Below are 112,484 nucleotides of genomic sequence, written 5' to 3' on the forward strand. Positions count from 1 at the left end.
GCAACCGGCTCGCCGCCGCCGAGGTGCCCGCCCCCTGAGGTGGCGGCCGACCGCCTCCTAGCTGACGAACCCGACATGCGCCAGGGCCTGCTTCAGCAGCACCCCGTGACCGCCGGGCATCTCGCTCTGCACGGCCTCCAGCATCGCTTCCTGCGGGCTGAACCACACCAGGTCCAGAGCGTCCTGCCGGGGCCGGCAGTCACCCGTGACCGGCACGATGTAGGCCAGCGACACCGCGTGCTGACGCGGGTCGTGGTACGGGGTGACGCCGAGCGTCGGGAAGTACTCGGCCACCGTGAACGGCTGCAGCGAGGCCGGTACCCGGGGCAGCGCGACCGGTCCCAGGTCCTTTTCCAGATGACGCAGCAAGGCGTCGCGGACCCGCTCGTGGTGGAGCACCCGGCCGGAGACGAGGGTCCGGCTGACCGTGCCGTCCGGGCCGATGCGGAGCAGCAGTCCGATGCTGGTGACTTCGCCGCTGTCGTCGACGCGCACGGGCACGGCCTCCACGTACAGGATCGGCATGCGGGCGCGAGCCATCTCCAGCTCGTCGGAGGACAGCCAACCGGGCGTGGTATCGGTCATGTCAGACATTGCTTGATCATACTTTCCGGGCGGGGCACGCGGTCAGTCGCGGCCGGTGTCGGATGCGGGAAGCCCGTAGACGCGGCGGGCGTTCTCGCGTCCCGTCCAGGCGGCGATCCGCACCGCGTCGGCCGGGCTCAGTTCGTCGGCGTCCACCCGGTCCTGGAGCAGTCCGGCCAGCCCCTGCCGGAAGGACAGCGCTCCGAGATGGTGGAACTCGGCCACACCATAGGCGTCCGAGCTGTACAGCAGTTTGCGGAACGGGGTGATCTCCATCGCCTCGGCGAGCACCGCCCCGGCCCGCGTCGCCCCCACGTAGTGCAGCGTCAGCCCCACGTCGAGGTGCACATGTTCGAACACCGTGGCCAGATAGGCGGCCTGGCGGTGGTACGGCCAGCAGTGCAGCAGCAGGACCGGGACGGTGCCGGTGGTCAGCCGCAGCCAGTCGGTGAGCAGTGCCGGATCCGCGTGGTGCAGCCTGAGGTCCGAGTCCCCGAAACCGGCGTGGAGTTGGAGCGGCAGCCCGAGGGCGACGGCGATCCACAGCAGGTGGCGCATCAGCACCGGGTCGGTGAGCCGTCCGCCGCCGTCCGCCAGCCACAGCGCGGCGGCCCGGGTCACCTCGGCGTACGTGGGACGCGCCGGGTTCAGGTCGAACCCGGTGCGGTAGGCGGCCACCGACTTCACCGCGACCACCCCGGGCCGCCGTACCGCCGCCTCGGCCGCCGCCCGGAAGGCGCCCGCGTACTCGCCCGCCTCGACGCCCCGCGCGGCCACCTGCTCGGCGATGCCCTCCAGCCGCACCACCTCGTAGGCGGTGCCCCCGGCCGCCTCGGCGAGTTCGGCGGGGGAGGTGACCGGCTGCGGGGCGAACCCGGTGTCCACGCAGAACGCCTCGGCGTGCGCCGCCCGCAGAAAACGGCGGTTGACCTCCTGCCAGCCCAGTTCCGCCCGGCGCGCCAGGTAGTCGACGGCCGGGGCGTGCCGGTCCAGGCCGAGCAGCGGCGCGCAGTGCCGTCGTACGGCGACGCCCACCGGGCTGTCGAACGGTGACACGCCCGGCCACGCCTCGCCCTCGGTGAGCAGGGCCGCGAACTCCGGTGCGGTGAGGTCGGCGGCGACCGCGCCGTGGCAGTGGTGGTCGACGAGGGGGAGCGCGTCGAGGGCTTCCCTGACCTGCCCTGTCATCAGTACTTCCAGCGGTAGGCCGCCGCCACCCCGGCGTCATCGAGCCCGGCGACGGATCCCGTCTCGCCCTCGCGCACGGCGATCACCGCGTCCGCGAGGACCGGCCCGAGCGCGGCCCGCAGCACCTCGTCCTGGCGGAACTCCTCGACGGCCTGCGGCAGCGAGGTCGGCAACCGCCGCACCCCCCGGGCCACCGCCTCGTCGGGGATCAGCGCGGCCGGGTCGCCGGTGACCTCGGCGGGCAGCGGCGCCGCCGTGGTGAGCCCGTCGAGTCCCGCGGCGATCACGCAGCCGAGCGCGAGATACGGGTTGGCGGCCAGGTCGACCGGCTTGATCTCCAGGTTGGCGTCCTCGCCCTGGTGGCCGGTCGTGCCGGTGACGACGCGGATCGCGGTCTCGCGGGTCTCCCGGCCCCAGGCCGTGAACACTCCCGCCCACTGGGAGGGTTTGAGCCGCAGATAGCTGGCCGGGCTCGGCGCGGTCACCGCCGTCAGCGCCGGCAGGTGCGTCAGCAGCCCGGCCACGAAGGACTCCGCCGCGGCCGTCATGCCGTACCGGGCGTCGCCGCCCGCGTGCAGGTTGACGCCGTTGCGCCACACCGAGAGATGGAGATGGCCGCCGTTGCCGACACCCCGCTCCACGACGGCCGGCGCGAAGGAGGCCCGCAGCCCGTGCCTCTGCGAGACGGCGCGGACGGTCTGCCGGACCAGGACGCTCTGGTCGGCCGCCGCCACCGGGTCCAGGGCGCCGGTGGACAGCTCGAACTGGCCCGGCGCGTACTCCGGGTGCAGCTGGGCGACCGGCACCTCCTGCGCCTCCAGGGTCGCGAGCAGGTCGGCGGTGTAGTCGCTCAGCTCGATCTGCCGGGTCGCGCCGTACGCCGGACCCCAGGTCGCGGGCGTGAACTCGTCGGCCGACGCGCCGGGTCGGCCGAGCGACCACTCGATCTCGACGCCCGCCCGGAAGGTGACGCCGTGCCGGTCCTCGGCGTCGGCGACGACCCGGCGCAGGAAGGTGCGGCTGCAGCCCGGGTGCCGGTCGCCCTCCTGGGTCAGCCGGTCGACGGGCGCCCACGCCCAGCCGGGCTGCCCGGCCAGCACCACGAGCCGGTCCAGGTCCGGGTAGAGGCGCAGATCGCCGTCGGGGGAGCCGAGGACGTCGGTGCGTACGATCGCGTCGTTCGCCAGGAACGTGTCGAACACCGGGGACATGCCGACGCCCCGGGCCACCGCCGAGTGCAGCCCCTGCCAGGGGACCGTCTTCACCCGGCAGATCCCGGCGGTGTCCACGTAGGCCAGCACGATCCCGCGCACACCCCGCGCGGACAGTTCGTGGGCCAGGGCGTGCGCACGGGCGAGATCGCCGGGGTGCCCGCCGGGCACGGGGTCGACCAGGGGTGGCATACGACGTCCTCCTCGACGGGCTCGGATGCGCGCGTACCGGTCAGGGTTTCACGCTTCCCGCGCCGAACCGCGGAACGCGGACCGGCGCCGGGGAGTCGGGAGGCCGCGCTCGGGCGCACACGTCGAACCGGCCCGACGTGTGCACGTCGGGCCGGTCCGTGGGGAGGGGGATACTCCCGGTGCTCAGCTGTTCTCGGCCGCGAACATCCAGCGCTGCTTCTCCAGGTCGGCGGTGATGGTGATCAGCAGGTCCTGGGTGACCGGGTCGGGCTCCTCGGTCGCGGCGATCCGCTCGCGCAGCCGTCCGACCGCCGCCTCCAGCGTCCGCACCATCAGCTCCACGACCTCGTCGTCCCGCAGCCAGCCGTCCTTGGCACCGGGCAGCGCGAAGGCCGCCGCGATGGTCTCCGGGCGGCCGTCCGGAGACACGCCCAGGGCGGCGGCGCGTTCCGCGACCGTGTCCGAGTAGGCGCGTGCGGTGGCGACCACCTCGTCCAGCTGGAGGTGGATCGATCGGAAGCGCGGACCCACGATGTTCCAGTGGGCCTGCTTCCCGATCAGTGACAGACCCAGCAGATCCACCAGCGTCTCCTGCAGAGCAGTCCCGGTGACCTGAAGTGCCCCGTCGGGCAGCGTGCTCTTCACGACGGTCATGGCGCGCGTCTTCCTTTCGTTCTGAGCGATTCGCTCCGAGGCTCGTTCCGAGCTGTCGTGGAAGCTCGGGTGCCCTCACTGCCCAGGAGCAAACGCCTGCCGGGGCCGATCGGCGAGACGGTACCTACCGCGACGGCTTGTCCGGACATAGCATCGGTCTCCGCATGAACACGATGACGCTCTGGCACATGTCCGGCTGGGGGTTCGCCGCCCTGGCACTCGCCGCACTGCTCGTCGGCTTCTCCAAGACCGCCGTCAGCGGCGCCAACACCGTCAGCCTCGCCGTCTTCGCCGCGGTCCTGCCGGCCCGCGCCTCCACCGGCGTCCTGCTCCCGCTGCTCATCGCGGGCGACGTACTGGCCGTCGCCACCTACCGCAGGCACGCGCACTGGCCGACGCTGTGGCGGCTGTTCCCGGCGGTGGCGGCGGGAGTGGTGATCGGCACCCTGTTCCTGGTGTGGGCCGGCGACGGGGTCGTCCGTACGTCGATCGGCGCGATCCTGCTGCTGATGGCCGGGGTCACGCTGTGGCGGCGGCGCACCGCCGACGGGCCGGACGACCCGGACGCGGTCACCACCCGGGCGGGCCGGGCGAAGGCCGGTTCGTACGGTGTGCTCGGCGGCTTCACCACGATGGTCGCCAACGCGGGCGGCCCGGTGATGTCGATGTACCTGCTGTCGGCCGGTTTCCGCAAACTCGGCTTCCTCGGCACGTCGGCTTTCTTCTTCCTGATCGTGAACGTGTCCAAGGTCCCCTTCAGCGCCGGGCTCGGCCTGATCGACGGCGACTCGCTGCTGCTCGACGCGGCACTCGTGGCGTTCGTCGTCCCCGGCGCGTTCCTCGGGAAGTGGGCCGTGAACCGGATCAACCAGCGGCTGTTCGAGCAGCTCGTCATCGCGGCGACGATCGTGGGCGGCGTGCAGCTGCTCCTGCGCTAGCCGGTCCCGGGACCCGGGAATGCGGCGGCGGGGGGCGTTGTTGGACCCGTCGTGATTGACATGCTCGGATCATGAACGCCGGGTGTGGAGAAAGGGAGGACCTCATGGCACGCAGCACCGAGCGTCCCGTCGTCAGGCTGAAGTCGACGGCCGGGACCGGCGTCACCTACGTGACCCGCAAGAACCGCCGGAACGACCCCGACCGGCTGGTCCTGCGCAAGTACGACCCGGTGGCCGGCGCCCACGTGGATTTCCGCGAAGAGCGCTGACACGCAACACCCCACCGCCCCTGGAAGGAACCCCATGAAGTCCCGCATCCATCCCGACTCCCGGTTCGTGGTCTTCCGCGACCGTGCCGCGGACACCGCGTTCCTGACCTGCTCCACCGCCGACTCGTCCCGGACGATCGAGTGGGAGGACGGCAACACCTACCCGCTGATCGACGTCGAGGTCTCGTCGGCGTCGCACCCCTTCTACACCGGCCGGACACGGGTCCTGGACAGCGCCGGCCGGGTGGAGCGCTTCGAGCGCCGCTACGGCCGCACCGCCTCCGCCCGCGGCTGACCCGAGGAGGACAGAGACATGAAGGTGCGCAAGTCCCTGCGCTCACTGAAGGCCAGGCCCGGCGCCCAGGTGGTCCGCCGCCGCGGCGTGGTCTACGTGATCAACAAGAAGGACCCCCGCTTCAAGGCCCGCCAGGGCTGACGACGGACAGGTCCCACGACGGCCGCCCGGCACCCCAGCCGGGCGGCCGTCCGGCGTCCCGGCGCGAGACGCCCGGCGGCCCGGGGTGCGGACCGGCCGCGCCCGGGCGGTTCTCTCGTGTCCCCGGTGCGTCGGCGTACGTCGGTCGGCCCCTACGCTCGGGCCATGTCCTCGCACGTCCTGATCCTCGGCGGTACCGCCGAGGCGCGTGAGCTGGCGGCCGTGCTCGCCGCGCGCCCCGGTGTCCGCGTCACCACCTCCCTCGCCGGACGCGTCGGCCGGCCGGGCGCGCTGGCGGGGGAGGTCCGGGTCGGAGGCTTCGGCGGGCCGGCCGGACTCGCCGACTGGCTGCGCGAGCGGCGCGTGTCCGTCCTCGTCGACGCCACGCACCCGTTCGCCGAGACGATCACCGCGAACGCGGCGCGGGCCGCGGCGGCCACCGGCGTCCCGGCCCTGGTGCTGCGCCGCCCCGGCTGGCGGCCCGGCCCCGGGGACCGCTGGCACCCCGCCGCATCCCTGCCCGACGCGGCGGAGCTGCTGGCCGGCTTCGGCCCCCGGGTCATGCTGACCACGGGACGCCTGGGCCTGTCCGCCTTCGCCCACCTGACGGACCACCACTTCGTCGTACGGTCGGTGGAACCCCCCGAACCCCCGATGCCCCCGGGCACCGAGGTGCTGCTCGCCCGCGGCCCTTTCACCGTGGCCGACGAGACCGCGCTGCTGTGCGAGAACCTGATCGACGTGCTGGTGACGAAGGACAGCGGGGGAGCGGCGACGGCGGCGAAGCTCACGGCCGCACGCGAGCTGGGCCTGCCGGTGATCGTCGTGCGACGGCCTCCGCTGCCGGCCGGGGTGACGGCGGTGCCCGATGTGGCGGGTGTGCTGGAGCGGCTGGAACGACTGGAACGGCTTGGACGGCTGGATGTCGGCCGCGGGTGACCGCCGCGGCACGCGACCGCCCCGGCACGCGGCGGCCCCGGATCGCGGTCAGGTGCCCCGCGGCCCCTCGGGGTGGCGGCGCAGCAGATACGTGTCCATGATCCAGCCCTTGCGCTCCCTGGCTTCGGCCCGCAGCCGCTCGATCCGCGGGGCGGCCTCGGCGATCGGGCCCGCGACCAGGATCTCGTCGGGGGTGCCGAGGTAGGCGCCCCAGTAGATGTCGATGTCCTGGTCCGCGTACCGCCGGAAGGCCTGGTGCGCGTCGAGCATCACCACCACGTCGTCCACGCCGTCGGGGAGCCCCTCGGCGAGCCGCCGCCCGGTGGTGATCTGCACCGGCCGGCCCACCCGGTTCAGCCCGGTGCGGTGCCTGGCCACCAGCGACGACACACTGCTGATCCCGGGCACCACGTCGTACTCGAACGCCACCGAGCCCCGCTCCAGCACCTCCGCCAGGATCGCCAGCGTGCTGTCGTACAACGAGGGGTCGCCCCACACCAGGAAGGCGCCGGTCCCCGTCTCGCCCAGCTCCTCGCGGATCAACCGCTCGTAGATGTCCGCGCGGGCGCTGCGCCAGTCCCCGACCGCCGGTGGGTACGCGCCGCCGCTCGCCGCCCGGTCCCGCTCCGGGTCCGGCGCCTCGACCAGCCGGTAGCCGCCGTCCGGTAGGTGCGTGTCGAGCATGTCCCGGCGCAACCCGGTGAGGTCGCTCTTGACCTCGCCCTTGTCCAGGATGAAGAACACGTCCGTGTCCTTGAGCGCCCTGACCGCCTGGAGGGTGAGCTGGTCGGGGTCGCCCGCGCCGATACCGATGACATGAATCTTTCGCACGCCCCGAGTCTGCCGCATGCCACGGACAGCGGGTCACGCCGGTGCTACCGGGCGCCGCGCAGCCGGGGTGCCTCGGTCCTCGCCGTCACCGTCCCGGCGCCGCCCTCGACCCGCCCGGCCAGCTCCCGGGCCCACCGGGCGAGCCCCTCGACGTCCATCCCGTACGGCGACCGCTCCCCGCTCCCGGCCGCCCACTCCTCCACCGCACCGGCCCCGCGCCGCAGCAGCCGCGCCCCGCCGGTCACGTTGCCCCGGGCCGAGTGCGTGAGCCCCACCGCCAGCTGCGCCAGCCCCCGCCACAGCGTCCGCTCCGCCTCGGGCCCCGACTTCCAGGCGTCCTCGAACACCTCGTGCGCGTGGAAGGGCTTCCCGGCGTCCAGCAGCGCCTGCGCCTCGGCGACGGTCTCCTCGGGAGTCCGGACGACCCCTTCGGGCTGCCGTTCGACCCCGGACGCGCCGTACGGCAGCGGCCGCCCCAGCCCGTCGCGCGGCCGGGCGTTGCGCGCCCGGCCCTCGGTGTCCCGGTCCCGTGCCCCTGTCCCCGCGTTTCCCATACGACCGATTGTGCCCCTCCGCACGCCCCTCCTCGCGCCCGCTTTCGGCTCGCCCGGGTGCGTGGGGTAAGGTGCTGTTCGCGCGATCACGCGGGCCACCGCGAGTGAGCGCACCGGGACGTGGCGCAGCTTGGTAGCGCACTTGACTGGGGGTCAAGGGGTCGCAGGTTCAAATCCTGTCGTCCCGACTTGCGAGAACGCAGGTCGAGGGGTCTGTCGGAGGGGTCTGACGGGCCCCTTCGTCGTGTCCGGGGCACCGCTCGCGCAAGGAACAATGCCCGCATGACCCTTCGCTGTGCCGTACTCGACGACTATCAGGGCGCCGCCCTCACCATGGCGGACTGGAGTCCCCTCGCCGGGCGGGCCGAGGTGCGCACGCTCCGCGAACACCTCTCCGACCGGGACCGGCTCGCCGCCGAACTCGCCGACTGCGAGATCGTCGTGGTCATGCGCGAGCGCACGCCGTTCGACGCGGACCTGCTGGGGCGGCTGCCCCGGCTGCGTCTGCTGGTCACCACCGGGATGCGCAACGCCTCCGTCGACCTCGCCGCCGCGGCCGCCCGGGGCGTGACCGTCTGCGGTACGGCGAGCAACGCCACCCCGCCGGTGGAACTGACCTGGGCGCTGCTCCTCGGGCTGGCCCGGCACGTCACCTCGGAGAACCGCGCCCTGCGCGCGGGCGGCCCCTGGCAGTCGACCGTCGGCCAGGACCTGGCCGGGCGCACCCTCGGCCTGCTCGGGCTCGGCAGGATCGGAACCCGGGTGGCCCGCGTGGCCGGCGCCTTCGGCATGGAGGTGCTCGCCTGGAGCCAGAACCTCACCGCCGAGCGGGCCGCCGACGCCGGGGCCCGGCTGGCGGCGGACAAGGAGGAGCTGCTGCGCGGCAGTGACTTCGTCTCGGTCCACCTCGTGCTCTCCGACCGCACCCGTGGCCTGCTCGGGGAGCCGGAGTTGCGCGCCATGCGGCCGCACGCCTACCTCGTCAACACCTCGCGCGCCGCGATCGTCGACCGGAGCGCCCTGCTGCGCGCCCTCGGCGAGGGCTGGATCGCGGGCGCCGGACTCGACGTCTTCGAGACCGAGCCGCTGCCCGCCGACGACCCCCTGCGCACCCTGCCGAACGTACTGGCCACCCCGCACCTCGGCTACGTCACCGAGCGGAACTACCGCACCTTCTACACGGAGGCGGTGGCGGACATCACCGCGTTCCTCGACGGCACCCCCGTCCGGGTGCTGGCCGGCGGGTGAGGCGGCCGAGCCGCCGCGGCCGCCGCCCCCGGAACCCTCGCACCTGCCCGGAGCCCTCGCACCTGCTCGGATGCGTGTTCGCACCGTAGTCGTCGCGCCGAAAAACACGTGGACCGCGCCACCGTCGTCGCGCCACACTTCCCTTTCCTGACCTGCCGATTCCAGGCCGGCACGCACCTGTGGCGGCCGACTCGGCATGCCGTGCGACGACTACACAGGGTTGACATGACATCCTCTGTCGATTTACCTGCCACCGGACCACGCAGGGGCGCGGTGCTGCTCGCGCTCCGTTACTACGGACGGGAGCTGGCCCGGCTCAAGCGGCTCACCGTTCCCGCGATGCTGCTGCCGGCGCTCGGCAACATCGGCATCAACTACCTGGCCCCGCTGGTCGTGGCCAAGCTGGTCGGCCGGATCGCCGACGGCCACGGCCTGAGCCCGCGCAGCGCGCTGCCGTACGTCCTCGGCTTCGCCGGCGTCCTGCTGCTGGCGGAGGCGCTCTGGCGGGTCGGTCTGCACTGCCTGAACCGCCTGGACGCGCTCGGCATCGAGCGGCTGTACGTCATCGGGATGGACGAACTGTTCGCGAAGGACGCCGCGTTCTTCCACGACAACTTCGCCGGGTCCCTCACCAAGCGGGTGCTGAGCTTCGCCACCCGCTTCGAGGAGTTCGGCGACACCCTCACCTTCAACATCGTCGGCAGCTTCGTGCCCCTGGCTTTCGGGTCCGTGGTGCTGTGGCGCTACGAACCGCTGCTGGTCGCGGGCCTGTTGACGATGATCGCGGTCACCGGGGTGTGCGCGGTTCCGCTGATCCGGCGCCGGCAGCGGCTGGTCGCCGAACGCGAGGAGGCCATCGCCCGGGTGTCCGGGCATGTCGCCGACAGCCTGATGAACATGGACACGGTCCGGGCGTTCGCCGCCGAGGAGCGGGAGGCCGCCGAACACCGGTCACGGGTCGCCGAGTCGCGGCGGCGCCAGCTGCGCTCCTGGGACTACGGCAACCTGCGCATCGACACGTTCGTCGCACCGATGTCCGTGGCGACCAACGCGCTCGGCCTGCTGCTCGCCGTCACGCTGGCGGGCGGCGGGCACAGCGTGGAGGCGGTCGTGGTCGCCTTCACCTACTACAGCAACGCGACCCGGATCATGTTCGAGTTCAACCAGATCTACCGGCGCATGGAAAGCTCCATGACGGAGGCCGCGCAGTTCACCGAACTGCTCCTGGAACCGCCGACCGTGCTCGACCCGGAGGTGCCCGAACCGCTCGCTCCGAAGGGCGCGGACGTCCGCTTCGAGAAGGTCTCCTTCACCCACGCGGGTGCCACACCACTGTTCGAGGGGCTGGACCTGGAGGTGCCCAGCGGATCGAGGTTCGGCTTCGTCGGCCGGTCGGGCGGCGGCAAGACCACGCTCACCCGGCTGCTGCTGCGGATGACCGACATCGACGGCGGCCGGATCACGATCGGCGGCCAGGACATCAGCCGGCTGCGCCAGGCCGACCTGCGCAGCCTGATCGCCTACGTCCCGCAGGACCCCGCGATGTTCCACCGCACCCTGCGGGACAACATCGCCTTCGCCCGGCCCGGCGCCACCGACGCCGAGATCCGGCTGGCCGCGGAGGCCGCGCACGTCACGGAGTTCGCCGACGCGCTGCCCGACGGCTTCGAGACGATGGTGGGGGAGCGGGGCGTGAAGCTCTCCGGCGGCCAGCGGCAGCGGGTCGCACTGGCACGGGCGATCCTCAGGGACGCCCCGATCCTGCTCCTGGACGAGGCGACCAGCGCCCTCGACTCCGAGAGCGAGCTCCTCGTCCAGGAGGCGCTGTGGCGGCTCATGGAGGGGCGGACGGCCCTGGTGGTGGCGCACCGGCTGAGCACGGTCGCCGCCATGGACCGGCTGGTGGTCCTCGACCGGGGCCGGATCGTCGAGCAGGGCACGCACCACGAACTGCTCGCCGCCCAGGGCGCCTACGCAAAACTGTGGCAGCACCAGTCGGGCGGCTTCCTCGACGAGGACCCCGAGAAGGTGGAAGTGCACTAGGTCACATCGGCCGGACCGGGCGGGTGGTAGACAGGTGATCATGAGCCATCCGAACACCTGCGCCCGCCCGGCCGGCATCCGATGACCGCCGGGGTCGACACCCCGGACCGCCGGGGCCGTACCGGACTCGACCGCACCGGCCGGGACCTGACCGGCAACCCGAACGTGCGGGTCCGGGACGTGAAACTGCTGTCCAGCCACTGGTACGTCGAGCGGGCCACCACCTTCGACTACCGGCACGCCGACGGCACCTGGCGCACCGAGGAGCGCGAGACCCACGACCGCGGCAACGGCGCCACCCTCCTGCTGTACGACACCGAACGCGAAACCGTCCTGCTCACCCGCCAGTTCAGGTTCCCGGTGTACGTCAACGGCCACCCCGACGGCATGCTGATCGAGACCCCCGCAGGGCTCCTGGACGACGCGGACGAACACCCCGAGCACGCGGTCCGCCGGGAGGTGGTCGAGGAGACCGGGCACACCGTCGGCGACGTCCAGCACGTCTTCGACGTCTACATGAGCCCCGGCTCGGTCACCGAGCGGATCTCCTTCTACGCGGCCGCCTACGGCCCGTCCACCCGCACCCACGAGGGCGGCGGCCTGGACGAGGAGGGCGAGGACATCGAGATCCTCGAACTCCCCTTCCGCCGGGCCCTGGAGATGATCCGGACGGGCGAGATCGCCGACGCCAAGACGATCATGCTGTTGCAGTGGGCGGCTCTGGAGGGCCCGTTCGCCGGTCGGTGATCCCGTCGACACCGCTGACCTGGACCGCACTTCGAGCCGAAGACTGCCGTTCGCGCACCCGGACCCCGGGTGCGCGAACGCAGGAGGCGGCATGAAGCCCCCCGGTCCTCGGCGGCTACCGGGCCCGCGGCTCCCGTACGACGGCGACGTCGCCGGGCGCCACGGTGACCGTGCCGTCGGCCGGCTTGCCGGACAGCAGTTCCACCGAGCCGGGAGCGACCGCGAGTTCGGCGCCCTGCCCGGTGTGGTCGATCACGAACAGGTAGTCCGCGTCCGCGCCGCGCCGCCGGGCCACCTCCACCCCCGCCGGGGCGGTGCGGACCGCGGCCACGCCCGCCTCGGCGCGGATCCGGTCCAGCAGCCCCGCCAGGGTGTCGGCGTCCGGGAGGGTGGCCACGTACCAGGCGGCACCCGAGCCGTACCCGTGCCGGGTGACCGCGGGCACACCGGCCAGCGGCCCGTCGGTGTACGACGTCACCACGTCCGCGCCCGCCGGGCGGACCCGCTCCGACCAGAGCGACCCGGTGCCGCCCTCGCTGAGCGGCACCCGCTGCCCGGGCAGCAGCGGGAACAGTTCGTCGGTGGACACGCCCAGCAGCTCCCGGAAGGCCCCCGGGTAACCGCCCAGCCGCACATGGCAGTTCTCGTCCACGGCGCCGCTGTGGAAGCCGACGGCGAGGGTGCCGCCGGCCTGGGTGAAGGCCGCCAGGTTGGCCGCGCCCGCGTCGTCCACCAGGTAAAGGCTCGGGGCGAGGACCGCCTTGTACGCCGACAGGTCGGCGTCCGGGCGGACGAAGTCCACGGCCACGCCCGCTCGCCACAGGGGCTCGTACCAGGCCCGGACCACGTCCAGGTAGCGCAGCTCCCCGCTGGGCTGGGAGGGCAGCTCGACCGCCCATCGGGCGTCCCAGTCCCAGACGACGGCCACCTCGGCCGTGCCGGTGCTGCCGCGGACCTCGGCCAGCGCCCTGAGGTCCGCGCCCAGCCGGACCACGTCCCGCCAGATCTGGCTGTCCGTACCCGCGTGCGGCAGCATCGCCGAGTGCCACTGCTCGGCACCCGCCTTCGCCGCCCGCCACTGGAAGTACGCGATGCCGTCGGCGCCGTGCGCCACATGGGCGAGCGCGTTGCGCCGCAACTCGCCCGGGTTCTTAGCCCGGTTGACGGGCTGCCAGTTCACGGCGCCCGTCGAGTGCTCCATCAGCAGCCACGGCCCGCCCGCCAGCGACCGCATCAGGTCACCGCTGAGCGCGACGTCGATCTCCGACTCGGGGTCGGTGGACATCAGGTAGTGGTCGTTGGCCACCACGTCCAGCTCCGGTGCCCAGCGCCAGTAGTCGAGGGCGTCGAAGGTGGACATCACCATGAAGTTGGTGGTGGCCGGGATCGCCGGGGCCGCCTCCCGCAGCACGTCCCGCTCGGCCGTGTACAGCGACAGCAGTTCGTCCGAGCAGAACCGGCGCCAGTCCAGCTGCTGCGTCGGGTTGGGTACGGCGCCGGTCGCGCGCGGCGGCAGGATCTCGTCCCAGTCGTAGTACCACTGGCTCCAGAAGGTGGTGCCCCAGGCGTGGTTGAGGGCGGCCAGGTCGTCGCCGTAGCGGGCCCGCAGCCAGCGGCGGAAGGACTCCGCGCTGGTGTCGCAGTAGCAGGCCGCGTTGTGGCAGCCGTACTCGTTGTGGACGTGCCACATCGTGACGGCCGGGTGGCTCGCGTACCGCTCGGCGATGGCGGCCGTGATGCGGAGCGCGGCCTCGCGGTAGGCAGGGCTGCTCGGGCAGAACGTCTGGCGGCTGCCGTACGACAGGGTGCGGCCGTCGTGGTCCACCGGGAGCGCCTCGGGGTGGGCGCGGAAGAACCAGGCCGGTGGCGCGGCCGTGGGGGTGGCGAGGTCGGCCGCGATGCCGTTCTCGTGGAGGAGGTCCAGGATCCGGTCCATCCGCGAGAAGTCGAAGACGCCCTCGGAGGGCTCCATCAGCGCCCACGAGAAGATGCCGACGCTGACCATGGTGACGCCCGCCTCGCGCATCAGGCGGACGTCCTCGTCCCAGACCTCCTCGGGCCACTGCTCGGGGTTGTAGTCGCCGCCGTAGGCGATGCCCGGGACGGAGAGGGTGCGGTCGCTCATCGGTGAACTCCGGTCAGAATGCGGCGGGTCGTCTCCACGCCCCACGGGTCGAGGGAGAGCAGCCGGTCGCTGGAGGCGACCAGGCCGCCGACGGCCTCCACGTGGGCCGCCCAGCGGTCACGGGTCTCCACCGCGGGGCGGGCCATCAGGCAGTCGGGGTCGTTGGTCCAGAGGCGCCGGTGCTGCCACTGGCGGGCGGCGCCGGTGAACTCGGCGGGGTCCTGGCCGGGCTGGCTGTAGTCACCGGCCTCGGGTCGGCGGTGCGGGGCCGTGTCGGGGCTGACCCGCATCGCGTCGAACAGGCCGATGGACGGCAGGACGGGGGCGCCGCAGCCCAGCAGGTAGGCGTCCGCGCCGATCGCCTCCCGGATCAGGGCGATGCCCAGCCGGTAGGCGGTCAGCGCGTCCGCGCCCGAGTGCCGGACGCCGTCCATCGCGCCCGCGTAGAGGAAGTCGGTCTTGAAGTAGTCGTAGCCCTCGGCGCGCAGCGTCGCGAACACGTCGGTGAGGAAGGCCGCGGCGGCCGGGTGCGTGGTGTCCAGGACGTACAGGTCGTGACCCCAGTTGCGGCCCGCGTGCAGCGGGCCGCCGTCGGTGTCGCGGACCAGCCAGTCCGGGTGCGTCGCGGCGAGTTCGCTCGCCGGGTCGACCAGGAAGGGCGCCGTCCAGATGCCCGCCCGGCGGCCGCGGGCGCGGATGGTGTCCGCGACGCCCTGCCGGGAGCGGAACCGGCCCGAGAGGGTCAGCCAGTCGCCCAGCGCCTTCTGGTAGCCGTCGTCGATCTGCACCACGTCGATCGGCAGGTCCAGGGTGTCCATCGCCCGCAGGTTCTCGTGGACGTCGTCCTCGGTGACGGCCGTGAAGTACTCGTACCAGGAGCACCAGACGGTCGGCGCGGGACGCGGCGCCGGCAGGGCGAGCGAGTCGGCCCATTCGGCCAGCACGGACTGGACGTCCGTGCCGGTCCACTCCTTGACCGGGCCGTCGGCCGCCACCTCGGCGACCGAGCCCGCGACCGTGAGGCGGATCGACGGCACCTCGTGCAGCGGGTCCGGCGCCGCCCAGAGCCGGACCGGGGAGCCGTCGCCCGGGTCGAGCGCCAGCAGGCCCTCGCCCTGGAAGGCCCCGGCCGGCACGGCGCGGCCGGGGCGGTAGCAGACGGTCGCCCAGTTGTGGTTCGTCGGGCGGTGGGGCGCGGCCCCGAGGGCGTAGGAGCCGCTCGGTGACCAGGACTGCCAGCCCTCCTCGTGGACACGGGCGGTGCGCGTGTCCACCGGCACGGCGGCGGCCGGGGTGAACGGGTTGTGCACGGGCTTCTCTTTCACGGGTGGCCGAGTGCGCACGCACCCGGCCGGGGGAGCCGGGTCAGCCCTTCGCGGAGCCCAGGGTCAGACCGCTGACGAACTGCTTCTGGAGCACGAAGTACACGATCAGTGTCGGGATCGCGGTGAGCAGCGAGCCGGCGGCGACCAGGTTCGGGTCGGTGAAGTACTGGCCGGAGAGGTTGTTCAGCGCCGAGGTGATCGGCATGTTCTCACCGGTCGAGATCAGCACCAGCGCCCAGAAGAAGTCGTTGTAGATCCAGATCGACAGCAGGGTCGCCAGGGCCGCCATGGCGGGCCGGCACAGCGGCAGCGTGATCTGCCAGTACAGCCGCCACACCGAGGCGCCGTCCACCAGCGCGGCCTCGGTCAGCTCGTGCGGGAGCGAGCGCATGTAGTTCGACAGCACGAACGCGCAGAACCCGGACTGGAACGCGACGTGGATCAGCACCAGACCGAGCGCCGAGTCGTACAGCTTGCCGCTCTGGGTGATGCCCGGCAGGTTGGTCAGCAGGTACAGCCGGTAGAGCGGGGTGATGATGACCTGCTGGGGGAGCAGGTTGCCCGCGGTGAACACCAGCAGCAGCGCCAGGTTGACCCGGAAGTCGAACCGGCTGACGTAGAACGCGACCATCGACGACAGGAACAGCGTGAGCAGCACGGCCGGGACCGCGATGATCAACGTGTTCATGAAGTAGTGGGTCATGTCCGACTGCGTGAACGCGTTCTTGAAGTTGTCGAAGTTCAGCGTGTGCGGCCAGGACAGGTAGCCGCGCGCGCTGGTCTCGCTGTAGGGGCGCATGGCCGAGAAGACCGCCCACAGCAGCGGGGCGAGCCAGGCCAGGGCCGCCCCGGCGAGGAACACGTGCAGCAGGATGCGGGCCGGGCGGATCGGGTTGCGCTGCTTGGCCAGCGCGCTCACGGTGCTCATGCGCGCCGCTCCTTCCGGAAGGTCGCGATCAGGTACGGAATGATCACGATCAGCGAGATGACCAGCAGGACCACCGCGATCGCGGAGCCGTAACCGATCCGGCTGGACTCGCCGATGATGTTGTTGGTCACCAGGATGGAGAGCAACTCGGTTCCCTGCGCGCCCTTGTTGAAGACGAAGACCAGGTCGAAGGCGCGCAGCGCCTCGATGATGGTCACGACCAGGACGACCGTGTTGGTCGGGCGCAGGGTCGGGAAGATGACGTTCTTGAACGTCTGCCACTCGTTGGCGCCGTCCAGGGCCGAGGCCTCCCGCAGCGACGGGTCCACGCTCTTGAGACCGGCCAGGTACAGGATCATCATGTAGCCGGCGTGCCGCCAGGACGCGGCGATCAGCACGGCCCACAGGTTGAGCTTCGGGTCGCCGATCCAGTCGATGTAGTGACCGGGCTTGTTGGCGCCGATGATGCTGTTGATCAGACCCGTGTCCGGGTTGTAGATCAGCTGCCAGACGAAGCCGATGCAGGCCATCGAGATGACGACCGGCAGGAAGAACGCGGTCTGGTAGATCCGGGTGAACCTGATCTTCTTGTCCAGCTGTACGGCCAGGAACAGGCCGAACGGCGTCGGGATCAGGATGAGCACGACGAACCAGATGACGTTGTGCTGGACCGCGGGCCAGAACTGCGGGTTGTCGGCGAAGAGCTGTTTGAAGTTGTCCAGCCCGACCCACTTGATGGAGTCGAAGCCGATGCCGTCCCAGGTGGTGAAGGCGAGGAGGATCGAGGCCAGGGCGGTCACCCAGACCAGGAGAACGTGCAGGATCGTCGGCACGCCCGCCATGAAGGCGAGCGTGATCCGGTCGCGGCGGGTCAGCAGGCGCTTGTGCCCCTGCCGGATCCGCTTCTTCTCGGACGCGCGCCCAGGAGGCGGCACGGCGGCCGCCTCCTGGGACTTCGTGGGGGTATCGGTGGTCATTCCAGAGCTCACTGGGAGGCGAAGATGGTCTTCTTCTGGCGCTCGATGGACGAGAGCAGGCTGTCGATCCCCTTGGGGTTCTGCAGGAACTTCTGCAGACCGGGCTGCATCACCGTGGAGGTGAAGTCCGGGCGGGAGTCGCGGTCCATGAACTGGGTGAGGTTCTTGGCGCCGCTGATCATCGTGTACGCCTTCTTCTGCAGCGCGGTGTACGACGAGGTGTCGGCCTTGCTGGAGGCGGCCACCACGCTGTTGTCGGCCTTCAGGTAGATCTGCTCGGCCTCGGGGGTGCCGAGGTACTCCATGAGCTTGACGACACCGTCGTGGTTCTTCGGGGACTTGCTGACCATGAAGCCGTCGGTGGGCGCCTCGACGGTGTCCTGGCCGTACGCGGAGTTGAGCTCCGGGAAGGCGAAGAAGTCGAGGTCGTCCAGGTCGGCCTTGTTGGTGAACTGCTGGCCCACGAAGGAACCGAGGACGTACATGCCGGCCTTCTTGGAGACCAGGGTCTGGGCGGCGTCCTGCCAGGTGCGGCCCATGAAGCCGTCCTGGTGGTAGGGGAGGATCTCGGCCCAGTGGTCGAAGACGGCCTTGACCTTGGGGTCGGTCCAGGACTCCTTGCCCGCCATCAGGGACTTGTGGAAGTCGTAGCCGTTGAGGCGGAAGTTGATCTGGTCGAAGGTGCCCATCGCCGGCCAGGCGTCCTTGTCGCCGAAGGCGATCGGGACCAGGCCGTCGCCCTTCATCTTCTTGCACAGGGCGACGAACGCGTCCCAGGTGGTGGGGACTTCGTAGCCCTTCGCCTGGAAGACGCTCTTGCGGTAGAAGATCGCCCACGGGTACGTGTACAGCGGGACGAAGTAGTACTTGCCGTCCTCGCCCTTGCTGAGCTGCTTCATCGCGTCGGGGAAGTTGTCCCCGATCTTCGCCCACACGTCGTCGATCGGCGAGGCCAGGTTCTTGGCCGCGAAGAACTGCATGCGGTACCCGGCGAACCAGGTGAACACGTCGTCCGGCGTGCCCTGCAGGTAGGAGTTGATCTGCTCCTGGAAGGTGTTGTGGTCCTTCGTGTTGACGTCGACCTTGATGCCGGACTGCTTGGTGAAGGCCGCGTAGATCTCCGCGAACGCCTTCTTCGGCACCGCGTCCGACGAGTTGGAGCCGAGGCTCACGGTCTTCGGGTCGGAGGAGGACCCGCTGCTTCCGCAGGCGGACAGCAGGGGTATGCCGGCACCGGCGAGGAGGGCGGCAGAGCCGGCCCCACGCAGGACGTTACGGCGGCTCGGACCCGGCACGTGAAGACCGGACGGGGAGATGCGCATGGCGGCTCCTGGAGTAACAGGGTTCGGCAAGGGGAAGAGCTGATCTTCGAAAGGTCCCGAAACCGATCAGAAACCAACTCGGCCGAACATCGTGGGCGCAATAACAGCCGCTTGTCCTCTCATGCGTCAATAGCCTGCGTCTCTCTCGCCCGTCTCTTGCCCGAAACGTAATCGTCATGGTCGCCTGCCGGTTTGTTGAACAAAGCGGGACGACCGAGCCCCCACCGGACAAACTCCGTGGGGGCTCGTGTGCGGGCATGTTGGTTTCACACCCCCGGACCTGCTGCTCCCGCCTCCTCGCCGACGACGGGCTACGGCCGGACGAGCAACTGGAAGTCGAAGGCGTACCGGGACGCCCGGTAGACGTGGCTGCCGTACTCCACCGGCCGGCCGGTGTCGTCGTAGGCCGTGCGGCGCATGGTGAGCAGGGCGGCGCCCGCCTGCTCGTCCAGCCGGGCGGCCTCCTCGGCGGTCGCGCTGCGGGCGCCCACGGTCTGCCGGGCGCTGTGCAGGGTGATGCCGGCCGTGCGCATCATCCGGTACAGGCCGGTCGACTCCAGACGTTCCGTCTCCAGGTCGAGCAGGGCCGCCGGCAGGTAGTTGCACAGGAACGCCACCGGCTGGCCGTGGGTGCAGCGCAGCCGCTCCAGGACCACCACCTCCGCGCCCTCCGCGATGCCGAGCGCCGCGGCCACCTCGGCGGTCGCCGGGATCCGCTCGTTGCGCAGCACCCGGGTGGTCGGGCCCTGCCCGGCCGACTCCAGGTCGTCGTAGAGGCTGCTCAGCTCCAGCGGGCGCTTGACCTGACTGTGCACCACCTGGGTGCCCACGCCCCGGCGACGCACGAGCAGGCCCTTGTCGACCAGCGACTGGATGGCCTGGCGGACCGTGGGCCGGGACAGGCCGAGCCGCACCGACAGGTCGATCTCGTTGCCCAGGAGGTTGCCCGGCGCCAGCACGCCGTGCTCGATGGCCTCCTCCAGCTGCTGGGCGAGCTGGTAGTAGAGCGGCACCGGGCTGCCCCGGTCCAGGGCGAAGTCCAGGCTGTCGAGCGCCGGGACGGTCGCGGCGCGGGTGGAATCACCGGTTCTGGCCACCGGGAGACCTCCTTCCGGGGTTCTGGGGGTCACAGGTGCCGGACGCGGTCGGCGACCTGCCGGTCGTAGTCCGCACGGGCGTGTACGGCGGCCTCACGGGACGCGGTCTCGGCGACCGGCACGTCCCACCACGCCTCGGCGGGCGGGGCGCCGGTCGCCGGGTCCGTCTCCACGTACACGCACGTGGGCCGGTCGCTCGCGCGGGCCGCGGACAGCGCCTCGCGCAGCTCCCGCACCGTCTTGGCGCGCAGCACGTCCATGCCGAGGCTGGCCGCGTTGGCGGCGAGGTCGACCGGCAGCGGGGCGCCGGAGAAGGTGCCGTCGGCGGCCCGGTACCGGTAGGCGGTGCCGAACCGCTCGCCGCCCACCGCCTCGGACAGGCCGCCGATGGAGGCGTAGCCGTGGTTCTGGACGAGGACCAGGTTGACCGGCAGGCCCTCCTGGACGGCGGTGACGATCTCGGTCGGCATCATCAGGTAGGTGCCGTCGCCGACCAGCGACCAGACGGTCACGTCCGGCGCGGCCTGCTGGACGCCGATGCCCGCCGGGATCTCGTACCCCATGCAGGAGTAGCCGTACTCCAGGTGGTACTGGCGCGGCGAGCGGGCCCGCCACAGCTTGTGCAGGTCGCCCGGGAGCGAACCTGCCGCGTTGATGACGACGTCGTCATCCCCGACGACGGCGTCCAGGGCGCCGAGCACCTGGGTCTGGGTCGGTACGGAGTCCTCGTCGTCCGCGCGGTAGGCGGCCTCGACGACGGCCTCCCAGCGCTCCTTGCCCGCCCGGTACTCGGCCACGTACTCCGCGGCCACCCGGTGCCCCGCGAGGGCCTCGGTGAGGGCCGTGAGCCCGGTGCGCGCGTCGCAGACCAGCGGGTGCGCGGACTGCTTGTGGGCGTCGAGGCCGGTGATGTTCAGGTTCAGGAAGCGGACGGCCGGGTGCTGGAAGAGGGTGCCGGAGGCCGTGGTGAAGTCCGAGTACCGGGTGCCCACCCCGATGACCAGGTCGGCGGTGCGGGCCAGGTCGTCGGCGACGGCGGTCCCGGTGTGCCCGATACCGCCCAGATCGGCCGGGTGGTCGTGGCGCAGCGAGCCCTTGCCCGCCTGGGTCGAGGCGACCGGGATGCCCGTGGCCTCCACGAGGCCCCTCAGGGCGTCCTCCGCGCGGCTGTGGTGGACTCCGCCGCCCGCCACGATCAACGGGCGCCGGGCGGCCCGTACGGCGGCTGCCGCGGCCGTCAGCTCGGCCGGGTCGGGGGCCGGCCGCCGTACCCGCCAGACACGGTCGGCGAAGAACTCCTCCGGCCAGTCGTAGGCCTCCGCCTGGACGTCCTGGGGGAGGGCGAGGGTGACCGCGCCGGTCTCGGCCGGGTCGGCGAGCACGCGCATCGCGTTCAGGGCGGAGGGGATCAGCGCCTCGGCGCGGGTGACCCGGTCGAAGTAGCGCGAGACCGGACGCAGGGTGTCGTTCACCGAGACGTCGAACTCGGTCGGGTGCTCCAGCTGTTGCAGCAGCGGGTCGGGGGCGTGGCTCGCGAAGTAGTCGCCGGGCAGCAGCAGCACCGGCAGGCGGTTGATGGTGGCGAGGGCGGCGCCGGTCACCAGGTTGGTGGCGCCCGGGCCGATGGACGTGGTCACCGCCTGCGCGGAGAGCCGGTCCAGCTGCCGGGCGTGCGCCGCGGCCGCGTGCACCATGGCCTGTTCGTTGCGGCCCTGGTGGTACGGCATGACGTCGCCGTACTCCAGGAGCGCCTGGCCGATCCCGGCCACGTTGCCGTGGCCGAAGATGCCCCAGGTGCCGGCGATCAGCCGGTGCCGGACGCCGTCGCGCTCGGTGTACTGGGCGGACAGGAACCGCACCAGTGCCTGGGCCACGGTCAGGCGGGTGGTCGGCTGGCTCATGGGGACCTCATCAGGGCGGGGGTGGGGGTACACCCGGCGGAAGCGGGTAGGGATCGCCTGCGTACGGGCTTCGGGGTGGGCAGGACGCCCCTCAGGTGTAGATCGGGACGGGTCGCACTGTCAATGGTTTGTACTTACATTCGGACCTGAGCGTGAAATGATGTCTTAACAAAGTATTGACAGCGGGCCGCACAGGGGCTTGTATCCCGTCCCAACACGCAGCACCGGCTCGGACCACCACTTTTCGGCCCGGGCCGGCACGGGATCCCCGAGATCCCCCTTTTCCCCCGGCGCACAGTGAGGTGCAGGAAAGATGGACCGCTCAGCCCGTACCCGTACGCGGAAACTGGCCCCCTTCGTCGCCGCGGCCGCGGCGGCCGCCCTGGCTCTTACCGGCTGCTCCAGCAGCACCGGGGGAAAGAAGTCCGAGGAGGGCGGCGCGGCCGCCTCCGCGGGCAAGGCGAGCACCCCCCGCATGACGGTCGCGCTCGTCACCCACCAGGCGCCCGGCGACACCTTCTGGGACATCGTCCGCAAGGGTGCCGAGGCGGCCGCCGCCAAGGACAACATCAAGCTGGTCTACTCGGCCGACCCGAACGCCGGCAACCAGGCCAACCTGGTGCAGAACGCGATCGACCAGAAGGTCGACGGGATAGCCGTCACCCTCGCCAAGCCGGACGCCATGAAGGACGTCGTCTCCAAGGCGAGTTCGGCGAAGATCCCGGTGGTGGGGCTCAACTCCGGCCTGAGCGACTGGAAGAAGCTCGGTCTGCTCGAGTTCTTCGGCCAGGACGAGACGGTCGCGGGCGAGGCGCTCGGCAACCGGCTGAACACGGAGGGTGCCAAGAAGGTCGTCTGTGTCATCCAGGAGCAGGGCAACGTCGGCCTCACCCAGCGCTGCGACGGCGTGAAGAAGACGTTCTCCGGGACGACGGAGACCCTGTACGTCGACGGCACCTCGCCGACCTCGGTCAAGTCGACGATCACCGCCAAGCTCAAGCAGGACGGCGCCGTCGACCACGTGGTCACGCTCGGCGCCCCCATCGCGCTGATCGCCGTGCAGTCGGTGTCCGACGCGGGCAGCAAGGCCAAGATCGCCACCTTCGACCTGAACAAGGACCTGACCGGCGCCATCAGCAAGGGCACCATCGAGTTCGCCGTGGACCAGCAGCCCTACCTCCAGGGCTACCTCGCGGTCGACTCGCTGTGGCTCTACAAGAACAACGGCAACTACAGCGGCGGCGGTGAGCAGCCGGTGCTGACCGGTCCGGCCTTCGTCGACAAGTCCAACGTCGAGAAGGTCGCCCAGTTCGCCGCGAAGGGCACTCGGTGATCGGTATGAGTCAGCAGTCCGCGCCGGCGGTGGAGACACCGCCGGCCCCCGGCTCGCGGGAGAAGGACGGCCGCACCGCACAACGGCCGCTGGCCCTCAGGCTGCTGGCCCGGCCCGAGGTGGGCGTCTTCCTCGGCGCCGTCGCGGTCTACGTCTTCTTCCTGGTCGCGGCCCCGCCGGTGCGCGAGGCCAGTTCGATGGCGAACATCCTCTACCAGTCCTCGACCATCGGCATCATGGCCATCCCGGTCGCCCTGCTGATGATCGGCGGCGAGTTCGACCTCTCGGCCGGTGTCGCGGTGGTCACCTCGGCGCTGACCGCGAGCATGCTGGCCTACCAGCTGTCCATGAACGTGTGGGTCGGCGTGATCGCCGCGCTCGTCGTGTCGCTCGCCATCGGCGCCCTCAACGGCTGGCTGGTGGTCCGCACCGGACTGCCCAGCTTCCTCATCACCCTCGGCAGCTTCCTGATCCTCCAGGGGGTCAACCTCGCCGTGACCAAGCTGGTCACCGGCAACGTCGCCACCGACGACATCAGCAACATGGACGGCTTCAACCAGGTGAAGAGCATCTTCGCCTCGACCGTCACCATCGGCGGCGTCGACGTGAAGATCACCATCTTCTGGTGGCTGTTCTTCGCCGCCGTCGCCACCTGGGTCCTGCTGCGCACCAGGTACGGCAACTGGATCTTCGCGGTCGGCGGCAACAAGGACAGCGCCCGCGCGGTCGGCGTCCCGGTGAACTTCACCAAGATCTCGCTGTTCATGCTGGTCGGCTTCGGCGCCTGGTTCGTCGGCATGCACCAGCTGTTCTCCTTCAACACCGTGCAGTCAGGCGAGGGCGTCGGCCAGGAGCTGATCTACATCTCCGCCGCGGTGATCGGCGGCTGCCTGCTCACCGGCGGCGCCGGTTCGGCGATCGGCCCGGTCTTCGGCGCCTTCATGTTCGGCATGGTGCAGCAGGGCATCGTCTACGCCGGCTGGAACCCCGACTGGTTCAAGGCCTTCCTCGGCGTCATGCTGCTCGGCGCCGTCATGATCAACCTGTGGGTCCAGCGCACCGCGACCAGGAGGTGACCCGATGACAGACAACACAACCGGAACGCACGGCGCCATCCTCCAGGACACCGCGCCCGCCGACGGCGGCCCGATCGTCGAACTGCGCCGCACGGGCAAGTCGTACGGCAACATCCGTGCCCTGCACGGCGTCGACCTCAAGGTCTTCGCCAACCAGGTGACCTGCGTCCTCGGCGACAACGGCGCCGGCAAGTCCACCCTCATCAAGATCATCTCGGGGCTGCACCAGCACACCGAGGGCGACCTCCTCGTCGACGGCGAGCCGGTGCGCTTCGCCAGCCCGCGCGACGCCCTGGACAAGGGCATCGCCACCGTCTACCAGGACCTCGCCACCGTCCCGCTGATGCCGGTGTGGCGCAACTTCTTCCTCGGCTCCGAGATGACCAAGGGCCCCTGGCCCCTGCGCCGTCTCGACATCGCCAGGATGAAGGAGACCGCCGACCGGGAACTGCGCAACATGGGCATCGTCCTGGACGACCTGGAGCAGCCCATCGGCACGCTCTCCGGCGGCCAGCGCCAGTGCGTGGCCATCGCCCGTGCCGTCTACTTCGGCGCCCGCGTCCTCATCCTCGACGAGCCGACCGCCGCCCTCGGCGTCAAGCAGTCCGGTGTCGTGCTGAAGTACATCGCCGCCGCCCGCGAACGCGGCCTGGGCGTCATCTTCATCACCCACAACCCGCACCACGCCTACATGGTCGGCGACCACTTCAGCGTACTGCGCCTCGGTACCCTCGAACTCTCCGCCCAGCGCAGCGACATCACCCTCGAAGAGCTCACCAACCACATGGCGGGCGGTGCCGAGCTGGCCGCCCTCAAGCACGAGCTCTCCCAGGTCCGCGGCGTGGACACCGAGGAACTCCCGGAAGAGGAGGACCTCGGCGCCCCGGTGGCGAGCGGTCCCGAAGGCAAGGCCTGACGGGGCCGGCTCCCCGACGACCGCCGAGACCCCGGAGCCGCCGGAGCTGACCGGCGCGCAGTGGGCCCACCGCGCCGAGGGCACGCCGTTCGGCCGGCCGCGGCCCGGGGTGCGATGTGCCGGCCGCGGCCTGGGTGATGTGCCGGCCGCGGCCAGCGGTGGGCTGTGCGCACCGCCCGCCGGGGCACCGGAACCGGCCCCGGCCTGGAGGCCGCGCGGCGACCGGGCGCGCCGCGCCGGACAAGCCGCTGCCCGTCGCGGCACGGACCCGCAGGTTCTCGCGGTCCTGTGGCGCCCGACACCTGACAGCCGCATCCCGGGGCCGCGCGGAGAGATCCGCGCGGCCCCGCGCGCGCCCCGGCGGGTCCGGGAACACCCGCCGGGGCGCGCGCGTTCTCCCGGTGACAGCAGGATCCGTTGCCACGGCGGGGAGGACCGGCATGAGCCACGAGGACACGACGACCGAGGCGGGCCGGCGCAGGGAGCGGTTCGGCGTCCTGCCCGAGCGGATCCGCCCGGAGGACATGGTGGAGACCAGGCCGGCGGTCCAGCACGACCCGGACCGGGACAGCTACGACCCGGACGAGTTCGCCGTCCGCTACGGCCTCTGAGCGACCAAAAGAAGGACGACGGGGCGGCTCACCCGGACCGCGTGCTCGGTCCTGGTGGCCGCCCCGTCGCCGTGCGCGGCGTCAGGCTCCGCGCACCTCTGCGATCGTCACCGGACGGTGCTCGTGCAGAGACAGGGTGCAGGCCTCGGCGATCCAGCCCGCCTCCAGGGCGTCCTCGACCGTGCAGGGGGAGGTCCGGGTGCCGGCGACCACCTCGGTGAACGCGGTGAGTTCGGCGCGGTAGGCGGCCGTGAACCGGTCCATGAAGAAGTCGTGCGGGGTGCCCGCGGGGAAGGTCACGCCGGGCTCGACCGAGCGCAGCGGGAGCTTGTCCTCCAGGCCGACCGCGATCGAGTCCTGGAAGCCGTGCAGCTCCATGCGGACGTCGTAACCCCGGGCGTTGTGCCGGGAGTTGGAGACCACCGCGATGGTGCCGTCGTCCAGCGTGAGGATCGCGCCGGTGGTGTCGGCATCGCCCGCCTCCCTGATGTAGTCGGCACCCCGGTTGCCGCCGACCGCGTAGACCTCGGTGACCTCGCGGCCGGTCACCCAGCGGATGATGTCGAAGTCGTGCACGGAACAGTCCCGGAAGATGCCACCGGACGCGGCGACATAGGCGGCCGGGGGCGGCGCGGGGTCCAGGGTGGTGGAGCGCACGGTGTGCAGCTTGCCCAGTTCGCCCGCCTGCACCGCGGCGCGCGCGGCGACGAACCCGGCGTCGAAACGCCGGTTGTACCCGATCTGGATGGGCACCCCCCTGCCCTGGACGGCCTTGAGGACCTCGACGCCGTCGCTCATGTGCTTGGCGACGGGCTTCTCGCAGAAGACGGGGACGCCGGCCTCGACGCCGGCCAGGATCAGGGCGGGGTGGGCGTCGGTGGCGGCGGCCACGACGATGCCGTCCACCCCGGCGGCGAGCAGCGCCTCGGGCGAGTCCACGACCTCGCCCCCGAACTTCTCGGCGGCGGCCTTCGCGGCGTCCGCGAACGGGTCGGTGAGGACGAGTGACTCGACGGCGTCGAGCCCGGAGAGGGTCTCGGCGTGGAAGGCGCCGATGCGGCCGAGGCCGAGGATTCCGATACGCATGGGGGTGTCACTCCTTGACTGCTGGATGGTGGGGCGCCGTCGAAAGGGGCGCGGGGCTGAGCGGGCGGCGGACGTCTAGCCGAGACCCCCCAGGACGTTCTGGTCCCAGTCGATCACCGACCCGGTGACCACTCCCGACCGCTCCGACAGCAGGAACACCACGAAGTCGGCGATCTCGTCCGGCTGCCCCAGCCTGCCCATCGGCACCCTGGCCGCGGCCTCCCTGAGCCAGTCGTCGCCCGCCCCGTGGAACGCCCGCTGCGTCGCGTCCTCCCCCTCCGTCGCCGTCCAGCCGATGTTCAGCCCGTTGATCCGCACCCGGTCCCACCGGTGCGCGTGCGCGGCGTTGCGGGTCAGGCCGATCAGACCGGCCTTGGCCGCTACGTACGGCGCGAGGAACGGCTGCCCGCCGTGCGCGTCGAACGTGATGATGTTGACGATCGTGCCGGGCGCCTTGCGGCCGACCATGTCGGCCACCGCCGCCTGCATCGCGAAGAACGGTCCCCTGAGGTTGATCGCGATGTGCTGGTCGAACAGCTCGGGCGTGGTGTCGAGGAGGGTGCCCCGGGACGTGAGCCCCGCCGCGTTGACCAGGCAGTCGATCCGGCCGTACGCGCCGATCACCTCGGCCACCGAGGACCCGGCCTGCCCGGCGTCGGCGAGGTCGGCGCGCACGAACAGGGCCTTGCCGCCCGCGGCGGACAGTTCCGCCACCAGGGCCTCGCCGGGCTCCGGGCGGCGGCCGGTCACGGCCACCGTCGCGCCCTCACGGACCGCGGCCCGCGCGACGGCCGCGCCGACGCCCTGGCTGCCGCCGTTGACGAGGACGACCTTCTCGTCGAGCAGTCCCATGTGATGTCGCCCTTTCAGCTCTCGCGCCGGGCCGTGGCGGCCCGTAGTTCGTCCCGCAGCACCCGCGGCAGCCAGTCCTCCCGCAGCGCCCGTCGCACCAGGTCCGCCTGCGAGGGCGGAGCCATGCCGTCGACCGGCGGATCACTGTCGAGGTTGGTCGGGAACGGATAGCCCTCGGCGCTCGCGGCGACCACGCGCTCGAGCCACGCCTCGCCCGCGCCCTCCGAGCGGCGCCGGCGCAGCACCGGGTAGACCGCGTTGACCACCGCCTCCCGGTCCACGGTCTCCATGGGCCGGCCGAAGGCCGAGGACACCTGGAGCAGGTTGGCCGTCCGGCGCACGTCGAGGGTCCGGTTGGTGCCTGCCGCGTGGAACACCGCCGGGTTGAAGAACGCGGCGTCGCCCTTGGCGAGCGCCGGCTGCACGTGGTGGGTCTTGAAGTAGGCCTGGAACTCCGGCCGCCGCCAGGCCAGGTAGCCCGGCTCGTAGGTCTGGGAGTAGGGGAGGTACATGGTCGGCCCGGACTCCACCGGCATGTCGCAGTGCGCGACCGCGCCCTGCAGGGTGAGCACGGGGGAGAGGCGGTGCACGTGCGCCGGATAGGCCTCGGCCTGCTCGTCGGAGAGGAAACCGAGGTGGTAGTCGCGGTGCGCGGTCTGCGCCGCGCCGCCGGGGTTGACCACGTTGACCTGGGAGGTGATCTGGTAGCCGGGGCCCAGCCAGGCCAGTGAGACCAGCGCCACGACGTCGTTGGCGTAGTAGTCGGCGAACGCCTCCGGGTCGTACAGTGCCGCCTTCTCCAGGGCGTTCCACACCCGCTCGTTGGCGCCCGGTCGCGCGAAGTGGTCGCCGGCCCGGGCGCCCGACTCGCGCTGCTCCGAGAGCAGCGCCTCGAACACCGCCGTGGCCCGGTCGACCACCCCCGGATCGGGGAACGCGCCCCTGAAGACGACGACACCGGGGCCGTCCGTCAGAGCGCGGACCAGTTCGGTCCGCAGCCCGTGCGGCGCCCCGTCGCCGCGCAGCAGCTGCTCGCTGTCGTAGACGAGGACGTTGTCCGCCACGGCCGACGCGTGCGGGTAGTCGGCCGGGTCGCAGGTCCGCTCGACCAGGTCGCGGAACGTGCCGAGGTCGCAGTCCTGCGGCGACAGCCAGGGGCGGCCCTGTTCGGCTGCTAGGGACATCGGCGTCCTGCTTTCGGTCACGGTCACGGCCACGGACGGGGCCAGGGGTACGGCCACCGGAGCGGCGGGGCTCTGTCATTCTTGTCAGTACAAACCCCTCGAACAATCAGCAGCGGGCCATCAAAAACCCCTCAAGGAGTCAGGCCGTGGGTCACCCCTTCCCCATCCGTGAGATCGCACGTCAGGCCGGGCTCAGCGAGGCCACCGTGGATCGGGTGCTGAACGGCAGGGGCGGGGTGCGGGAGAGCACCGAACGCGAGGTGCGGCAGGCGATCGCCGACCTGGACCGGCAACGCACCCAGGTCCGGCTGGTCGGCCGTACCTTCATGGTCGACATCGTGATGCACGCGCCCGAGCGGTTCACCACCGCCGTGCGGGCCGCGCTGGAGGCGGAACTGCCGTCGCTGCACCCGGCGGTGGTGCGCTCCCGGTTCCACTTCCGGGAGACCGGCCCGGTCGCGGAGCTGGTGCAGACACTGGACCGGATCGCCAGGCGGGGCTCCCAGGGGGTGATCCTCAAGGCACCGGACGTCCCCGAGGTCACCGCCGCCGTCGGGCGGCTGCGGTCGGCGCAGATCCCCGTCGTCACCCTGGTCACCGACCTGCCCGCGAGCGGCCGGCTCGCGTACGTCGGCAGCGACAACCGCGCCGCGGGAGCCACCGCCGCCTATCTGATGGGCCAGTGGCTCGGCGATCGCCCGGGCAACGTCCTCACCAGTCTCAGCAGCGGCTTCTTCCGCAACGAGGAGGAGCGCGAGATGGGCTTCCGCGCCGTCATGCGGGCCACCCACCCCGAGCGCACCCTGGTGGAGATCGCCGAGGGCCAGGGCCTGGACGCCACCCAGTACGAACTGGTCCGCGCCGCCCTGGAACGCGACCCGGAGATCCGGGCCGTCTACTCGATCGGCGGCGGCAACATCGCCACCCTGCGCGCCTTCGCCGAACTGGGGCGCGAGTGCGCGGTGTTCATAGCCCACGACCTCGACCACGACAACACCCGCCTGCTGCGTGAGCACCGGCTGTCCGCCGTCCTCCACCACGACCTGCGCCACGACATGCGGGAGGCCTGCCACCTGGTGATGCGGGCCCAGGGCGCGCTGCCCCCGGCCGGCCCGACGCTGCCGTCGGCGATCCAGGTGGTCACGCCGTACAACATGCCCATGCCCCCGGCCCGCTGAGCACCCTCGCAGGGGGCCCTCAGAGACTGATCGCGTACGCCTTGCGGAGCGTCTCGTGCACCGTCCACGTCGTCCGGTCGCCCGCGCGCAGCACGGCCAGGTCGCCGGGGCCCACCCGGAACGTCTCCCCGCCCTCGACCTCGATCGTCGCGGAGCCGCTGACCACCACGAACAGCTCGTCGGCCTCGGTGTCGGTGACCACCCCCGGGGTGATCTGCCAGATGCCGCGGACCTGCTTGCCGTCGTCGGACTCCCAGACCACCTTCCCGGTCACCTCGGGGGTGCCGGAGACGATCTGCGCCGGGTCCAACGGGTCGGGCTCGAGTGCGGCGTCGGGGATGTGCAGGGCGAAGCTGGGCGTCGTCATGCGCCGACCCTAGCGAGCCGGCCGGACGCCGGACCGTGGACAGGGTGCCGGACATCGGGCCGGGTGGCAGGACACTTCGTCGGGCCGTCGGGCACGGCGGGGGTGCGCTGTCCGGACTGGCGGGAGCGGACGGCCCGGGTGATCGTGGAGAGCATGGCTGACCCGACGCCGGCCACGGCCCGGCCGCGTTCGCACGACACCCGTGAGGCGGTCCTGTTCGGCGGGGTCTACGGCGCCGTGCTGGCCTGCTCGATGGTCGCCGCGCTCACGCAGTACGGTCACACCTCCGCCGCCAGCCGCCGCTACGACGCCGTGTGGCTGCTGGTCACCGCCTGCGCGTCCGCGCTGGCCCACGGCTACGCCCACCACATCGCCGAGCGGGCCCCGCAGCGGCGCTGGGACCTGCCGCGCAGCCTGGCCGAGGAGTGGCCGCTGGTCGTCGCCGTGCTCCCCACGGTGCTCCTGCTCGCGGGCGCCGGCTGGGGCTGGTGGCCGGCCCAGGGGATCGAGTACCCGGCGTTCGTCCTGAACATCGTGATCCTGTTCGGCCTCGGGCTCGTCACCGCCCGCCGGTCGCGGCGGAGTTGGTTCGCGGCCGTGCTCATCGGGGCGGTCGACGCGCTGCTGGGGGTGGTCGTGGTGGTCGCCAACGCGTTCATCAAGTAGCTCCGCGACCGGTCTCGTTCCTCATCTCGTTCCTCATCTCGTTAATTCGACATCTCGTTCCTTCGACGGTGAACGCGTTTACGATCACTCAAGGTCACTGTTCCTCCGGGCAAGGAGCCGGCATGACAACCGAAGACGCGGTCACCACCGAGGCCGTCGAGAGTCTGCGGGGCACCGACGACCCCCGGCTGCGCGCACTGCTCAGCGCGCTCATCCGCCATCTGCACGCCTTCGCGAGCGAGACCCGGCTGACCCGCGACGAGTGGGAGACGGCGATCGCGTTCCTCACCGCGACCGGGCAGACCTGCACGGACACCCGGCAGGAGTTCATCCTGCTCTCCGACGTGCTGGGCCTGTCCATGCTGGTCGAGAAGATCAACGGGCACAGTGCTCCCGGGCGCACCGAGTCGACCGTCCTCGGCCCCTTCCACATGACCGAGTCACCGGTGCGGGAACTCGGCGCCGACATCGACCTCGTCGGCACCGGCGAACCCTGTGTGGTCAGCGGTGTCGTCCGCGCCGCCGACGGCACCCCGCTGCCCGGCGCGGTCCTGGACGTGTGGCAGGCCGACCCGCACGGCTTCTACGACGTGCAGCAGCCCGGGGTCCAGCCGGCCGGCAACGGGCGGGGGCTGTTCACCGCGGACGCCGAGGGCCGCTTCTGGTTCCGCACCTGTGTGCCCAGCGCCTACCCGATCCCCACCGACGGCCCGGTGGGCGACCTGCTCAAGGCCACCGGGCGGCACCCCTACCGGCCCGCCCACATCCACTTCATCGTCTCGGCCGAGGGACACGAACCGGTCACCACGCACATCTTCGTCGCCGGCGGCGCGTACCTGGACTCGGACGCCGTGTTCGCGGTGAAGCACAGCCTGGTCAAGGACTTCACGCCGACCGACGACCCGGCCCTGGCCGCGGAGTTCGAGGTGGCGAACCCCTTCCGGCACGCCCGCTTCGACCTCGTGCTGGACCCCTCGTGAACCGCGGCGGCGCGGAGCCGGACGCCGGTAACCCCGGCTTCGTGCACGAGACGTGGGCCGCGCGGGTGGTCTTCCGGGCCGGCGCCGCGCTCACCGCGACCGCGGAGGAGGCCCGGCGGCTGGGGCTGCGGCGGCTGCTGGTGCTCAGCGGCGAGCGGGGCGCGGACACCGCGCGGGCCGTCGCCGACTCGCTCGGCCCGGCCTGCGCGGGCCTGCACACGGGGGCCCGGATGCACGTCCCGGTGGCGGTCGCCGACCGAGGCGTCGAGGTGGCCCGGGCCGCGGGCGCCGACGGCTGCGTGGCCGTCGGCGGCGGCTCGGCCATCGGCCTCGGCAAGGCCATCGCCCTGCACACCGGCCTCCCGCTGATCGCCGTGCCCTCCACCTACGCCGGTTCCGAGATGACCCCCGTCTGGGGCCTGACCGAGCACGGCGCCAAACGCACCGGCCGCGACCCCGTCGTCCTGCCGCGCAGCGTCGTGTACGACCCCGAGCTCACCCTCTCCCTGCCCGTCCCGCTCTCGGTGACCAGCGGGATCAACGCCCTCGCCCACGCGGTCGAGGCGCTGTACGCCCCGGACGGCTCGCCGCTGGTCGCGCTGATGGCCGAGGAGGCGGCAGGGGCGATGGCTGAGGCGCTGCCCGCGATCGCCGTCGCCCCGGACTCCCTGCCGGCCCGCTCCCGGGCCCTGTACGGCGCCTGGCTGTGCGGGGCCTGTCTCGGGGCCACCACCATGGGTCTGCACCACAAGCTCTGCCATGTCCTCGGGGGCACCTTCGGCCTCCCGCACGCCGAGACCCACACGGTGGTGCTGCCGTACGCCCTCGCCTTCAACGCGCCGGCGGCCCCGCGGGCGGTCGCCGCCGTGGGCAGGGCGCTGGGCACGGACGACGCGCCCGGCGCCGTGCGGGACCTGGGGGTGCGTCTGGGAGCGCCGCGTTCCCTCGCCGAACTCGGCCTGAAGGAGGCCGACTTGCCGGTCGCCGCCGAACAGGTGGCGGGTCAGGCGTACGCCAATCCGCGGCCGGTGACGGCCGAGGACGCGCTGGCCGTGCTGCGGGCGGCGTACGAGGGCAGGGCGCCGAGCGCCTGACGGGTGCTCAACGCACCGTTCGTACGCCGTCCAGGGCGATTCCCAGCACCCGGTCCCGCTGGGCCTCGTCCTCGAAGGCGGTGGCCGTGATGCCGGAGACCATCCTCAGCAGGTCGCCGATCTCCATGTCGGTCCGTACCACGCCCGCCTTCTGGGCTCTCTCCAGCAGCGGGCCGCCGGCCGCGTACATCGAGTCCCGGCAGGCGGAGAAGATCTCCGACTCGTCGTTGAGCGCCTCCCGCACCGCCCGCTTGGTGACCATGTAGCCGGTGAAGCGGTCCAGCCAGGACCGCAGGGCCTGCCACGGCTCCTGCCCGCCGAGTTCCACGGCGGCCCGGCACAGCGCGTTGACCTCGTCCGCGTAGACGCTCTCGAAGAGGTCGCGGCGGGTGGGGAAGTTCCGGTACAGGGTCCCGATGCCGACCCCCGCGCGGCGGGCGACGTCCTCCAGGGAGACGTCCGAGCCGTGCTCGGCGAACGCCTCGCGGGCGGCTGTGATCAGCGCGTCGTAGTTGCGGGCCGCGTCCTTACGGTGGGGCCGCCGGGACGCGACGATCTCACTGACGGGGAACGGGGTGTCCGTCATGGCTGCCTCCCGTGCGACAGGACAGAACCGGAGGGAATCCTCGACTTCGGTTGAAGCGGAGGATCGCCTCCGTTAGAGTGGAGGGGAACCTCCACTTTAGCAGGGCGGCCACCGCTGCCCCGATCCGTTCTCCCTCCGTTCCGATGTCGGAGAGGCTCCTCCATGCCCCGGAAGTCCACCCGCCTCACCTTCGCGGTCCTCGCGACCGGTGCCGGCGTGTTCTCCATGCTCCAGTCGCTGGTCGCGCCGGCCCTGCCGACCGTCCAGCACGCGATGCACACCTCGCAGTCCACCGCGACCTGGGTGATGACGGCGTATCTGCTGTCCGCCTCGGTCTTCACCCCGATCCTCGGCCGGGTCGGCGACCTGGCAGGCAAGAAGCGCAGTCTCGTCGCCGTGCTGCTCGCCGTCCTGGCCGGCTCGCTGCTCGCCGCCCTCGCGCCGAACATCGGCGTACTGATCGTCGCCCGGGTCGTCCAGGGCATCGGCGGCGCCCTGTTCCCGCTCTCCTTCGGCATCATCCGGGACGAGTTCGGCCCGGCCGAGGTCAGCGGCAGCATCAGCAACCTGTCCGCGGTGATCGCGGCCGGCGGAGGCGTCGGCATCGTGGCCGCCGGACCGATCGTCTCGGCGCTGGACTACCGCTGGCTGTTCTGGATCCCGGTCGCCGTCGTCGCCGTGACGGTCCTGATAGCCGCCCGCTATGTCCCCGAGTCGCCCAAGCGCGCCCAGGGCAGCGTCAGTTGGCTCGCTGCCGGGCTGCTCTCCGCCTGGCTGGTGGCGCTGCTGCTGCCGCTGAGCCAGGCCGGCCGGTGGGGCTGGGGCTCGGTCCGGGTGCTCGGCCTGTTCGCCGCGGCCGCCGTGCTGTTCGCCGTCTGGCTCCGCACCGAGGCCCGCTCCGCGACCCCGCTCATCGACCTGCGCGTGATGCGGCTCCCGGCCGTCTGGACGACCAACGCGGCGGCGCTGCTCTTCGGCGCCGGCATGTACGCGATCTGGTCCTTCCTGCCCGGCTTCGTCCAGACCCCGGGCGCGGCCGGCTACGGCTTCGGGGCCACCGTCACCGAGTCCGGCCTGCTCATGCTGCCGATGCTGATCGCCATGTTCCTCTCCGGCGTCGTCGGCGGCCGTCTCGAACCCCGCGTCGGCGCCAAGGCCCAGCTCACCACGGGCGCCGCGCTGGGCGCGCTGGCCTGCGGATTCCTCACCCTCTGGCATGACGAGCGGTGGCAGATCGGCGTCGTCGCGGGGCTCTTCGGCCTCGGTATCGGACTGGCCTTCGCCTCCATGGCCAACCTCATCGTCGGCAGCGTCCCGCCCGAGCAGACCGGCGCCGCGACCGGCATGAACGCCAACATCCGAACCATCGGCGGCTCCGTCGGCGCCGCGCTCACCAGCGTCCTGGTCACCGGCCGGCTCCAGCCCTCCGGCCTCCCGTACGCCTCCGGCTACACCCACGCCTGGGCTCTGCTGACCCTGTTCTGCCTGACCGCCGCCGGGGCCGCGCTCCTGGTCCCGGTCCGGCGCGCGAGCCGGGTCACCGGCCCGGTCACGGACCGGCCGGCGGCGGCACCCGTGCGCGTACGGTAGTGTTGACCTGCGTGATCACGCGGTACCCACCGCGTGACCGCGCAGCGGGACGTGGCGCAGCTTGGTAGCGCACTTGACTGGGGGTCAAGGGGTCGCAGGTTCAAATCCTGTCGTCCCGACTGGAGACAGTCGCAGGTCAGGGGCCGTTTCAGAGGAGATCTGAAGCGGTCCTTGATTATTCTTGGGGACCGCTTGGGGACCAGTTCACGTTGAAGGGGCTGTGGCGCACCTTGACCCAGTCAAGGTGCGCCACAGATGGCAGGCCGGTGGCGCGGATACTTGGTTTGACCTGTGGCTTTCTAGTGCGTCCCGGACAGATGATGGCGGCGGGGCCTGTCTCGTGGAGTGGCCGTCGGTACACCACTTCATCGGACGTGACCTCCCGGAGGCTGGCCGCTACCGACGTCTGGCATCGCGCCGGCTTGGCCCTGAGGCAGCGTGTGGCACGGATGTCGATGGGCCTGCTGACTCGTGCCAATGTCGGCTGTTGAACCCTAATGCCGCCCGTTGATGCAGCCGGAAGGCCCAGTAAGGTCCAGGGCGCCCCCAGCGGCGATGAGGTCCCTTGCGGCATGTGCATGCATGGTCTGCGAACTTCACCGTGCCGGTGGCCTCGACTCGGTCAGTGGCGGAGCAGGTCGTCGGCGCCGACTGTCAAGTAGGTCTCGGGAGTGGTGGCTTCAAGGGTCGACGTGGACGAGTGCGGCTTGGGCCGGCGTGAGACAGGGGCCATCCGGCACCCAGAGGCCCGTCTGGGGGGTCCGACACAACTCGGCTGAGAGGATCCCGCGTTGCGGTATAGCTTGCGCCCTGGACACAGGGACCGGCGGACGGCCGAGGCGCGAGGTTCGTCGCCACCGTCTGGTGGGAAGTACCGCTTTGTGTCGACCAGTCCGCTGCTGGGCTTCCTCTGTGCCTTCATCATGGACGCGTACCCGGAGGTTCTGGCCGACCCAGCGTCTACGGCTGCGTGGTAGTTCGAACCGATAGCGGTTATGACGCCTCGTCGCTGGAATCGTCAGTCGGTCCGCGACACGGCCTCGACCACACTGATCTGATGGATCTTGCGCCGACGCGGGCTGCAGTGGACATCGACGACGTCCCCCACCCGGAACCGGTCCTTGAGCTCCGGGTTCGCTTCGCGTGAGAACATCGGCCGGCTCCACTGGTCGACCTCGAAGGACCAGGCTCTCCGCGTCGCCGGGTCCTCGATGGAGCAGCAGTAGTGCGTGACATCCGTGTACGGGTCGTCGTGGTGAGTGTCGTAGTCCCAGCGCGAGATGACGGCACCGCGAAAGCTCGCCTCGTCGGGAACCGCCAGGACCCGACGGCGGGCCGGCAGCCACAGGCCCCACAGCAGTACGCCGGCGAGCAACGGAGCGGTGTCCCATTCCCAGGCCAACGCCGGGCGGTGCGCGGTCAGGGTCACCGCGACCAGGGCGACGAAGGCGGCGCACACGGCCACGGCCAGCAGCACGAGCTGCCACAGGTGTCCCCAGCGCGGGATATCCAGCGGCCCGGCGTACACGACGTGCCACGATCTGCCGTACGAGGACCAGATCCGCTGCGGCTCGCGTACGGGAAGCGCCGATTCGGGACCAGCCGCTCCCACCTGGCGTTTGGGCAGCCGATGCTCTCCAGCGCGGTCGTGGACCCGCCACTCGCGCGCGGCCTGCCGTCCGGCGGCCGTCAACCTGGGCCCGGATGCGAGCGGGACGTCTGACAGCCGCACCAGCCCCAACAGGCTGAGCACGAGGACCACTTTGAGAATGACCCGCACCCACTCGGGACTGAACGAAACGCCGGCCCACAGGGCGCCGAACCAGGCCGCGAGGGCCGCACCCCGATACAGCAGCGTCACGTACTTGTTCCGGGCCGGCCGTATGAGGCCAAGAGCGGTCGCCTCGTTGCGGACACTGTCCTGAAAGCCGCGCCACCATACCCAGAACTCGTCGCCGTCGCCCGGCCCGAGGGCGCCTATCGGCACGCGGTCGACACCGCCTCGGCAGCGCCGGCGGATCCGTTCGACCACGAGTTCCTCGACGGGCCGCAGCGGCGCCGAGTCGGCGGTCTGCGGGACGATCCGTACGGTCACCGTACCGTCGGCTTTCTCTTCACCCTGCAGTCGGCCCGTGCGGACCATTTCCAGGGCGGTGGTCTCGATGCCCTTGGGAGTTGTCTTCCCGTCTCCCATAAGGAGGTTCACCACACCCGCGGTCAGCATCCGATATTTCATACGCCCCCCAGAAATGTGACCGAGACGACTGTAGATGCTCTTGGGGATCATCGCATCGGGGAAAACACGCAGCCGAGGCATCGTCGAAGCTGATGTCCGAGCTGAGAGCCACGAGATGTTCACCGCTGCCCTGTTGAAATAACGGGCTCAGCGGATGCGTGGATCTCTGCGGCGATTCAGCTGCGCGGGCGCGCTGTCGCCCTCCTGAGCACCAACGGGACCAGTGTCTCGGCCAGGCCACTGGCGAGACTCCGTCAGGTCGGGGCCCCGTTACTGTTGGGCCGCCTGCGCAGGTGCGCAGTTGAGGGGCTTCGCCAAGGGGGCACCAGGCATGTCAGAGGGGTTGGCCCAGTGGGGGCCAGAGCTTTTCATGACACGGGAACGGGAGCTACGTCGCGGCCTGGCACCCGAGAACGACGTGGGAAGGGACGTCGCGCAAGGGGGGTTCGAGCCCTGCCTGCTGACCCTTCTGCGGCTGTCGGTGGGCAGGCAGTCGAGCACCGGTCTCACCAGTGGGTGGTTCCCGAGGGCGCTTGCCCGCACCGGCCACCTCGTCCGCGCGGCTGAGCTGGCGTACACGATCAGTGACGAGCTCAAGCAGGGTACGGAGCTACTGGAGCTGGTGCAGGCCGCGGCGGGCGCGGGAGACCTGGGCGGCGCTCAGGCGCTGGCCGAGTCGATTCCCCTACGGCAGGTGCGGGACCAAGCACTGGTCGCCCTCGTGCCGGCGTGGGCCCGTGCAGGTGAGCGTGACCGGGCCGTCGCTCTGGCGGAGAGGATCCGCTACCCGCACAACTGGGGGTGGGCCTGGGCCCTGTTGGCGAAGGCGGTGGCGGACAGCGGCGACATCGATGAGGCGCTCAGGTTTGTCGCTCGCGCCGACGACGTGGTGAGTTCCTACGCCGCCGACGGGACGGAACACGTGCTCGCCGTCCTCGTGGAGGTGGCCGTCGCCAGCGGCGACCATGGCCGGGCCGCCGCACTTGCCGACCGCGTGGAGGACATCACCCGCTCCCGCAACTCGACGGGGTGGTCAGAGCCACGGCCCTTGGCGGTGGTGTTGGCCCGTGAGACGCTGGCGGGAGACCTTGACCGGCTCGATGCTCTCCTGCGCACCCCGCCCGGACCGGCCGTCGGCGCCGGGGGCACGGTATGCGGGTGGGCGCTCGGCGAAGCCGCCGAACAGGACCTGGTGGTCCTGGAAGGAGACCTGGACGAGGCCGCCGTTCGCCCGTTCCCTCCGGGATCCCCGCTCGACGCCTGGGACATGGCCTGTGTGCTGGACGCTGTCGTTCACAGCGCCGACCAGGACGTGGTCCTGGCCCTTGCCGACCGGGCCGAGACACTGCTCGAGACCGGCGGCGGCCGTGATCACGACGTTCTGCTGAGGTCCTTGACACTCCTGCTGGCCAGGCATGGGCAGGTCGAGCGGGCCATGGCCCTCGCCTGCCGTCTCGACCCCGATCTGTCCGTGGCGCGGCAGGCCGACATCGTCGGAGAACTGGCCCGGTCCGGTGACACGGGCGGTGCCGAGGTTCTCGCCCACACGATCAACGACCGCAGGGCACAGGACAGGGCGCTGATCGAAGTGGTCCGGGAGCTGGCCCGGGGTGGCGATCCAGGCCGGGCCGAGGCTCTTGTCCACTCGATCGACGACCGCTGGGCGCAGGGCGAGGCACTGGTCGCGGTCGTCCGGGAGACGGCCCGGCACGGCGATCACGCGCGGGCCGAGGCTCTCACCCGCTCGATCGCCCACCGCGCGACACGAGCCCGCGCCCTGGCCGCACTCGTGGAGTTGGCCGAGCCGTCCCACGCCCGCAGGCTCGCCGCGCAGGTCGTGAGGGTTGCGGGCGGCTGGGATCCTGTTCTTCCGGTCCTGGAGCGGATCGCGCCCCGTTCCGTGGCAGTCGTCGCCGATCGGACGATGAGCTGATCCGGGGCAGCCTCCTGATTGTCAGTGCTGCCTGCGAGACTCGTTCCATGATTCCGAAGCTGCCCTTGCACAGCCCTCGTTGGCTTGACCTCGACGGTGTGAAGGTCGAAGAGGTGAAAGCACTCCTGGAGCAGTTGTCCTCCGCGGCTGCTACCGGGAGCGGCGATGGATGGAGGCAGACCTGGACGTACCTGGCCGGCGGTCTGATGGACGACGGGACCGTCTTCGACGGGGCCTATGCCGCTCTGCCGCATCTCATCGAGGCGGCAGCGGCCCTGCCTCCGGGACAGACCGCCGACTTCTGGGTGGACTTGGGATGCATCGTGACCGCGGAGGACAGGCCCCCCGTCCCGGCCGATCTCGAGATGGGGTTCGGCGCCGCACTGCGTCTGGCCGAGCGGGCGGCCACCCGAAGCCTCCTTGCCGCCGATACTGCTCCGCAGGTCTGCGCCCACCTCGTGCTCGCCTGCGTGGCCTTCGCCGGCCACCACATGGGCGAAGCGCTGTGGCGGTTCCCCGATCCCCGGGAAGCTGACCTCCTGCTGATGTGTCCCGAGTGCGAGAGTGATACCGAGATCCCCGACTTCTTCGTCGACCCGGCATGTCCGCCCGCCGAGGCTCCGGGGCTTCCTGATCCCGCCCATGTCAGGCAGGGAGGACATACCTGGGGCGAGGTCGCTGCAGCATTGCGCGAGGAAGCGGTGGGAGAGGAGTGGGAGCCCTTCCTGCGGGTGGCACGCGAGGTCGCGATGGCCGGGGTACCCCCGGAAACACCGGGGCAAGCCGTCCTGTGTCTGGTCGTCGGCATGGTCGCGGTCGCGGGCAATCCGCAACAGGACGCAAGGGAGTTGGCCCGCCAACTGATGGCGCTCACCGGAGACTTCCGCTGCTGGGACTGCGAGCGGACGTGGACGATCGCCGACGGCCTGGCGGAGAACCCGGCCGGGGCGAGCCCCCGGCACCGTCCGACGGAGGCGCGGGCGGACTCCGACGAGTCGGCCGTCATGGTGGAGTCGACGGCGTCCGGACGAACAGGTGAAGCGGCGACTCGGTTCCGGCAGAACGGGAACGCGGTGCTCGCGGCCGACGGCACCCCCTGGGGCCGTATCACGGTGTTTTCCGATGTGCCGGTGTTCTCCGATTCGGCGCCCGGTTCATCCGGGGGTGTCGACGCGCTGGCGGTGGTGTCCCGCCCGGGTCGGCCGACGCTCGTGGCCGGCGCCGGGGACAGGGGCGTGGTGTGCCTGTGGGACGTGGCCGACGGCCGGCTCGTCCATGACCCGCTGCCAGGACATCGTGACCGTATCCGCTCGATGACGGCCCTGCCCCTGACCGACGGCCGCGTCCTTCTGGCGAGCGGAGGCGACACCGGGACGATCGGCCTGTGGGACCCTGTCACCGGGCAGCCGGTTCGTGAACCGGCCGGAAACTGGCCTGGCGGGGTGACCGGAATGTGTGCCGCGACCGTCTCCGACGGCCGCACCCTGCTCGTCACCGCCACCCCCCGAGGCGCGGTCCGGCTGTGGGATCCGGATACCGGTGAGTGCGTCGGCCGCCTCAACCCCTATGGCAGTCCGATCCAGTCGATCGCCGCCGTCCCGATCGCCGCCGGCCATACACTGATCGCGGCCTCGGACACCGCCGGCCGCCTTCACGTGTGGGACCCGGCCGTCGAGGACCCCTGGGAGAGCGGCGCGGCCGTGCAGTTGAGCGCCAGCGCCCTCGCCGATGCCGACCATCGGGTGGTAACCGTGGCGGCTGTGCCCACACCCGACCGAACCATGTTGGCCACCGGAGACAACCAGGGCGTGGTCATGCTGTGGGACCTTGCCACCGGTGCCCCGATCGGCGACGGTCTGCCCGCCTCGACAGGCACCGGGGGCCTGCCGGCCATCACCGCCTCCACCCTGCGCGACGGCCGCACGGTCCTGGTCACCGGCACCCGGCACGGTCACCGGCTGCGGATATGGGAACCGGAGACCGGCGCGGTGGGGCACATCGCCCTGGATGTGGTGCTCACCTGTCTGGCCACCGCGGGCCCGGACCTGCTCGTCGGGCACGACCGCGGGGTCCTCAGCCTCCCGCTCACCAGACGATGAACGCGTTCAGCCGAGACCCGTCCCACCCTGTCGCGCGGAGCCTCGGGACGGATGCCGAGAACCCGCGCGACGTGCGCGCGCCGGCAGCGCGGCCGCCGCGCTCGCCATGGTTTTCAAGCTCGTCGAGTCTGCCCAGCAGCGGTGGCGAGCCGTGAACGCACCCCACCTCGTCGCCCTCGTCCGCGCCGGCGCCCGCTTCGAACGCGGCCACCTCGTCGAACGTCTAGGGGCAAGCGGCTTGAACGTCCTCAACCCGCATGCATGTCAAGGGACCTACTCCGCGGCTGTCACACGGGCCCAGTACTCGCGAACCACCGCCAGGTTGCCTTCGAAGACCTCATCGCCGCGACGGCTGGTGAAGACCCCCGGGATCGCAAACGATCGTCCTCGCGCCCGATACACGCGCACCTCCCACCAGGCCCCGCCGCGTGTCTGGTGGCTTCGCGGCTCAATGCCGGTGATCTCACTCCACGGGATCGCTCGGCGACTGACGAGTGTGGAGAACTGGATCCGATCAGGCGCGAGGAGCGTTCGGCCATATCCGCGGTTGATCATATAGAAGAGCGAAGCCAGCCAAAGGACGCCGACGACGCCGCCCCACCACCAGCGGCCCGTCGTGGCTGTCGCCTCCGTCGCCACTGCCATGCCCGCGAACAGCAGCGTCAAGACCCCGGTCCACCACCAGTTCCTGCGCCGGGCAGCAATGTCGAGACCGATCCATATCTCCGGCACGCGCTGATGCTACAGACAACCAGGATGAGACCCCATCGACAGTTCTTGACAATTCCTCCGCCGAACCCAACCCGATGGCGCAGATCGCGATCGCGTTTGGAAGTCGTCCTCCGAGCGGCAGACCGAGCCCGACAGGGTCGTGTCCCTTCTCGTGGTGTAGCCGATCAAGGTGGCGGAATCGCCAGGTCACGGCTCGATTTCCCTCCCCGGAGGCGCTGTTGGGGCTCACCGAGCCGTTACCAGCGGCGATCGCCAGGAAGTCCGCAGTGGCAGATACCGGACGGCTCCGAAGCGGAGCCGCCAGACCGTGATCGGCTACACCACCACGAGGGACACGACCCCCGACAGGCCCCTCCGGTCCAGCCTCGTCCTGAGAGCATTCCAGTTGCAGAGTCCGCGACGGGGACGGCGGCGGCCGTCGGGCGCGCGCAGACCGCGCGCCTGGCCATGCTGACGGGTGCCTTCAAGCTGCTCTGGGCGACGGTCACCCCCTCCGGGCGCCTCCTGGAGCTGGTGTGGCAATTGCGATTCGGGGCTGACTGACGATCGCACCAACGCCTCCGACGTCGACTTCGTGGGGCTGGACTGGGGTGGCGGTGTCCCTCCGAGTCGTGCTCGGAGCCGTCGAGTCGGAGCATGCTGGTCATGAGTCGACTCGTCTCGCTGAGCGCTGGTGACAGAGCGGTGGCCGCGCTTGGGGACCAGTTGGGGACCACACGGCGTGCGCGATGGTGCACGAGAGAGCCTGCCGCACGCATAGTCCACCCTGATTAAGTCTGCTTTATCCAGAAAATGCCCCTGACCTCTACTCCTGGGGGTCAAGGGGTCGCAGGTTCAAATCCTGTCGTCCCGACTGGAGACAGTCGCAGGTCAGGGCCGGTTTCGGAGGTGTCCGAAACCGGCCCTTGATCATTCTTGGGACCAGGTGGGGACCGGCGCCCCTGACCGGAGTCAGCGGGTCACTGCGATCCTGTACGCGAGCCGCAGGCTTGTCGCCGGCGGCAGCGGTGCAGGCGCATCCGTCTCCGATGTGGTGCGGAACGCCTCGATCACGTAGGCGGCGAAGCGTCGGGAGGCCGTGAGCCGGGCTGCACGCGGCGCGTTCTGGAGGCCCCGGTGGGCCATGAGCATGAGGATCAGGTCGTCGACGACGAAGCCCGGGCGGAGTCGGCCGGTCTCCTGGGCGCGCCGGGCCAGTTCGGCAACCGCGCGCAACGTCCGCTCCCGGTCGGCGGCGAAGTCCATGGCCTCGGGGAAGGCCGCCATGAAGGCGTCGGCGAATCCCCGGCTGTGCGCGTGGAGTTCGCAGATCCGCTCGACCAGACTCCGGAATCCGTGCCACGGGTCAGGGGCCGCGAGGGCGTCGCGTACGGCGGCACGGCAGCTTCGCTGCTGCTCGGCGAAGGTTTCCACAATCAGCGTCTGCTTGGTCGGGAAGTGCCGGTACAGCGTGGCGGGGCCGACGCCGGCCTGCCGGGCGACCTCGCGCATGGGTGCGCCCAGGCCCTCCTCGCCGAACACCGCGCGGGCGGCGTCCAGGATGCGGGCGCGGTTGTCGCGGGCGTCGGAGCGCACGGTGTGAGGCAAACGGTCGGCCATGGGCTCTCACTTTAGCCAAGCGGACGGGGGCGTCCGTTACGGTCCGATGGCGGTGACGCCGCCCCGCTTTCGGTCGCAGCAGCTGTGACCCGTCCGTTCACCGGCCTGAGGAGCAGAGATGAAAGCCGTCGTGATCAGGGAGTTCGGAAGCCCTGACGGTCTGGAGGTCGTCGACGTGCCCGTGCCCATACCTGCCCCGGGGCAGGTACGGATCACCGCGGAGGCGATCGGGGTGGGCGGCGTGGACGCCGTGATCCGCCGGGGAACGCTCGCCGCGTACGGCTTCAGGGAGGGCCATCTCCTTGGCAGCGAGGTGGCGGGAAGCGTCAGCGCGGTGGGAGAGGGGGTGGATGCCTCGTGGATGGGGCGGCGAGTGTGGGCGTTCACCGGCCTGTCCGGTGGGTACGCCGAGCAGGCCGTCGCCCCGGTCGAGGACATTCTCTCGCTGCCCGACGGCCTGACCAGCACAGACGCGGTGACCCTCGGCGGCTCCGGTGTGGTCGCCCACTTCGCCCTGGACCGCGCACGTTTCGCGACCGGCGAGACGGTGCTCGTGCGCGGCGCGGCCGGCAGCATCGGGATCACGGCCGTCCAGCTTGCCGCCAGGGGTGGTGCCGGCGCGGTGGCGGTCACCACCTCGTCGGCGGGACGCGGCGCCCGTCTGCGGGACCTGGGCGCCACCCATGTCCTGGACCGCTCCGGCGGGGCCGACCCGGACGCACCGTCAGGCTTCGACGTGGTGATCGACGTCGTGGCAGGTCCCGAGCTTCCCCTGTTCCTGGACAGGCTGAACTCCAACGGGCGGTATGTGGCTGTCGGTGTGGTCGGCGGACAGCCGCCGACGGACTTCGGCATGCGCCTGATGGAGGCCTTTCGCAGATCGGTGTCGTTCGCCACCTTCAGCTCCGACACCGTGCCCGGCTCCGACAGGCAGGCCGTGCGGGCGTCCCAGTTCGCCGATGCCGCACACGGGGACCTGCGCACGGTCGTGCACGAGGTGCTGCCGCTGGACCAGGCGGTGCAGGCCCACCGCGACATGGACGCCGGCAAGGTGTTCGGTAGGGCCGTGTTGACGCCCTGAGCCGGGCAGGAACGGTGCTCGGGGCCCTGGATGAACGGAATGAACAGCCGGGCCGTCACGAAGGACCGAGACTGATCCCGGTGTTCTTACCGGGTTTCTTGCAGAAAGCCCCGGCGTTCACGCCGGGGATGAATGCATCTCAAGGCTGCTCTGACGTGCACGTTAGAGCGGACGTTTTTGCTGCTCGATGTACTGGCGGACGATCGCCAACGGTGCTCCTCCGCACGACGCGGAGAAGTACGAGGGCGACCACAGACGGCCGTGCATGATGGCGCGGTTGATCCGGCCGGTGAACTCCTGCCGTATCCGGCGGGCGGAGACGCCCTTGAGGCTGTTGACCAGCTTCGAGACGGCGACCTTGGGCGGGTAGTGCACCAGGAGGTGGACATGATCGCGTTCGCCGTTGAACTCCTTCAGCTCCGCTTCGAAGTCCTCGCACACCTTGCGCATGATCTCCTCGCAGCGTGTCAGCATCTCGTCGGTGAACACCCCACGCCGGTACTTCGTCACAAAGACCAAGTGCACATGCATCGCCGAAACCACGTGTCTTCCAGGCCTGTAATCATTCGGTCCATCCATGAGACCAATCGTAGTAGGATCTTGAGTGTGCAGCTCCGCTACAACTATCGGGTCTACCCCGATGCCACCCAGCGCCGTGCGCTGGCGAGCGCGTTCGGGTGCGCCCGTGTGGTGTGGAACGACTGCCTGCGCGACCGCAGGGAAGCGCACGCGGCAGGGCTGCCGTACGTGACGTCGGCCGAGCTGTCCCGGCTTCGCATCACCCAGGCCAAGCGCACCCAGGAACGTGCCTGGCTCGCCGACGTCTCAGCGGTCGTCCTGCAGCAGTCCCTGCGGGATCTGGACACCGCCTACAAGAACTTCTTCGACTCGGTCAAGGGCAAGCGGCAGGGCCGCAAAGTCGGCCCTCCCCGCTACAAGTCGAAGAAGGACACCCGGCAGTCGATCCGTCTCAACACCAACGCCTTCTCCCTCCAGGACGATGGCACCGTGTACGTGGCCAAGGTCGGCGGCCTCAAGACCAAGTGGTCCCGCCGGCTTCCGGCCGCACCCACCTCCCTGACCGTCACCAAGGACAGCTGCGGCCGGTACTTCCTCAGCTTCGTCGTGGACACCGAGCCGGACATCCTCCCGGAAGCGGAGACCGACGCCGGTGTCGACCTCGGTCTGTCGGCCTTCGCGGTCCTGTCCGACGGCCGGAAGATCGGCAGTCCCCGCTTCCTGCGCCGGGCGGAGAAGAAACTCAAACGCCTTCAGCGGGAACTGTCCCGCAAGGTGAAGGGATCGAAGAACCGGGCCAAGGCCCGCATCAAGGTCGCACGCCAGCACGCCAAGGTCGCCGACCGGCGCCGGGACTTTCACCACAAGGCCTCCACACAGGTCATCCGCGACAACCAAGCGGTGTATGTGGAAGACCTCGCGGTGTCCGGCCTCGGGCGTACCCGGCTCGCCAAGTCCGTGCACGACGCGGGATGGTCCGCGTTCGTCGGCATGCTGGAGTACAAGGCGGCTCTGCACGGCCGCACCTTCGCCACGGTGGACCGGGCCTTCCCGTCCTCTCAGGTCTGCTCGGCCTGCGGATTCCGGGACGGCCCCAAGCCCCTGCACGTCCGCCAGTGGACGTGCGGCGCATGCGGCACCCTGCACGACCGCGACCACAACGCGGCCCGCAACGTCCTGTTCGAGGGACGCCGAATCGTCGCCGCCGGACGGGCGGAGACGCCAAACGCCTGTGGAGCGCCGGTAAGACGGGCACCCGTGCCCGCACAGCGCGTTGAAGCAGGAAGCCTCCGGAAGGGTCAGACGACCCAGGCTGGAATCCCTGGACTTTAGGCCAGGGAGCACGTCAAGTTCTTGGAATGCCTTTCAGTAAGGTGCGCCGAATGAATGCCTTCGCCACGGCGCCCCACGGGCCGGACAGTCGGCCGACGGCGGGAAGGGGGAGCATGAGCGCGCGGCGGCGTCTGTCGGAAAGACGCGGCGACTGGGATGACGTGGCGTCTGCGCAGGGCACGTGGACGGCGTTGAGGGTCGTCTCGAACTGCGCTGTGGTGTGCGCCGTGGCCGGGATGATCACTCTTGCCGGTTGGGCGGGCACGGTGGGCACCCCGCATGGGTGGCCCTGGTTGGGGTGGTCGGCCGGTGGGCTGGCGGTCGGCGGCTTCCTGGTGCAGGGGGTCCTCGGCATGTGGATGAACCACACCCGCCGGACCGACCGGCTCCTGGCGTATCAAAATGTGCTGGAGAACCCTGGCCCCGCAGTGACCGGACCGTCCGCCACCAGCAGCGGGTACGGCTCGAAACCGGGGCTCCGTGACGGTGGCCGGGTTCGCGGCGGCGACGTCCCGAGCGGGTTCCGGCTGCTCTCGCCTGTCCACAGTCCGGTCCCTTTCCACGACCGGGACGAGGAGCTGGCGGAGCTGCGCCGATGGTGCACGACGGCCACGGGCACGCATCCGGTGATGCTGCTCGCAGGCGAGAGCGGCGTCGGCAAGTCACGGCTGGCACTGGAACTCGCGCGGTCACTGGGTACGGAATGGACCGCGGGCCGGCTGATCGCCCCGAGTCCCGACTGGCTCGGCGCTCTCGACGACCGTGGCAGACCGGCGCTGGTGATCGTGGACGAGGCCGATGTCCCCGCCCAGGTCAGCCCTGACCACTCATGGGTCCACGCCTACGTGGTACCGCTGCTCACGAGCCTCGGCGAACGCCTGGAGGAGGCCGGTCCCACGTCGTCGCAGTCGCCGGAAAAACCCAGGGTCCGCGTGCTGCTGATCACCCGTCACCAGGACGTGCTCCGGCGGACCGTGGCCCGCGAGCTGGAGCGCGAGGCCGGGGGCCGCTACCGGTACCTCGTGGAGCGGGCCCCGGTGCTCGTCCTGGAGCCACCCGCCCAGGACCGCGCCACCCTGGACGAGCGTTACCGTGAGGCGGTCGTCACCATGACCGCCGCGCTGGGAGACGCGGCGGCCCCGACGGCCCTCGACGGTCTCGACGGACCCACACCCGCCCGCTCCGGTCAGAGCCCTCTGGATCTCCACGCCCAGGCCCTGGTCACCGTGCTGCACGGCGGCCCCGGCCCGGCCGAGCCCCGGCCCTTCGACGACGTCGCGGACCTACTGTTCGAACACGAGCGACGATACTGGCGGCACGCCGCAGCGGACTTCGCCGCGGCCGAAGGGAAGAAGGGGACCCCTTCCCGGGCGTCCGAGCTGTCTGCCCGCCCCGGTCTGCCCGACCACATCATGCTGGGCATGCTCCTGTTCGGGCACTGGGAGCGGTCCGAGACCAGCCACATCCTGGCAGGACTTCCAGAGTTCGCGGGGCTGTCCGACGAAGAGGCCGACGACCGGGCCGGGGACTGGGCGTGGTGGGCCGAGGGGCTGCACGACGGGCGGACCCGCAAGGGTGCGGCCGAGTCGTGGATCGGGCCAGAGGTGTTCACCGACTGGTTTCTCACCGCCCGGCTGCGGGCCGAGCCGGACCTTCTCACCGGCCTCCTGGCCAAGTCCCCTCATGGGAGAAGGGTCGAATACCTCGCCGTCCGCCTCTGCCGGGCGTGCGAACACTTCCCGGAGGCGGGGGAAGTCCTCCAGCGGTTCGTCGAGCACCAGGCGTACTCGTACGGCGAGGAAGCCGTGGCAGCCGCCGGTCTGCTGCGCCGGCCGGAGCTGGCTGATCCCTGGATCGCCGCGGGCCTGGAGGGCGTGGACGTGCCGGAGGGCGTGGACGGGTACTCCGCGGAGCTCAGCAAGAGCGCCTTGTTCTGGGTGCGTCAGCACACCCCACCTGAGCTGCTTCCGCTCACCTTCCAGGTCCTGGAAGCCAAGTGCGCGCGGATCGAGCAGCGGGAACGGGAACAGGAGGAGCGACAGCGCAGAGAGGCACGCCGACGCCGGGGGCGACCTCGTAGCTGAGAGCGACCCCCGCCCCGGACGTGGAGTTTGGGGGCAACGTCAGGATTGTTCGCCGTCGCAGAGTGGCGGATTGGACGGGAGGGAGACGGTCGCTGCGTTTTGCTGCCTGTGGGCCACTCGGAGGGGTCGGCCATGTCGGACGGCGCCCGGTCCTACCTGTCGAAGGTGTTGGACATCATGGAGAAGAATGCGCTTCTCCGTCATCAGGTGGACTGGGCAGAGGTGCGACGCCAGGCGTTCTCGCACGCCAGGGCCGCCCAGAAGCCGTCAGACACCTACGTCGCGATCCGGTTCGCCCTTCGGACCGGCTCAGCCCAGGAAAAGTCCGCTACGACGAGATCTCGGACGATGGTGACGCATCCGCCGTCACCGTCCCCATGGCGGAGTTCAAAGCCAGGGCCTGCCGGAACAGGTAACCCCGCCGACACAAGAGGCAAGATCTCGATCAGGTTCCGTAGCCAGGGTGCCGGATGCGGGCGAAGGGCTGGTGGCGGGGGCGTCGGAGTGCGAGGCTGGTGGGCACCAGCCTGGTCTGGTGGGAGACCCCGCGCCGCCGGGCGGTCGCCGATGCGGCGGCCGGCGGTGGGTGCGGGTGGTCTTGCTCGGCTGTGAGCGGCCAGGGCGGCCGCGCGCTTGACGGCCTCCTTCCGGCAGCGGAAGCCGACCGTGATGGGCTTCGACCCGAACGGTGGTTTTTCCATGCCGACTTCCATGCAGTCCTTCTTCGACATGCGGATCAGTGATTCGCCCGGCCGGATCGTGCTGACCGCGGCGGGGGAGCTGGACTTCACGGCCCGCTCGCAGGCCGCCCCGGTCATCGGTGCGCTCGTGCTCGCGGGCCGGGACCTCGTCGTCGACCTCACCCAGGTGACGTTCATGGACGCCGCCGGTCTGGGGATGCTCCTGCGCCTGTGCGACCGGGTCGTCGCGCAGGGCGGCGCCATGGAGCTGCGTGGGCTGCGGCCCGATATCCGGCGCGTGCTGGAACTGACCGGCACGGAGGGCCGGTTCCCGTTGCGGGCGGGGCCCACGCACGGCACGACGGGACCTGTCCTGGGTGCCGCCTGGGCGTCGGCCGAAGGACGCCCTTCCGGCGGCCTGACCGCCCGTGGCCCTAGTCGAACTCGCTCGGCGTCGGTGCCGGGGTCTTGCCGGAGAGTACGTCCTTGAGGCGCTGGGCGCCGTTCTGCACGGCCAGCGCGGTGCTGTCGTGGTCGACGGCGTCGAGGGCGCCGTTGGTGACGGCCGCCCCGGAGGCGCCGATCCGCAGCACCGCGACGTCCGTGACGTAGGTGACGGGCTGGCCGTCGCTGGTGCCCTGCACGGTCACCGTCAGCGCCTCCCGGGCGTCGCCCACGTTCGGGACCTGCGCCGACACGACCTGGACCGTGCGCTTGCTGCCGTCCTTGCCGGTGGCCGTGAACTGGTTGCACTTCTGCGGCAGCGTCTTGAGCCAGCCCAGCGTGGCGTTCAGGTTCGCCGAGCCGTAGTCCCCGACCTGGTAGAGCATCCGGGCGGTCTCCGAGGTGAAGCCGCGCAGCCCGGAGGCGCCCGTGGCGCGGCCGAGCAGGGTGTCGGAGTAGAGGCTGTCGAGCAGCCGCTGACAGTCGGCGGCGTCGGTCTTCGCGGTGAGGAAGCCGGCCACGTCGACCTTGCCGACCAGCAGGTTGTTGCGCCAGGTCGCGGCGTCCGTGGCCAGCTGCCAGTTGTCCTCGATGTCGGCCGGTGTGATCAGCGCCGCCTGCGCACCGGGCCCGGTGAGGGCGGCCGTCGCCGTCGGTGAGGCGGCGGAGCGCTCGGCGGCGGGCGAGACGGCCGCGGCTGCGGAGTCACCGCTCCCGCCCGAACAGGCCGCGACGGCGAGCAGGGACCCCGCCGCCAGGGCCGCGGCCAGCACACGCGCGGGTCGGGACGGACGGGTCATGGCGGCTGCCTCCTCGGGAACACGGTTCGTCCCTCCACGCCACCATCCGCTCCGGCAGCCGACCACCCGCGCGTGCCATTCGGGTGAGCGCCCCGGGGAGCGCCGGTGTCCCAGGCGTGGACGCCCTCTTGACGCCGCGCGGAGGCCGATCGACACTCCAGAGGGGAATCCTAGTGAAAAGGTAGGGAAAGATGGATCGGCTGCGCACGGTCACCGGCAGAGAGCGCCGGGAAAGCCGTACGCCCTGGCCGCCGGCCCTGCTCGGTTCCCCCTTGCTCACCTCCCGGCTGCACATCGACCTGCTCCGGGTGTGCAGCGCCATCAGCCGCACCGGCTGACCGCCCGCGCCGCCCTCCGTGGGCCGGGCCGAAACGGGCGCCCCTTCCGCGACCCGGCCCGACCGTCCGCGCCTTCGGCGGCCAGGCCCACCGCGCGTTCGCGGCCCGCTCCGCCCCGCCCTCCGGCGCACGGCGCCACCCCCGCCCTCCACAGCCAGCCCCGCCCCGCCCGCCCCCTGCCCCGACCGCCCGATGAACGCTTCCGCCGCGCGTACGTCCACGCGCCCGTACCAGGGGAGACGCATGTCCATCACTCCGCTCACCGCCCTGCCGTCCGTCCGCACCGCCCCCGCCTTCCGGGGACGCATCGGACGGGACGCGCGCAGCGGCCACTACGCCGTGCCGGGCCGCTACCGGCTCCACCTCGCCACCGCCTGTCCCGACGGCCTCCGCATCGCCGTCGGCCACAGTCTGCTGGCCCTGGACGGCTGTTGTCCGGTCACCTTCCTGCCCGCGGTCCCGGACTGCCCCGACGGCAGCCACACGGCACTGCGCCCGCTGTACGAGGCCAGCGCCCACCGCTACTCGGCACCGGCCCTGGCGCCGGTGCTGAGCGACGACTGGTCGGGCCGGATCGTCTCCACCCACAGCCGGGACATCCTGCGCGACCTCGACCGCCACTTCGGCGACGGCGTCACGCGCCTGTACCCGTGCGGTGCCGAGGCCGAGATCGAGGCCGTCGAGCGGCTGTGCGCCGAGGACGTCGAACAGGCCGCGCAGCGCGCCGGGCAGGAGGGCGGCGACCCGCGGGCGCTGGAGACCCTGCTCGCCGCGCTGGGCGAGCTGGAACACCGGCTGACCGGCGTCGAGTTCCTGGTCGGCGGTCGACTGACCGCAGCCGACGTCGAGTTGTGGGTGACCCTGGTGCAGCTGGACACCGTGCACCGCAACCACCTGGACGCCTCCGCCGTGCACCGCATCGCCGACCACCCGGTGCTGTGGGCCTACGCCCGGCGGCTGGCCGCGCACCCGGCCTTCGGCGCCCACCTCGACCTCGACGGCATCGCCCGCCGCCACCACGGCCGTTGCCAGGGACTGGAAGCCGCCGGCGCGGCCGTCCAGATCCTGGACTGGGCCGGGCATGCGGCGGACGCTTCCCGCAGGTGAGAGCGGCCTGAACCGTCCCGCCAACTGGACAGGCGTTGACATTCGTTCGGGCGGCTGCCTAACTTACGGACCAGAACGGTCAAGAGCGTCAGCATCAAGCCCTGGCTAGCTGACCGGCAACCCTCGCACCGCGGTGGGGTGCCCCAGGTGACGACCCGACCGAATGACGACGTTCGGTAAGCGCGCGGCCCACGGGCCACCAAGTGACAGGTGACGGACATGTACGCAGCTTCCAGCACGGCCCCGCGCCGCGCCCAGGGCTGCGTACAGCCGTACCCGAGCCCGCTCGTCGCCGACCGCGCCGTCGACCTGCTCCGTGTCAACAGCGCCCTGTGTAGCGCGTGTACCGCACCGGGCTGTGCCCGCTGTCGGGTCTGACCAGGCCTTTCCGCCCAGTCCCGCAGCTTCGCGCCTCAGCGTTCCTGACGAAAGCACCGGCCGTCCGGTGTGACGCCGTCCGCCCAGCCCCCGTGTCCCGCGCGCCCCCGTGCCCCGTGCCGTGCCCGAACACGGCCCGGTGCCGCGTACCCGGCCGTGGCATCCGGGGTGTCCGACTCCGCCGGAGCCCGCCATGAGTGAACCCCCAGGCGCCACCCTCGCCCCCGAGGCGCCGTCCGCCGCCGACGAACCGTCAAAGCCCCTTACAGCACAGCGTGTTCTGCCACTGCGCAAGCCAGGACGGTGGATCGCCACCGCCGTCGTCCTGGTCCTGGTCGCCCAGTTCGTCCACGGACTGGTGACCAACCCCTTCTACCAGTGGGACCGCTGGGGCTACTGGTTCCTGCGGCCGACCATCCTCGACGGGCTGGTCATCACCCTCGAAGTCACCGCCTACAGCGCGGTGCTGGGCCTCCTCGGCGGCGTCCTGCTCGCGCTGGCCCGGCTCTCCAAGAGCCCGGTGCTGCGCGCGGTCAGCTGGACCTACGTGTGGGCGCTGCGCTCCATACCGCTCATCGTCGTCCTGCTCTTCCTCTACAACTTCAGCGCCCTCTACAAGACGTTGAGCGTCGGCGTCCCCTTCGGGCCGGCCTTCTTCTCCTTCGACGAGTCGAAGCTCGCCACCGACATGGTCATCGCCGTCATCGGCCTCAGCCTCAACGAGGCGGCCTACGCGGCCGAGGTGGTCCGCGGCGGCATCCTCTCGGTGGACCAGGGCCAGCACGAGGCGGCCGCCGCGCTCGGACTGCCCAAGGGCTACCAGTTCCGGAGGATCGTCTTCCCGCAGGCGCTCAGGTCGATCATCCCGAACTACGTCAACCAGCTCATCGGCCTCATCAAGAGCACCTCGCTGGTCTTCTACGTCTCCCTGCTCGACCTCTTCGGCACCGCCCAGAGCATGGGCTCCACCTACCCCGGCGACATCGTGCCGCTGCTGCTGGTGGTCACCGTCTGGTACCTGATCCTCACCAGCGTCGTCTCCGTGATCCAGTTCTACGTCGAGCGGTACTACGCCCGGGGCGCCACCCGCTCGCTGCCGCCGACCCCCGTGCAGAAACTGCGGGCCGGCCTGACCGACCTGCGCGCCCGCATCCGCCGGGAGGCCGCCGTATGAGCATCACCGACACCGTGCAGACGGTCCCCGCCGCCCTGGAGATCCACGACGTCCACAAGTGGTACGGCGCCCACCGCGTCCTCGACGGCGTCGACCTGACCATCCGCCCCGGCGAGGTCACCGTCATCCTCGGCCCGTCCGGATCCGGCAAGTCCACGCTCCTGAGGGTCATCAACCACCTGGAGAAGCCCGAGATCGGCTACGTCAGCATCAACGACGAGCTGATCGGGGTGAAACGGCAGGGCGAGAGGCTCAAGGAGCTGAGCGAGCGCGCCATCCTGGCCCAGCGCGGCCGGATCGGCTTCGTCTTCCAGAACTTCAACCTCTTCCCGCACCTGACCGTGCTGGACAACGTGGCCGCCGCCCCCGTCGCCACCGGGAAGCTGACCAAGCCCGAGGCCCAGGCGCTGGCCAAGGAACTGCTCGAACGCGTCGGCCTCGGCGAACGCGTCGGCGCCTACCCGCGGCAGCTGTCCGGCGGCCAGCAGCAGCGCGTCGCCATCGCCCGCGCCCTCGCCCTGCGTCCCGGCGTCATCCTCTTCGACGAGCCCACCTCCGCCCTCGACCCCGAGCTGGTCGGGGAGGTCCTCTCCGTCATCAAGGACCTGGCCACCAGCGGCACCACCCTCGTCATCGTCACCCACGAGATCGGCTTCGCCCGCGAGATCGCCGACCGGGTGGTCTTCATCGACGGCGGCAGGATCGTCGAGCAGGGGCCGCCCTCCGAGGTCCTCGACAAGCCGCGGCACGAGCGGACCAGGGACTTCCTCAGCAAGGTCCTCTGAACCGCCGCACCACAGACCTCCCCCCACGCCCTCACCCTCATCACCGGCACCGACAAGGAACGGCCATGTCTACCCACTTCACCCGACGCAGCCTGATCAGAGGCATCACCGCGGCCACCGCCGTCGCCTCCCTCGCCACCGGGCTCGCCGCCTGCGGGGGCGACAGCGACGCGGCCACCACCACCGACAACGCCAAGTCCGGCGAGGTCGTCGTGGGCCAGGTCTCCAACGGCGCCGCCACCCAGACCACCATCAAGGTCTCCGAGGTCAAGTCCGTCAGCGCCGAACTGCCCGCCGCGGTCAAGAAGAGCGGCACCCTGAAGATCGGCATCGGCGCCCTGCCCGCCGGCTTCCCGCCCCTGGCCTTCACCGGAAGCGACCAGAAGACCCTGACCGGCTCCGAGCCTGACCTCGGCCGCCTGGTCGCCGCGGTCCTCGGACTCAAGCCCGAGGTCCAGAACTCCACCTGGGAGAACCTCTTCGTCGGCATCGACAGCGGCAAGGTCGACGTGGCCTTCTCCAACGTCACCGACACCGAGGAGCGCAAGAAGAAGTACGAGTTCGCGTCCTACCGGCAGGACAACCTCGCCTTCCTCGTGCCGAAGAAGAGCACCTGGAACTTCGACGGCAACTACGAGAACCTCGCCGGCAAGACGATCGCCGTCGGCTCCGGCACCAACCAGGAGAAGATCCTCCTGGAGTGGCAGGCGAAGCTCGCCAAGGAGGGCAAGAAGGTCACCGTCAAGCACTTCCAGGACAGCAACAGCACCTTCCTGGCGCTCGACAGCGGAAAGATCGACGCCTCCTTCGGCCCCAACCCCGGCTTCGCCTACCACAACAAGCAGACCGCCGGTAAGCCCAACGCCACCCGCACCGCGGGCACCTTCTCCGGCGCCGGCGCCGGCCTCCAGGGCCTGATCGCGGCCACCGCGAAGAAGGACAGCGGCCTCGCCAAGCCCCTCGCGGACGCCATCAACCACCTGATCAAGAACGGTCAGTACGCGCAGTGGCTCAAGGCCTACAACCTCTCCGACGAGGCCGTCGCCAAGTCCGAGGTCAACCCGCCCGGACTGCCGCTCGACAACTCGTGACCGCCCGCACCAGCACGCCCGCCGGCTTACCGGGAAAGGACCCCGCCTCCGTGACCGTCCAGACCGGCTTCCGCGGAGGCGGAGCCCCCCTCGCACCCGACACCGCACCGCTCGACAACGCCGTCTGGTCCGCCCTCACCGGCCCGCACGCCCACTTCGCCGAGCGGGTCGGCGCGGCCGCCCGCTACCCCGACGACGTCTACGCCTACGCGGCCCTCGCCGACGCCGCCGACCCCGCCGCCTGGACCGACCTGCTCACGCTCGTCGGCCCCGGAACGACCGTGAAGATCAAGCCGGTCGAGCAGGCACCGCCCGGCTGGGAGGTGGTCGGCGGCGGCCGGGGCGTCCAGTTCGTGGCCACCGCGCTGCGGGCCGAGCCCGCCCCGGAGGCGGTACGGCTCGGCCCGGCCGACGTGCCCGAGATGCTGGACCTGGTCGCCCGCACCCAACCCGGCCCGTTCCGCACCCGGACCGTCGAGATGGGCAGCTATCTCGGCATCCGGTACCGGGGCCGGCTCATCGCCATGGCCGGGGAGAGGTTGCGGCTGCCCGGCTGGACCGAGATCAGCGCCGTCTGCACCAACCCGGAGCACCGGGGCCGGGGCCTGGCCACCCGCCTCGTCCGCGCGGTCGCCGCGGGGATCAGGGAGCGCGGCGAGACCCCGTTCCTGCACGCGGCCCCCGACAACGCGACCGCCATCCGGCTCTACGAGTCGATCGGCTTCACCGAGCGCCTGCGCGGCCGCACCCTGCTGGTGCGCAGCCCGGGAACACCCACGGACGCCCGGCTGTTGTGACTCACGACGAGATGTACGCGAAGCAGGCCGAGGAGGTACGGGACATGACACGTGTCGCCAGTCCCAGCCGCCGTACCGTCCTGCACGCCCGGCCGCACATCGACCTGCTGCGCGTGGCCGGCGCGCTCTGTTGCTCCTGACTTTCCTCCGCCGCGCCCCTCCCGTCCGGCGCGCCCTCTCACGGACCTCAGGAAGGCACCACTGTGTCCTCGAATCCCGCTTCCCACCTGCACCTCGCCGTCGCCCTCGACGGCACCGGCTGGCACCCCGCCTCCTGGCGCGAGCCGGTCGCCCGCCCCCGAGAGCTGTTCACCGCCGGATACTGGGCCGACCTGGTCACCGAGGCCGAGCGCGGTCTCCTCGACTTCGTCACCATCGAGGACGGCCTCGGCCTGCAGTCCTCGCACTACGGCGAGCCGGACGGCCGCACCGACCAGGTCCGCGGCCGCCTCGACGCCGTGCTGATCGCGTCCCGCATCGCGCCCCTGTCCCGCCACATCGGCCTGGTGCCGACGGTGATCGCCACCCACACCGAGCCGTTCCACATCTCCAAGGCGATCGCCACCCTGGACTACGTCAGCACCGGCCGCGCGGGGCTGCGGGTGCAGATCTCCGCCCGCCCGCACGAGGCGGACCACTTCGGCCGCCGCACCTTCCCGCCGATCGACCTGGCGGAACTGCGGTCCTGGGCCGGGCAGGAACGGCTCACCGAGCACTTCGACGAGGCCGCCGACCATGTCGAGGTCGTCCGCCGCCTCTGGGACAGCTGGGAGGACGACGCGGAGATCCGGGACGCGGCCACCGGCCGCTTCATCGACCGGGACAAGCTGCACTACATCGACTTCGAGGGCGCCAAGTTCAGCGTCAAGGGCCCCTCCATCACCCCGCGCCCGCCCCAGGGCCAGCCGCTGGTCACCGCCCTCGGCCACCAGACCGTGCCCTACCGGCTGATCGCCCGCCAGGCCGACGTCGGCTACACCACCCCGCGCGACGCCGCCGAAGCCCGCGCGATCCTGGCCGAGATCCGCGCCGAGCAGGAGGCCGCCGGCCGGGCCGTCGACACCGTGCACGTCTTCGGCGACCTCGTGGTCTTCCTCGACGACGACCAGGCCGCGGCCGAGGCCCGCAAGGAGCGCCTCGACGCCCTCGACGGCGGGGCGTACACCAGCGACGCGCGGATCTTCACCGGTGCGGCCGCCGAACTCGCCGATCTCCTGGAGGAGTTCGCCGCCACGGGCCTCAGCGGCTTCCGGCTCCGGCCCGCCGTCCTCGGCCACGACCTGCCGCGCATCACCCAGGACCTGGTCCCCGAACTCCAGCGCCGCGGCCGCTTCCGCACCGCCTACGAGGCCGACACCCTGCGCGGCCTGCTCGGGCTCGCCCGCCCCGCCAACCGCTACGCCGCCGCCACCGCCTGAGCCGGAAGGACCGCACCCCCTCATGAGCAAGCCGCTGAAGCAGATCCACCTGGCCGCACACTTCCCCGGGGTCAACAACACCACGGTGTGGAGCGACCCGGCCGCCGGCAGCCACATCGAGTTCAGCTCCTTCACGCACTTCGCGCGGACCGCCGAACGCGCCAAGTTCGACTTCCTGTTCCTCGCCGAGGGCCTGCGCCTGCGTGAACAGGGCGGCAAGATATACGACCTGGACGTCGTCGGCCGCCCCGACACCTTCACGATCCTCGCCGCGCTGGCCGCCGTCACCGAGCACCTCGGCCTGACCGGCACCATCAACTCCACCTTCAACGAGCCCTACGAGGTGGCCCGCCAGTTCGCCAGCCTCGACCACCTCTCCGGCGGCCGGGCCGCCTGGAACGTGGTCACCTCCTGGGACGCCTTCACCGGCGAGAACTTCCGCCGCGGCGGCTTCCTGCCGCAGGAGGAGCGCTACTCACGCGCCAAGGAGTTCCTCGCCACCGCCAACGAGCTGTTCGACTCCTGGCGCGGCGACGAGATCCTCGCCGACCAGGCCACCGGCGCCTTCCTCAGCGACGCCAAGGCCGGCTCCTTCGTCCACCGGGGCCCGCAGTTCGACATCCACGGCCAGTTCAACGTGCCGCGCTCCCCGCAGGGGCGCCCGGTGATCTTCCAGGCCGGCGAGTCCGACGAGGGCCGTGAGTTCGCCGCGTCCGGCGCCGACGCGATCTTCAGCCGGTACGCCACCCTCGAAGCCGGGCAGGCCTTCTACACCGACGTGAAGTCCCGCCTCGCCAAGTACGGCCGCCGCCCCGACGAACTCCTGATCCTGCCCGCCGCCAGCTTCGTCCTCGGCGACACCGACGAGGAGGCGGAGGAGATCGCCCACCAGGTGCGCCGCCAGCAGGTCAGCGGGGCGACGGCCCTCAAGCACCTGGAGTTCGTCTGGAACCGGGACCTGTCGTCGTACGACCCGGAGGGCCCGCTGCCCGACGTCGACCCGCTGGTGGGCGAGGAGCACATCTCGCGGGGCCGCGCGCAGGTCCGGATGTACCGCGACCCGATCGCCATCGCCCGTGAGTGGCGGGAGCTGGCCGAGGCCAACAAGTGGTCCATCCGCGACCTGGTGATCAACACCGGCAACCGGCAGACCTTCGTCGGCTCCCCGGCCACGGTCGCCCGCACGATCGACGACTTCGTGCAGGCGGACGTCTCCGACGGCTTCATCCTGGTCCCGCACATCACCCCCGGCGGCCTCGACGCCTTCGCCGACACGGTGGTCCCGCTCCTCCAGGAACAGGGCGTGTACCGCACCGAGTACGAGGGCACCACCCTGCGCGACCACCTCGGCCTCGCCCACCCGGACGGAAAGCGGACCGAACGGGCCGCGTCGTGAAGTTCCTCGCGATCACCCTGATCGTGCACCGCCCGGACCCGGTCACCGGCGTCCAGAAGCCGACCCACGACCGGTTCCGGGAGGTCCTCGGCAACGCCGTGCTCGCCGAGGAACTCGGCTTCGACGGCTTCGGGGTGGGGGAGCGGCACGAGCGGCCGTTCATCTCCTCCTCCCCGACCGTCGTGCTCAGCCACGTCGCCGCACTCACCCGCCGGATCCGGCTCTTCACGGCCGTCACCACGCTCAGCCTGCTGGATCCGGTCCGGGCCTACGAGGACTACGCCACCCTCGACCACCTCTCCGAGGGCCGCCTCGACCTGATCATCGGCAAGGGCAACGGATCCGCCCAGCGCGACCTGTTCCACGTCACACCCGAGGACCAGTGGGACCGCAACGCCGAGAGCTACGAGGTGTTCCGGCGGCTCTGGCGGCAGGACAAGGTCACCGCCAACACGCGTTTCCGGCCGCCGCTGACGGACGCCGAGGTCTGGCCGCGCCCCTACCAGCGACCCGTCCGGGTCTGGCACGGCAGTGCCACCAGCAAGGAGTCCGTGGACCTCGCCGCCCGCCACGGCGACCCGCTGTTCTCCGCGAACGTCACCCACCCCATCGAGCCGTACGCCGAGCTGATCCGGTACTACCGGGAACGCTGGGAGCACTACGGCCACGACCCGGCGGACATCGCGGTCGGCGCGGGGACGGCGGGGATCTGCGTGGCCCCCACCTCTCAGGAGGCGCTCGCCGCCTACCGCCCGGTCTTCGAATCCAACCTGGCCTTCTTCAAGAAGGCCGGGCTGCCGGTGGTCTTCGAGACACTGGAGGACTTCGTCGAGCGCAGCTCGGCCCTGATCGGCAGCCCCCAGCAGGTCGTCGACAAGGTGCACCGCTACCACGAGCGGTTCGGGCACACCGTGGTTCACCTGCACGCGGACACGAGCGGCCGCACCGACACCCAGCACCGCGACTCCCTCGAACTCTTCCAGTCGGCGGTCGCGCCGGTCCTGCGCAAGGACATCCCCGACCCGCCCTTCGACTGGGGCCCGGTCCTGCCCGCCGAGGAGGCGACCCGTGTCTGACATCCCCCTCGGCGTCCTCGACCTCGTCCCGATCTCCTCCGGTTCGACGGCCGCCGACGCCCTGCGCAACTCCGTCGACCTGGCCCGGCGGACCGAACAACTCGGCTACGCCCGGTACTGGTTCGCCGAGCACCACCTCAATCCGGGGGTGGCCGGTACCTCCCCCGCGGTCGTCCTCGCGCTCACCGCCGCCGCGACCTCGACGATCCGGCTCGGTTCCGGCGCCGTCCAGCTCGGTCACCGCACCGCCCTGTCCACGGTGGAGGAGTTCGGTCTGCTCGACGCGGTGCACCCCGGCCGCTTCGACCTGGGCCTCGGCCGCTCCGGCGGTCGGCCGCCGGGCGGGGAGACGGCCGCGCCGACGACGACCCCGGTGGTGGACGGCCGCGCCCCCAACGGCCTCCTGATCCCGCCCCGCTTCTCCTTCGAACGCCTCCTCGGCTCACCCCGCGTCGCCCTCCAGCGCAAGCTGCTCCTGCTGCCGGGCGCCGAGTCCCAGGACTACACCGAGCAGATCGACGACGTCCTCGCCCTGCTGGCCGGCACCTACCGCTCCCCGGAGGGCGCCGCGGCGCACGTCGTGCCGGGCGAGGGGGCCGAGGTCGAGGTGTGGATCCTCGGCAGCAGCGGCGGGCAGAGCGCGCGGACGGCCGGTGCCAGAGGGCTCAGGTTCGCGGCGAACTACCACGTCAGTCCGGCCACGGTCCTGGAGGCGGTGGACGGCTACCGGTCCTTCTTCGAGCCCTCCGAGACCCTCGACAAGCCCTACGTCAGCGTCTCCGCCGACGTCGTCGTCGCCGAGGACGACGCGACCGCCCGCGAACTCGCCACCGGTTACGGCCTGTGGGTGCGCAGCATCCGCACCGCCGAGGGCGCCATCCCGTTCCCGACCCCCGACGAGGCCCGCACCCACGCCTGGAGCGACGAGGACCGGGCACTGGTGCAGGACCGCCTCGACACCCAGTTCGTCGGCTCGCCCGGCCGGGTCGCCGACCAGCTGGCCCAGCTCCAGGAGGCCACGGGCGCCGACGAGTTGTTCATCACGACGATCACCCACGACCACACGGACCGGGTCCGCTCGTACGAACTGCTGGCCGAGGAGTGGCGCCGGCGCTGAGGTCCTCCGGCGCCTCGGCCGGGGCCCCTCGCCGGCGCTGCCGCGCGGACGTCTCCCTCCCCCGAAGGTGGCGTCCGCGCGGCTGCTTCCCCCCCGGGCGCCGGACCGTGGTCCGGCCTCCGCGTCGCCGCCGTGTGCCGGTTCACCAGCACATGGCCGCTGTCTCTCCCGACCCCCATGTCGAATGGAGACGTACGCGGACGACGTAGCGGCGGCCCCTGACGAGCCGGACCCTGATCCTGGCGTTGTGCGGGGTGCCCCCGTCGTCGTGGCCGGCGAGGTAGCGCGGTTCCCCGTCGCGCTCCTCGAAGACCACCACGACACAGTCGCTCTCCCCGAAGGTGCCCACGCTGTAGACGCGGGTCTCCGGCGGCTCCACGGCGAAGTCCCCCTGCTCCCCGGGGCCGAGGCCGAGCGGTGCCGAGCGGAACGGCACCAGCGCCGCCGGTGCCGCGGCGGGCGGGTACCAGCGGAGCGCGAACTCCTTGTCCGCCGGAGACAGCGAGCCGGACGGGTACAGCCCGTTGCGGTACTGCTCCGGCTCCAGGATCAGACCCGGCCCGAAGGGGAACTGCATCACCGACTGCGGGTCCCACACCGAGCCGTTGGCCTCGGCCGCGTCCAGCCGGTGCAGGATGTCGCGGTCCGTGCGGTCCCGGCTCCAGTGGTTCGGCGGTCCGGCGAGGTCGGCGTAGACCGCCTCGTCGTCCCAGTGGACGCCCGCGAACGGGCTCTGGTGCTCGTGCCGCATCCCGAGCGCGTGCCCGATCTCGTGCAGCGCCGTCCACCGGCCGTCGGGCTCCGTCAGGTCCCAGCCCAGGTTCATGGTGCGCTCGCCCAGACCGACCGAGAGCGCGTCCCGGCCGATCACCGACCAGGAGCCGTCACCCTGCTGGAAGCCGATCCGCAGCTCCGCCTCCGAGCGGTCCGTGACCTCGGCGAACGTCACCCCGATGCCGAGGTCCTGCCATTCCCGGAAGCACTCGCGCAGCACGTCCCGCTGCTCCTCGGCACCGCCCCACGGCACCCGTCGGGTCCGCCCGGTCCCCGGGACCGGGATCACCGAGGCGTCGGTGTCGGCGTCCAGGAAGCAGTAGTGCAGAACCGTGCCGTTGACCCACATCCGCCGCCCGGCGACGAGCGCGCCGAGCCGCTCGGCGGTCAGTCCCGGCGCGAGGGCCGGGGCCGACTGCCGCGGAAGCGAGCAGTAGCGTCGGTTCATGCGCCCAGCGTGCCGGGCCGCCGCACCGGCCGCCTGAGTCGGCGGCTACTCAAGTCCGCCTGTATCAGAGCTGAGCAACGCGACTCGTACTGGTGTGACGACTTACGCACAGGACGCGCGGACCCTCGAACTGCCCTGGCCGTTCACCGGCCGGGAGGACGAACTGGAGCTGGTCAGGCGGTCGTCGGTGGCCGGCCGGCAGGGTGTCGTGGTGACCGGGCCGCACGGCGTCGGCAAGACCCGGCTGATCACCGAGGCCGTACGGGGCGTGGACTGCGTCCGGGTGACCGGCACCCCCGAGACCAGCAGCCTTCCGTTCGCCGCGTTCGCGCACCTGCTCCCCGACGGGGTCTCGCTGTCCGGCGCGGTGCGCCGGCTGTCCGGGGTGCGGCTCCTGGTCGTCGACGACGCCCACCTCCTCGACGAGAGCTCGGCCGCCGTCGTCCACCAGCTCGCCGTGCACGGCCGTACCCGGCTGCTGGTGGCCGCCGCCGACCCGGCGCCGGTGCGCGGCGCGGTGGCCCGGCTGTGGACCGGCGAACTCCTCACCCACCTCGCGCTCGAGCCGCTGCCGTACGACGAGACCGCCCACCTGCTCGCCGGAGGTGGCCTGGAGCCGCTCACCGTGCGCCGGCTGCACCGGGTGTGCCGGGGCGACCTGCGGCTGCTGCGCGATCTGCTCGGCGCGCTGCGCGAGTCCGGCGCGCTGACCCGCGTACCGGACACCGGGGAGTGGGCCTGGCGCGGCCCGCTGCCGCTCACCGCGACCGTACGGGACCGGATCGGGCCCCTGCTGGAACGCCGGGAGCCGGGCGAGCGCGACACGCTCGAACACCTCGCCTTCGCCGAGCCGCTGCCGCGCCACCTCGACGACGGGCTCGATGCCGGGATCCTCGAACGCCTGGAGACGGCCGGCCTGATCCACGTCGACGAGCGGGGCGCGGTCCGCCTCGCCCACCCGCTGCACGGCCCCGCCCTGCGCGCCGCGGCGGGCCGGCTGCGGGCCCGCCGGCTGGCCCGCGGCGCCGACCGGTGCGGGCCGGCCCTGAAGGAGGAGCAGCAGCTGCTGGAGGAGCGCGTCGAGCAACTGGACGTACGGGAGGTGCCGGCCCCGGTGGGGGAGTGGCTGGCCGCGGGAGACCTGCCCGTACCGGCCGGGTACGCGGCGGTGCGTGCCCGGTACTCGTGGCTTCGGGGGGAGCTGCGAGAGGCGGCGGCGTGGGCGAGGGAGGGGCTGCGCGGGGCGCCGGGCGACGCCTCCTGCCGTACCGAACTCGCCCGCGCCGCCGCCGAGTCGGGGGAAGCTGCCGTAGTGCGCGGGGACGGGGGTCTCGCGCACTACGGCGCCGTACGGCGGGGGGAGCCCGAGCGGGCCGTGGGGCGGCTGCACGGCGTGCTCGGACGGCACGCGGAGGCCCTGGCCCGCGGCGACGGGCCCGGTCTCGACCGGGTCGCCGAGGCCCTGGCGGAGCGCGGGCTGCTGCTGTTCGCGGCGGAGGCCCACGCGCAGGCCGTCCGCGCCCACCGCGACCCGCGCGCGGCCCGGGTGTCCCGCACCCGCGCTCTCGCCCTCGTCCGCCGCTGCCAGGGCGCCCGCACCCCGGCCCTGTCCGGCCTGGTCCTCGGTGAACTCACCGCTCGGCAGCGGCAGATCGTCACCCTCGCCGCCGCGGGTCTCAGCAACCGGCAGATCGCCGAACGGCTGACCCTGTCCGTACGGACCGTGGGCAACCATCTCTACGGCGCCTACACCCGTCTCGGCGCGAGCGACCGCACGGACCTGCCGTGGCTGCTGGAGCAGCCGGACGCGCGGTCGGCGTGAGGAAGTCGCCGGCGCGGGCCGCTCCGGAACCCGACCCCCTCAGGCCGCCCCGAACGCCGCGAACGCCCATCCCGTCGCCTGGTGGAGCGCGTCGGCCGGCAGGGCGGCCCGCGCGTCGCGCAGCGCCTCCGCCAGCGACAGCCCGGCGCCCAGGCCCTTGTGCAGGGCCAGCATGAGGGGCACCACCGCCGCGTCGTTGACGGGCGCGCTGCTCGCCACCACCCCGGCCGTGCCCAGCGGCAGCAACGCCGTGACCAGGCCTAGGAGTTCGTCGGCGCCGACCGAGGCGAGGCGGGCCGTGTCGCAGCTGGAGAGGATGATCCGGTAGGGACTGCGGGCGAGGCGCTCGAAGTCGTGCACGATCAGCGGGCCGTCGGCCATGAGCAGGGACGAGAACAGCGGGCTGTCCGCACGGAAGGTGCCGTGCGCCGCGATGTGCGCGAGGGCGGCCCCGTCCAGCTCGGCCAGCACCCGGGGCACCTGGGCGTCGTCCTGTTCCAGGACCCGCGCCGTCGGGTACCGGCTCGCCACTTCCGGCACCTCCGCGCCCCCGGTCGCCAGACCGGGCCCGCGGACCAGTACCTGCCGGCCGCCCGGCGGCGGCTCGGTCTCCCGGGCCCGCAGCCAGCTCCCCGCCGACGGCGACACACTGAGCACCCGCTCCCGCAGACTGGGCAGCAGCGCCCACGGCACCCGGTGCAGGGCGCCCGGCGGGACGATCACCACGGGACCGGAGCCGAGCTGGTCCGCCGCCGCCCCCAGCAGCAGCTCCTCCAGGCGCCGCCCGGACGCCTCGACCACCGCGAGCCGCCCCTCCGCCCCCGGATGCGCGAGCCGCCGCAGGCCTGCCTGGACGTGCTCCGCCTCGGCGACCGCCTCCGCCAGCGGACCGCCCGCGAAGCGCCGTACCCGGCCCCGGCCGCACAGCAGCACCTGCACCCGGCCGTCCAGGACGGCGAGTTCGACCAGCCGGGTGTCGCCGAGCCGGTCGAGCAGCCGGGCCGGGTCGAACCGGGCGCCGTCGCCCGGAGCGGCACCGCGGATGTGGTGGGTGCGGGAGCGGATCTCCCGTTCCAGACGCCGCTGTTCCCGCTCCAGCGCGGGCACCGGGCGGCGCTCCCGGCGGGCCTGCTCCGCGCGGGACGCGATCTCCCGGAACGCGGTCAGTGAACTGAGCAGCGCCGGGTCGGCGGGCGGCCGGGTCGGGGGAGCGGACAGGACGGTGGCCCGCCAGCGTTCGCTCCACTCGAGGAGCCGGCGCGGACCGCCGTGCGCGAGGCTCGCCTGCTGCGCCAGCGCGGCCAGTTCCGCGCCCTGCGCGGTGGCCCGGGCCCGCAGCTCCGAGGCGCCCAGCGTCATCCGGTGGTCGTCGAGGACGTCCAGGCCCCGCCGGCACGCCTCCAGCACCCCCCGTCCCGAGCCCGCCGCCCGGGCGCGCAGCGCCTGGGCCGCCCAGCCGGTCATCCGGGCCAGCGGCGGACCGGCGTGCCTGCTGCGCGCGGCCACCGCGAGATGCCGCTCCGCGTCCGCCGTCCACCCCAGCGCCAGCGCGATCCGCCCCGCGAGGAGCGAGGCCTCCGGCGCCGCGGGCGCACCGAAGGACGCCAGCCGGTCGGCGACCCCCGCCGCCTCCTGCACCAGCCGTCCGGACGCGGCCCCGCCCGCCACCCGCGCCTCGATCAGCTCCAGCCGGGCATGCGTCTCCCACCAACTGCGCCGCTGCCCCGAGAACAGCCGCACCGCGACGGCCGCACGGGCGACCGCGGTCCCCGCGTCCCCGGCCGACCGGGCGGCCCGGGCGGCGGCCAGCAGCAGCTCGGCCTTGCGGGTGGACTGCCCGCCGAGCCGGTCCAGGGTCGCGATCGCCGCGTCCGCCTCGGCCAGTGCCTCCGGCGCCAGCCCCGCCGCCATCAGCACCTCGCAGCGCGCGATGTACAGCATGAACGGCGGGGTGCCCAGCTCGGTGTACCGCTGCTCGGCCTCGGCGAGCAGCCGCAGCGCCGCCGGGACGTCCCCGGAGCGGAACGCGGCCAGACCCCGGCTCTCCACGGCGACCGCCTTGTCGTGCTCCTGGCCCGTCGTCTCCCACAGCAGCTCCGCCGCGGTGAAGTCGGCGTCCGCCCGGTCCACCGCCCCCAGGGCCAGATGCACCGTGGCCCGCACGCTCAGCGCCCGCGCGGTCCAGATGACGTCGTCGGCCTGCCGCAGCGCCGGGATCGCCCTGCGTACGTCCTCCAGGGCCTCCTTGTGCCGGCCCAGCACCCAGCACGCGTACGCCCGCCGGTACAGCACCCTCGCCCGGGTGTGCCCGTTGCTCCGGGCCACCCCGCGCTCGATCGCGGCCAGCCCCTGCCGGGTGCGCCCCGCGTGCACCAACGCGACCCCGAGGGTGCCGAGGACATCCGCCTCGCGCTCCGCGGACTCCGCGCGGGCCGCGAAGTCACGGGCCCGGCGCAGATGGTCGAGGGCGACCCCCAGGTCTCCGAAGTCCCGTTGCCAGATGCCGATGACCTGGTGCGCCACGGACGCGTCGAGCGGCGGCGGGCCGGACCTGAGGACCTGTTCCGCCCGTGCCAGGGCCTCGCCGGGGGCGGCGAACACCATCGGCAGCAGTTCCGTCACCGCATCGCTTCGCGCAGTCACCTCTCGGATGGTAGTGGCCTGGGCAGACATGCCCCACAGGTTTGACGCTGTATCAATCGGCGGCAAGGCGACTCTGACTGGAGAACGCCGTTCCACGGGGGAGGACAAGTCATGGCACCTCAGCGATTCCAGGAGCAGTTCGATCACATCCAGCGCTCCATGCCGGACGTTCCACTGGCGATGGGGCCGGAGGACTCCGCCGAGTTCCTGTACGAGAAGGGGGTCGTGCTCGCCCGCGACGGGGCGGAGGCCCGGGTCGTCGAGGACACCGTGCGCGCCCACTTCACCGCGACCGCCGGACTGGTCGCCGACCACGTCGGCAGGACCGGTCCCGAGCGCAACCGCACCGGGGTCACCCGGATCCGGGTCGGTGACCCGCACCACGGCGACCACACGGCGGACCACGCGGTCGGCCACGCGCTGCGCGCCCTGCGGGAGGCGGAGGACCGCACCGGGCGCCGGATGGTCAGCCGCAACCACGTGGTCGCCACCACGAACGCCAACTCCTGCAACCCCTGCGAACCCCTGCCGGCCCTGCTCACCCGGACGCCCAACCCGGGGGCCGCACCAGGCGCTCACGACCCGGACACCGCGGTCCGCGTCCTGGTGATCGACACCGGCCTGGTGCACGACTACCGCTCCTACCCGCTGCTCGCCCACGCCCAGGGCGACCCGCAGATCGCCGAGACCGACGCCGGGGGAGTCCTCCAGCAGTACGTCGGCCACGGCACGTTCATCGCCGGCCTCATCGCCGCCCTCGCCCCCAACACGGACATCACCGTCACCAACACCATGAACGACGTGGGTGCCATCCTGGAGTCCGAGTTCGGCGGCAAGCTCTTCGAGGCGGTCGACCGGCACGGCTGGCCGGACATCATCAGCCTCTCCGCCGGCACCTCGAACGGCACCGCCGACGGACTGCTCGGCGTCGAGGCCTTCATGCGGGCCCTGCGCGACCAGCCCACCCTGCTCGTCGCCGCGGCCGGCAACAACGGCAGCGAGAACTCCTTCTGGCCCGCCGCCTGCGCGGATCTCACCGGCTACGAGGACACCGTCCTGTCGGTGGGCGCGCTGCGCAGCGACGGTGTGTCCGGCGCCTGCTTCACCAACCACGGCGACTGGGTCAAGGTCTACGCCCCCGGCGAGCTGCTCACCGGCCCACTGGCCGGTTTCGACGCGCCCGTGCCGTACGTCTACCAGCACACCACCTACGAGGCCTGCCGGTTCGGCTTCACCTACGCCTGCACCTGCCAGTACCCGCGCCACACCGGCGTGCTGACCGACACCGGGACGACCGGCCCCGGCAAACCCGACCAAGTGATGTTCGAAGGATTCGCACAGTGGAGTGGAACATCGTTCGCCACCCCCGTGGTCGCCGGCCTCGTCGCCGACTGGATGACCACCCACCAGGAGACCGACCCGCGCGCCGCGCGGGCCCGGCTGCTCGCGGCCGCCACGGAGCGTGCCGAGGTGCGCGGGGCGCAGGTCCCGGCGCTCCGCCCGGCCACCTGGCAGCCGGTTCCGGTCGTCCACCTGGCCGCCTCGGCCTGAGTTCCGGAACACTCCCCTCCACGGCGTACGATGACTTGCCGTACACGAGGGGTGGGACCGTGGACCGAGCAGAGGTCGGCGCGCTGGTCCAGGCCGCCGTCGACGGTGACGCGGCGGCCTGGAAGGCGCTCGTGGAAGGGCTGAGCCCGCTGGTGTGGTCCGTGGTGCGCGCGCACCGGCTCTCCGACGCCGACGGGCACGAGGTGTACCAGACGGTGTGGTTCCGGTTCGCCCAGCACCTGGGCCGCATCCGGGAACCCGACAAGGCCGGTGCGTGGCTGGCCAGTACGGCCCGCAACGAATGCCTGAAGGTGATCCGGGGGCTGACCCGGCTGATGCCCACCGACGACCCCCAGGTCCTGGACCGGATCAGCGAGGACCGCACGCCCGAGCAGTCGCTGATCGACGCCGAGGAACGGGCGGCCGAGGCCGAGCGGATCCGCCTGCTCTGGCAGGAGCTGGAGGAACTCGGCGACCGGTGCAGGCAGTTGTTGCGTGTCCTGATGGCCTCGCCGCCGCCCAGCTATGTCGAGGTGTCCGTGGCACTGGGCATCGCGGTCGGCAGCATCGGCCCGCTGCGCCAGCGCTGCCTGCGCCGGCTACGGGCCCGGCTCGACGCGAGGGGTGCGGCGTGAACGACCTGTTCCCGGACGAAGACGGCCACGACGACACCGGGTTCGACGCGGACGCGCTGGAGGAGGAGCTGCGCCAGGCGGCCGCCGTGCTCGACCCGCTCCCGGCCGGCCTGCTGCAAACGGCCATGGACGCCTACGCGTTGCACGAGCTGGACGCCCGGATCGCCGAGCTGACCTTCGACTCGCTCGTCGACGCCGTCCCGGTCAGAGGGGTCGAGGCCCCGCCCCGGATGCTGACCTTCCGGGCAGGCGGACTCACCGTGGACGTCGAGCTCACCGGCGAAGGACTGCTCGGCCAGGTGCTACCCCCGCAGGCCGCGCGCGTCGAGGTGCTCGGCGGCCCGGCGGCCGTGCACCCGCTCACGGCCGACGGCATGGGGCGGTTCGCCGTCGACACCCCGCCCGCCGGACCGTTCGCGCTGCGGCTGCGGGCCGGCGGGGAAGTGATCGTCACGGAGTGGCTGCGGGCCTGAGGGGTCCGGGCCAGGTCACCAGGTGACGGGCAGGGTCCGCGGCCCGCGGATCATCGTCCTGCGACGCCACCGCACGTCCTCGGCCGGCACCGCGAGCCGCAGCCCCGGCAACCGGTCGAGCAGGGTGTCGACCAGCAGTTCGGTCTGGAGCCGGGCGAGGACCGCGCCCGTGCAGTGGTGCGGGCCGTGGCCGAAGGCGAGATGCGGGTTGGGCTCGCGGTCCGGGACGATGCGGTCCGGGTCCGGAAAGACGGCCGGGTCGCGGTTGGCGGCGAGGTAGGAGACGTACACCGGATCGCCGGCCGAGATCCGGGTGCCGTCGGCCAGCTCGACGTCCTCCAGGGCGATCCGGGCCAGCCCGACGGTGCTGCGGTGCGGGATCCAGCGCAGCAGTTCGTCCAGGACCGGCCCGCGCTCCGCCGGCCGCTCCCGCAGCCGTGCCATCAGCTCCGGCCGGGTGAGCACCAGGAACAGCATCTGGCCGCAGTTGTGGGTCACCGCCTCGCCGCCGATCTGCAGCGGGCCGGCCAGTCCCACGGCCTCCTCCGCCTCGATCTCGCCCCGCGCCACGGCGGCCCCGAGCAGCGCGTACACGTCGTCGCCGGTGCTGCCCGAACGCGCCCGCACCGTCTCGCCGATCCACCCGTACAGCCCCTGCTTGGCCGCGTCCGCGGCCTCGGCGCCGCCCGAGGTGGAGATGATCTGCCGGGTCCAGGCGTGCACCCGCTCCCGGTCCGCCTCCGGTACCCCCATCACCTCGCTGACCACGGTGATCGGGAACGGCTCCAGGACCCGCGCGGCCAGATCGGCGGGCGGCCCGTCCCGCACCACCCCGTCGACCAGCCCGTCGAGGAGCTGCTGGGCCCGGGGCCGCAGCCGCTTCATCGCGGCGACCGTGAAGGCGCCGGCGACCGGCTTGCGCAGCCGGTTGTGGTCGGGCTGGTCGGCCCAGGCCAGCGAGCCGGGACGCGGCGCGAAGTGCGGGGCGAGCCGGGTCACCTGCCGCCGGGTGACCTCCGCGCGGCTGAACCTCGGGTCGTTGGTGACGGTCCTGACGTCCTCGTACCGGGTGGCGAGCCACGCCCAGCCCGCGCCGAACGGCAGCCGGATCCGCGTGACGGGACCCTCCGCCATCAGGGCGGCGAGGACCGGGTCGAACTCCGTCCCCGCCAGCTCCAGCGCGGGCCACTCCCGCACCGGCGGCGCGGCCTCCCGGACGGCCGCGGCCGCCTCGGGACAGGCGGCCGGGGCCGGTCGCGCCGCGGTGCGGGCGGTCGGCTCCGTGGGCGTGGGCGCGCTCGTCTCCGTGGTCATGCCTCCACGGTCGTACGGCCTCCACCCGGTGTCCTGCGGGAGTGCTCCAGCCGGACGGTTCCATGCGACCGGGCCGCCGCGGGCTCAGGAGCCGAGGGAGTCCACCAGCGCGGCGAGCGCGGTGGCGAGCCGCCCCAGACCCGCACCGGCCGGGCCGCCCGGCTCGGTCATGTACAGGTCCCGGCGGATCTCCACCATCAGCGCGCCGACCCGCGCATCCGTCCCGTAGTACTCCAGCGGTACGTAGGTCCCGCCGAACGGACTGTCCAGCCCCGTCTCCCCGCAGCCCGCGAACGCCCTGCGCGCGGCCCGCGTCAGCTCCCCGGGCGTGTGGAAGCGATCCGTCCCCAGGCACACCGGTGGCCGCGGTCCCGCCCCGTGCAGTTCGTAGGGGAGCGCCCGGCTCGGGTAGGAGTGCACGTCGATCACCACCGCCCGCCCGGTCGCGGCGAGCCGCCCGGCCACCGCTCGCGTCATCGCCTCGGCGTACGGCCGGAAGTACCGCGCGACCAACGGCTCGGGGTCGAATCCGTCGGCCCGCAGCACCTCCCGGTGCGTGGTCCGCGTGTACACCGCCCCCATCCCGACGGCGAGCATCTCCTCCCGTTCGTCGGGGAACCGCTCCGGGTCCACGACGAGACGCGACAGCCGGTTGACGAACCGCCAGGGGGTGACCCCCGCCAGCGCGGCCGCCGCCTCCGCCAGCTCGGCCGTGTGCGCGTCCGTGATGTGGTCCAACTCCCGCTCCAGCGCGGCGTCGTCGAGTTCGATCCCGGCCCTGACCGCGGCCGGAACCGTCCGCGCCGAGTGCGGCACGTGCAGGAGCACGGGCGACTCGTCGGCGCCGGGCAGGAGTTCGTACGACGGCTGGGACACGGGCGGCTCCGGGCATTCGGTAACGGACGGCGAGGAGGATCAAGGTGCCACACCGACGGCGGTGGCGTATCGGCGGGTCGCGTGGCAGAGGAGCCGCGGTTCGGTCGGCCGCTGCCTCGGCGGGCGACCCGGTGGGGGCACCTCCGGCCGCAGGCGGGGGGCGTCGGCGACCGGTGACAGCGCCGCAGGGGAGCCCGGACAGGGCTCCGCCCCGGCAGGCGGGGCCTGCCGGGGCGGAGACTTCGGGTTCGCGGGAGGCGGCTTCGGCTCAGAGGGCCGCGAGCGCCGCGTTCCAGGTCGCCGACGGGCGCATGACCGCGTCCGCCTTGGCCTTCTCCGGCTGGTAGTAGCCGCCGATGTCGGCGGACGAGCCCTGGACGGCGTTCAGCTCGTCGACGATCTTCTGCTCGTTGGCGGTGAGCGTCTCGGCGAGCGGCGCGAACGCCTTGGCGAGCTCCGCGTCCTCGGTCTGCTTCGCCAGCTCCTGCGCCCAGTACAGGGACAGGTAGAAGTGGCTGCCGCGGTTGTCGATGCCGCCGACGCGACGGGTCGGGGACTTGTCCTCGTTGAGGAAGGTCGCCGTGGCCCGGTCGAGGGTGTCGGCCAGCACCTTGGCGCGGGCGTTGCCGGTGAACTCGGCGTACTGCTCGAAGGACGGCACCAGGGCGAAGAACTCGCCGAGCGAGTCCCAGCGCAGGTAGTTCTCCTTGACCAGCTGCTGGACGTGCTTGGGAGCGGAGCCGCCGGCACCGGTCTCGAACAGGCCGCCGCCCGCCATCAGCGGGACGACCGAGAGCATCTTGGCGCTGGTGCCCAGCTCCAGGATCGGGAAGAGGTCGGTCAGGTAGTCACGGAGCACGTTGCCGGTGACGGAGATGGTGTTCTCGCCGCGGCGGATGCGCTCCACGGACAGCTTGGTGGCCTCCACCGGGGACAGGACGCGGATGTCCAGGCCCTCGGTGTCGTGCTCCGCCAGGTACTGCTCGACCTTGGCGATCAGGTTCGCGTCGTGGGCGCGGCCCTCGTCCAGCCAGAAGACGGCCGGGTCGCCGGTGGCGCGGGCGCGGGTGACGGCCAGCTTCACCCAGTCCTTGATCGGCGCGTCCTTGGTCTGGCAGGCGCGGAAGATGTCACCCGCGGCGACCGGCTGCTCGATCAGCGCGTTGCCGGCGGCGTCGACCACGCGGACCGTACCGGCGGCGGCGATCTCGAAGGTCTTGTCGTGGGAGCCGTACTCCTCGGCCTTCTGCGCCATCAGGCCCACGTTCGGGACCGAGCCCATGGTGGACGGGTCGAAGGCGCCGTTGGCCCGGCAGTCCTCGATCACGGCCTGGTAGACACCGGCGTAGGAGGAGTCCGGGATGACCGCGAGGGTGTCGGCCTCCTGGCCGTCCGGGCCCCACATGTGGCCGGAGGTCCGGATCATGGCCGGCATCGAGGCGTCGATGATGACGTCCGAGGGGACGTGCAGGTTGGTGATGCCCTTGTCGGAGTCGACCATCGCGAGGGCCGGGCCCTCGGCGATCTCGGCGTCGAAGGAGGCCTTGATCTCGGCGCCCTCCGGCAGGTTCTCCAGGCCCTTGTAGATGCCGCCCAGGCCGTCGTTCGGGGACAGCCCGGCCGCCTTCAGGGTCTGGCCGTACTTCGCGAACGTCTTCGGGAAGAAGGCGCGCACCACGTGACCGAAGATGATCGGGTCGGAGACCTTCATCATCGTGGCCTTCAGGTGCACGGAGAACAGCACGCCCTCCTGCTTGGCGCGGGCGATCTGCGCGGCCAGGAAGTCGTTGAGCTGCGCGACGTGCAGCACGGACGCGTCGACGACCTCGCCCTCCAGGACCGGTACGGAGTCCTTCAGGACGGTGGTGGTGCCGTCCTCGGCGACCAGTTCGATCCTCAGCTCGCCGGCCTCGGAGATCACCACGGACTTCTCGGTGGAGCGGAAGTCGTTCTCGCCCATGGTGGCCACGTCGGTCTTGGACCCGGGGCTCCAGGCGCCCATGCGGTGCGGGTGGGTCTTGGCGTAGTTCTTGACCGAGGCGGGGGCACGGCGGTCCGAGTTGCCCTCACGCAGGACCGGGTTCACGGCGGAACCCTTGACCTTGTCGTAGCGGGCGCGGATCTCGCGCTCCTCGTCGGTCTTCGGGTCGTCCGGGTAGTCCGGCAGCGCGTAGCCCTTGCCCTGGAGCTCGGCGACCGCGGCCTTCAGCTGCGGGATCGACGCCGAGATGTTCGGCAGCTTGACGATGTTGGCCTCGGGCGTCTTCGCCAGGTCGCCCAGCTCGGCCAGCGCGTCCGGGATGCGCTGGTCCTCGTTCAGGTACTCCGGGAAGTGCGCGATGATGCGCCCGGCCAGCGAGATGTCGCGGGTGTCCACGGCGACACCGGCCTGCGAGGCGTACGCCTGGACCACCGGCAGGAACGAATGCGTCGCCAGGGCCGGGGCCTCGTCTGTGTAGGTGTAGATGATGGTCGAGTCAGTCACCGGGTGCTCCGCTCCACGTCTGCAACATTGCTCGACATCAAGATATCTCGTGACCGACCCGCGTTCGACAGGGGTCCGCGACTCGGAAGATCTGTCTGTCATACCGCAGGCAACCGAATCGGTCACACGGGTGGTCAACAAGACGAGCCACCACCACCGGCCGGCGGACGGACCGACCACCCGTCCGCCCGAGCGAAACCCGAGTGAAAACCGACCATGAGATATCGCACCAGAGTGACGGCCCCGGCGGCCGCCCTGCTCGGCACGGCGACCGTCCTGGCCACGGGGGCCCCGGCCCTCGCGCGTCCCTTCTCCGCGGGGGAGAAGAGGGGCGCCGCGAGGGCCGGGGACGAGACGCCGGCACCGGGCCCCGAGACCCTCGGCGACCCCGTCTACCCGGCCCTCGGCAACGACGGCTACCGCGTCCGCGCCTACGACCTCGACCTCGCCTACGACGCCACGACCCGCCTCGTCACCGGCACCGTGACCCTGCGCGTCCGCACCACCGAGAACCTGTCCCGCCTCTCCCTGGACGCCCTCGGCCTGGACATGTCCGCCGTGCGCGTCGACGACCGGGCCGCCGCCTTCGAGCAGGCGGACGAGAAGCTGCGGATCACCCCGGTCCGGCCGCTGCGCGCGTGCGACGACGTCACGGTGTGCGTGACCTACTCGGCCGACCCGCGCCGCACCCTCCCGCACACCGCCTGGGTGCCCACCCCCGACGGCTTCGCGGTCTGCCCGCAGCCGGACTCCGCGCACACCGTCTTCCCGTGCAACGACCACCCGTCGGACAAGGCGGACTTCACCTTCCGCATCACCGTCCCCAGCGGCGTGCGCGGGGTCGCGAACGGCCTGCTCACCTGCGTCGAGGACCTCCCCGGCGACCGGACGGCCTACTCGTACCGCTCCCGCTCGCCGATGGCCACCGAACTCGTCCAGATCACCGTCGGCGACTACGTGGTCAGGGACCGGCAGGGCCCGCACGGACTGCCGCTGCGGGACGTCGTCCCCACCGCCCGGGCCGCCGCCCTGGAGCCGGCGCTCGCCCTCACGCCGGGCCACGTGGCCTGGCTGGAGGACCGGCTCGGCATCGCCTTCCCGTTCGAGACCTACGGCCTGCTGCCCTGCAACTCCGACGACCCGGCCGCCTTCGACTTCACCGGCCTGGAGACCCAGACCCTCACCCTCTACAAGCCGAACTTCCTGCTCCAGCAGGAGCCGAAGATCGGCTCGCACATGATGCACGAGCTGGTCCACTCCTACTTCGGCAACCTGGTCTCGCCCGCCACCTGGGCCGACCTGTGGCTGAACGAGGGCCACGCCGACTTCTACGGGCTGCTCTACCGCTACGAGCGCGGCTGGCCGGACTCCCTGGGCCTCACCACCATGGAGGCCCGGATGAAGGACACCTACGCCCGCGGCGACCAGTGGCGCCACGACTCGGGGCCGGTGGCCGCCCCGAACGCGGTCGACCTCTTCGACAGCCAGCGCTACCTCGGCGGCGTCCTGACCCTGTACGCCTTCCGCGAGCTGGTCGGCGAGGACGTCTTCCACGCCGTCGAGCGCACCTTCCTGGAACGCTTCCGCCGCCGCTCGGCCTCGACGGCGGACTACATCGCCGTGGCCTCGGAGGTCTCCGGCCAGGACCAGTCCGGTTTCCTGCGCGACTGGCTCTACGGCACGACGACCCCGCGGATGCCGGGCCACCCGGACTGGACGGTCACGCCCGTGACCCCCGCCCCGGCCACCCCGCACAGCCTGCGCGGCGGCCACCACCACGACAACTCGGCGACGCTGTAGGCGACTCGGGAGAGGGGAGCGACCCGGCAGGGGTCAGTCGGTGCCCGGCAGGCCGGACGGCATCCCGTCCGTGACGCGCTGCTGCGGGATCACCACGGCCCCCTGCTGGAGCGCCACCGTGCGGGCCGGGGCCGGGATGCGGATGCCCTCCTCGCGGTAGCGGCGGTGCAGGCGCTTGATGAACTCGTGCTTGATCCGGAACTGGTCGCTGAACTCGCCGACCCCGAGGATCACCGTGAAACCGATCCGCGAGTCGCCGAACGTGTGGAAGCGGATGGCCGGTTCGTGCTCCGGGACCGCTCCGGTGATCTCGGTCATCGTCTCCGCGATGACCTCGTGCGTGATCCGCTCCACGTGGTCCAGGTCGCTGTCGTAGGCCACGCCCACCTGCACCAGGATCGTCAACCGCTGCTCGGGGCGCGTGTAGTTGGTCATGTTGGTCTTCGCCAGCTGGCCGTTGGGGATGACCACCAGGTTGTTGGAGAGCTGACGGACGGTCGTCTGACGCCAGTTGATGTCCACGACGTACCCCTCCTCACCGCTGCTCAGCTGGATGTAGTCACCCGGCTGGACGGTCTTGGAGGCGAGGATGTGGATGCCCGCGAAGAGGTTGGCGAGGGTGTCCTGGAGCGCCAGCGCGACCGCGAGACCGCCCACGCCCAGGGCGGTGAGCAACGGCGCTATGGAGATGCCCAGCGTCTGCAGCATCACCAGGAAACCGATCGCGAGGACCAGCACCCGGGTGATGTTCACGAAGATCGTGGCCGAACCCGCGACCCCGGAGCGGGACTGGGTGACCGACTGCACGAGCCCGGCGATCACCCGTGCCGCCGACACCGTCACCGCGAAGATCAGCAGTACCTGAAGGCACTGGTTGGTGTGGTGCTGGACCGTCTTCGTCAGCGGCAGCACCGCCGCCGCGGCCGCCGCGCCGCCCGCGAGCGCCGCCCACGGGACCACCGTGCGCAGCGCGTCCACGACGACGTCGTCACCGCTCCAGCGGGTCCGCTTGGCGTGCTTGGCCAGCCAGCGCAGCAGCCCGCGCGACAGAAACGCCAGCAACAGACCCGCGGCCAGTGCGATCGAGGCCAGGACCAGGTCGTCGACGGTGAGCGCTCGGTTCACCGGTTACCTCCGTTCGGTAGTGCAACCGCTCATCCTGCCGCATCCGCACAGAGGTTCGCACCGACACCGGCTCAGACCGGCCTCGGCGTGGGGCAGTCGGAAAGCCGCCGGTCAGATGACCTTCAGTCGCACCAACGCCCCCAGGGTCAGCGCTCCCGGCAGCAACGGCACCCACACGGTGATGATCCGGTACGCCAGCACCACCGCCGTGACCACCGCCACCGGGCCGCCCGCCGCCACCAGCGCCACGATCAGCGCCGCCTCCACCGAACCCAGGCCGCCCGGCGTGGGGATCAGCGCGACCGCGACCGTGGCCGCCAGGTAGGCCAGCGCCATGTGGGCGGGCGGCACCCGAAGACCCAGCGCCTGCCCCACCGCCACCAGGCCCACCGCCTGGAGCGCGGGGAAGGCGAGCGAGCCGCCCCACAGCGCCAGCGCCCGCGACGGACGTGTGTGCACCGACCGGGCCTCGCCCAGCGCGGTGCGCACGAACCGGAACACCGGCTCGCGCACCCGTCGGGCGCCGAACAGCACGCCCAGGGCCACGGCGGACAGCGCGCAGACGGCGGCCAGCACCGGGCCGACGTCCCCGGCGGGAAGCAGGCCGTCCAGCCGCAGCGCGTCGGGGAAGGCGAAGAAGAGGGCGGCCATCAGACCCACCCGGGCCACCGACTCGGCGAGCAGATACAGGGCGAGCGCGGCCGAGGAGGTGGCGAGCGGCACCCCGCACACGGTCATGAACCGCAGGTTGACCGCACCCGAGCCAAGGCCCGTCGGCAGCAGGTGGTTGGCCGAACCGGCCGCGAGCTGGGTCGCCAGCAGCCGCCAGCGCGGCAGCGGCTGGATCACCGCGCCCTGCCGGGTGAAGGCCGCGGCCACCCAGGTCAGACAGGTGGCGCCGGCGGCCGCCAGCAGCCACGGCCAGGAGGCGGACCGCAGCTGACCGAAACCCTCGACGAGGACCGGCCAGTGCTGCACCGCGACGACCGCGACGAGCACGAGCGGTACCAGGGTGAGGACGTGCCGCACCGGGACGCGGCGGACGAGCCGGGGCAGACGGCTCTCACGGAAGCCGGGGATTCTTTCCGCTGTCACACCCCGAGAGGTTCTCCGCGCCGCCCCAACGCCGGGTGGCGGAAGAGGAGACGGCGGATGACGGCCGGGATGCGGCTGGGGTTGCTCCGTACGGGGGGCCTGCGAGCGCCCCTTGACCTCAACGAACCTTGAGGTTCTACGTTCTCCTCCATGAGTATGGAGACCACCGCCTGGATGCAGCTGCACAGCGTGATGACCGCCCAGCAGGAGCGGCGCCCGTTCGACCGGGCCACGCTGCGCCGCATCGCCGCCTTCGCCCGCCCGCACCGCGCGGGCATAGTCCGCTTCGTCCTGCTCGGGGTGGTGACCGCCCTGCTCGCCGTGGCGACCCCCGTGCTCGCCGGTCATGTCGTCGACGCGATCGTGTCGGGGCGCGACGCCGGCACGGTCGTACGGCTGTCGCTGCTGATCGCGCTGGCCGCGGTCGCGGAGGCGGCGCTCGGAGTGCTCGGGCGGCGGCTCTCGGCGACGCTCGGCGAGGGACTCATCCTCGACCTGCGCACGGCTGTGTTCGATCATGTGCAGCGCATGCCCGTCGCGTTCTTCACCCGCACGCGGACGGGAGCGCTGGTCAGTCGACTCAACAACGACGTGATCGGCGCCCAGCGCGCCTTCGCGGGCACCCTCTCCGGAGTGGTCAGCAACCTGGTCACCCTGGTGCTCACGCTCGTGGTCATGCTCACCCTGTCCTGGCAGATCACCCTGCTCGCGCTGGTGCTGCTGCCGCTGTTCGTGGTGCCCGCCCGCCGGATGGGCGGCCGGATGGCCCGCATGCAGCGCGAGGCCGCCGCCCTCAACGCCGACATGGGCACCCGGATGACCGAGCGGTTCTCCGCCCCGGGCGCCACCCTGATCAAGCTCTTCGGCCGGCCCGAGGAGGAGTCCGCCGAGTTCACGGCGCGCGCCGCCCGGGTCCGGGACATCGGGGTGCGCACCGCCACCGCCCAGTCGGTGTTCATGACCGCGCTGACCCTGGTCTCCTCGCTGGCCCTCGCCCTGGTCTACGGCCTCGGCGGCTGGTTCGCGCTGCGCGGCACCCTGCAGGCGGGCGCCGTCGTCTCCCTCGCCCTGCTGCTGACCCGCCTGTACGCCCCGCTCACCGCGCTCGCCGGCGCCCGCGTCGAGGTGATGAGCGCGCTGGTCAGCTTCGAGCGGGTCTTCGAAGTGCTCGACCTGAAGCCCCTGATCGAGGAGAAACCGGACGCCCGTGAGGTCCCCGAGGGCCCGGTCGCCGTCGAGTTCGACGACGTCCGGTTCGCCTACCCGGCCGCCGACCGGGTCTCCCTCGCGTCACTCGAGGAGGTCGCGGTCCTCGACGCGCGCGGCGGCGCCGACGTCCTGCACGGCGTCTCCTTCCGCGCCGAACCCGGCCAGACCGTCGCCCTCGTGGGTTCCTCCGGCGCCGGAAAGTCCACCATCGCCCAGCTGCTGCCCCGCCTGTACGACGTCGACGCGGGCGCCGTCCGGGTCGGTGGCGTGGACGTCCGCGACCTGACCGCGGGCTCGCTGCGCGCCACCCTCGGCATGGTCACCCAGGACGGCCACCTCTTCCACGACACGGTCCGCGCCAACCTGCTGCTCGCCCGGCCCGCGGCCACCGACGACGAACTGTGGGAGGCCCTCAGCCGCGCCCGCCTGGACGAGGTCGTACGATCCCTGCCCGACGGCCTGGACACGGTGGTCGGCGAGCGCGGTTACCGGCTCTCCGGCGGGGAGCGTCAGCGCATGACCATCGCCCGGCTGCTGCTGGCCCGCCAGCGCGTCGTCATCCTCGACGAAGCCACCGCCCACCTCGACAACACCTCGGAGGCGGCCGTCCAGGAGGCGCTCACCGAGGCCCTGGAAGGGCGTACGGCCGTGGTCATCGCGCACCGGCTGTCGACGGTGCGGTCCGCCGACCAGATCCTGGTGGTGGAGGCCGGGCGGATCGTGGAGCGGGGGACGCACGAGTCGTTGCTGGCGGCGGAGGGACGGTACGCGGAGCTGTACCGGACGCAGTTCGCGCAGGCGCCGACGGTCTGAGCCGCACGACACGGGGTGCTCCGCACGACCTCACGACGCCGGAGGGCCGTCCGACTCTTCGGGTGGTGGTACGTGTGGGGCGGCGTGACCTGGATACCTGGACCAGGCGGCGGCACACCCCGTCGGGAAGACAGGCACGCCATGGACAGCGACATCCAGCGCTCCGAGACCACCCTGCGGGTCAACGGCAAACCCCACACCCTGCTCCTCGACCACCGGCGCGTCCTGCTGGACGTGCTCCGCGAGGACCTGGACCTCACCGGCGCCAAGAAGGGCTGCGACCACGGCCAGTGCGGCGCCTGCACCGTGCTGGCCGACGGACGCCGGGTGAACAGCTGCCTGCTGCTCGCCGTGTCCCTCGACGGCAGCGAGATCACCACCGTCGAAGGCCTGTCCGCCGACGGCGAGGCCCCGCACCCGCTGCAACGGGCCTTCCTCGACCGCGACGCCTTCCAGTGCGGCTACTGCACCCCCGGCCAGCTCTGCTCCGCCCTGGGCGTGCTCGCCGAGGCCGCCGCCGGGCACCCCTCGCACGTCACCGACCCGGCGGCGCCGGCCGGCCGGCCGGTACCCCTGGACCGGACCGAGATCCGCGAGCGGCTCAGCGGCAACCTGTGCCGGTGCGGCGCCTACCCCCGGATCGTCGACGCGGTGCGGGACGTGATCCCGTGAGGTCCTTCGACTACGTCCGCGCCCGCACCCCCGAGGAGGCCGTCGAGGCCTTCACCGACCGCCCCGGCGCCCACTACCTGGCCGGCGGCACCAACCTCGTCGACCTGATGAAACTCGGCGTCGAACGGCCCGCCGCCCTGATCGACGTCAGCCGCCTCCCCCTGGACGGGGTGACGGAACTGCCCGACGGGACACTCCGGGTCGGCGCCACCGTCCGCAACAGCGACCTCGCCGCCCACCCCCTGGTCCGCGACCGTTACCCGGTGCTGTCCCAGGCACTGCTCGCCGGCGCCTCGGGCCAGCTGCGCAACGTCGCCACGACCGGCGGCAACCTCCTCCAGCGCACCCGCTGCTCCTACTTCCAGGACCTCGGCAAGCCCTGCAACAAACGCGAACCGGGCAGCGGCTGCGGCGCCCTGGAAGGCGTCCACCGCGACCACGCCGTCCTCGGCACCTCCCGGCACTGCATCGCCACCCACCCCTCCGACATGGCCGTCGCCCTCGCCGCCCTGGGCGCCCGCGTCGAGCTGTACGGCCCCGAAGGCGCCCGCACCGTCGAGGCGACCGACTTCCACCGGCTGCCCGAGGAACACCCCGAGCGCGACACCGAGATCCGTCCCGGCGAGCTGATCACCGGGGTGCTGCTGCCCGCCGCCGCGGCCGGCGTGCCCTCGGCCTACCGCAAGGCCCGCGACCGGGCGTCGTACGCCTTCGCGCTCGCCTCCGTCGCCGTCGTGCTCCGGGTCACCGACGGGCAGGTCGAACAGGTGGGCCTGGCCTTCGGCGGGCTCGCCCACCGCCCCTGGCGGGCCCGGGTCGCGGAGGCGGCCCTGCTGGGCGAGGCGGCCACCCCGGCGGTGTTCGCGAGCGCCGTCGACCTGGAACTCGCCGCCGCCCGCCCGCTGCCGGACAACGCCTACAAACTGCCCCTCGCCCGCAACCTCGCCCTCGACGTGCTGGCCCGGCTCACCCCGGCGCCCGCCCCGCTCCCACCCCGGAGGTAGCCATGGCCCGCACCGCACTCGGCGACCCGGCCGAGCGCCGGGAAGGGCTCGCCAAGGTCAAAGGCGCCGCCCGCTACGCCGCCGAGCACCCCCTGTCCGGCCGCGTGCACGCCCGGGCCGTCCCCGCCTCCGTGATCCGCGGCCGGATCACCGCCGTCGACACCGGCCCCGCCCGCGCCGTCCCCGGCGTGCTCACCGTCCTCACCCACGAGAACGCCCCGCGCCTGGTCGAACCCGACGACGCCACCCTCGCCCTGCTCCAGGGTCCCGACGTACCGCACCGCGGCTGGTGCGTCGCCCTGGTCGTCGCCGAGACCCCCGAGGCGGCCCGGGCCGGCGCCGACGCCGTCCAGGTCGGCTACGAGACCGCCGACCACGACGTGGTGCTCGTCCCCGGGCATCCCGCCACCCGTGAACCCGACGAGGCCAACGGCGGCCAGCCCGCCCGCCACCGGCACGGCGAGCCGGAGTCCGCCTTCGGCCGGTCCGCCGTCCGGGTGGACGTCACCTACCGCACCGAGCCCCTGCACAACCACCCGATGGAACCCCACGCCAGCACCGCCCACTGGGACCGCGGCCGGCTGACCGTGTACACCTCCAGCCAGGGCACCAGCGACGTCCGCAGCGTGCTGGCCGGGCTGTTCGCGCTGCCCGTCGACCGGGTCACCGTACGCGCCGAGCACGTCGGCGGCGGCTTCGGCTCCAAGGGCTCCGCGCGACCGGACGTGGTCCTCGCCGCCATGGCCGCCCGCCACACCGGCCGCCCCGTCACCGTGGCGTGGCCGCGCCGCGGCATGCCCACGACGGTCGGCCACCGCGCCCCGACCCTCAACCGGCTGCGGCTGGGCGCCACCTCGGACGGGAGACTGACGGCCCTCCTGCACGACGTGACCACCCACACCTCACCGGTCAGGTCGTTCGTCGAGCTGGCGGGCACCACCTCGGGCGTCATGTACGCCACGCCGAACCTGGCCATCGCCCACCACGTCGTCCCGCTGGACGTACCCAGCCCGTCCTGGATGCGCGCCCCGGGTGAGGCGACCGGGATGTACGCCCTGGAATCGGCGATCGACGAACTCGCCGACGAACTGGGCATGGACCCGATCGAGCTGCGGATACGCAACGAACCCGACCGCGAACCCGCCGGCGGGCAGCCCTTCAGCAGCAGGCACCTCGTGGAGTGCCTGCGCGAGGGCGCCCGCCGCTTCGACTGGCACCACCACGTGCGGCGCGCCGAGGGCCCGCTGCTGATCGGCACCGGGGTTGCCGCCGCCACCTACCCGGTCATGGTCTCCCCGTGCACGGCCACCGCCGAGGCCAGGCCGGACGGCACCTTCGTCGTCCGGGTGAACGCCTCCGACATCGGGACCGGCGCCCGGACCGTCCTCGCCCAGATAGCCGCCGACGCCCTCGGCGCACCCCTCGACCGGGTCCGTACCGAGATAGGCGACAGCGATCTGCCCCAGGCGCCGGTGGCCGGCGGCTCGTCCGGGACCGCGTCCTGGGGCTGGGCCGTGCACGAGGCCTGCGCCCGGCTGCTGAACCGGCTCGCGGACCACACCGGCCCGCTGCCCGAGCGCGGGCTCGGCGTCCGCGCGGACACCGGCGGACGTGCCGACGCCGACAGCTCCTACGCCCGCCACGCGTTCGGCGCCCACTTCGCCGAGGTCGCCGTGGACACCGTCACCGGCGAGGTCCGGGTCCGCCGCCTCCTCGGCGTCTACGCGGCCGGCCACATCCTCAACCCCCGCACCGCGCGCTCCCAGTTCGTCGGCGCCATGACGATGGGCCTGGGCATGGCCCTGACCGAGGGCAGCACGCTGGACCCGGCCCACGGCGACTTCGCGGAGGCCGACCTCGCCTCCTACCACGTCCCCACGCACGCCGACGTCCCCGACATCGAGGCGCACTGGATCGACGAGGACGACCCCCACCTCAACCCCATGGGCAGCAAGGGCATCGGCGAGATCGGCATCGTCGGCACCCCCGCCGCCATCGGCAACGCCGTCCACCACGCCATCGGCAGCCGCATCCGCACCCTGCCGCTGACCCCGGACCGGGTCCTCACCGCTTTGAACGCACGGTGACCCGCGCGGCGGGGGCCGCTCGGCCACCGCCGGCCCGGTGGCCGCCGCGCAGTGCCGACGCCACGGCGGAGACCAGGGCCATGCCCGCGGCCACGCCGAAGACGATGCCCAGGCCGTGGTGGAAGGGGCCGGACACAAGACGCGGGAAGAAGGTGTGCCCGGTCAGGGTCGCCCGCTGGGCCGCCGTCACGTGGTCCAGGACGCCCTCGGACGCCAGCAGGTGCTGGATCGGGTTGTCGCCGAGGAACGTCGCGAACAGCGTGCTCACCGGCGGCAGCGACGCCGCGTGCGCGGCGGAGGCGGCCGGCACGCCGTGCGCCGTGAGCCCGCTGTGCAGCGTGTCCGGCAGCGAGGCGGCCAGCCCGGACACCATCAGCGAGAAGAACACCCCGATGGACAGCGCCGTACCGGAGTTCTGGAAGGTGGAGCGCATCCCCGAGGCGACGCCCCGGTACTCGGCGGGCACACTGCCCATGATCGAGGACGTGTTGGGCGCCGAGAACATGCCCTGGCCGAGCCCGTTGAGCAGCAGCAGCGCCGCGAACAGCCCGTAGGGGAAGTCGACGGGCAGCGCCAGCAGCCCCAGGAAGGACAGGGCGACGACCAGCAGTCCCGCGGTGGAGAACAGCCGGGCCCCGAACCGGTCCGACAGGTAGCCGGAGACCGGGCCCGCGACGAGGAAGCCGAGGGTGAGCGGCAGCATGAAGACGCCGGCCCACAGCGGGGTGTCCGCGAAGTCGTAGCCGTGCAGGGGCAGCCAGATGCCCTGCAGCCAGATGATCAGCATGAACTGGAGGCCGCCGCGTGCGATCGCGGTCAGCAGGGCCGCGAGGTTGCCCGCGGCGAACGCCCGCACCCGGAACAGGGCCAGGTCGAACATGGGCTCGGCGACCCGGGTCTCGATGACGCAGAACGCCAGCAGCAGCAGGACACCGCCGATCAGGCCGCCGAGCACCCAGGGGTTGCGCCAGCCGGTGGCGCTGTCGCCGTAGGGCTGGATGCCGTAGGTGATGCCGGCCAGCAGGATGCCGGCGCCCGCCGCGAAGGTGAGGTTGCCCAGCCAGTCGATCCGGCCGGGGCGGCCCGTCGAGGTCTCCCGCAGGCTCAGGTACGACCAGACGGTCCCCGTGATGCTGACCGGGACGCTCACCCAGAACACGGCACGCCAGTCGACGACGGCCAGCAGCCCGCCGGCAAGCAGACCGAGGAACTGCCCGGCCAGCGCGGTGATCTGGTTGATGCCGAGGGCCATGCCGCGCTGCCGGGCCGGGAACGCGTCGGTGAGGATGGCGGCCGAGTTGGCGGTGAGCATGGACCCGCCGAACGCCTGCACGATCCGCCACAGGATGAGCCACAGGGCGCCGGCCCCCGCCCGGAACGGGTCGAGCGACAGCGCGACCGAGGCGCACGCGAAGACCAGGAAGCCGAGGTTGTAGATCTTCACCCGCCCGAACATGTCGCCGAGCCGGCCGAGCACGACGACCAGCACGGCGGAGACCAGCAGGTACCCCAGGATCATCCAGAGCAGATAGCCGATGTTGCCCGGCGCGAGCGGGTCGAGGCCGATCCCGCGGAAGATCGCCGGCAGCGAGATGATCACGATCGAGGCGTCCATCGTGGCGATCAGGACGCCCAGCGTGGTGTTCGACAGCGCGACCCACTTGTAGCCGGGCCCCGGCGGGGTCTCCTTGTGGCGGACCGGGCGCAGCGAGCCGGGCCGCCCCCCGGCGGGCGTCCGTGCGCTCACAGCCGTTCCGTCAGCCGTCCGAGCACGGGCAGGGCCGCCGCGAGGGCCGCCCGTTCCGCGGCCGAGAGCTCGTCGATCACCGTCGCGAGGCGCTGCACCGACTCCGAGCGCCGCTCGGCGAGCACGGCCCGCCCGTCCTCGGTGACGGCCACGATGCTCCGCCGCCCGTCCGCGGCGTCGGGGGTGCGGCCCACCAGGCCGCGCTGTTCGAGCTGGGCGAGGGTGCTTGCCATGGCCTGCGGCCGGACCCGCTCCATCTCGGCGAGCGCGGTGGGGGAGTCAGGTCCGCCGGCGGCGAGGCGCGCGAGCACGGACACCCCGGAGAGCGAGATGTCCCCGACGGCATGGGCCTGCCGCAGCCGCCGCGTCACCCGCCCGACCGCGAGCCGCAGCTCGGAGGCCAGCCGGGAGGTCTCATCCGTCTCCATATCTACTAACACTAGGTTTATCAGCCTGGACTGTTCAACCAATCGTCAGTAAATCTGACCCGTGGTCCCGGCTGCGGGGAGGCTGCGGCGCAAGGTCGTAAACCGTTCGGTTTCCACGGGGCCGGAATCGCGTTACCCTCGCGCCATGACCACCGACGCGAAGGCAAGCTCCCGGCAGCGGCTGCTGGAGGCGGCAGCCACCCTCACTTACCGAGACGGTGTCGGCATCGGCGTCGACGCGCTGTGCAAGGCGGCGGGGGTGTCGAAGCGCTCCATGTACCAGTTGTTCGAGAGCAAGGACGAACTGCTGGCGGCGAGCCTGGAGGAACGCGCCGCCGCCTACGCCGCGACGCTCCTGCCGCCGCCGGACGACAGCCGTCCACCCCGCGAGCGGATCATGCACGTCTTCGACCGGCTGGAGGCGCAGGCGGGTGCGCCGGACTTCCAGGGCTGCCGTTACCTCGCCGTGCAGATCGAGCTCAAGGACCAGAACCACCCGGCGAGCCGGGTGGCCCACCGGGTCAAGGAGAGCCTGACCGCCTTCTTCCGCGCCGAGGCCGAACGGGGTGGCGCGACCGACCCCGATCTGCTGGCCAGGCAGCTCACCCTGGTCTTCGACGGCGTCAGCGCCCGCGCGGGAATCAAGGCGGACACGCCCACCGGGCTGGTCGCTCCCACCGTGACGGTCCTGCTCGACGCGGCCCACCTGCGCTGACCCGTCGCGGAGCCGGGGGCGGTCCCGGTACCGCCCCCGGCCGGGCGGTACCGGCGTTCCTCGGCGTCTTCGGGCCCGAACCCGGCCGATTGCCATTGTGGGGTGTGCCCTTTTGACGTCACCGCGGGACGGCGGCGTTCAGATCGCCGGGGGTGGGGAAGGCGCGGTTGGCAAGGGTCGTGCGCCGCAGTCCGATCAGGAAGTCCGCACCATGGCTCACACCGCACAAGCGACAGCCGTCCCCGGCTGGGTCCTGAAGTTCATGGACGCCATCGACGCCCTGGAGTTCGGCGAGGGCTTCGCGCCACTGACCGACAACACCGACATGTACTTCGGTGCCGCGCACATCCACGGCGTCGAGGCCATCAAGGAGTTCTTCGTCAAGATCGACGCGCCGCTGGTCATCAGGCATGAGGTCCTGGAGTTCTGGACCGCGGGCGACGGCGTCCGTCTGCTGCGCGGTGAGGCGGTCATGGCCAAGAAGAGCGAACCGGAGCGGGTGGTGCGCGCCCCCTTCATGCACATCTTCTACCTCGACAGGGAAGAGCCGGTGCGCATCCGGACGCTCCGTGTCACCGCGGGCCCACTGCAGACCGACGCCGTGATGTGACCCGCCCCAGGGCAAGGCCTCCGCGAGGTCGCGGCTTGCCGGTCACCGTGCAGAACTCGTCGATGTCGCGGGTGCGGCCCGTGTCCGCGCAGGTGCCTCGCGTACGGTAGTGACGGACCTGGGTGGCGTTCCCCGGTCCAGGCCCGCGGGGCGGTATCTGCACGCGACCCAGGGAGGGCAGTGATGACCGAGCACACCGCGCGAACTCCGGCTGCTCCAGACGTCCTGACTGATCCACTCCGCAACCGGGGCGTGGGGTTCACGCAGGCGCAGCGCGCATACGGGTGATGCCGACGGAGATGCGCGCGGCGTTCGACTTCACCAACAGCCTTCGCGGCCTGGTGCCGGGCGCCGATGAAGGCCGCACGCTGTACGTGACCACCGACGGCGGCACGACCGCCCCGCCGCAGGGCGTCGTCCGCAACGCCGCCCTTCTCCGCGTCGAGGCAGTGATGGTCACCGGAGAAAGGTCTGTGATCTGACCCTCTGGGCTGCGCACTCTGTGGACGAGGAGGACGCGCCGGTGGTCGGCCGGGTCGAGTTCGTCGCGGGCAAAGCGGTGCTCCGTGCCGAGGCTCGCCGGTGCCGTGTCATTCGTTGGCGGCCGTCGCCGGGTCAGTGCGGGCTGGCGGGGACGGGGGAGAGTCGGTAGCCGCCCTCATGGGAAACGACGCGGCCGGCGGTGGGCGGTGCGAAGTGGGTGCCCAGGACGAGGGTGTCCGTGTCGGCGAGCGAGGCGATCAGCTGTAGGCGCGAGGTCTCGGACTGCTCAGGGTCGATGTCGACGCAGGCGCCGATGGCCGGGTGGGCGAGCTGGACGGGGTGGTGGATGCAGTCGCCGGTGATCAGAGCCGTCCGGCCGTGGCTGGTCAGCTCGACGGCGACGTGGCCGGGGGTGTGACCGGGGGTGGGGAGCAGGCGCAGGCCGGGGGCCACGGCGAGGCCCTCGGCGGGCACGTCGACGAGGTCGAGCAGTCCCGCCTCCTCCACGGGGATCACGGAGTCGCGGAACATCTGCTCGCGTGCCTCGTCCATGTCGTACCCGGCCCAGAACTCCCGCTCGGTGCGGGAGGCCAGGTAACGGGCGTGGGGGAAGGTGGGCACCCAATCACCGTCCACCTCCTGCGTGTTCCAGCCGACGTGGTCGGCGTGCAGGTGGGTGAGGATCACCAGGTCGACCGAGTCCGGGGGGAATCCGGCGGCGGCCAGGCGCTGCAGGTAGTCGGTGTCCAGGCCATGCCAGGCGGGGTTGGCCCGCTCCTTGCCGTTGCCGATGCCGGTGTCGACCAGGATGCGCAGGCCGCCGAGGGTGAACGCGAAGCTGTGACTGTCGATGCGGAGGGTGCCCTCGTCGTCGGCGAAGTGGGGACGCAGCCAGTCCTGCGCGGCGACGAGGTCCGGGGTGGCGTCGGGCAGCAGCCACGGTCCGGTGGCGGGCGGCAGGAGGACCTCGTCGATGCGGTGGACGGTGACGTCGCCCACGGCCCAGGAGGGGGCGGAGGTCAGCTCGGTGGCCGGGTGGTCGGGGTGGGCGGTGTTCATGATCGTTCTGTCCTCTGGGTCTCGTCACGGAAGGTCGTTGTGCGCGTGGTGGACTGTCCTGCCCCTTGGCACGGTGAGTGCGGCCAGGGCCGCGACGGCGAGCAGGGCGGCGGCGACGGCATAGGCATGGGCGGCGGTGCGCAGCCCGTAGTGCTGGGTGGCGGCGCCCGCGGCGATGGCGGGCAGGCTCATGGAGAGGTAGCTGAGAACGTAGTAGGCGGCCAGGGTCGCGGCACGGTCCTGCGCGTCGAGGGAGGCGAGCGTCATGCGCAGCGCCCCTTGGGAGACGGCGCCGAAGGCGATCCCGGCCAGAGCCGCGCCGCCATAGACGGCGGGCAGGCCGGCGCCGTGCAGACCGCTCAGCGTCAGGGCCGCGGCGGGTACGACCGCCAGGCTCCCGCCGGTGGCGGCGGCGTACGGCGGCGTACGCCGCAGAATCCACACGGTGGGCGTGGCCGCGGCGGTCAGCGTGAAGAAGACCATGCCGCCGGCCGCCTGCGGGGCACCGGGGGCCATCAGGCGCACGAGCGCCGGCCCGAGGGAGGAGTAGAAGCCGCCCAGGGCCCAGACGGCGACGACACCGGTACCGGCCGCCAGCAGAGCGCGACGCGCCGACGGGGGCACGGCTGGCTGAGGGCGCAGCGAGCTCAGGGCGCCAGGGTGCGGGCGGGCCGTCTCCGTCGTGAACATGACCGCGACCGCCTGGGCGGCGAAGAGGACCGCGAGCACGACGTACACGGTGACCGTGGGGGCGGGCACGAAACGGACGAAAAGGGTGGAGGCCAGGACACCGGCGGCCATGCCCGCCACCGGGGCGATGCTGTTGGCCAGGGCGGACCGGCCCGGACGCCGGGGATTTTCCAGGTCGAGGAGGGCCGCGCCCGCGGCGCCGACGGCCGCGCCGGTGGCCGCCCCCTGCAGGACGCGGGCGGCGGTCAGCGCACCGGCGCCGTCCGCCGAGGCCAGCAGCATCATGGAGGCGGCCTCGACCGCCAGGGCGCCCACCAGGACGGGGCGTCGTCCCAGGTGGTCGGAGAGTGCTCCGGTGGTGAGCAGGGCCAGCAGCAGGGCCAGAGCGTAGGCGCTGAACACCACGGTGATGGCGAGCGCGGACAGGTGCCAGGCGTCCTGGTAATGGGGGTAGAGCGGGGTGGGTGCACTGGATGCCGCGAGGAGTGCGGCCAGGACCGAGGTGTTCAGTACGAAGGACGCCGCGCGGTTGGCCGTGCGGGGGCGGGCGGCTTGAGAGGGGCGGCGTGGCGCGGGTGCTCGGGGTGTGGCGGTGGGCATGTGACTCCTCAAGCACTAAAGCAATGGGTTTGCTTTAAGAAAGCGTAGGCCCTACAGTGGACTAACGCAAATACTTAGCTTTTGTGGTCGAAAGAGAGAGATCCGTGTCCGCCGTAGAGCTCACCCCGCCGGAAGCGGCCCGCTGGGCCGCCCGCGCCGGGCTCCCGCTGCCTGCCGACCGCCACGCCGCGGTCGCGGCCACCGCCCACCACATCCACTCCGTCGTCGCGGTCCTGCGGGAGCTGGACTTCGGGGACACCCCGCCCGCCCCCGCCTACCGCGCGGAACAGGAGAAGCACGATGCAGCCGCATGAGCTGTCCCTGACCGCGGCCGCCGACGCGATCCGGGCACGGCAGCTGTCCCCCGTCGAGCTGGCGGACTCGGTCCTTGAGCGCATCGCACAGGCGGAGCCGCGCCTTCGGGCCTACGTCACCGTCACCGCCGAGCGCACCCGCACTGCCGCGCGTGCAGCCGAACACGACATCGCGGCCGGCCGCTACCTCGGTCCGCTGCACGGCATCCCCATGGGCGTCAAAGATCTGATCGACGTCGCGGGCGCGGCGACAACGGCCGGCTCCCGGGTCCGCGGCGGCCACAGTGCGCAGACCGACAGCACGGTCGCCGCGCGCCTGGCGGAGGCCGGTGCGGTCCTGCTGGGCAAGACGCACACGCACGAGTTCGCCTACGGCCTGACCACCCCACAGACCCACAACGCCTGGGACACAGGCCGGGTTGCCGGCGGATCCAGCGGCGGGTCAGCCGTTGCCGTCGCCGCGGGCATGGCCACCTTCGCCCTGGGCACCGACACCGGCGGATCCATCAGGGTGCCCGCCGCGCTCAACGGGGTCGTCGGCCTCAAGCCGACCTACGGGCTCGTCTCCCGCCACGGTGTCACGTCCCTGTCCTGGTCACTGGACCACGTCGGCCCGATCGCCCGCACGGTCGAGGACGCGGCCCTGGTCCTGGCCGTCCTGGCCGGACACGACCCCCGCGATCCCGCCTCCCTGACCACACCCGCCACGGACTACCGGCCGGATGCGGGCACGGACCTGACGGGGCTGCGGGTCGGCGTGCCGCGCACCTACTATTTCGATCAGGTCGCCCCCGAGGTCGAAGCCGCCGTCCGGCGTGCCATCGACCAGCTTCAGGCGCTCGGCGCACGCCTCGTCGAGGTGGAGATCCCCATGACGCGCTACATCCAGGCCACGCAGTGGGGTCTGATGGTGCCCGAGGCCACCGCCTACCACGAGGCGACCCTGCGCACGGTCCCCGAGCTCTACCAGGACGACGTCCGCGTCCTCCTCGAGGCCGGCGAACTGATGCCCGCCGGAGACTACCTGCGCGCCCAGCGCGCCCGCACCCTCATGCGGCAGGAATGGGCCCGCATGCTCACGGAGGTCGACGTGATCGCCGCCCCTACCGTCCCGGCGACCGCGGTCAGGGCCGGCCAGGAGACGATCACCTGGGCCGACGGCACCGTCGAGGGCGTCTCCGACGCCTACGTACGCCTGTCGTCCCCCGCCAACATCACCGGAGTACCGTCCCTGTCCGTGCCGGTCGGCCACGACACGGCGGGGCTGCCGATCGGCATGCAGCTGCTCGGGCGACCGCTCCAGGAGAGCGTGCTCCTACGGGTCGGCCACGCCTACGAGCAGACCCAGCCCGCCCACGAACTCGCACACGCGGCGTGAACGAAGGACGGGATCCGCGGGCGTTCCCCGAAAGTGCCCGAGCGGTGACGGCACCGAGGCCGATGGAGCGGACAGACTGCACCGCGCATCCCCCAGCGCGGAAGGACGACCAGCCCGGCGCCTGGACGACGTCTTTTGTGCGGGCGTGCACCGAGGCGGCGCTGAACCACACGACGCGCAGCGAGAGAGGCCGTCGAACGGTGGCCCGTCGGGTCACTACAGTAGACGCAATGATTTCGCTTTAAGGTGGGTGCCGTGAGCAGGCAGATGGTACGCCCCGGTGGGCGCAGCGCCCGGGTCCAGGCATCGGTGCACGCCGCCGTGCGCGAACTCGCCTCGGAGGTGGGCCGCGACGCCCTGACGGTACCGATGATCGCCCAGCGCGCGGGCGTGACGCCGTCGACGATCTACCGCCGCTGGGGGGATCTGCAGGAGCTGTTGTCGGACGTGGCCGTCGAGCGTCTGCGGCCCGAGACCGCGCCCGGGGACCACGGTGCCCTGCCGGCCGACCTGACGGCCTGGGCCGAGCAGTTCCTCGACGAGATGTCCTCCCCCGCCGGCCGCGCCTACATCCGTGACGCCCTGCTCGGCGACCCGGACGGCAGCAACGCCGGCCAGTGCTCGGCCTACGCCGCCGAACAGATCGACGTCATCCTCACCCGTGCGACAGAACGCGGGGAGAAGACGCCGGACGTCGAGACGGTCGTCGACGGCGTCGTCGCCCCGCTGATGTACCGCATCCTCTTCCGCCCGGACGGACTCGACGCCGCGTACGCGCGTCGGCTCGTGACAGCGGTCCTCGGCCCGACCGGCCGATGACCCCGGCGCTCTCCTCGGGTGGTGCGGCCGGTCTGGAAGCCGGACTGCGTCAGCTGTCCGCCGCGGAGTCGGCCTCCTCGGGACTGGCGGAGAGCCGGTGGAAAGCGGCGGCGTTGTCCCCAGAGCACGGCGTCGAGGTGTTCCTCGCCGACCATCTCGGCGATGAGGTTGAAGTCCTCGTCCACGCAGGGACGGCGAGAGGCCGTACAAGCCGCCGTGCTGACCATGGGGGTCGACGCGGTCATGTTCGCGGTCGACTACCCGTGCGAGGTGACGGCCTACGCGGTGGCCTCGATCGAGAAGGCTGACCTTCCCTTCAGGTGAAGGAGAAGATCGCCCATCTGAACGCCAGGCGTGTGCTGCGCATCTGACCGCAGCGCCTCATCGGCAAGGCCGCCCGGGTCGGGCAGGGGGTTCGGTCCGGAGGAGACGGCGTGGCGGGCGGCCGCTCGACAGCCGTGGGATGCTCGCCGAACGGCGCGTGATCGGCTGTCAGACGGAGTCCGGGGCCAGGCCCGGATCATCCCCGCGCTGGGGCAGGAGGGCCGTGATCTCGTCTGCCGGGCGGGCTGTGTGCAGGCTGAGCAGGTCGGCGATCAGGTCGTCCAGGGGCGGCCAGGGAATGTTCCCGTGGTCGTTGTAGAGGCTGACCAGACCGTGCAGCGCGGTCCAGAGCATGAGGCCGGCCTGCCACTGCTGCTCCGCCGAGGGCTGCCTGCGCTCTCCCTCGGCGGCGGCTGCCAGGGAGGCCACGACGGCCTCGAGCGGTTCGGCCCCGGCGCCGTGCGCTGATCCGGGGACAAGGTCGTCCGGCATCCGTCCGCCGAAGAGAGTGCGGTAATGGCCGGGCTGGTCGACTCCCCAGCGCACGTAGGCCGCGCACCGGGCGACGAGGTCGGCCAGTGGATCCGGGGCTGACTGCGCGGCCTGGTCCATCAGACGGGCCAGTTCCTCGTAGCGCAGCCGCAGCACGTGCTGGATCAATGCGCTCAGGTCGGGGAAGTGGCTGTAGATGCTGGCAGGTGCCACCCCGACCTCACGCGCTACCTGCCGCAGCGTCAGCGTCTCCGGCTGATCAAGGGTGGCCAGCAGCCTCGCCGCGGCGTCCACGAGCTGGGCCTTGAGAACCTGCCCCTGCCCCCGTGGATTGCGGCGACGGGGAGCGGAGCGCTCCTGAGACGACATCTTCGCCCTTTTCTGACCGGTGCGAACAGTTGAGCAACAGATGTTCACCGTACAGGCAGCTCACGCCTTGACATCACTAACCAACGGTTGTTTACTCATATAACCAACAGTTGTTCAGTTAAAGGTGAGTGATCATGCGCATAGCCGTACTCGGAGCGTCAGGGCGGACCGGCAGTGCGCTCGTCGACACAGCGCTGGCACGGGGACACGAGGTCGTGGCCCTGGTCCGGGCGCCGGCCAAGGTCACCGTGCCTGCGTCGGGGCGGGTCGAGGTCCGGAAGGCGGATGTCACCGACCCGCAGAGCTTCCCCGACCTGACCGACGTCGACGTCGTCGTCTCCGCCATCGGTGTCGGTAAGGGCGACGGCCCGGGCGCACTGGTCGCCGGGGCCAGGGTGCTCGCGGCGGCGGACGTGCGCGCGACGGTATGGCTCGGCGCACTGGGCTCGGGCGTGTCGAGTCGATCGGGTGGGCTGATCTATGCGGGGGTGATGCGGATGTTCGTCGGCTCGGAGCTGGCCGAGAAGGTCGAGGCCGACCGGATCGCCCTGGATGCCGGCGCCACGGTGTTCCACGCCCCGGACGTCACCGACGGCCCCCTCAGCCCTACCCGCCACATCGTGCCGCTGGCGGACCTGCGGCGTCCGCTGCTGCCGCCCCGGATCTCCCGGGCCTCGCTGGCCTCCCTGTTGCTGGACGAGGCCGAGACGGGCCGACACGGTAACGGAATCGTCGTACCCCTGAGTTAGTCATCGGTCGACGCGGCGGCTCCCGTTGTCCGCAGGGCGGGAGCGAACCACCACCGGCAACCGCGATCGCGGTTGTGCAGACAGCCGTGCCCGGCACCGACGCGTGACCGGGGGCTGCCCCTCTTCCCGCACGCCGAGGCCGACGGGCACCGGCCGTCGCGGTACCCCGAACAAGGTCACCTGGCGAATCGGGCATCGCCTGGTGCGAGTAACTGCATCGGAAGGTCATCGTGAGCAACTTCTCGGGAAAGATCGGACTCGTGACGGGTGCTGGAAGCGGAATCGGCCGCGCGACGGCGATCGAGCTGGCCCGGCAGGGCGCCACCGTCACCGACATCAACGAGGCAACAGCCGTCGAGACCACCGAAATGATCAGGAAGGACGGCGGAGAGGCACTGGCACTCAGCGTCGACATCGCCGACGAGGACGCGGTGCGGACGGCCATCGAACGCACGGTCGAGACGTACGGCGGCCTCGACTTCGCCGGAAACAACGCCGGCCTGGACTCGCACCACCGGCAGCTCGACCAGATGCCCCTGGAGGAGTTCGAGCGTGTGACCCACGTCAACCTGGGCGGGACCTTCCTCTGCATGAAGTACGAGCTGCCCGCCCTGCGCAGCCGCGGCGGCGGCGCGATCGTCAACGTCGCCTCCAACGGCGGCCTGTACGCGATCCCGACCGCCCCCGCCTACGTGGCGGCCAACCCAGCAAGGATCAAGGTTCGGAGGCACACGCTTGCTGCCCCGGGCACGTAGCCCGAGCCGAGTGCAGTCGATGTTCCTCGGTGTCTTCGAGTCCGATGCGTGCCCGTGTACAGTGAAGATCGCCCTTGACCTGCACAAAGCAGGCAGGGAGCCGTCTTCCAGGAGTCCAACGTGCTGCGAACTCTGTTCAAGTCGAAGATCCACCGCGCCACCGTCACCCAGGCCGACCTGCACTACGTGGGATCGGTGACCATCGACGCCGACCTGCTCGACGCCGCCGACCTGCTTCCCGGTGAGCTGGTCCACATCGTGGACATCACCAACGGGGCCCGCCTGGAGACCTACGTCATCGAGGGCGAGCGGGGCTCGGGGGTCGTCGGGATCAACGGTGCCGCCGCCCACCTCGTCCACCCCGGTGACCTGGTGATCATCATCAGCTACGCTCAGGTCACCGACGCCGAGGCGCGCACGTTTCGGCCGCGGGTCGTGCACGTCGACCGCGACAACCGGATCGTGGCGCTCGGCGCCGACCCGTCCGAGCCGGTACCGGGCTCGGACCAGGAGCGCAGCCCGCAGGCCGTAGCGGTCTGACCGGCGGACCAGGAGGGCGACATGAGCGACATCGAGATCCGCGACGACCGGGGGGCCGGACGTCTGGAGGCGGTCGCCGACGGCGAGGTCGTCGGCCGCATCGAGTACTTCGTGCTGGAGTCGCCCTCCCGGGCCCTCGTCCCCGTGCACACCATCGTGGAACCGGAACACGAGGGCAAGGGCATCGCGGGCTCCCTCGCCCGCGAGCTGTACGCCGTCTCCGAGCGCGAGAAGACCCCGGTGGCCCCGCTCTGCCCGTACGTCGTCAGGTGGGCCGAACGCCACCCGGACGTCGCCCCCACGCCCGACCCCGAGCTGCTGCGCGCGGCGAAGGAGTGGCTGGTGGCCCACCCCGGCCGCTTCTGAAGCCCCCGAGGCGGCGGCGCGGGCGGTGCGTGCCGCGAGGGTGACCGCCCCACCGGGGTGAGTGCGCGAGGCCGTGCCGGGTACGCGTGGGCAGTACACCAGAGGTGACATCGAGCCACTGGCGGAGGACGCCATGACGATCCCGCAGCCCGACCCCGTACCGCCGGGCCCCCCGCCCGGGCCGGGCCCCCAGCCTCCGGACCCCTATCCCAGTCCGGTCCCCGACCCGCAACCGCCTCCGGGCCCGGAGCCGGCCCCCACGCCGTCGCCGCCTGGCCCCGGCCCCACCCCGCCGGGCCCGGACCCCGCCCCGGCACCGCCGCCGCCAGGTCCCGCCCCGTCCCCGGTCCCACCCGGCCCGGAGCCGACCCCCTGCCCGGAACCGGGCCCGCCCCTCACCTGACGGGCCCCGGACCACGCAGGCCCCAGAAACGCGAGGGGCGCCGGTGAGCCGCGAAACCGCGGCTCACCGGCGCCCCGGCAGCCGTCGGCCCTACGCGCCGACCTCGCTGCGGTCCCCGCCCCACAGCGTGTGGAACGACCCCTCCCGGTCCACCCTGCGGTACGTGTGCGCGCCGAAGAAGTCCCGCTGGCCCTGGGTGAGCGCCGCGGGCAGCCGCTCCGCCCGCAGCGCGTCGTAGTACGCCAGCGCCGCCGAGAAGCCGGGCACCGCGACCCCCTGCCGGGTCGCCGCGATGATCACCTCACGCCAGTCGTCCTGCGCGTCGGCGATCTCCCGGGCGAACGTCTCGTCGGACAGCAGGCTGGGCAGGTCGGCGCGGGCGTCGTAGGCCGCGCGGATCCGGTCCAGGAACGCCGCCCGGATGATGCAGCCGCCCCGCCAGATCGCGGAGACCGCCCCGAGGTCGATGTTCCAGTCGTACTCGTCGCTGCCCGCCTGGATCTCGTGGAAGCCCTGCGTGTACGACACGATCTTCGACGCGTACAGCGCCTGCTCCACCCGGTCGGCGAACGCCGCCGCCTCGGCCTCGGACAGCGGGGTCGGCTTCGGGCCGGCCAGCTCGCGGGAGGCGGCGCGCAGGTCGGCATGGCCGGACAGGGAACGCGCGAACACCGCCTCGGCGATGCCCGACACCGGCACGCCCAGGTCGAGGGCGATCTGGACGGTCCACCGCCCGGTGCCCTTCTGCTCGGCCTGGTCCACCACCACGTCCACGAACGGCTTCCCGGTCGCCGCGTCCACGTGGGCCAGCACCTCGGCCGTGATCTCGATCAGGTACGAGTCGAGCCGGCCGGTGTTCCAGGTGCGGAAGATCTCCGCGATCTGCTCGGGGGAGTACCCGGCGACATCGCGCAGCAGCTGGTACGCCTCGCCGATCAGCTGCATGTCGGCGTACTCGATGCCGTTGTGCACCATCTTCACGAAGTGCCCGGCCCCGTCGGGGCCGCAGTGCGTGACGCAGGGCGCGCCGTCCGCCGCCTTCGCCGAGATCTTCTCCAGCATCGGGCCCAGCGAGTCGTACGACTCCTTCGGGCCGCCCGGCATGATGCTCGGTCCGTGCAGCGCGCCCTCCTCGCCGCCGGAGACCCCCATGCCGACGAAGTGGATGCCCTGCTCCCGCAGCGCCTTCTCGCGCCGCCGGGTGTCGGCGAAGTGCGCGTTGCCGCCGTCGATGATCATGTCGCCGGGCTCCAGGAGCGGGGCGAACTCCTCGATCACCGCGTCCGTGGGGCCGCCCGCCTTGACCATGATGACCAGCCGGCGCGGGCGTTCCAGCGCCTGGACGAACTCCTTCGCCGTCTCGGCCGCGATGAAGTCGCCCTCGTCCCCGAAGTTCTCCACCAGCTCGCGTGTCTTCGACACCGTGCGGTTGTGCAACGCCACGGTGTAGCCGTTGCGCGCGAAGTTCCGGGCGAGGTTGCGGCCCATGACCGCGAGACCCGTGACGCCGATCTGCGCCGAAGTGCTCATACCGCCTGCTCCTCAAAGATCGAGTCGATCTTGTAGAACGTGCAAAAGGTGCTGCCGCCCCCGTGCCCGCCAGTATTGCCCAAAGGCCATCCTGACTCGCCGTCCGACCGGCCGCACACGCACATACGGACGGCACGGGGCCGACGCCTCAGTAACCACGTGAAACGCCGTACCGGGGCCGTCGCGGGAGACCGGGCGGCCGACGGGGCGTCAAGTCGGTCTGTCCGTCGGTCGCTTCACGAAGGGGCGGCCGTGTCCTGCGGGGCGAGAGGCGGCTGATTGCAGCCTTGTCATGGCCTGTTCGGGGCGCTTACTTTTGGCCCTTCCTGATGCGCGTGGCGAGGGGGCTCCAGACATGGCCGAACGCGGCCGGCACCGCCGGTACCAGCCGAACAGGATCAACCGGGCCTCGCTCACCGTCACGGCGGGCGGCGCCGGACTCGCGATCCCGCTCGCCGCCGCCGGGACCGCCACGGCGGCCTCGGTGACCACCTGGGAGAAGGTCGCCGCCTGCGAGTCCAGCGGCGACTGGCACATCAACACCGGCAACGGCTATTACGGCGGGCTCCAGTTCACCCAGTCCACCTGGGAGGCGTACGGGGGCACCCGGTACGCGCCGCGGGCCGACCTCGGGACCAGGGACCAGCAGATGGCCGTCGCGGAGAAGGTCCTCGACGGCCAGGGGCCGGGCGCCTGGCCGGTCTGCTCGGTACGGGGCGGTCTCACCCGCGGCGGCGGCGCACCCGACGTGCACACCGGGGGCACGCATGCCGCGACCGTGAACGCCGGGAGCACGCACACCGACAGCGCCCGCACCCGCCCCGTCAAGAGCTCGGTGCGGGACGTGCAGCCGGGGACCACGCCGCAGTCCCGGGCAGGCAGGGCCGAGATGTACACCGTGGTGCGCGGCGACACGCTCTCCGGGATCGCCGACGAACACGACGTGGCCGGTGGCTGGCACCGGCTGTACGCCGCCAACCGCGCGACGGTCGGGGCGGACCCCGACCTGATCCTGCCGGGCCAGCGGCTGAGCCTGACCGGCCGGGCCGCGAAGGCGGAGCAGCCGGCCGGCGGGACCGAGGCGAAGCGGAAGACCAAGGCGAAGCCGGCGGCGAAGAGCCGGACGAAGGCCGAGGCGAGGAAGGCCCCCACGCACACCGGGCACTCCCTCGTGGCCCCGGTCGACGCCCCGATCGGCACGCCGTACCACGCGGTCGGCTCGCACTGGTCGAAGGGCTACCACACCGGCGTCGACTTCCTCGCCCCCACCGGCACCTCGGTCCGGGCGGTCGAGGCCGGGGAGGTCGTCACGGCGGGCTGGGGCGGCTCGTACGGCTACCAGGTGGTGATCCGGCACGCCGACGGCCGCTACTCGCAGTACGGCCATCTCTCGGCCATTTCCGTGCGGGCCGGACAGAGTGTCGCCACGGGCCAGCGGATAGGGCGCTCGGGCTCCACCGGGAACACCACGGGCCCGCATCTGCACTTCGAGGTGCGGACGGGGCCCGGATTCGGCTCGGACATCGACCCGGTCTCCTATCTCCGGGCCGGTGGCGTCAGGATCTGACGGATGTGACGCGCGTACGGTGCCGGTCCAGCAGGGCGTCGTGCACGTAGTCGGCGGCGGGCAGCAGGACGTCGGTCACGTCCGCCGCGGACGCCGTGCGCTGCTGCGGCATCGTGAGCGCGGGTGACCCCGCCTCGCCGCCGACGAACCCGCCGGACACCGGCCGCCCCGCGCCCGCACCGGTCTCCGCCGGACCGCCCTCCTCCGGCACGAGACCGGCGTCCACGGTCCGCACCCCCACCGCATCGCCCTCGGCCGGACCGAGCACCCCCGCCGGTCCCGTCCCGCTCGGACCGGCAGCCACCAGCCCGGCCCCCTCCGGGCCGACCATCACCGGGCCTGTCTCCGCCTCCACGGCGTCGGCCGGCCCCGTCTCCGCCAGTTCCACCAGTGCCTCGACCAGGGGCTCGGGCGGCGTCGTGGGTGCGGTGTCCGGCAGTGGTGGCGCGGGGGCCGGGTGCGAGGTGCTCTCGATGCGTTCGGTCGTCAGCAGGATCAGGCCACCCGCCGCGACCACACCGCAGCCCAGCGCCAGCAGCGTGCCGGTCGCGCCGTAGCGGAACGCCTCGCCGAACATGGTGATGCCGACCGCCGCGGCGAGCACGGGGTTGACCACGGTCAGCGTGGCCAGCGGCGCGGCGAGGCCGCCGCCCCGGTAGGAGGCCTGGGAGATCATGACGCCCGCCACGGCGTAGGCGCCGATCACCGCCAGCCAGACCGCGTCGGCCGGGGCGATCCCGCCGTCCCAGTCGATCGCCACCACCTTGGTGAACACCGAGGACATGCCGAAGGCTATGCCGGACGCGGTGGCGAGCAGCACACTGCGCACCGCCGGATGACGGTGCGCGGCCCGCCCCGCGATCATCAGCGCGACCACCGCCCCGCCGGTGACCAGCGCGACCCCGATCCGCCCCGCGGAGTCGAGGGCGTGCGCGTCGGAGGAACCGACCAGGGAGAGCAGACCGGCCAGGCCCACGGTGGCCATGATCGCCCCGCGCCAGGCGGTCGCCCCGGCCTCCCGGCCCACGAACAGCGCCGCCATGGGCAGCGCGAACACGATGGTGAGCGCGCCCAGCGGCTGGACCAGGCTCAGCGGGCCGTACGCCAGAGCCACGACGTGCAGCAGACCGCCGAGGCCGTTGAGCGCCATCGCGCCCCACCAGCTCGGGCGGCGCAGCGGCGCGTACTGCTCGTCGGGGGAGGAGGCCGCGACCCGCTCCTGCACGATCGCTCCGCCCGCGTAGGCGACGGCGGAGACGAAGGAGAGCAACACGGACAACGCGAGGGCGCTCATGCACGGCTCCTCTGCGTCATGCGCGGCCGGTCGGCCCCACGCGGTGATCGGTCTGCTTCCATGAAGAACACTCTGCCCGCCCGGCTGCTTCCCGTCGTCGTACCTGAGCACCGATTGCGTCGTACTGCCGATGGAGTAGGAAAGGACCCCGATCATCCCCAGGGTGGGTGACGCCGGGTGGAGGCCCGGACGGCCGGGGGCCCAACACTCCTGGTACTACTGCTGTCCGTGGACCTGGACCCCGATCTCGCCGCGCTCCGTCCGCTCGGCGGCTTCTTCGTCCTGCGGACGGTGCCCGCGGCGGCCGGGGGCACCGCGGCGGCACGGACCGACGCGCTGCCGACCCTCGCGAGGGCCTACGACGGGGCCTGCGAGAAAGCCGGACCGGACGGCAGCCGCGATTCCCTCACCCACCGCGTCGGCACGGTCGGGGAGCGGCTGCGGGCCCCCGAGCCCAGGGTCGCCGCCTCCATCGCCCACCAGGCGCTGGCCGCCCGGCTCTGGTCCGTGGCCCTCGGCTGTGCCGCCCGGTACGGCCGTCTGCCCGACCTGCACCCCCGCCTGCTCCGCTGGGACACCGGCGCCACCGCCCCGGACGACCTCTGGCTCACCGAGGTACGCGCGCTGCCCGGCGGCGCCGAACCGGCCACCCTGGTGGACGCCGTCGTCCACGGCCATCTGGAACCCCTGGCCGCGGCCCTGCGCGCCCGCTACGGCGTCGCCGCCGGCCTGTTGTGGGGCAACGCGGGCTCGGCGCTGGCCGGCGCCGCCCGCGAACTGGACCGTCGGGCCCGCGCCGACGGCGACCCGGACCTCGCGCACCGCGCCCGCGCCCTCACCGCGGCCCTGTTCGCGCACCCCCGGCTGCGCCCCACCGGCACCCGCTCCGGACTGTCCTTCCGCCGCCGCAGCTGCTGCCTCTACTACCGGGTACCGGGCGGCGGGATCTGCGGTGACTGTTGTTTCACACAACCGCCGCGCCCTTCCCCGCGCGCCGCTTCTGGGTGACCATGGACCAACCGGGCGTCAAGAGCGAGGGGTTGCGGGTGCGAGTCGGACTGCTGACCCGGGAGTACCCCCCGGACGTGTACGGCGGTGCTGGTGTTCACGTGGAGTTCCTCGCCCGGGAGCTGCGGCCCCTGGTCGACCTCGAGGTGCACTGCTGGGGCGAGGGCCGCGGCGACGGCGTGGTCCGGCACCGCCCCTGGTCCGCCCTGGACACCGCCAACGACGCGCTGCGCACCTTCTCCGTGGACCTCGCCATGGCCGCGGGACTCGAAGGCCGCGAACTCGTCCACTCCCACACCTGGTACGCCAACCTCGCCGGTCACGTGGCCAAGATGCTCCACGGCGTCCCGCACGTGGTGACCGCGCACTCCCTGGAGCCGCTGCGCCCCTGGAAGGCCGAGCAACTCGGCGGCGGGTACGCGCTGTCCAGCTGGGCGGAGCGCAGCGCGATCGAGGCCGCCGACGCCGTGATCGCCGTCTCCGGGGCCATGCGTGAGGACATCCTCGGCTGCTACCCGGCCCTCGACCCGGCGAGGGTCCACGTCGTGCACAACGGCATCGACACCGCCCTGTACCGGCCGGACCACGGCACCGACGTGCTCACCCGCAACGGCATCGACCCGAGCCGCCCCTACGTGCTGTTCGTCGGCCGGATCACGCGCCAGAAGGGCGTGCCGCATCTGCTGCGCGCCGTACGGGACATCGACCCCGCGGCGCAGGTCGTGCTGTGCGCCGGGGCGCCCGACACGCCGGAGATCGACCGGGAGTTCCGCGAGCTCTTCGAGGAGCTCGGCCGGGTCCGCGAGGGCGTGCACTGGATCCCCCAGATGCTGCCGCGCACGGACGTCATCCAACTGCTCACCCACGCGGCCGTGTTCGCCTGCCCCTCGGTGTACGAACCGCTCGGCATCGTCAACCTGGAGGCGATGGCCTGCGGCACACCCGTGGTGGCGTCCCGGGTCGGCGGCATCCCCGAGGTGGTCGAGGACGGCGAGACCGGCCTGCTGGTCGATCTCGACGACGACTTCGAGGCGGGTCTCGCACGGGCCCTGGACACGGTGGTGGGCGACCGGGAGACGGCCCGGCGGATGGGTGCGGCCGGACGGCAGCGCGCGGTGGGCGAGTTCGGCTGGGACGCGGTGGCCAGACGCACGGTCCAGCTGTACGAGGAGATCCTGAAGCAGGTGTGATCGGCGCGGGCGTGAGCAGAGTTCCTCGAACAGCCGTAACGAACAGGCCGCCTGTTCGACGTGATCACGGTGCAGGCTTAGCGGATGTGCTCCCAGGGCAGGCATGGAGCACCAGGGTGAGGGGAGCGGCCATGCGTCGTGGTGGGCCTTCGGTACTCGGGATCGTACTGGCCGGCGGAGAGGGCAAACGCCTGATGCCGCTGACCGCGGACCGGGCCAAACCAGCTGTCACCTTCGGCGGGACCTACCGCCTGGTCGACTTCGTCCTGTCCAACCTGGTCAACGCGGACGTGCTGCGCATCTGCGTGCTGACCCAGTACAAGTCGCACTCGCTGGACCGGCACATCACCACCACCTGGCGGATGTCCAGCCTGCTCGGCAACTACGTCACCCCGGTCCCGGCCCAGCAGCGGCTCGGCCCGCGCTGGTACCTGGGCAGCGCCGACGCGCTCCTGCAGTCCCTCAACCTCGTCAACGACGAACAGCCCGAGTACGTGGCGGTGTTCGGCGCGGACCACGTCTACCGGATGGACCCCCGGCAGATGCTCCAGCAGCACATCGAGGGCGGCGCCGGGGTCACGGTCGCGGGCATCCGGGTCCCGCGCGGCGAGTCCTCGGCGTTCGGGGTGATCACGCCCGGTTCGGACGGCCGGACGATAGAGACCTTCCTGGAGAAGCCCGCCGACCCGCCCGGCCTGCCGGACGCCCCGGACACCGTGTTCGCCTCCATGGGCAACTACATCTTCACCACCAAGGCCCTGATCGAGTCGCTGCACCGGGACGCCGAGGACGACGACTCGGTGCACGACATGGGCGGTTCGATCCTGCCCCAGCTCACCGCCCGCGGTGAGGCCCAGCTCTACGACTTCGGCACCAACCACATCCCCGGCGAGACCAGTCGGGACCGCGGCTACTGGCGCGACGTCGGCACCCTCGACGCGTACTACGACGCGCACATGGACCTGATCGCGGAGCGCCCGGCCTTCAATCTCTTCAACCGCAACTGGCCCATCTACACCCACTCCAACCAGCTCTCGCCGGCCCGTTTCAACGCCGGCGGGATGGCGAGCGAGTCGATCATCAGCGCGGGCTGCCTGATCCGCGGCCAGGTGACCCGGTCCGTGCTGTCACCGGGCGTGCGCGTCGATCCGGGTGCGGTGGTCCAGGGGTCGATACTGCACGACAACGTGGTCGTGGGCCGGGGCGCGGTGGTGCGCGGCGCGGTCCTCGACAAGAACGTGGAGGTCCCGCCCGGCGCCACGATAGGCGTCAACCCGGAGCGGGACGCCGAGCTGTACACCGTCTCCAAGGGCGGGGTCATCGCCCTCGGGAAGGGGCAGCTGGTCTCCTAGTCACGCAACCGCAGCGGGCCCGGCGCCGTTCGCGCCGGGCCCAACTCGTATGCGACGCGCCGGATGTGAAAACCCCTATTTGCCGGGCTTTGCGGTCTTTCCCCCTCACGATGCAGACAGCGATGTCGAACTTCGGAGGTCATCGACATGAGAGGGACCCGGCGCACACGGCTGTGCGTCGCCGGGGTGCTGACAGCGTCCGCGCTGTTCACCACCCCCGCCGCAGGGGCGGCAGATCCGGCCGACGGCCACCTCACCGACCTGGTGAACCCCTTCATCGGCAGCCAGGACGAGGGCAACACCTTCCCCGGCGCGGCCGTGCCCTTCGGCATGGTGCAGCTCTCCCCGGACACCGGGCACAGCACCGGCTACGACTACTCCCAGCACCGGATCCGCGGCTTCTCCCTGGTCCACCTCTCGGGCGTGGGCTGTGCCATCGGCGGCGACCTGCCCGTGCTGCCGACCACCGGGGACGTCACACAGACGGACTACGCCCGGTACGCCGCCGGGTTCAGCCACGCCGACGAGCAGGCGAGCCCCGGCTACTACCGCGTCGGTCTCGACTCCGGGGTCCGGGCCGAGCTGACGGCGACCGCCCGCACCGGCGTGCAGCGCTACACCTTCCCGGCCACTGACAGGGCGAACGTCCTGCTCAACGCGGCGCAGGCGCTGCACAGGCCGGTGAGCAGCGAGGTCGAGATCCTCGACGACCACACGGTCCGCACCAGGATCACCGGGCACGGCTTCTGCCGGGACACCGCCCCCTACACCGTCTACACGGTCACCCGCTTCAGCCGCCCCTTCACCGCCTACGGCACCTGGCACGGCACGGCGGTCACCCCCGGCTCCCGGACCGGAACCGACGGGGCCTACGTGCGATTCGACACCACCGGGGACCGTACCGTCGAGGCGACCACCGCCCTGTCGTACGTCGACGCGCGCGGTGCCGAGGCCAATCTCCGCGCGGAAGGCGGACGTTCGTTCGACACGGTGCGACGGCAGGCCCGCGACGCCTGGGAGCGGCGGCTCGCCGGCATCCGGGTCGGCGGTGGCGGTCCCACCCTCCGCCGCACGTTCTACTCGTCCCTGTACCGCAGCTTCCTCGCGCCGAACGTCGGCGAGGACGCGGACGGCCGCTACACCGGCTGGGACCGCCGCGTCCACCGCGCCAGGGGTTTCACCTACTACCAGAACTGGTCGCTCTGGGACACCTACCGCACCCAGGCCCAGCTGCTCGCCCTGCTCGCGCCGCGTGAGGCCCGTGACATGGCCCTGTCGGTGCTGAAGATCGACGAGGAGGGCGGCTGGCTGCCCCGCTGGGGCTACGGCACGGTCGAGACGAACATCATGACCGGCGACCCGGTCACCCCCTTCCTGACCACGGCCTACCAGACGGGCCTGCTCAAGGGGTACGAGGAGCGCGCCTACCGGGCGCTGAAGAGGAACGCCGACGGCGTGCCGCCCGCGGCCAGTCCCGGCATCGGCCGCGAGGCCAACGCCGAGTACCTGGCGAACGGCTTCGCCCCCTACCTCAAGGGCCGCCCGCACGCCAAGGTCGGCGACTCCGACTACGACCACGGTGCCTCCGTCACCCTGGAGTACGCCCTCTCCGACGCGATGCTCGGCCAGATGGCCCGGGACCTCGGCCACACCGCGGACGCGGCCCGCTACGCCACCCGGGCGCAGAACTACCGCAACGTCTTCGACCCCTCCACCGGCTTCTTCCGCGCCCGCGACGGCCAGGGCCTCTTCACCGGCGACCCCGACCCGGCCCGCGGCATCGGCTTCCACGAGGGCACCGCCTGGCAGTACCAGTGGCTCGTCCCGCAGGACCTGCCCGGCGTGATCTCCCTGATCGGCGGCGAGGACGCCACCAACCGGCGGCTCGACTCCTTCTTCGCCTACGACAGGCTGCTCGCCGATCCGGTCAGGACCGCCCGCGAGGTCTGGGTGCACGGCGACGCGTACACCTACTACAACGCGGCCGTCTACAACCCGATGAACGAGCCCGACCTCATCGCCCCCTACACCTACCTCTCCACCGGCCGACCCTGGCGGACCACCGACGTGGTGCACGCGGCCCTCACCCTGTTCACGGACGGGCCGAGCGGGATGACCGGCAACGACGACCTGGGCACCATGTCCGCATGGAACGTGCTGTCCTCCGTCGGGCTCTTCCCGGTCCAGCCGGGGTACGGCACCTGGGGCCTGTCCACGCCCGTCTTCGACCGCGTCGACGTCCACCTCGACCGCCGCTGGTGGCCGAGCGGCGGCTTCACGGTGACCGCGCCCGGCACCTCCGCCACCGACCGCTACATCCAGCGGGCCCGCAGGGACGGATCGGACTACGGCCGCACCTACCTGACGAACGGTTCGCTGCGCTCCCTGCGGTCGCTGGCGTTCACGGTCGGCCCGCGCCCGTCGGAGTGGGGTACGTCACCCGAGGCGGCGCCACCGGCGCTGAAGTGACCTCAGCGGTCCCTTGACTCCCGCCTCTTTCGGTGGAGGCGGGACTTAATCTGCTGTTAACTGAGCGTAGCGTGATCGTACTTGACCGTAATCAGGTGTCGGCGTTTGACTGCTGATCCACCCTCCGTCGACGCGAGGCGTCTCTTTGATGACTGCGACTGACCTGCTCGCCCCTCTCGATCTGGCTTTCTGGAACATCGAGTCCGACCGGCACCCGATGCACCTCGGCGCGCTCGGCGTGTTCTCGGCGCACTCGCCGACGGCCGGTGCGCACGCCGCCGACCTGCTCGCGGCCCGTGCCGCCGCCGTGCCCGGCCTGCGCATGCGCATCAGGGACGTCTGGCAGCCGCTGGCCTTCGGCGGCGCCGCCCGCGAGACCGACCCGGACTTCGACCCCCTCGACCACGTCCGGCTGCACGCCCCCACCGGCGACTTCCAGGCGGTCGCGGGCCGGCTGATGGAACGTCCGCTGGAGCGCGGCAGGCCGCCGTGGGAGGCGCATGTGCTGCCCGGCGAGGACGGTGTGTCCTTCGCGGTGCTGTTCAAGTTCCACCACGCCCTCGCCGACGGGCTGCGCGCCCTCAAACTGGCCGCCGGTGTCATGGACCCGCTCGACCTGCCCGAGCGCTCCCCCCGGCCGATCGAGGCCCCCCGTCCGATGCTGGCCCTGCCCGACGTGCGCCGGATGCCCGAGCTGGTGCGCGGCGCCCTCTCGGACGTGGGCCGGGCCCTGGACATCGGCGCCTCCGTCGCCCTGTCCGCGCTCGGTGTGAGCTCGTCCACCGCGCTGCGGTCCGAACCCACCGGCACCCGCAGCATCGCCGGGGTCGACCTCGACATCGACGACGTGCACCGCGTCCGCAAGGCGGTCGGCGGCACCGTCAACGACGTGCTCATCGCCGTCGTCGCCGGGGCGCTGCGCCGCTGGCTGGAGGAGCGGGGCGACGGCACCGTGGGCGTCGCTCCGCGGGCCCTGATCCCCGTCTCCAGGCGCCGTCCGCGCAGCGCCACCCCCCAGGGCAACCGGCTGTCCGGGTACCTGATACGGCTTCCGGTCGACAACCCCGACCCGCTCGCCCGCCTCGACCGCGTCCGCACGGCGATGGTCCGCAACAAGGACGCCGGCCCCAACCGGGGCGCCGGTGCCGTCGCCCTGCTCGCCGACCACGTGCCGGCGCTCGGGCACCGGCTCGGCGGGCCGCTCGTCGGCCAGGCCGCCCGGCTGTGGTTCGACATCCTGGTCACCAGCGTGCCGCTGCCCGGCCTCGGGCTGCGCCTGGGCGGCCACCCGCTCACCGCCGTCTACCCGCTGGCCCCGCTCGCGCCCGGCCAGTCCCTCGCCGTCGCCGTCTCCACCTACCGCAACCAGGTCCACTACGGCCTGGTGGCCGACGCGGCGGCCGTCCCCGACCTCGACGTGCTCGCCCGCGCGGTGACCGACGAGGTGGACTCCCTGATGGAGGTGTGCGACCGCTGAGGGAGCCCGGCCTGCGCCCTCGCGCGGGACGGCGGTGCCGAGCGGTGCCGCGGGCGGATACGGGATACCGAGCGACCTCCGCGGCCCGCGCGGGGGCGCTCGGGCGCCGGGGCCGGGCGGGTTTGGTCCTTCGGGCCGGTGCTCCGTAAAATTCCCTGTTCGAAAGCGGGCGCGGGTGGCGCGCCGCTGGTGGATCAGGGAAGCGGCGGCGCGATGACGGTGACACAGGACGGCCCGGCGGCCGAGGACGCGGTGGACGTGGTGGACGCGATCGTCCACGGTCCCGGTATCGACCCCGAGCGGCTCGCCGTCTGCCTCAGCGTCCTGGAGGAGCTGGACAGGCTGGAGGTCGACCACCCGGACGCCATCGCGGTGCGCCGGGCCACGGCCGGCGTCTACCGCACGGTCAAGCAGCGCCGGCGCCAGGAGCGGCGGGCCGCCAAGACCGCCCACGACAAGGCGGTCACCGAGGCCACCGCGACCGGCTCCGCCCAGCGCATCGACGACGAGACCGAGGGCCTGCTGCCGTCCTCGCGGACCGACGAGGGCCGGGTGGCCGGGATACTCCAGCGCCCGCGCTCCTGCTACACCTGCAAGACCCGCTACGTCGAGGTCGACTACTTCTACCACCAGCTCTGTCCGGACTGCGCGGTCCTGAACCGCACCAAGCGCGACGCCCGCGCCGACCTGACCGGCAAGCGTGCCCTGCTCACCGGCGGCCGCGCCAAGATCGGCATGTACATCGCGCTGCGGCTGCTGCGCGACGGCGCGCACACCACGATCACCACCCGCTTCCCGAAGGACGCCATCCGCCGCTTCAAGGCGATGGAGGACTCCGCGGACTGGCTGCACCGCCTGGAGGTCGTCGGCATCGACCTGCGCGACCCCGCCCAGGCCGTGGCCCTCGCGGAGCAGGTCACCGCGGCGGGCCCGCTGGACATCCTGATCAACAACGCGACCCAGACCGTACGCCGGCTGCCCTCCGCGTACGCGGCCCTGGTCGAGGGCGAGAGCGCCCCGCTGCCCGCCGGCGAACTCCCCGCCCACCACGTCATCGGCGCCTTCAACTCGGGCGCCGTGGACGGCATCGCCGCGCTCCCGGTCGGCACCAGCGGCCTCGACGCACAGAAGGTCGCCGACCTCGCGCTCGTCGCGGGCAACGCCAGCGTCGCCCGGCACCTCGACGGCACCGCCATCGACGCGGGCGGTCTCGTCCCGGACGTCGTCGAGACCAACACCTGGGTGCAGACCATCGACCAGATCTCCCCGGTGGAGCTCCTGGAGACCCAGCTCTGCAACTACACCTCGCCGTTCATCCTGATCAGCGCGCTGCGCCCGGCCATGGCCGACGCCGCGAAGAAGGCGGCGCGCGGCCGGTCGTACGTCGTCAACGTCTCCGCGATGGAGGGCGTCTTCGGCCGTGGCTACAAGGGCGCCGGGCACCCGAACACCAACGCGGCCAAGGCGGCCATGAACATGGTCACCCGGACCAGCGCGGCGGAGATGTTCGAGTCCGACGGCATCCTCATGACCTCCGTCGACACCGGTTGGATCACCGACGAACGCCCGCACTTCGACAAGCTGCGGCTGGCCGAGGAGGGCTTCCACGCACCGCTCGACCTGGTCGACGGCGCGGCCCGGGTCTACGACCCGATCGTGCGCGGCGAGGAGGGCGAGGACGTGTACGGGGTCTTCCTGAAGGACTACGCACCCGGCAAGTGGTGACCCGTGCCGGGCCCGGAGGCCGGCGGCCCTCCTGCAGTACCGGGGAAAACATGACGGGGGCAGCCGCGGCACCGACCCGATCTCGGCTCGTACGGTCGTCAGCCGGCCGGGCGGGCCGCGCGGACCCTGGTGCCGCCGTCCACGACCACGTCGGCCCCGGTCACCCACTCCGCGGCGTCCGACGCCAGCCACAGCACGGCCCGCGCCACGTCCTGCGGCTCGCCGATCCTGCCCATCGGCAGCCCCGTCGCGATCTCCCGCTCCCGCGGCTCCCACATGAACCGCGCCATCTCCGTGCGCACCAGCCCCGGCGACACCGAGTTCACCCGCACCCGGGGCGCCAGTTCCCCGGCGAGCTGCTGGGTGAGGTGGAGCAGCGCCGCCTTGCTGGTGCCGTACGCCCCCACGTCCGGCCCCACGTGCGCCGCGCCCTCCGTGCAGATGTTGACCACCGCGCCGCCGTGCTCCCGCATCCACCCCCGCCAGGCGCACTGGGTCAGCCGCAGCGGGGCCTCGACGTTCACCGTGAACGCGTCCCGCCACATGCCGAGGTCGGCGTGCATGAGCGGTCCGTAAGGCCGGTTGGTGGCCGCGTTGTTGACCAGCACGTCCAGCCGCCCGAACTCCGCGAGCGCCAGCCGGGTCAGCTCCCGGGCGTGCTCCGGGTCGGCCACGTTGCCGGGCAGGCCGACACCGCCCAGCTCCGCGGCCGTACGCCGGACCTCGTCCGGGTCGCGGGCGCTCACGCACACCAGCGCCCCGGCCGCCGCGAAGGCCTCCGCGACCGCGCGCCCGATCCCGCGCGTGCCACCGGTGACGACGGCCGCCCTGCCCCTGAACCCGTACGACTCTCCGCGCGCCGGTCCGTGCGATGACGTCATCGCCGTACCGTCTCATGACGGAGCGTCAGTCGACAGCCCCCAGGCGGGAGTTGCGGGCGGAGACCAGTTCCAGGACGGTTCGCCAGTCCTCCAGGACGCCCGCGTCGAAGCCGGCGGTGCGGCTCTCCTCGTCGGCCTGGCGCAGCCGCAGCGCGTCCTCGTCGGCGGCGGCGCCGTCCCCGCGCACCAGGTGGTGGACGCGCTCCCCGAGCAGGTCCCGTACCGCGTGGGCGGCGGCGTCGGCGGAACCCAGCAGTTCCCCGATCCCGTGCACCAGGCCCGCCACCTGGAGTTCCTTGTCCGCGGGGCGGACGCGGCGCAGCAGCGCCGCGGCGCGCAGTGCGCGCTGGTGCCGGCAGGCGTACAGCAGATCCATCAGCTCCTCGACGCTGCGCAGCTCCATGCGTCAGTCCTTCCGCGAGACAGCCGTTGTCCTGTGCCATCGGACCAGGCCGAGTTTTCGACCCGGCCAACGCAACCTGAACTGCGCGGCCCGCGCGGGCAGAGGTGCCTCCTCGCAAACACGGCATTATGTTACGAACAGGTTCTTATCCAGGCCGTCGGAGTACGGAGTGACTCGCGATAGTTACAACTTGTTTGCACTCCCTATCGAGCGGACCCGTGCTCATTTGGTTAACCTGTAGGGGACGGACAAGCAGCAAGGGGTCCCACCCACACCCATGGTCCGTCCCGGGGCGAGCCGGTGGACAACGGCCTGCTCTCCTGTGAGTTACCGGCGCCACCGCGTCCGACTGGCCTTCCACCCAGACCCGAGCGGGCGTCGAGCACCGGAACGCAGACTGTCCGGTACGCCCCGAGGGTGACCGACACATAAGGAGTGCGCGGTGACACCGGAGAAGACGAATCGCGAGCAGCGCCCCACGGACGGCGCCGAGGGGGCGGGCAGCCGGTCAGGGCAGCTCGGCAGCCTCGACGTGTGGGCCCGGTCCGCCCCGATCCGCCTCGCGGGTTACGAAGAGGACCTCGCCGAGCCCCACATCCTGCCCAGCGTGGACTGACCGGACGGTCGGTCCTCTCGCGATCGCCGACGCGCGTGGGCGTGCGAGACTCACGCCCAT

Annotated in this window: 102 protein-coding genes, 2 tRNA genes, 2 pseudogenes and 1 riboswitch (2 of these 107 running past the window's edge); of the genes and pseudogenes, 67 read left to right on the forward strand and 39 right to left on the reverse strand. The window is 72.0% G+C overall.

The features are described 5' to 3' along the window. A protein-coding gene (locus tag ACZ3KP_RS01040) for a SpoIIE family protein phosphatase (protein WP_467495297.1) crosses the window boundary here: on the forward strand, positions 1-38 show its 3' end. The gene continues 2,119 nt to the left of window position 1, outside the view; 38 of the gene's 2,157 nt are visible here — the last part of the coding sequence; its start codon lies off the left edge, out of view; its stop codon occupies positions 36-38. A 19-nt stretch (positions 39-57) separates the two neighbouring features. Here ACZ3KP_RS01040 and ACZ3KP_RS01045 read toward each other — a convergent pair whose 3' ends face one another. From ACZ3KP_RS01045 to ACZ3KP_RS01060, 4 genes are all read right to left on the reverse strand, one after another. Beyond that, positions 58-585 (reverse strand): NUDIX hydrolase family protein, encoded by a 528-nt coding sequence (locus tag ACZ3KP_RS01045; RefSeq protein WP_165939308.1) that lies wholly within the window; start codon positions 583-585, stop codon positions 58-60. Between the two features lie 42 nt (positions 586-627). Next, a complete protein-coding gene (locus tag ACZ3KP_RS01050) occupies positions 628-1,773 on the reverse strand; it encodes an amidohydrolase family protein (protein ID WP_467495299.1) in 1,146 nt (381 codons plus the stop codon). Next, positions 1,773-3,176, reverse strand: coding sequence for a glutamine synthetase family protein (locus ACZ3KP_RS01055; protein WP_467495301.1), 1,404 nt, complete (start codon positions 3,174-3,176; stop codon positions 1,773-1,775). The genes ACZ3KP_RS01050 and ACZ3KP_RS01055 overlap by 1 nt, the downstream gene beginning before the upstream one ends. Positions 3,177-3,359: 183 nt before the next feature. Beyond that, the gene (locus ACZ3KP_RS01060; RefSeq protein ID WP_467495303.1) at positions 3,360-3,830 is read right to left on the reverse strand and encodes a Dps family protein; all 471 of its coding nucleotides are present in this window, start codon (positions 3,828-3,830) and stop codon (positions 3,360-3,362) included. 164 nt (positions 3,831-3,994) lie between these two features. Here ACZ3KP_RS01060 and ACZ3KP_RS01065 point away from each other — a divergent pair, with 164 nt between their 5' ends. From ACZ3KP_RS01065 to ACZ3KP_RS01085, 5 genes are all read left to right on the forward strand, one after another. Then, a complete protein-coding gene (locus ACZ3KP_RS01065) occupies positions 3,995-4,768 on the forward strand; it encodes a sulfite exporter TauE/SafE family protein (protein ID WP_467495305.1) in 774 nt (257 codons plus the stop codon). A 104-nt stretch (positions 4,769-4,872) separates the two neighbouring features. Then, positions 4,873-5,037 carry a 50S ribosomal protein L33 gene (rpmG, locus tag ACZ3KP_RS01070; protein ID WP_132887902.1) on the forward strand — a complete coding sequence of 55 codons (165 nt, stop codon included), beginning with the start codon at positions 4,873-4,875 and terminating at the stop codon, positions 5,035-5,037. A 34-nt stretch (positions 5,038-5,071) separates the two neighbouring features. Further along, entirely contained in the window at positions 5,072-5,332 is a 261-nt protein-coding gene (locus ACZ3KP_RS01075) for a type B 50S ribosomal protein L31 (protein ID WP_467495307.1), read from the forward strand. Positions 5,333-5,350: 18 nt separating this feature from the next. After that, positions 5,351-5,473, forward strand: coding sequence for a type B 50S ribosomal protein L36 (ykgO, locus tag ACZ3KP_RS01080; protein ID WP_240858519.1), 123 nt, complete (start codon positions 5,351-5,353; stop codon positions 5,471-5,473). 165 nt (positions 5,474-5,638) lie between these two features. Further along, complete coding sequence (locus ACZ3KP_RS01085) at positions 5,639-6,412, forward strand: cobalt-precorrin-6A reductase (protein WP_467495310.1); 774 nt, start codon at positions 5,639-5,641, stop codon at positions 6,410-6,412. A gap of 48 nt (positions 6,413-6,460) precedes the next feature. Here ACZ3KP_RS01085 and cobF read toward each other — a convergent pair whose 3' ends face one another. After that, positions 6,461-7,243, reverse strand: a complete 783-nt coding sequence (gene cobF / locus ACZ3KP_RS01090) for a precorrin-6A synthase (deacetylating) (RefSeq protein ID WP_467495312.1) — start codon at positions 7,241-7,243, stop codon at positions 6,461-6,463. Between the two features lie 44 nt (positions 7,244-7,287). Continuing rightward, the gene (locus ACZ3KP_RS01095; protein WP_467495314.1) at positions 7,288-7,797 is read right to left on the reverse strand and encodes a DUF309 domain-containing protein; all 510 of its coding nucleotides are present in this window, start codon (positions 7,795-7,797) and stop codon (positions 7,288-7,290) included. 114 nt (positions 7,798-7,911) lie between these two features. Between ACZ3KP_RS01095 and ACZ3KP_RS01100 the strand changes: the two genes are divergently transcribed. The 4 genes from ACZ3KP_RS01100 (at position 7,912) to ACZ3KP_RS01115 (ending at position 11,835) form a co-directional block, all read left to right on the forward strand. Then, positions 7,912-7,985 (forward strand) — tRNA-Pro (locus ACZ3KP_RS01100). Positions 7,986-8,079: 94 nt separating this feature from the next. Continuing rightward, positions 8,080-9,045 carry a D-2-hydroxyacid dehydrogenase family protein gene (locus tag ACZ3KP_RS01105; protein WP_467495316.1) on the forward strand — a complete coding sequence of 322 codons (966 nt, stop codon included), beginning with the start codon at positions 8,080-8,082 and terminating at the stop codon, positions 9,043-9,045. A 225-nt stretch (positions 9,046-9,270) separates the two neighbouring features. After that, positions 9,271-11,088: an ABC transporter ATP-binding protein gene (locus ACZ3KP_RS01110; protein WP_358979832.1), complete on the forward strand. Its 1,818-nt coding sequence runs from the start codon at positions 9,271-9,273 to the stop codon at positions 11,086-11,088. Positions 11,089-11,169: 81 nt separating this feature from the next. Next, positions 11,170-11,835 (forward strand): NUDIX domain-containing protein, encoded by a 666-nt coding sequence (locus tag ACZ3KP_RS01115; RefSeq protein WP_467495319.1) that lies wholly within the window; start codon positions 11,170-11,172, stop codon positions 11,833-11,835. Between the two features lie 115 nt (positions 11,836-11,950). Here the strand turns inward: ACZ3KP_RS01115 and ACZ3KP_RS01120 are convergent, their stop codons facing one another. The 7 genes from ACZ3KP_RS01120 to iolD all read right to left on the reverse strand — a co-directional run bounded on the left by ACZ3KP_RS01120 (position 11,951) and on the right by iolD (position 21,510). Beyond that, positions 11,951-13,960, reverse strand: a complete 2,010-nt coding sequence (locus tag ACZ3KP_RS01120) for a beta-galactosidase (protein WP_467495321.1) — start codon at positions 13,958-13,960, stop codon at positions 11,951-11,953. Continuing rightward, positions 13,957-15,270 carry a glycoside hydrolase family 36 protein gene (locus tag ACZ3KP_RS01125; protein WP_467496732.1) on the reverse strand — a complete coding sequence of 438 codons (1,314 nt, stop codon included), beginning with the start codon at positions 15,268-15,270 and terminating at the stop codon, positions 13,957-13,959. The genes ACZ3KP_RS01120 and ACZ3KP_RS01125 overlap by 4 nt, the downstream gene beginning before the upstream one ends. A 55-nt stretch (positions 15,271-15,325) precedes the next feature. Continuing rightward, on the reverse strand, positions 15,326-16,213 hold the full coding sequence (locus ACZ3KP_RS01130; RefSeq protein ID WP_467495323.1) for a carbohydrate ABC transporter permease: 888 nt from the start codon (positions 16,211-16,213) through the stop codon (positions 15,326-15,328). Beyond that, the gene (locus tag ACZ3KP_RS01135; protein WP_361336888.1) at positions 16,210-17,190 is read right to left on the reverse strand and encodes a carbohydrate ABC transporter permease; all 981 of its coding nucleotides are present in this window, start codon (positions 17,188-17,190) and stop codon (positions 16,210-16,212) included. The genes ACZ3KP_RS01130 and ACZ3KP_RS01135 overlap by 4 nt, the downstream gene beginning before the upstream one ends. An 8-nt stretch (positions 17,191-17,198) precedes the next feature. Beyond that, the gene (locus ACZ3KP_RS01140; RefSeq protein ID WP_467495325.1) at positions 17,199-18,512 is read right to left on the reverse strand and encodes an ABC transporter substrate-binding protein; all 1,314 of its coding nucleotides are present in this window, start codon (positions 18,510-18,512) and stop codon (positions 17,199-17,201) included. Between the two features lie 311 nt (positions 18,513-18,823). Further along, entirely contained in the window at positions 18,824-19,609 is a 786-nt protein-coding gene (locus tag ACZ3KP_RS01145) for a GntR family transcriptional regulator (RefSeq protein WP_467495327.1), read from the reverse strand. Between the two features lie 29 nt (positions 19,610-19,638). Then, positions 19,639-21,510, reverse strand: coding sequence for a 3D-(3,5/4)-trihydroxycyclohexane-1,2-dione acylhydrolase (decyclizing) (gene iolD, locus ACZ3KP_RS01150; RefSeq protein ID WP_467495329.1), 1,872 nt, complete (start codon positions 21,508-21,510; stop codon positions 19,639-19,641). Positions 21,511-21,823: 313 nt separating this feature from the next. On the opposite strand from iolD, the gene ACZ3KP_RS01155 reads away from it, so the two are divergent. The 4 genes from ACZ3KP_RS01155 to ACZ3KP_RS01170 all read left to right on the forward strand — a co-directional run bounded on the left by ACZ3KP_RS01155 (position 21,824) and on the right by ACZ3KP_RS01170 (position 25,446). Further along, positions 21,824-22,843, forward strand: a complete 1,020-nt coding sequence (locus tag ACZ3KP_RS01155; RefSeq protein WP_467495331.1) for a sugar ABC transporter substrate-binding protein — start codon at positions 21,824-21,826, stop codon at positions 22,841-22,843. A gap of 5 nt (positions 22,844-22,848) precedes the next feature. Further along, positions 22,849-23,919 carry an ABC transporter permease gene (locus ACZ3KP_RS01160; protein WP_467495333.1) on the forward strand — a complete coding sequence of 357 codons (1,071 nt, stop codon included), beginning with the start codon at positions 22,849-22,851 and terminating at the stop codon, positions 23,917-23,919. A 4-nt stretch (positions 23,920-23,923) separates the two neighbouring features. Further along, positions 23,924-24,835, forward strand: coding sequence for an ATP-binding cassette domain-containing protein (locus ACZ3KP_RS01165; RefSeq protein WP_467495335.1), 912 nt, complete (start codon positions 23,924-23,926; stop codon positions 24,833-24,835). A gap of 440 nt (positions 24,836-25,275) precedes the next feature. Beyond that, positions 25,276-25,446 carry a hypothetical protein gene (locus ACZ3KP_RS01170; RefSeq protein ID WP_467495337.1) on the forward strand — a complete coding sequence of 57 codons (171 nt, stop codon included), beginning with the start codon at positions 25,276-25,278 and terminating at the stop codon, positions 25,444-25,446. A gap of 81 nt (positions 25,447-25,527) precedes the next feature. Here ACZ3KP_RS01170 and ACZ3KP_RS01175 read toward each other — a convergent pair whose 3' ends face one another. The 3 genes from ACZ3KP_RS01175 to ACZ3KP_RS01185 all read right to left on the reverse strand — a co-directional run bounded on the left by ACZ3KP_RS01175 (position 25,528) and on the right by ACZ3KP_RS01185 (position 28,568). Next, entirely contained in the window at positions 25,528-26,532 is a 1,005-nt protein-coding gene (locus ACZ3KP_RS01175; RefSeq protein WP_467495339.1) for a Gfo/Idh/MocA family protein, read from the reverse strand. 75 nt (positions 26,533-26,607) lie between these two features. Beyond that, positions 26,608-27,384 carry an SDR family oxidoreductase gene (locus tag ACZ3KP_RS01180; protein WP_467495341.1) on the reverse strand — a complete coding sequence of 259 codons (777 nt, stop codon included), beginning with the start codon at positions 27,382-27,384 and terminating at the stop codon, positions 26,608-26,610. Positions 27,385-27,398: 14 nt separating this feature from the next. Next, positions 27,399-28,568: a phytanoyl-CoA dioxygenase family protein gene (locus ACZ3KP_RS01185; RefSeq protein WP_467495343.1), complete on the reverse strand. Its 1,170-nt coding sequence runs from the start codon at positions 28,566-28,568 to the stop codon at positions 27,399-27,401. A gap of 146 nt (positions 28,569-28,714) precedes the next feature. Here ACZ3KP_RS01185 and ACZ3KP_RS01190 point away from each other — a divergent pair, with 146 nt between their 5' ends. Next, the gene (locus ACZ3KP_RS01190) at positions 28,715-29,746 is read left to right on the forward strand and encodes a LacI family DNA-binding transcriptional regulator (protein WP_467495345.1); all 1,032 of its coding nucleotides are present in this window, start codon (positions 28,715-28,717) and stop codon (positions 29,744-29,746) included. A 19-nt stretch (positions 29,747-29,765) separates the two neighbouring features. Here ACZ3KP_RS01190 and ACZ3KP_RS01195 read toward each other — a convergent pair whose 3' ends face one another. Next, positions 29,766-30,113, reverse strand: a complete 348-nt coding sequence (locus tag ACZ3KP_RS01195; RefSeq protein WP_358979865.1) for a cupin domain-containing protein — start codon at positions 30,111-30,113, stop codon at positions 29,766-29,768. A 153-nt stretch (positions 30,114-30,266) separates the two neighbouring features. Here ACZ3KP_RS01195 and ACZ3KP_RS01200 point away from each other — a divergent pair, with 153 nt between their 5' ends. From ACZ3KP_RS01200 to ACZ3KP_RS01210, 3 genes are all read left to right on the forward strand, one after another. Then, positions 30,267-30,779 (forward strand): hypothetical protein, encoded by a 513-nt coding sequence (locus ACZ3KP_RS01200; RefSeq protein WP_467495347.1) that lies wholly within the window; start codon positions 30,267-30,269, stop codon positions 30,777-30,779. 122 nt (positions 30,780-30,901) lie between these two features. Continuing rightward, the gene (locus tag ACZ3KP_RS01205) at positions 30,902-31,759 is read left to right on the forward strand and encodes an intradiol ring-cleavage dioxygenase (protein WP_467495349.1); all 858 of its coding nucleotides are present in this window, start codon (positions 30,902-30,904) and stop codon (positions 31,757-31,759) included. A 41-nt stretch (positions 31,760-31,800) separates the two neighbouring features. Then, positions 31,801-32,853 carry a maleylacetate reductase gene (locus ACZ3KP_RS01210; RefSeq protein ID WP_467496734.1) on the forward strand — a complete coding sequence of 351 codons (1,053 nt, stop codon included), beginning with the start codon at positions 31,801-31,803 and terminating at the stop codon, positions 32,851-32,853. Between the two features lie 7 nt (positions 32,854-32,860). Here the strand turns inward: ACZ3KP_RS01210 and ACZ3KP_RS01215 are convergent, their stop codons facing one another. Beyond that, positions 32,861-33,439 (reverse strand): TetR/AcrR family transcriptional regulator, encoded by a 579-nt coding sequence (locus ACZ3KP_RS01215; protein WP_360564441.1) that lies wholly within the window; start codon positions 33,437-33,439, stop codon positions 32,861-32,863. Between the two features lie 162 nt (positions 33,440-33,601). On the opposite strand from ACZ3KP_RS01215, the gene ACZ3KP_RS01220 reads away from it, so the two are divergent. Both ACZ3KP_RS01220 and ACZ3KP_RS01225 read left to right on the forward strand, forming a co-directional pair. Further along, complete coding sequence (locus ACZ3KP_RS01220; RefSeq protein WP_467495351.1) at positions 33,602-35,029, forward strand: MFS transporter; 1,428 nt, start codon at positions 33,602-33,604, stop codon at positions 35,027-35,029. A gap of 45 nt (positions 35,030-35,074) precedes the next feature. Beyond that, a tRNA-Pro gene (locus ACZ3KP_RS01225) sits at positions 35,075-35,148 on the forward strand. Between the two features lie 899 nt (positions 35,149-36,047). On the opposite strand, the gene ACZ3KP_RS01230 is transcribed toward ACZ3KP_RS01225, so the two are convergent. Then, positions 36,048-37,346, reverse strand: a complete 1,299-nt coding sequence (locus ACZ3KP_RS01230; protein WP_467495353.1) for a DUF2207 family protein — start codon at positions 37,344-37,346, stop codon at positions 36,048-36,050. Between the two features lie 289 nt (positions 37,347-37,635). Here ACZ3KP_RS01230 and ACZ3KP_RS01235 point away from each other — a divergent pair, with 289 nt between their 5' ends. The 3 genes and pseudogenes from ACZ3KP_RS01235 to ACZ3KP_RS01245 all read left to right on the forward strand — a co-directional run. Then, a complete protein-coding gene (locus ACZ3KP_RS01235) occupies positions 37,636-39,198 on the forward strand; it encodes a hypothetical protein (protein WP_467495355.1) in 1,563 nt (520 codons plus the stop codon). Positions 39,199-39,245: 47 nt separating this feature from the next. Beyond that, positions 39,246-41,297: a WD40 repeat domain-containing protein gene (locus ACZ3KP_RS01240; RefSeq protein ID WP_467495357.1), complete on the forward strand. Its 2,052-nt coding sequence runs from the start codon at positions 39,246-39,248 to the stop codon at positions 41,295-41,297. Positions 41,298-41,379: 82 nt separating this feature from the next. Next, positions 41,380-41,520: pseudogene (locus ACZ3KP_RS01245) on the forward strand (IS256 family transposase); the annotation flags it as partial. A 50-nt stretch (positions 41,521-41,570) separates the two neighbouring features. Here the strand turns inward: ACZ3KP_RS01245 and ACZ3KP_RS01250 are convergent. Both ACZ3KP_RS01250 and ACZ3KP_RS01255 read right to left on the reverse strand, forming a co-directional pair. Continuing rightward, positions 41,571-42,029 (reverse strand): hypothetical protein, encoded by a 459-nt coding sequence (locus ACZ3KP_RS01250; RefSeq protein ID WP_467495359.1) that lies wholly within the window; start codon positions 42,027-42,029, stop codon positions 41,571-41,573. A gap of 951 nt (positions 42,030-42,980) precedes the next feature. Further along, positions 42,981-43,628: a TetR/AcrR family transcriptional regulator gene (locus ACZ3KP_RS01255; protein WP_467495361.1), complete on the reverse strand. Its 648-nt coding sequence runs from the start codon at positions 43,626-43,628 to the stop codon at positions 42,981-42,983. Positions 43,629-43,746: 118 nt separating this feature from the next. Here ACZ3KP_RS01255 and ACZ3KP_RS01260 point away from each other — a divergent pair, with 118 nt between their 5' ends. Next, complete coding sequence (locus tag ACZ3KP_RS01260; RefSeq protein WP_467495363.1) at positions 43,747-44,709, forward strand: zinc-binding dehydrogenase; 963 nt, start codon at positions 43,747-43,749, stop codon at positions 44,707-44,709. A 162-nt stretch (positions 44,710-44,871) separates the two neighbouring features. Here the strand turns inward: ACZ3KP_RS01260 and tnpA are convergent, their stop codons facing one another. Then, a complete protein-coding gene (tnpA, locus tag ACZ3KP_RS01265; protein WP_467495365.1) occupies positions 44,872-45,288 on the reverse strand; it encodes an IS200/IS605 family transposase in 417 nt (138 codons plus the stop codon). A 27-nt stretch (positions 45,289-45,315) separates the two neighbouring features. Between tnpA and ACZ3KP_RS01270 the strand changes: the two genes are divergently transcribed. The 3 genes from ACZ3KP_RS01270 (at position 45,316) to ACZ3KP_RS01280 (ending at position 49,814) form a co-directional block, all read left to right on the forward strand. Further along, positions 45,316-46,560 carry an RNA-guided endonuclease InsQ/TnpB family protein gene (locus tag ACZ3KP_RS01270; RefSeq protein ID WP_467496736.1) on the forward strand — a complete coding sequence of 415 codons (1,245 nt, stop codon included), beginning with the start codon at positions 45,316-45,318 and terminating at the stop codon, positions 46,558-46,560. Between the two features lie 236 nt (positions 46,561-46,796). Next, the gene (locus ACZ3KP_RS01275) at positions 46,797-48,644 is read left to right on the forward strand and encodes an ATP-binding protein (RefSeq protein WP_467495367.1); all 1,848 of its coding nucleotides are present in this window, start codon (positions 46,797-46,799) and stop codon (positions 48,642-48,644) included. Between the two features lie 699 nt (positions 48,645-49,343). Continuing rightward, complete coding sequence (locus ACZ3KP_RS01280) at positions 49,344-49,814, forward strand: STAS domain-containing protein (protein ID WP_467495369.1); 471 nt, start codon at positions 49,344-49,346, stop codon at positions 49,812-49,814. Here the strand turns inward: ACZ3KP_RS01280 and ACZ3KP_RS01285 are convergent. Next, a complete protein-coding gene (locus ACZ3KP_RS01285) occupies positions 49,759-50,568 on the reverse strand; it encodes a hypothetical protein (RefSeq protein ID WP_358979880.1) in 810 nt (269 codons plus the stop codon). The genes ACZ3KP_RS01280 and ACZ3KP_RS01285 overlap by 56 nt on opposite strands. Before the next feature lie 191 nt (positions 50,569-50,759). Here ACZ3KP_RS01285 and ACZ3KP_RS01290 point away from each other — a divergent pair, with 191 nt between their 5' ends. The 11 genes from ACZ3KP_RS01290 (at position 50,760) to ACZ3KP_RS01340 (ending at position 61,245) form a co-directional block, all read left to right on the forward strand. Beyond that, complete coding sequence (locus tag ACZ3KP_RS01290) at positions 50,760-50,906, forward strand: hypothetical protein (RefSeq protein ID WP_467495371.1); 147 nt, start codon at positions 50,760-50,762, stop codon at positions 50,904-50,906. A gap of 243 nt (positions 50,907-51,149) precedes the next feature. Further along, positions 51,150-52,013, forward strand: coding sequence for a glutathione S-transferase C-terminal domain-containing protein (locus tag ACZ3KP_RS01295; protein WP_467495373.1), 864 nt, complete (start codon positions 51,150-51,152; stop codon positions 52,011-52,013). A 77-nt stretch (positions 52,014-52,090) separates the two neighbouring features. Continuing rightward, positions 52,091-52,202: riboswitch (SAM riboswitch) on the forward strand. Between the two features lie 382 nt (positions 52,203-52,584). Next, on the forward strand, positions 52,585-53,565 hold the full coding sequence (locus ACZ3KP_RS01300) for an amino acid ABC transporter permease (RefSeq protein ID WP_467495375.1): 981 nt from the start codon (positions 52,585-52,587) through the stop codon (positions 53,563-53,565). Beyond that, positions 53,562-54,350, forward strand: coding sequence for an amino acid ABC transporter ATP-binding protein (locus ACZ3KP_RS01305; protein WP_467495377.1), 789 nt, complete (start codon positions 53,562-53,564; stop codon positions 54,348-54,350). The genes ACZ3KP_RS01300 and ACZ3KP_RS01305 overlap by 4 nt, the downstream gene beginning before the upstream one ends. Positions 54,351-54,415: 65 nt before the next feature. Then, entirely contained in the window at positions 54,416-55,441 is a 1,026-nt protein-coding gene (locus tag ACZ3KP_RS01310; RefSeq protein WP_467495379.1) for an ABC transporter substrate-binding protein, read from the forward strand. Positions 55,442-55,491: 50 nt separating this feature from the next. Next, positions 55,492-56,238: a GNAT family N-acetyltransferase gene (locus ACZ3KP_RS01315; protein ID WP_467495381.1), complete on the forward strand. Its 747-nt coding sequence runs from the start codon at positions 55,492-55,494 to the stop codon at positions 56,236-56,238. After that, positions 56,235-56,378, forward strand: coding sequence for a putative leader peptide (locus tag ACZ3KP_RS01320; RefSeq protein WP_360564429.1), 144 nt, complete (start codon positions 56,235-56,237; stop codon positions 56,376-56,378). The genes ACZ3KP_RS01315 and ACZ3KP_RS01320 overlap by 4 nt, the downstream gene beginning before the upstream one ends. A 63-nt stretch (positions 56,379-56,441) precedes the next feature. Continuing rightward, positions 56,442-57,656 (forward strand): LLM class flavin-dependent oxidoreductase, encoded by a 1,215-nt coding sequence (locus ACZ3KP_RS01325; RefSeq protein ID WP_467495383.1) that lies wholly within the window; start codon positions 56,442-56,444, stop codon positions 57,654-57,656. Between the two features lie 22 nt (positions 57,657-57,678). Continuing rightward, on the forward strand, positions 57,679-59,052 hold the full coding sequence (locus ACZ3KP_RS01330) for an NtaA/DmoA family FMN-dependent monooxygenase (RefSeq protein WP_467495385.1): 1,374 nt from the start codon (positions 57,679-57,681) through the stop codon (positions 59,050-59,052). Then, positions 59,049-60,128, forward strand: coding sequence for an LLM class flavin-dependent oxidoreductase (locus ACZ3KP_RS01335; protein WP_467495387.1), 1,080 nt, complete (start codon positions 59,049-59,051; stop codon positions 60,126-60,128). Before ACZ3KP_RS01330 ends, ACZ3KP_RS01335 begins: the two co-directional genes overlap by 4 nt. Continuing rightward, entirely contained in the window at positions 60,121-61,245 is a 1,125-nt protein-coding gene (locus tag ACZ3KP_RS01340; protein WP_467495389.1) for an LLM class flavin-dependent oxidoreductase, read from the forward strand. Before ACZ3KP_RS01335 ends, ACZ3KP_RS01340 begins: the two co-directional genes overlap by 8 nt. 142 nt (positions 61,246-61,387) lie before the next feature. Here the strand turns inward: ACZ3KP_RS01340 and absR1 are convergent, their stop codons facing one another. Further along, positions 61,388-62,467, reverse strand: a complete 1,080-nt coding sequence (gene absR1 / locus ACZ3KP_RS01345) for a beta-glucuronidase AbsR1 (RefSeq protein ID WP_467495391.1) — start codon at positions 62,465-62,467, stop codon at positions 61,388-61,390. A 94-nt stretch (positions 62,468-62,561) separates the two neighbouring features. Here absR1 and ACZ3KP_RS01350 point away from each other — a divergent pair, with 94 nt between their 5' ends. Next, positions 62,562-64,289: a LuxR family transcriptional regulator AbsR2 gene (locus ACZ3KP_RS01350; protein WP_467495393.1), complete on the forward strand. Its 1,728-nt coding sequence runs from the start codon at positions 62,562-62,564 to the stop codon at positions 64,287-64,289. Between the two features lie 39 nt (positions 64,290-64,328). On the opposite strand, the gene ACZ3KP_RS01355 is transcribed toward ACZ3KP_RS01350, so the two are convergent. Then, positions 64,329-66,893, reverse strand: a complete 2,565-nt coding sequence (locus ACZ3KP_RS01355; RefSeq protein ID WP_467496738.1) for a CHAT domain-containing protein — start codon at positions 66,891-66,893, stop codon at positions 64,329-64,331. Between the two features lie 150 nt (positions 66,894-67,043). Here ACZ3KP_RS01355 and ACZ3KP_RS01360 point away from each other — a divergent pair, with 150 nt between their 5' ends. From ACZ3KP_RS01360 to ACZ3KP_RS01370, 3 genes are read left to right on the forward strand one after another with little or no spacing between them, the layout of a single operon-like run. Continuing rightward, positions 67,044-68,483 carry a S8/S53 family peptidase gene (locus ACZ3KP_RS01360; protein WP_467495395.1) on the forward strand — a complete coding sequence of 480 codons (1,440 nt, stop codon included), beginning with the start codon at positions 67,044-67,046 and terminating at the stop codon, positions 68,481-68,483. Positions 68,484-68,518: 35 nt separating this feature from the next. Continuing rightward, positions 68,519-69,118: an RNA polymerase sigma factor gene (locus ACZ3KP_RS01365; protein ID WP_467495397.1), complete on the forward strand. Its 600-nt coding sequence runs from the start codon at positions 68,519-68,521 to the stop codon at positions 69,116-69,118. Next, positions 69,115-69,591, forward strand: coding sequence for a hypothetical protein (locus ACZ3KP_RS01370; RefSeq protein WP_467495399.1), 477 nt, complete (start codon positions 69,115-69,117; stop codon positions 69,589-69,591). Before ACZ3KP_RS01365 ends, ACZ3KP_RS01370 begins: the two co-directional genes overlap by 4 nt. Positions 69,592-69,606: 15 nt before the next feature. Here the strand turns inward: ACZ3KP_RS01370 and ACZ3KP_RS01375 are convergent, their stop codons facing one another. The 3 genes from ACZ3KP_RS01375 to ACZ3KP_RS01385 all read right to left on the reverse strand — a co-directional run bounded on the left by ACZ3KP_RS01375 (position 69,607) and on the right by ACZ3KP_RS01385 (position 74,266). Further along, a complete protein-coding gene (locus ACZ3KP_RS01375; RefSeq protein WP_467495401.1) occupies positions 69,607-70,905 on the reverse strand; it encodes a cytochrome P450 in 1,299 nt (432 codons plus the stop codon). An 84-nt stretch (positions 70,906-70,989) separates the two neighbouring features. Further along, complete coding sequence (locus tag ACZ3KP_RS01380) at positions 70,990-71,781, reverse strand: N-formylglutamate amidohydrolase (RefSeq protein WP_467495403.1); 792 nt, start codon at positions 71,779-71,781, stop codon at positions 70,990-70,992. A gap of 268 nt (positions 71,782-72,049) precedes the next feature. After that, on the reverse strand, positions 72,050-74,266 hold the full coding sequence (locus ACZ3KP_RS01385) for an NADP-dependent isocitrate dehydrogenase (protein WP_467495405.1): 2,217 nt from the start codon (positions 74,264-74,266) through the stop codon (positions 72,050-72,052). 216 nt (positions 74,267-74,482) lie between these two features. On the opposite strand from ACZ3KP_RS01385, the gene ACZ3KP_RS01390 reads away from it, so the two are divergent. Further along, complete coding sequence (locus ACZ3KP_RS01390) at positions 74,483-76,066, forward strand: M1 family metallopeptidase (protein ID WP_467495407.1); 1,584 nt, start codon at positions 74,483-74,485, stop codon at positions 76,064-76,066. Between the two features lie 33 nt (positions 76,067-76,099). Here the strand turns inward: ACZ3KP_RS01390 and ACZ3KP_RS01395 are convergent, their stop codons facing one another. Next, positions 76,100-77,191 (reverse strand): mechanosensitive ion channel family protein, encoded by a 1,092-nt coding sequence (locus ACZ3KP_RS01395; protein WP_467495409.1) that lies wholly within the window; start codon positions 77,189-77,191, stop codon positions 76,100-76,102. Between the two features lie 111 nt (positions 77,192-77,302). Next, complete coding sequence (locus ACZ3KP_RS01400) at positions 77,303-78,286, reverse strand: lysylphosphatidylglycerol synthase transmembrane domain-containing protein (RefSeq protein ID WP_467495411.1); 984 nt, start codon at positions 78,284-78,286, stop codon at positions 77,303-77,305. A 156-nt stretch (positions 78,287-78,442) separates the two neighbouring features. Here ACZ3KP_RS01400 and ACZ3KP_RS01405 point away from each other — a divergent pair, with 156 nt between their 5' ends. From ACZ3KP_RS01405 to ACZ3KP_RS01420, 4 genes are all read left to right on the forward strand, one after another. After that, positions 78,443-80,308 (forward strand): ABC transporter ATP-binding protein, encoded by a 1,866-nt coding sequence (locus tag ACZ3KP_RS01405; protein WP_467496740.1) that lies wholly within the window; start codon positions 78,443-78,445, stop codon positions 80,306-80,308. A 141-nt stretch (positions 80,309-80,449) separates the two neighbouring features. Next, positions 80,450-80,980, forward strand: a complete 531-nt coding sequence (locus tag ACZ3KP_RS01410; RefSeq protein WP_467495413.1) for a (2Fe-2S)-binding protein — start codon at positions 80,450-80,452, stop codon at positions 80,978-80,980. Beyond that, the gene (locus ACZ3KP_RS01415; protein ID WP_467495415.1) at positions 80,977-81,984 is read left to right on the forward strand and encodes an FAD binding domain-containing protein; all 1,008 of its coding nucleotides are present in this window, start codon (positions 80,977-80,979) and stop codon (positions 81,982-81,984) included. The genes ACZ3KP_RS01410 and ACZ3KP_RS01415 overlap by 4 nt, the downstream gene beginning before the upstream one ends. 2 nt (positions 81,985-81,986) lie before the next feature. Next, positions 81,987-84,071 (forward strand): xanthine dehydrogenase family protein molybdopterin-binding subunit, encoded by a 2,085-nt coding sequence (locus ACZ3KP_RS01420; protein ID WP_467495417.1) that lies wholly within the window; start codon positions 81,987-81,989, stop codon positions 84,069-84,071. Here the strand turns inward: ACZ3KP_RS01420 and ACZ3KP_RS01425 are convergent. After that, positions 84,049-85,818: an MFS transporter gene (locus tag ACZ3KP_RS01425; protein WP_467495419.1), complete on the reverse strand. Its 1,770-nt coding sequence runs from the start codon at positions 85,816-85,818 to the stop codon at positions 84,049-84,051. The genes ACZ3KP_RS01420 and ACZ3KP_RS01425 overlap by 23 nt on opposite strands. Next, positions 85,815-86,246: a MarR family winged helix-turn-helix transcriptional regulator gene (locus ACZ3KP_RS01430; protein WP_467495421.1), complete on the reverse strand. Its 432-nt coding sequence runs from the start codon at positions 86,244-86,246 to the stop codon at positions 85,815-85,817. The genes ACZ3KP_RS01425 and ACZ3KP_RS01430 overlap by 4 nt, the downstream gene beginning before the upstream one ends. A gap of 145 nt (positions 86,247-86,391) precedes the next feature. Here ACZ3KP_RS01430 and ACZ3KP_RS01435 point away from each other — a divergent pair, with 145 nt between their 5' ends. The 3 genes from ACZ3KP_RS01435 to ACZ3KP_RS01445 all read left to right on the forward strand — a co-directional run bounded on the left by ACZ3KP_RS01435 (position 86,392) and on the right by ACZ3KP_RS01445 (position 88,053). Then, on the forward strand, positions 86,392-86,961 hold the full coding sequence (locus ACZ3KP_RS01435; RefSeq protein WP_467495423.1) for a TetR/AcrR family transcriptional regulator: 570 nt from the start codon (positions 86,392-86,394) through the stop codon (positions 86,959-86,961). A gap of 211 nt (positions 86,962-87,172) precedes the next feature. Then, positions 87,173-87,571 carry a nuclear transport factor 2 family protein gene (locus ACZ3KP_RS01440; RefSeq protein WP_467495425.1) on the forward strand — a complete coding sequence of 133 codons (399 nt, stop codon included), beginning with the start codon at positions 87,173-87,175 and terminating at the stop codon, positions 87,569-87,571. A gap of 299 nt (positions 87,572-87,870) precedes the next feature. Continuing rightward, the gene (locus tag ACZ3KP_RS01445; RefSeq protein ID WP_467495427.1) at positions 87,871-88,053 is read left to right on the forward strand and encodes a hypothetical protein; all 183 of its coding nucleotides are present in this window, start codon (positions 87,871-87,873) and stop codon (positions 88,051-88,053) included. A gap of 133 nt (positions 88,054-88,186) precedes the next feature. Here the strand turns inward: ACZ3KP_RS01445 and ACZ3KP_RS01450 are convergent, their stop codons facing one another. Together ACZ3KP_RS01450 and ACZ3KP_RS01455 are read right to left on the reverse strand one after the other, a co-directional pair. Beyond that, on the reverse strand, positions 88,187-89,113 hold the full coding sequence (locus tag ACZ3KP_RS01450; protein WP_467495429.1) for an MBL fold metallo-hydrolase: 927 nt from the start codon (positions 89,111-89,113) through the stop codon (positions 88,187-88,189). Positions 89,114-89,137: 24 nt separating this feature from the next. Beyond that, on the reverse strand, positions 89,138-90,403 hold the full coding sequence (locus tag ACZ3KP_RS01455) for an MFS transporter (RefSeq protein WP_467495431.1): 1,266 nt from the start codon (positions 90,401-90,403) through the stop codon (positions 89,138-89,140). 104 nt (positions 90,404-90,507) lie between these two features. On the opposite strand from ACZ3KP_RS01455, the gene ACZ3KP_RS01460 reads away from it, so the two are divergent. From ACZ3KP_RS01460 to ACZ3KP_RS01475, 4 genes are all read left to right on the forward strand, one after another. Then, positions 90,508-90,717, forward strand: a complete 210-nt coding sequence (locus tag ACZ3KP_RS01460; protein ID WP_467495433.1) for a hypothetical protein — start codon at positions 90,508-90,510, stop codon at positions 90,715-90,717. After that, complete coding sequence (locus ACZ3KP_RS01465) at positions 90,704-92,095, forward strand: amidase (RefSeq protein WP_467495435.1); 1,392 nt, start codon at positions 90,704-90,706, stop codon at positions 92,093-92,095. The genes ACZ3KP_RS01460 and ACZ3KP_RS01465 overlap by 14 nt, the downstream gene beginning before the upstream one ends. 267 nt (positions 92,096-92,362) lie before the next feature. Beyond that, positions 92,363-92,914, forward strand: coding sequence for a TetR/AcrR family transcriptional regulator (locus tag ACZ3KP_RS01470; RefSeq protein WP_467496742.1), 552 nt, complete (start codon positions 92,363-92,365; stop codon positions 92,912-92,914). Between the two features lie 162 nt (positions 92,915-93,076). After that, positions 93,077-93,238, forward strand: a complete 162-nt coding sequence (locus ACZ3KP_RS01475; protein WP_467495437.1) for a hypothetical protein — start codon at positions 93,077-93,079, stop codon at positions 93,236-93,238. Between the two features lie 168 nt (positions 93,239-93,406). Here the strand turns inward: ACZ3KP_RS01475 and ACZ3KP_RS01480 are convergent, their stop codons facing one another. Beyond that, entirely contained in the window at positions 93,407-94,099 is a 693-nt protein-coding gene (locus ACZ3KP_RS01480) for a TetR/AcrR family transcriptional regulator (protein WP_467495439.1), read from the reverse strand. 134 nt (positions 94,100-94,233) lie between these two features. On the opposite strand from ACZ3KP_RS01480, the gene ACZ3KP_RS01485 reads away from it, so the two are divergent. The 4 genes and pseudogenes from ACZ3KP_RS01485 (at position 94,234) to ACZ3KP_RS01500 (ending at position 96,509) form a co-directional block, all read left to right on the forward strand. Then, entirely contained in the window at positions 94,234-94,848 is a 615-nt protein-coding gene (locus ACZ3KP_RS01485; protein ID WP_467495441.1) for an NAD(P)-dependent oxidoreductase, read from the forward strand. Between the two features lie 230 nt (positions 94,849-95,078). Continuing rightward, a pseudogene (locus ACZ3KP_RS01490) lies at positions 95,079-95,549 on the forward strand (SDR family NAD(P)-dependent oxidoreductase); the annotation flags it as partial. A gap of 174 nt (positions 95,550-95,723) precedes the next feature. Then, positions 95,724-96,143: an aspartate 1-decarboxylase gene (gene panD, locus ACZ3KP_RS01495; protein WP_358982945.1), complete on the forward strand. Its 420-nt coding sequence runs from the start codon at positions 95,724-95,726 to the stop codon at positions 96,141-96,143. Between the two features lie 21 nt (positions 96,144-96,164). Further along, positions 96,165-96,509: a GNAT family N-acetyltransferase gene (locus ACZ3KP_RS01500; RefSeq protein WP_358982947.1), complete on the forward strand. Its 345-nt coding sequence runs from the start codon at positions 96,165-96,167 to the stop codon at positions 96,507-96,509. Positions 96,510-97,002: 493 nt separating this feature from the next. Here the strand turns inward: ACZ3KP_RS01500 and gndA are convergent, their stop codons facing one another. Continuing rightward, positions 97,003-98,442 carry an NADP-dependent phosphogluconate dehydrogenase gene (gene gndA / locus ACZ3KP_RS01505; RefSeq protein ID WP_467495444.1) on the reverse strand — a complete coding sequence of 480 codons (1,440 nt, stop codon included), beginning with the start codon at positions 98,440-98,442 and terminating at the stop codon, positions 97,003-97,005. A gap of 355 nt (positions 98,443-98,797) precedes the next feature. Between gndA and ACZ3KP_RS01510 the strand changes: the two genes are divergently transcribed. Next, positions 98,798-100,009: a transglycosylase family protein gene (locus ACZ3KP_RS01510; protein ID WP_467495446.1), complete on the forward strand. Its 1,212-nt coding sequence runs from the start codon at positions 98,798-98,800 to the stop codon at positions 100,007-100,009. Here ACZ3KP_RS01510 and ACZ3KP_RS01515 read toward each other — a convergent pair. Beyond that, positions 99,999-101,303 carry a DMT family transporter gene (locus ACZ3KP_RS01515; protein ID WP_467495448.1) on the reverse strand — a complete coding sequence of 435 codons (1,305 nt, stop codon included), beginning with the start codon at positions 101,301-101,303 and terminating at the stop codon, positions 99,999-100,001. The genes ACZ3KP_RS01510 and ACZ3KP_RS01515 overlap by 11 nt on opposite strands. 228 nt (positions 101,304-101,531) lie before the next feature. Between ACZ3KP_RS01515 and ACZ3KP_RS01520 the strand changes: the two genes are divergently transcribed. The 6 genes from ACZ3KP_RS01520 (at position 101,532) to ACZ3KP_RS01545 (ending at position 110,524) form a co-directional block, all read left to right on the forward strand. After that, positions 101,532-102,311 (forward strand): IucA/IucC family C-terminal-domain containing protein, encoded by a 780-nt coding sequence (locus ACZ3KP_RS01520; protein WP_467495450.1) that lies wholly within the window; start codon positions 101,532-101,534, stop codon positions 102,309-102,311. Between the two features lie 38 nt (positions 102,312-102,349). Continuing rightward, entirely contained in the window at positions 102,350-103,501 is a 1,152-nt protein-coding gene (gene glgA, locus ACZ3KP_RS01525; protein WP_360567170.1) for a glycogen synthase, read from the forward strand. A gap of 131 nt (positions 103,502-103,632) precedes the next feature. Further along, the gene (glgC, locus tag ACZ3KP_RS01530) at positions 103,633-104,853 is read left to right on the forward strand and encodes a glucose-1-phosphate adenylyltransferase (protein WP_467495452.1); all 1,221 of its coding nucleotides are present in this window, start codon (positions 103,633-103,635) and stop codon (positions 104,851-104,853) included. 147 nt (positions 104,854-105,000) lie between these two features. Next, on the forward strand, positions 105,001-107,322 hold the full coding sequence (locus ACZ3KP_RS01535; RefSeq protein ID WP_467495454.1) for a GH92 family glycosyl hydrolase: 2,322 nt from the start codon (positions 105,001-105,003) through the stop codon (positions 107,320-107,322). A gap of 148 nt (positions 107,323-107,470) precedes the next feature. Further along, entirely contained in the window at positions 107,471-108,799 is a 1,329-nt protein-coding gene (locus ACZ3KP_RS01540) for a wax ester/triacylglycerol synthase family O-acyltransferase (RefSeq protein ID WP_467495456.1), read from the forward strand. Positions 108,800-109,012: 213 nt separating this feature from the next. Next, entirely contained in the window at positions 109,013-110,524 is a 1,512-nt protein-coding gene (locus ACZ3KP_RS01545; RefSeq protein ID WP_467495458.1) for an SDR family NAD(P)-dependent oxidoreductase, read from the forward strand. A gap of 98 nt (positions 110,525-110,622) precedes the next feature. Here ACZ3KP_RS01545 and ACZ3KP_RS01550 read toward each other — a convergent pair whose 3' ends face one another. Together ACZ3KP_RS01550 and ACZ3KP_RS01555 are read right to left on the reverse strand one after the other, a co-directional pair. After that, complete coding sequence (locus ACZ3KP_RS01550) at positions 110,623-111,405, reverse strand: SDR family oxidoreductase (protein ID WP_467495460.1); 783 nt, start codon at positions 111,403-111,405, stop codon at positions 110,623-110,625. A 25-nt stretch (positions 111,406-111,430) separates the two neighbouring features. Further along, positions 111,431-111,808 carry a hypothetical protein gene (locus tag ACZ3KP_RS01555; RefSeq protein ID WP_467495462.1) on the reverse strand — a complete coding sequence of 126 codons (378 nt, stop codon included), beginning with the start codon at positions 111,806-111,808 and terminating at the stop codon, positions 111,431-111,433. Positions 111,809-112,250: 442 nt separating this feature from the next. On the opposite strand from ACZ3KP_RS01555, the gene ACZ3KP_RS01560 reads away from it, so the two are divergent. After that, a complete protein-coding gene (locus tag ACZ3KP_RS01560) occupies positions 112,251-112,424 on the forward strand; it encodes a hypothetical protein (RefSeq protein ID WP_467495464.1) in 174 nt (57 codons plus the stop codon). Positions 112,425-112,482: 58 nt separating this feature from the next. Beyond that, positions 112,483-112,484, forward strand: partial view of a GNAT family N-acetyltransferase gene (locus ACZ3KP_RS01565; protein WP_467495466.1) — a 2-nt sliver only. It continues 481 nt past the right edge of the window; just 2 of its 483 coding nucleotides fall inside the window; only part of the start codon is in view: it crosses the right edge, with 2 bases visible at positions 112,483-112,484; its stop codon lies off the right edge, out of view.

The organism is Streptomyces sp. NPDC020958 (assembly GCF_055562175.1).

Excerpts from the sequence above, each read along its gene's own strand:
- ACZ3KP_RS01045 (WP_165939308.1), bottom strand. The coding sequence starts at position 585 with ATGACCGATACCACGCCCGGTTGGCTGTCCTCCGACGAGCTGGAGATG.
- ACZ3KP_RS01050 (WP_467495299.1), bottom strand. The coding sequence starts at position 1,773 with ATGACAGGGCAGGTCAGGGAAGCCCTCGACGCGCTCCCCCTCGTCGAC.
- ACZ3KP_RS01055 (WP_467495301.1), bottom strand. The coding sequence starts at position 3,176 with ATGCCACCCCTGGTCGACCCCGTGCCCGGCGGGCACCCCGGCGATCTC.
- ACZ3KP_RS01060 (WP_467495303.1), bottom strand. The coding sequence starts at position 3,830 with ATGACCGTCGTGAAGAGCACGCTGCCCGACGGGGCACTTCAGGTCACC.
- ACZ3KP_RS01065 (WP_467495305.1), top strand. The coding sequence starts at position 3,995 with ATGAACACGATGACGCTCTGGCACATGTCCGGCTGGGGGTTCGCCGCC.
- rpmG (WP_132887902.1), top strand. The coding sequence starts at position 4,873 with ATGGCACGCAGCACCGAGCGTCCCGTCGTCAGGCTGAAGTCGACGGCC.
- ACZ3KP_RS01075 (WP_467495307.1), top strand. The coding sequence starts at position 5,072 with ATGAAGTCCCGCATCCATCCCGACTCCCGGTTCGTGGTCTTCCGCGAC.
- ykgO (WP_240858519.1), top strand. The coding sequence starts at position 5,351 with ATGAAGGTGCGCAAGTCCCTGCGCTCACTGAAGGCCAGGCCCGGCGCC.
- ACZ3KP_RS01085 (WP_467495310.1), top strand. The coding sequence starts at position 5,639 with ATGTCCTCGCACGTCCTGATCCTCGGCGGTACCGCCGAGGCGCGTGAG.
- ACZ3KP_RS01095 (WP_467495314.1), bottom strand. The coding sequence starts at position 7,797 with ATGGGAAACGCGGGGACAGGGGCACGGGACCGGGACACCGAGGGCCGG.
- ACZ3KP_RS01105 (WP_467495316.1), top strand. The coding sequence starts at position 8,080 with ATGACCCTTCGCTGTGCCGTACTCGACGACTATCAGGGCGCCGCCCTC.
- ACZ3KP_RS01110 (WP_358979832.1), top strand. The coding sequence starts at position 9,271 with ATGACATCCTCTGTCGATTTACCTGCCACCGGACCACGCAGGGGCGCG.
- ACZ3KP_RS01115 (WP_467495319.1), top strand. The coding sequence starts at position 11,170 with ATGACCGCCGGGGTCGACACCCCGGACCGCCGGGGCCGTACCGGACTC.
- ACZ3KP_RS01120 (WP_467495321.1), bottom strand. The coding sequence starts at position 13,960 with ATGAGCGACCGCACCCTCTCCGTCCCGGGCATCGCCTACGGCGGCGAC.
- ACZ3KP_RS01130 (WP_467495323.1), bottom strand. The coding sequence starts at position 16,213 with ATGAGCACCGTGAGCGCGCTGGCCAAGCAGCGCAACCCGATCCGCCCG.
- ACZ3KP_RS01135 (WP_361336888.1), bottom strand. The coding sequence starts at position 17,190 with ATGACCACCGATACCCCCACGAAGTCCCAGGAGGCGGCCGCCGTGCCG.
- ACZ3KP_RS01140 (WP_467495325.1), bottom strand. The coding sequence starts at position 18,512 with ATGCGCATCTCCCCGTCCGGTCTTCACGTGCCGGGTCCGAGCCGCCGT.
- iolD (WP_467495329.1), bottom strand. The coding sequence starts at position 21,510 with ATGAGCCAGCCGACCACCCGCCTGACCGTGGCCCAGGCACTGGTGCGG.
- ACZ3KP_RS01155 (WP_467495331.1), top strand. The coding sequence starts at position 21,824 with ATGGACCGCTCAGCCCGTACCCGTACGCGGAAACTGGCCCCCTTCGTC.
- ACZ3KP_RS01160 (WP_467495333.1), top strand. The coding sequence starts at position 22,849 with ATGAGTCAGCAGTCCGCGCCGGCGGTGGAGACACCGCCGGCCCCCGGC.
- ACZ3KP_RS01165 (WP_467495335.1), top strand. The coding sequence starts at position 23,924 with ATGACAGACAACACAACCGGAACGCACGGCGCCATCCTCCAGGACACC.
- ACZ3KP_RS01170 (WP_467495337.1), top strand. The coding sequence starts at position 25,276 with ATGAGCCACGAGGACACGACGACCGAGGCGGGCCGGCGCAGGGAGCGG.
- ACZ3KP_RS01175 (WP_467495339.1), bottom strand. The coding sequence starts at position 26,532 with ATGCGTATCGGAATCCTCGGCCTCGGCCGCATCGGCGCCTTCCACGCC.
- ACZ3KP_RS01180 (WP_467495341.1), bottom strand. The coding sequence starts at position 27,384 with ATGGGACTGCTCGACGAGAAGGTCGTCCTCGTCAACGGCGGCAGCCAG.
- ACZ3KP_RS01185 (WP_467495343.1), bottom strand. The coding sequence starts at position 28,568 with ATGTCCCTAGCAGCCGAACAGGGCCGCCCCTGGCTGTCGCCGCAGGAC.
- ACZ3KP_RS01195 (WP_358979865.1), bottom strand. The coding sequence starts at position 30,113 with ATGACGACGCCCAGCTTCGCCCTGCACATCCCCGACGCCGCACTCGAG.
- ACZ3KP_RS01200 (WP_467495347.1), top strand. The coding sequence starts at position 30,267 with ATGGCTGACCCGACGCCGGCCACGGCCCGGCCGCGTTCGCACGACACC.
- ACZ3KP_RS01205 (WP_467495349.1), top strand. The coding sequence starts at position 30,902 with ATGACAACCGAAGACGCGGTCACCACCGAGGCCGTCGAGAGTCTGCGG.
- ACZ3KP_RS01215 (WP_360564441.1), bottom strand. The coding sequence starts at position 33,439 with ATGACGGACACCCCGTTCCCCGTCAGTGAGATCGTCGCGTCCCGGCGG.
- ACZ3KP_RS01220 (WP_467495351.1), top strand. The coding sequence starts at position 33,602 with ATGCCCCGGAAGTCCACCCGCCTCACCTTCGCGGTCCTCGCGACCGGT.
- ACZ3KP_RS01230 (WP_467495353.1), bottom strand. The coding sequence starts at position 37,346 with ATGCCTCGGCTGCGTGTTTTCCCCGATGCGATGATCCCCAAGAGCATC.
- ACZ3KP_RS01235 (WP_467495355.1), top strand. The coding sequence starts at position 37,636 with ATGACACGGGAACGGGAGCTACGTCGCGGCCTGGCACCCGAGAACGAC.
- ACZ3KP_RS01240 (WP_467495357.1), top strand. The coding sequence starts at position 39,246 with ATGATTCCGAAGCTGCCCTTGCACAGCCCTCGTTGGCTTGACCTCGAC.
- ACZ3KP_RS01255 (WP_467495361.1), bottom strand. The coding sequence starts at position 43,628 with ATGGCCGACCGTTTGCCTCACACCGTGCGCTCCGACGCCCGCGACAAC.
- ACZ3KP_RS01260 (WP_467495363.1), top strand. The coding sequence starts at position 43,747 with ATGAAAGCCGTCGTGATCAGGGAGTTCGGAAGCCCTGACGGTCTGGAG.
- tnpA (WP_467495365.1), bottom strand. The coding sequence starts at position 45,288 with ATGGATGGACCGAATGATTACAGGCCTGGAAGACACGTGGTTTCGGCG.
- ACZ3KP_RS01275 (WP_467495367.1), top strand. The coding sequence starts at position 46,797 with ATGATCACTCTTGCCGGTTGGGCGGGCACGGTGGGCACCCCGCATGGG.
- ACZ3KP_RS01280 (WP_467495369.1), top strand. The coding sequence starts at position 49,344 with ATGCCGACTTCCATGCAGTCCTTCTTCGACATGCGGATCAGTGATTCG.
- ACZ3KP_RS01285 (WP_358979880.1), bottom strand. The coding sequence starts at position 50,568 with ATGACCCGTCCGTCCCGACCCGCGCGTGTGCTGGCCGCGGCCCTGGCG.
- ACZ3KP_RS01290 (WP_467495371.1), top strand. The coding sequence starts at position 50,760 with ATGGATCGGCTGCGCACGGTCACCGGCAGAGAGCGCCGGGAAAGCCGT.
- ACZ3KP_RS01295 (WP_467495373.1), top strand. The coding sequence starts at position 51,150 with ATGTCCATCACTCCGCTCACCGCCCTGCCGTCCGTCCGCACCGCCCCC.
- ACZ3KP_RS01300 (WP_467495375.1), top strand. The coding sequence starts at position 52,585 with ATGAGTGAACCCCCAGGCGCCACCCTCGCCCCCGAGGCGCCGTCCGCC.
- ACZ3KP_RS01305 (WP_467495377.1), top strand. The coding sequence starts at position 53,562 with ATGAGCATCACCGACACCGTGCAGACGGTCCCCGCCGCCCTGGAGATC.
- ACZ3KP_RS01310 (WP_467495379.1), top strand. The coding sequence starts at position 54,416 with ATGTCTACCCACTTCACCCGACGCAGCCTGATCAGAGGCATCACCGCG.
- ACZ3KP_RS01330 (WP_467495385.1), top strand. The coding sequence starts at position 57,679 with ATGAGCAAGCCGCTGAAGCAGATCCACCTGGCCGCACACTTCCCCGGG.
- absR1 (WP_467495391.1), bottom strand. The coding sequence starts at position 62,467 with ATGAACCGACGCTACTGCTCGCTTCCGCGGCAGTCGGCCCCGGCCCTC.
- ACZ3KP_RS01355 (WP_467496738.1), bottom strand. The coding sequence starts at position 66,893 with ATGGTGTTCGCCGCCCCCGGCGAGGCCCTGGCACGGGCGGAACAGGTC.
- ACZ3KP_RS01360 (WP_467495395.1), top strand. The coding sequence starts at position 67,044 with ATGGCACCTCAGCGATTCCAGGAGCAGTTCGATCACATCCAGCGCTCC.
- ACZ3KP_RS01375 (WP_467495401.1), bottom strand. The coding sequence starts at position 70,905 with ATGACCACGGAGACGAGCGCGCCCACGCCCACGGAGCCGACCGCCCGC.
- ACZ3KP_RS01390 (WP_467495407.1), top strand. The coding sequence starts at position 74,483 with ATGAGATATCGCACCAGAGTGACGGCCCCGGCGGCCGCCCTGCTCGGC.
- ACZ3KP_RS01405 (WP_467496740.1), top strand. The coding sequence starts at position 78,443 with ATGGAGACCACCGCCTGGATGCAGCTGCACAGCGTGATGACCGCCCAG.
- ACZ3KP_RS01410 (WP_467495413.1), top strand. The coding sequence starts at position 80,450 with ATGGACAGCGACATCCAGCGCTCCGAGACCACCCTGCGGGTCAACGGC.
- ACZ3KP_RS01420 (WP_467495417.1), top strand. The coding sequence starts at position 81,987 with ATGGCCCGCACCGCACTCGGCGACCCGGCCGAGCGCCGGGAAGGGCTC.
- ACZ3KP_RS01430 (WP_467495421.1), bottom strand. The coding sequence starts at position 86,246 with ATGGAGACGGATGAGACCTCCCGGCTGGCCTCCGAGCTGCGGCTCGCG.
- ACZ3KP_RS01435 (WP_467495423.1), top strand. The coding sequence starts at position 86,392 with ATGACCACCGACGCGAAGGCAAGCTCCCGGCAGCGGCTGCTGGAGGCG.
- ACZ3KP_RS01440 (WP_467495425.1), top strand. The coding sequence starts at position 87,173 with ATGGCTCACACCGCACAAGCGACAGCCGTCCCCGGCTGGGTCCTGAAG.
- ACZ3KP_RS01445 (WP_467495427.1), top strand. The coding sequence starts at position 87,871 with ATGCGCGCGGCGTTCGACTTCACCAACAGCCTTCGCGGCCTGGTGCCG.
- ACZ3KP_RS01450 (WP_467495429.1), bottom strand. The coding sequence starts at position 89,113 with ATGAACACCGCCCACCCCGACCACCCGGCCACCGAGCTGACCTCCGCC.
- ACZ3KP_RS01455 (WP_467495431.1), bottom strand. The coding sequence starts at position 90,403 with ATGCCCACCGCCACACCCCGAGCACCCGCGCCACGCCGCCCCTCTCAA.
- ACZ3KP_RS01465 (WP_467495435.1), top strand. The coding sequence starts at position 90,704 with ATGCAGCCGCATGAGCTGTCCCTGACCGCGGCCGCCGACGCGATCCGG.
- ACZ3KP_RS01470 (WP_467496742.1), top strand. The coding sequence starts at position 92,363 with ATGGTACGCCCCGGTGGGCGCAGCGCCCGGGTCCAGGCATCGGTGCAC.
- ACZ3KP_RS01475 (WP_467495437.1), top strand. The coding sequence starts at position 93,077 with ATGAGGTTGAAGTCCTCGTCCACGCAGGGACGGCGAGAGGCCGTACAA.
- ACZ3KP_RS01480 (WP_467495439.1), bottom strand. The coding sequence starts at position 94,099 with ATGTCGTCTCAGGAGCGCTCCGCTCCCCGTCGCCGCAATCCACGGGGG.
- ACZ3KP_RS01485 (WP_467495441.1), top strand. The coding sequence starts at position 94,234 with ATGCGCATAGCCGTACTCGGAGCGTCAGGGCGGACCGGCAGTGCGCTC.
- ACZ3KP_RS01500 (WP_358982947.1), top strand. The coding sequence starts at position 96,165 with ATGAGCGACATCGAGATCCGCGACGACCGGGGGGCCGGACGTCTGGAG.
- gndA (WP_467495444.1), bottom strand. The coding sequence starts at position 98,442 with ATGAGCACTTCGGCGCAGATCGGCGTCACGGGTCTCGCGGTCATGGGC.
- ACZ3KP_RS01510 (WP_467495446.1), top strand. The coding sequence starts at position 98,798 with ATGGCCGAACGCGGCCGGCACCGCCGGTACCAGCCGAACAGGATCAAC.
- ACZ3KP_RS01515 (WP_467495448.1), bottom strand. The coding sequence starts at position 101,303 with ATGAGCGCCCTCGCGTTGTCCGTGTTGCTCTCCTTCGTCTCCGCCGTC.
- glgC (WP_467495452.1), top strand. The coding sequence starts at position 103,633 with ATGCGTCGTGGTGGGCCTTCGGTACTCGGGATCGTACTGGCCGGCGGA.
- ACZ3KP_RS01535 (WP_467495454.1), top strand. The coding sequence starts at position 105,001 with ATGAGAGGGACCCGGCGCACACGGCTGTGCGTCGCCGGGGTGCTGACA.
- ACZ3KP_RS01540 (WP_467495456.1), top strand. The coding sequence starts at position 107,471 with ATGACTGCGACTGACCTGCTCGCCCCTCTCGATCTGGCTTTCTGGAAC.
- ACZ3KP_RS01545 (WP_467495458.1), top strand. The coding sequence starts at position 109,013 with ATGACGGTGACACAGGACGGCCCGGCGGCCGAGGACGCGGTGGACGTG.
- ACZ3KP_RS01550 (WP_467495460.1), bottom strand. The coding sequence starts at position 111,405 with ATGACGTCATCGCACGGACCGGCGCGCGGAGAGTCGTACGGGTTCAGG.
- ACZ3KP_RS01555 (WP_467495462.1), bottom strand. The coding sequence starts at position 111,808 with ATGGAGCTGCGCAGCGTCGAGGAGCTGATGGATCTGCTGTACGCCTGC.